This is a genomic window from Sodalis sp. RH24 (genome assembly GCF_047324145.1).
Lineage (GTDB): Bacteria > Pseudomonadota > Gammaproteobacteria > Enterobacterales > Enterobacteriaceae > Acerihabitans.
In genome coordinates this window covers 5267672-5383014 of record NZ_CP178729.1, presented here as the reverse complement: position 1 = coordinate 5383014, position 115343 = coordinate 5267672, and the positions used below count along the sequence as shown (strand labels likewise).

Sequence of the window (115343 nt, the reverse complement as noted above, 5' to 3'; positions counted from 1 at the left end):
GACATCTTGCGCATCCAGAACACCATCCAGGTCAGGATGAGGACCGCCAGCACCGCCACGATGCCCTCGAACAGTTCCTGTTGCTTTTGCGGAAATTCGCCGGTGGTTTCGTTAATGACGACACCCACCGCCAGGCACAACAGCGCCGCGCTTAGCACGCCCACCCACACCGCTTTTAGCCAGCGGCCGCGGCCGGTCTTTTTCAGATAGCCGGCGATAAGGCTCACGATCAGCGCCGCCTCGAGACCCTCACGCAGCATAATCAGAAAAGGCACAAACATACCCATCACCTCGATGCTTTTGGGGGCGAGAAAAAGTAAAGAAACGTCAATTAAAACGATATTGATTATCATTACGAGGAAAAGAAACACAAGCGCAGATTTGCGACTATTTGTAACCGATGCGCTACAAAAGGTTTCAGGATAAATAAAAGGTAAAGGGGGCGTCAGGGGTTAAGTGGTCTCGGTGAGGGTTTTGTTTGCTGTGTCTTGGTTTGCCTTGTGGCAGGGTTTATGTCGCCTCGGCGCGGGTTTCGCTTACTGTGTCTTGGCTTGCCTTGTGGCAGGGTTTATGTCGCCTCGGCGAAGGTTTCGCTTGCCGTGCGTGAGGTTGTTATCTGTATTGCCGGGTGCCGGCAAGCGACAAAGAGGCCGTAGCGCGACGGCCTCCTTGACCTCCGCGCGTCCGGCAGATCGTGCGCCGCTGCGCGGTTCCCGGCATCACCCATCCCGGCTTTGGGACCGCACGGGACGCGCTCCCGGCGCGGCCCTTAGCTTTCGCCGCTCCCGGCGGCTCATCCAGCCGGGATGCGCGCTGCCGGCGCACTCTATGCCGGCACCACGTCAACACCATCGTCTGTGAGTAAAATAGCGTTTTTTGGTAGTAAGTAATATGCACGTACCGGGAAAAATATCGGTATTAATTTTGGGTTAACTTAAATTAGCTTGGCTTAGTTTAGCTAAGATTTGCGGCCAGCTACCTACTCTCACTGTGGCGGGTTTATGCCCGGCTACGTGGTTGTCTGACCATAATTTCCGGCGGTATGAGACGCTGGCCGTATGACTGCTGACGGTGTAAATGTTGGCTGCATCGCATGATGTATGACTGATAATTACCCGCTGCCGACTGCATGTATATTTGCATGTATGACTGACCTGTCGCGGTGCTTTTTGCATTGCGCAATGATTAGCCGCTTCTCTGTCTGCTGTACCACCTTCCACTAAACCCACAGCGGCGCCGATGCCCTATACATCACAGCGCTGGCCGCGACATAGGTCCCGGCATAAAGCGCGCTGACGGCGGCTGTGCCCCCGGCATGAGCCGCCGGGAGCGGCGAAAGGCCCGTTGCGCCGGGAGCGCATAACGGGCCGGTGCATCACGGGGACATGGGCGGCGGAAGGCATCGCGCAGCGACGCGCGACCTGCCGGGCGCGCGGAGGTCAAGGAGGCCGTCGCGCTACGGCCTCTTTGTCGCTTGCCGGCACCCGGCATTCCATATAACCGCCGAACGCACGGCAAGCGAAACCTTCGCCGAGGCGACATAAGCCCTGACGCACGCTAACGCAAAGCAGGCAAAACCCTCGCCGTGGCGACATTTATCTTCACGGCAGCCGAATATTGCCAGGACGGCGATCGCCAAACCTACACAAGACGTGTAAAAGGGAGAACGTGCCAACGCCCGGCGTGTGAAAAAGAGAACGCTATGACGCGGTACGCGCCGCCCGCCGCGGACGGCTGGCATACAGATAACACAACATCGCGCTGATGGTGCAAAACGCCATGGACAATACCATCGGCCAGGCGCTGGAAAACGTCGCCAGCGACAACAACGCGCCGATTACCGCGCCCACGCCGAACCGCAGCGTTCCCGCCAGCGACGAGGCGGTACCGGCCATATGCGGAAAATCATCCAGGATCACGGCCATGCCGTTGGACGTCACCATCGCCACGCAGCCGACAAACACCGCCACGCCGATAACCAGCGGCCAGAACCCCAGGTTCATGCCGCAGACGATCAACAGCCAGATACCCATCAGCAACTGGATAAACAACCCGAAACGGAACATCTTCTGCGCCCCGAAATGCCTCACGCTCCGGCTGTTGATAAGCGTCATGATAAACAAAAACAAGACGTTAAGGGCAAAATAATAACCGAAATTCTGCGGCGAAACGCCGTTAAGATTGATATAGACAAACGGCCCGGCGCTCAGGAACGAAAACATCCCGGCAAAGGAAAAACCGCTGGCCAGCATATAGCTGAACACCCGCTTATGGCGAAATAACGCGCCGAAGTTGCCGATGGTGGTGCGCAGATTAAACTTTTGCCGCCGCTCCCTGGGCAGCGTTTCCCGGATATACAGCATCACCAGCACGGTGGCCACCAGCGCCGTCAGGCTCATGATCCAGAAAATGGCATGCCAGTTAAACACCACCAGCAGCACGCCGCCGATGATGGGAGCCAGCAGCGGCGCCACCGTCATCACCAGCACCACAAACGACATCATGCGTGAAAAATCATCCTTGGTGAACATATCGCGCATCAGCGCATTGATCACCACGCTCGCGGCGGCGGCGGACAGACCATGCAAGAAACGCATATTGATCAGCTGCTCCACCGATTGCGACAGCGCGCAAGCCGCGGCGGCGACGGCAAAAAAGAACGTGCCGAACAGAATCACCGGCTTACGGCCCAGGCTATCGGCCAACGGCCCGTAAAACAGCTGGCCGATGGAAAACCCCAGCACATAGGCGCTCAGGGTCATCTGCACGCTCCCCGCGCCGACGCCGAACTCCGAGGCAATCAGCGGCATGGCCGGCAAATACATATCGATAGCCAATGGCATCAGCATCGACAATAAACCCAGGATGACGATTAAACCGATATGGGATGTCCGGTCTGCTTGCACGTTGTACGACTCCTCGTTCATGCCTTTATCAATCCTGCACGGCCGGCGGACGCACCGCCCGCCGTCGTTGTCACGGACGTGCCGGCGCGCCTATGCCGGCGATTTCATCGGCGGTCAGCGCGCGGTATTGGCCGGGTTCCAGATCCGCATCCAGCACGATGGCGCCGACACGTTCGCGATGCAGCGCCACCACATGGTTACCCACCGCGGCGAACATTCTTTTCACCTGATGATAACGCCCTTCGCTGATGGTCAGGCGCACTTCGCGCTCGGCAAGCTGCTCAAGCTGCGCGGGCCGGGTCGGCAGTTTTTCGCCGTGAAGCATCACCCCTTCGGTAAACTGACGCGCGATATCCCCGTCCAGCGGATCCTCAAGCGTCACCAAATAGGTCTTTTCACAGTGATGTTTAGGCGAGGTGATCCAGTGGGACCACTGGCCGTCGTCGGTCATCAACACCAGGCCGGTGGTATCGATGTCCAGGCGTCCGGCGGCGTGCAGCTTGTCCGGCACCGGTTCGTCCATAAAATACAGCACGGTGGGATGATCGGGATCGTCGGTTGAGCACACATAGCCCTGGGGTTTGTGCAGCATAAAATAGCGCGGGGCAAGTATCTGGTGCAGGACCCGATCGTCAAAGCGCACTTCATGTTGCGCCAGCAGTTGGAACGCGCCCTGTTTCACCGTATCACCGTCGACGGTCACCCGCTTGGCGCGCAGTTCCCGTTGCACCAGCGCCCGGCTGATACCTAACTGTTGAGATAAAAATTTGTCCAGTCGCATTAACGTCGTTTTGCCTGTAATCTTGGAAAGCGCCCGGCAACGATGGTCCACCCGCCCGGTAAGGGAGGCGCGCGGCCGGACCAAATGGCCCGAATCCGCTATCGTGCGGGAAAGGCGGCGAATGCCGCATATGCTTATAAAGTGAAATCACAGTATAACGGGGCTTGCCTGCCGAGCATAGCCGACAACGAGATTCATTTAGAGATGTCCTTCACCCTACGTCCTTATCAGCGCGACGCGGTCAACGCGGCGGTGGATCATTTTCGCCGCCACGACGAACCGGCGGTGATCGTGCTGCCCACCGGCGCCGGCAAAAGCCTGGTGATCGCCGAGCTGGCGCGCCTGGCGCGCGGCCGGGTTCTGGTCCTGGCCCACGTCAAGGAACTGGTGGCGCAAAACCATGAAAAATTCCAGGCGCTGGGACTGGAGGCGGATATCTTCGCCGCCGGTCTGCAGCAGCGGGACAGCCGGGGCAAAGTGGTGTTCGGCAGCGTACAGTCCGTTGCGCGCAACCTGGATCAATTCGACGGCGCGTTCTCATTGCTGATTATCGATGAATGCCACCGGCTCGGCGACGGCGACGACAGCCAATATCAGCAGGTCATCCGCCATCTGCGCCTCGCCCGGCCGGCGCTGCGCATCCTGGGACTGACCGCCACGCCCTTCCGCCTCGGCAAGGGATGGATATACCAATACCACCATCACGGCATGGTGCGCGGCGACGAGCGCAGTTTCTTTCGCGACTGCGTCTATGAGCTGCCGCTGCACTATATGATCAAACACGGCTTCCTGGTGCCGCCGGAGCGCCTGGATATGCCGGTGCTGCATTACGACTTCAGCCGCCTGTCGCCCAATATCAACGGCTACTATGCCGAGTCGGAGCTGAATACCGAAGTACGGCGGCAAAATCGCATCACGCCGCTTATCGTCGGCCAGATACAGGAGTACGCGGCGGATAAGCGCGGCGTGATGATCTTTGCCGCGACGGTAGAACATGCCCGCGAAGTCCTCGGCCTGCTGCCGCCCGCGCAGGCGGCGCTTATCAGCGCCGAAACGCCCCAGGCGGATCGCGACCGGCTGATCGACGCCTTCCGCCGGCAATCGCTACGCTACGTGGTTAACGTGGCGGTGCTGACCACCGGTTTTGACGCTCCCCATGTGGATATGATCGCCATCTTGCGGCCCACCGAGTCGGTCGGCCTGTACCAGCAGATTGTCGGGCGCGGACTCCGGCTCTATCCCGGCAAGACCCGATGCCTGATCCTCGACTATGCCGGCAACGGCCACGATCTATTTTCTCCCGAGATAGGCCAGGCCAAACCGGCCGGAACCGGCACGCCGGTCCAGGTATTCTGCCCGCTCTGCGGCTTTGCCAATATGTTCTGGGGCAAAACCACGCCGGAGGGCGAAGTCATTGAACACTACGGCCGCCGCTGCCAGGGTTTCGAGGAACAGGAAGATGGCGAACGCCGCCAATGCGATTTTCGCTTCCGCTGCAAGATCTGTCCGGACTGCGGCGCCGAAAACGATATCGCCGCCAGGCGCTGCCACGAATGCGATAAAATCCTGGTGGATCCGGACGATATGCTCAAGGCGGCGCTGCGGCTCAAGGACGCGCTGGTGCTGCGCTGCAGCGGCATGACGCTTGACTGCGGGGCCGACGGCAAAGGCGAATGGCTGCGCATCACCTACCATGACGAGGACGGCGCCGAGGTCGCCGAGCGTTTCCGGCTGCATACGCCGCCCCAGCGGCGGGTGTTCGAGCACCGTTTTCTGCGTCTGCACCAGCGGGCGCCGGGGGTGCCCTTTCCCTGGCAAACCGCCGCCGATATCCAGCGCGCGGCGGACCGGCTGCGCGCGCCGGATTTTGTCGTCGCGCGCCGCCAGGGCGCGTTCTGGCAGGTAAGGGAAAAGATTTTCGACTACCAGGGCCGTTATCGCCTGGCCCACGAATTGCGCGGCTGACGGGGTTTTATTTGCCCCGCCGGGGTATTTCCGGTAGAATTCCGCCCGCTTTACTTTAAAGCACGTCTATCCAACCTGCTGCTGGGTCGCCTGTAGCGGGGTTACTTTTTTAAGTATCGAGAAAATACATGTTAATTATTAATGCAGAAGTGCGTAAAGATCAGGGTAAGGGTGCGAGCCGCCGCCTGCGTCTAGCGAATAAGTTTCCTGCTATCGTTTATGGTGGCACCGAAGCGCCGGTCTCTATCGAGATGGACCACGAAATCGTGCTGAATACCCAAACCAAACCGGGTTTCTATAGCGACGTATTATCACTGGTTATCGACGGCGCCGAAACTCAGGTTAAGGTTCAGGCGGTACAACGCCATCCGTTCAAACCGAAACTGACTCATATCGACTTTGTCCGCGTTTAATCGCGACTAACCGATACGATAAAAGGACGCCGCTTACGCGGCGTTTTTTTTTGCCCCATGGCGCGGTAGGCCCGCCAACACCGTACTCACAGCAAACGTGTTCAAGGGAGACCGTGCCGATGGGGTTGAATCGGGCGTGGTTTTCCGCCCGACCGAAGCCCCATGGCGCGGTAGGCCCGCCAACACCGTACTCACAGCAAACGTGTTCAAGGGAGACCGTGCCGATGGGGTTGAATCGGGCGTGGTTTTCCGCCCGACCGAGGCCCCATGGCGCGGTAGGCCCGCCAACACCGTACTCTAGCTTCCGCCGTTCTGGCGACGGGTAAGCTGATCGCGCAGGTTCGGCGGCGTACCTTTGATGGTCAGGGTATCGGTGGCGGGGTCCCAGAAAATACGCTCGCCCAACAGCTGCACGTCAAAATTCAGCGTAACGCCGCCGCCGCTGCCGGCATACTTGGTCAACTGGCGCAGGGTGCCGCGGTCGGCCGGAAAACTCTCCTCCAGCTCATACCCCGCCCCGCTGGCAAACGCCTGAAAGGTTTTATCGCCCACCGGCGGCAGGGTCCCGGACAGCTCGGCCACCGCGATCTCCCCGCCGGACGACAGCTGATCCTTACAGTAGCTGTATACCTGCTGGCGCACATTCTGCCGCTCGCTTTTATCAAGCTGGGCATCGGCGCAATAATCATCCACCGCCTGCAACAGCCCGCGATTCTGCGCTTTGGCGTCCAGCCCTTCGCTGGCGGCGAGGAAATCCATAAAAAAGTCGGACACCTTACGGCCCACCCGTCCCTTCAGGAACGTCAGATAGCGCGCAGACTGCGGATTGGTATCCCATTCGGTCAGATCGATACGCGCCACGATATCCGCATGGTTTATATCCAGATAATGGGTACTGCTGATATCAAGCTGTTCATTCACCCGCATACTGCTCAGGCTGTTCAACACCGCGATCAACAGATATTCCACCGCCAGGTAGCGGTACTGACAAAACAAAACGACGCCGCCCTCGGCAAAAGGATATTTGGCCAGTTCGTCGCGCAGCCTGCCGGTGGCGGCGCGGGTAAACGCCAGGAAGTCTTCATCGCCCTTGCGGCAGCTGCGCAGCGCCGACGCCAGCTCGCTGCCCTCGTTAAACAGACCGTAGGCTTTGTTTTTCGCGCTATATACCCGGTGCAGCTCCGCCATCATCTCCGCCACCGCCGCGCTGGGGGACAAAAGCGAATCGCGCAATACCAGTTCCAGCGTTTGCTCATCGCGTTTGATAAGCTGATGCAACGCTATCTGGTCAATATCCAGACTCATGATTTATTCTCCTTCGGGCCAGGTGCGTATTCAAACACTGAATAGCCCGCAGCTCAACCGGTGTTGCGCTGGCACAGCACATTGCGCAGGGGCGCCCCGGCTGAAAAGCGATAAAAAAGCGGAAAAAGCGGAGTTGATACGGTAAGATAGCGGACTTTAACAGATTACTAAGAATATATTATGCCGCAAGCATCCCGTTATAGCGACGAAGAGGTTGAAGCATTGCTGGGCGAACTGTCGGCGGTGCTGGAAAAGCACCGTACGCCAACCGATTTGTCGCTGATGGTATTGGGTAATATGATTACTCATGTGATCAACACCAGCGTGGCGCCGGAACAGCGCAAAACCCTGGCAAACTCCTTCGGCGAGGCGCTGCTCTCCTCCGTCCGGACTCACGATACGCATTAATGAGCTGCCAAGACTGATTTATGGTGACAAATAGCCAGCGCTACCGTGACAAAGTTTCCCAAATGATCAGTTGGGGTCACTGGTTCGCCCTTTTCAACATCCTGCTTAGCCTTGGGCTCGGCAGCCGCTATCTTTTTGTCGCCGACTGGCCCGGCTCGCTGCTGGGCCGCGTTTTCGCGTTCACCAGCTGGCTCGGCCACTTTAGTTTTATCGTTTTTACCCTTTACCTGCTGATTATCTTCCCGCTGACCTTTGTAGTGATGTCGCAGCGACTGCTGCGCTTTCTGTCGGCCATTATCGCCACCGCCGGGCTGACGCTGCTGCTGGTGGATACCGAGGTATTTACCCGTTTCCACCTCCACCTTAATCCGGTGGTCTGGGAACTGGTGGTCAACCCCGACGAAGGTGAGCTGGCGCGCGACTGGCAGCTGATGTTTATCGGCATCCCCATCATCTTCCTGGTGGAAATGCTCTTCGGCACCTGGTCATGGCAAAAGCTGCGCAGCCTTAACCGGCGTAAAATCGGCAAGCCCGTGGCTATCGTGCTTATCTGCGCCTTTTTCGCCTCGCACATTATCTATATCTGGGCGGACGCCAATTTCTACCGGCCGATTACCATGCAGCGCTCCAACCTGCCGCTATCCTACCCCATGACCGCGCGCCGCTTCCTGGAGCGGCACGGCCTGCTGGATGCGCAGGAATACGAGCGTCGCCTGGTGCAGCAGGGCAATCCCGAGGCGGTGGCGGTGGAATACCCGTTAAGCCCGCTGCAATTCCAGAATAAAGGCAGCGGATATAACCTGCTGATCATCGCCACCGGCGCCCTGCGCAACGATACCGTCGACCAACAGATGCCGACGTTAAAGCAGTTCGCCGCCGACAACGTGCGTTTCACCAACCATTTCAGCACCGGCAATCATGCGGATACCGGGCTGTTCGGGCTGTTTTACGGCATTTCGTCTTCTTATATGGACGGCATCCTGGCGGCGCGCAAGACCTCGGTATTATTCGATGCGCTCGGCAAGCAGGGCTATCAGCTGGGCCTGTTCTCATCCAACGGCTTCGGCAGCCCGCTGGACAGGCAGGCGCTGCTGACCGATTTCAGCCTGCCGGAGCCGGTCAGCCAGCCCGACAGTCAGACCGCCCAGCAATGGCAACAGTGGCGCGCGGCGTCCACCGGCGATGCGCCCTGGTATTCTTACGTGGAATTCAACGGCACGGATATCAACGCCGGCCTGAATAACAAGCCCAACCTGGCGGAGCATTACCAGCAGGGCGCTCAGCGCCTGGACGGCTATATCGGCCAGATTATCGCCACCCTGCGCGCCAGGGGAGACCTGGAGCATACGGTGGTAGTGATTACCGCCGCCAACGGGCTGGAGCTCAACGATCGCAAGAACGGCCATCGGGAAGCCGGCACACGCCTTAACCGATACCAGCTGCAGGTGCCGCTTATCATCCACTGGCCGGGCACCCCGCCGCAGGTGGTGACCAAGCTGACCTACCACAACGATGTCACCGCCACGCTGATGCAGCGCCTGCTGCATGTCGCCACCGATGCCAGCGACTATACCCAGGGCGAGGATCTGTTTGCGCCAAGGCGGAGCAACGATTGGGTGGTCAGCGGCGATAACGGCACGCTGGTTATCAATACGCCGACCCAGAGCATCGTGCTGCAAAGCAACGGTGATTACCGCACCTACGATCTTAATGGCGACGTTATTCATAACGCCAAACCGCAGCTGGCGCTGCTTTTGCAGGTACTGACGGACGAAAAACGCTTTATTGCCAATTAACTGCTTAAATCTAAAGCAGTCAATTCAATGGGCTATTGCAATCAACGCAGGACAAGGTAGTATAGGCGCCCATGCAGTCGGCATGTAGCGCAGCCTGGTAGCGCACCGTCATGGGGTGTCGGGGGTCGGAGGTTCGAATCCTCTCATGCCGACCAATCATCCTGAAGAAAACCAACCACTTGTGGTTGGTTTTTTTTTCGTCTGAAGCGTGGTTGAAAAGCCAGGCGGCGGCTTAAGCGCGGGCGCCGGGTCTGGCGCGGGTCTTTATAAACATGATTGCCTGCCCTCCTCGTCTTCCCGTTTCATTCTCGCGCGAATGCCACCCTCAATGCGCAGGGTCTCCGCCATAGGCTCATAGATAGCCCCTTGCGTAGCGGCCACCGGCGGGGCTTTATGAACTTCGCGGTCGGCGATGTCCGCTGACAGCCGCTCGGTCAAATCCGGGAACAGATGATGGGAAATATTGGAGGAACCGGCCTTCCAGCCGACGGGCGTTTCTTCCTGTGGATTGACGCAGGCCCCGACGATGGCATCCACCACCAGCGCGGGATCGTCCATCGCCGCCATGCGCGGCGCATGGCCGCTGTAATTGGCGGCATGCAGCCACCAGGGCGTATCCACGGCCCAGGGCATAATGGTCGCCACCTTGATATTGGCGGCGCTGCCATCCAGACGCAGCTCTTCGTTGAGCGTGCGGCTGAGGCTCAGCACCGCGGCCTTGGAGGCGGCATAGGATGCCTGATAGGCCAGGGGCACTTCGCTGTCGATCGACCCGGTGTTTATCAGGGTGCCGAACCCCTGCATGCGAAATTGCCGGATTGCCGCGTGGGCGCCAAACAGGAGCCCTTTCAGGTTAACGTCGATAATGCGCGCATGATCCGCCGGCGGAATATCCCAGAATAGCCCCAGGGCGCCGATACCGACGTTATTGATCCAGATATCGATGCCGCCAAACCCTTCCAGCGCCGCCTGGGCCAGATGCTCGACGTCGGCGGCGTCACTGACATCGGTCCGCACCGCCAGCGCCGCGCCGCCGGTGGACCTGATGTGTGCGGCCAGATCTTCCAGCGCCGCCTCCCGCCTTGCGGCAAGCACGACGTTCGCGCCCAGTTGCGCGAGTTTGAGCGCCGTTCCCCGGCCAAAACCGCTGGATGCGCCGGCGATGACGACGGTCTTCCCCTTGAGATCGTGCTGGTGTGCTGACATGATGGATATCTCCATTTAATTAGCGCGCTTACCCAAAATGGGGAAATCCATCTCCCTGACCTGGAACCCTGGCCAGGGGACATAGTGCCGCGCGGAAGGCTATACCGATAGGTTCGCAATGGAATACGTCGGGATAGCCTCAATATAGTTGAAGATACTGCAGCGGGCAAAACCGTGGTTGTGACGCCCACCGCCGCCACGCGGCGGCGCTAGGGTTATTGCATGCTGGCGGCTATCGTCTCGACATTGTGTTTAAAGGCCGCCTCGTAGGTCGTCGCGGGCCCGCCGGCTTTCGATAACGATTCCGGATACAGTTCGCCACCCGGCTGCGCGCCGCTGGCGGCCGCCACCTGCTTCACCAGGCGCGGGTCGGTTTGATTTTCAATAAAGTAGGTTTTGATATGCTTTTCCTTAATCTGCCTGATCAAGCCGGCGACGTCGCTGGCGCTGGCTTCGGCTTCAGTGGAGAAACCGACCGGGGCGAGGAACTCCACGCCATACTCGGCGCCGAAATAACCAAAAGCATCGTGGCTGGTAATCACTTTACGTTTGTCCGCCGGGATGGCGGCGAAGGTGCTTTTTGCCCAGCTGTCCAGCTTTTCCAGTTTTTGTATATAGGCGCTCCCTTGCCGGCGAAAATAATCCGCATCCTCAGGATCCGCGGCAATCAACGCCTGCATAACATTGCGGGCATAAACTGCGCCGTTTTTGGCGCTGTTCCATGCATGAGGGTCGGTGACGGTTTTGCCTTCCTCTTCCATGTTGCGCGTGTTTACGCCCGTGGACGCGGTAATGATCTTGCCCTTATAGCCTGACGCCGTGATCAGGCGATCCATCCATCCTTCCATCCCCAGGCCGCTGACAAACACGACGTCGGCTTTATTTAACGCCTGGCTGTCTTTCGGCGCCGGCTCAAAACTGTGGGGATCGCCATCCGGGCCCACCAGGCTGGTCACGGTGACATGATCCCCGCCAACCTGTTTTACGATATCGGCCAGTACGGAAAAACTGGCTACCGTATCGACCGTTTTGGCCAACACGGCGGGGCTCGACACCATCATGGCCACCGCTAATGGTAGGGTTAAACGATTCAATTTTCTCTCCTTGCTGATAAACGCGCGCTATAAACGCCAGTTATTGTTACTTTATAACATAACATGTAGCGCGATTTGCTGGCAAGACTTAACGCCGGCGGTCATCATTTATTCAGCTATAGAAAGCCAAAAAAGATATTTTTATTTTTATTACATGCGTAATAAGGTGGTTGCGCATATGTAATGGCGCTGTATTTATTTTGAGATATTTTGTATTGGCAGAATATGATGATTGTTTCAAGGAGCTGTAATGAATGTTATTACCCTGGCCGGTAGTCCGCGTTCGCCCTCGCGTTCGGCGGCGCTGTTGACTATCGCCCAGCGCTGGCTGGAGGGACGGGGTATTAAGGTTACCCCCTGGAATGTGTTTAATTTTAACGCGGAAGATTTGCTGTACGCGCATTTCGACAGCCCCGCGCTCAATGACTTTGTCAGGCAGCTTGCCGGAGCCGATGGCGTGATTATCAGCACGCCTATTTATAAAGCCTCGTTCAGCGGCGCGCTGAAAACCCTGCTGGATCTGCTGCCGGAGCGCGCGTTCGAGCATAAAGTGGTGTTGCCGCTGGCCACCGGCGGCTCGGCAGGGCATATGCTGGCGCTGGATTATGCCCTCAAGCCGGTGCTTAACGCGCTGAAAGCCCAGGAGATCCTGCACGGCGTTTTCTCAGAAGACAGCCAAATCACCCGCTACGATGGCGATCCGTTGTTAAGCGCCGCGCTTGAAGGCAGATTGCTGGAATCCCTGGAGACCTTTACCCGCGCGCTGGAAAGGCAATCGCAATTCAGCCCCTTGCATATCTCATCCGCCTCGTAGGCCTCGGCAGCGGCCGCTGACAGGCGCGACGTGGAGAATAGAGTAAACCTTATGAAATTAGCTTGGTTTAATGACGGTAAACACCCCATATCCTTATTTTTAACGGGAGGATAAGCGATGCAGGGGAGAATTGGCTATATAGGCTGGCGGCTGTTCCAGATTTTGCCCACCACGTTTACCATTGTGCTGTTGGCCTTTGTGTTAATGAAATTAGCGCCCGGGGATGTTATTGATGTCGTGGCGGGAGAATCAGGCGGGGCCACGCCGGAATATATGGCGGAAATGCGTGAATTATATGGGCTGAATATTCCGATCTGGCAGCAGTTTATTCATTATCTCGAGTCGCTGGCGCATTTCGACCTGGGCTATTCCTTTCGGGAAAACACGCCCGTTGCCGATTTAATCCTCAGCCGGTTGTCCGCGACCATTACCCTGTCGTTGACGGCGATTATTTTCGCCCTGTTGGTTGGCGTGTTGCTGGGCATTATTGCCGCGCGCTACCGTGGTTCCTTCTTGGACGGGCTGATCTCGGTTTTTTCCACCATCGGTTTTGCCACGCCTTTATTCTGGATTGGCTTGTTGCTGATCGTCGTATTTTCCATTAATTTGCGCTGGTTTCCGGTGAGCGGCATCGCCACCGTCGGCGCCGACTACGCCAGTCAGGTCTATTACCTGCTGGACGTAGCAAGGCATTTGATCCTGCCGGCGTTATCGCTGAGCCTGTTCTTTCTGTCGATGTATGTCCGCATCACCCGTTCCTCAATGCTGGAAGTCTATGGACAGGACTTCGTGCGCACGGCCAGGGCCAAAGGATTAAGCGAATGGCGGGTAATATTCGGCCATATCCTGCGTAATGCCGCGCTGCCGATTATTACCATTACCGGCCTGGAAATCGGCGGACTGCTCAGCGGTTCGGTGGTGGTGGAAACCGTCTTCGGCTGGCCGGGTATCGGCCGGCTGGCCTACGACGCGGTATTTTCCCGCGACCTCAACCTGCTGCTGGGCATTTTCTTGCTCAGCTCCTTTCTGGTGGTGCTGATGAATCTGCTGGTGGATTTGATCTATGTCGCGCTGGATCCGCGCATCGGGAGACGCCGCCCATGATATCTCGCGGTTTTCGCGCGCGGCTGGCCCGCTCATATTCCACGCAGATTGGCCTGCTGTTATTGTTGCTGATCCTGTGCGGCGCGGCGGCGGCGTCCTATTTTTTCCCCGGCGACCCGCGCAATATGGTCGGCAGCCCGACGATTTGGCCCGGCGCCGATGCCCGGTTTCCCCTCGGTACCGACATGATGGGCCGCGATATGCTTTCCGGCCTGCTGTATGGCGCCCGCACCTCGCTGATGATCGGCCTGTTCGCCACCGCGCTTTCCGTGGTGCTCGGTATTGTCATCGGCGTGATCGCGGGTTATTTCGGCGCATCCTGGGTTGACGATATCCTGATGCGCCTGACCGAAGTGTTCCTGACCATGCCGCGCTTACTCTTTGCCATCGCCCTGGTGATGGTGCTGGGTCCCTCGACATTCAGCATTTCCCTGGCGCTGGGCGCGACCTCCTGGCCGCAAATCGCGCGCCTGGTGCGCGGCGAGGCGCTGCGCGTGCGCGAAATGGAGTTCGTGCGCGCCGCCGCCACCATCGGGCTTGGACACCTGCGCATCATCACCCGCCATGTCTTGCCCAACAGCATCGCGCCGGTGATGGTGGCCTCGTCGGTACTGGTGGCGCAGGTTATTTTATCCGAGGCGTCGTTATCCTTTCTCGGGCTTGGCGATCCCAGCGTGGTGACCTGGGGGGGCATGGTCGGCTCAGGGCGCGAGGTGCTGCGTACCGCCTGGTATATGACCGCCCTGCCCGGCCTGGCTATTTTCGTGACCGTTATGGGCTTTATGCTGATCGGCAACGGCCTGAACGATATTTATAACCCACGCCTGCATAGGAAGTAGATTACGATGGCAACAGAAGAGAAACCGACCGCCGCCGTCGACGGACCGATACCGCTCAAGCTGCTTGACGTGCGGGATTTACGTATTGGTTTTAATGGCGAAGAGATTGTGCACGGCATTTCTTTTCATATTAAGCCGCATGAAAAGGTCGCCCTGGTGGGCGAGTCCGGATCGGGTAAAAGCGTGAGCGCCATGAGTTTATTACACCTGATCCCCGGCGCCAGCGTGTCCGGACAGGCGCTGTACGGCAATACCGATCTGCTCAAGCTGCCCGAGGCGGACGTACGCGCCGTCAGCGGCAAGGATATTTCGATGATTTTCCAGGAGCCGATGACGGCGCTTAATCCCCTGCATCGGGTCGGGGAACAGATTGCCGAAGTTTACCGGCTAAAGCGGCGGATGGGCCGTAAGGACGCCTGGGAGCATGCCGTGGCCCGGCTCGCGGAAACCGGCATCGCCGAGCCGGAACGGCGCGCCAATGCCTATCCGCACCAGCTTTCCGGCGGGCAGCGCCAGCGCGCCATGATAGCCATGGCGCTGGCCGGCGAGCCCAAACTGCTGCTGGCTGACGAACCGACCACCGCGCTGGATGTGACCCTGCGGCTGCAAATCCTTGAACTGTTGTCCGCTTTGCAGCGCAAGAACGGCTTATCCATCCTGCTTATTACCCACGACCTGCACCTGGTGCGCCGTTTCGCCGATCGGGTCATTGTCATGGAAGCCGGCAATATCGTGGAAGTCGCCCCGACCGAACAGCTGTTCCAGGCGCCAAAACATCCCTACACCCGTCAGTTGATCAACAGCCGTCCGCAACGGGACATCGGCGCCGTCGCCGCAGACGACGCCGGGCAGCACCCGCGCCTGGAGGGCAAAGACCTGCAGATAAGCTACCCGGTTTCGCATCCGGGAATAGGCAACTGGTTCCGGCGCCACCGATTCCAGGCGGTCAAAAATGCCGACTTCGTGTTGCGGCGCGGACAAACCCTGGGCGTTATCGGCGAGTCCGGTTCAGGCAAAAGCACGCTGGCCGCCGCGGTGCTGGGACTGATGGATCATGAAGGCTCGCTGCTTATCGACGGCATGTCGTGGCAGCAGGCCAATGCGCACTCTTCCCTGGCGCGCCGGTCGCAACGGCGCAAAATACAGGCGGTATTCCAAGACCCCTTCTCTTCCCTGTCCCCGCGCCTGAATATTGCCCAGGTGGTGGGCGAAGGCCTGCATTTCCATCATCCCGAACTGTCGGCGCGGGAGCGGGAGCGGCGTATTACCGCGATCCTCGGCGAGGTGGGTCTTAACGAAACCCAGTTTCCGGGGCTGCTGCACCGGTATCCCCATGAATTTTCGGGCGGCCAGCGCCAGCGCATCGCCATTGCGCGGGCGCTGATTATCAACCCCGATATTCTGGTGCTGGACGAGCCTACCAGCGCTCTGGACGTTACCATCCAGCGGCAAATCATTACCCTGCTGCAGCGACAGCAGCGCGCGCATGGTCTGAGCTATCTGATCATTACCCATGATGTGGCGGTGGTGGCCGCCATGGCGCACCGGATTATCGTCATGAAGGAGGGTAACGTGGTCGAGGCGGGGGACGCCATGACCCTGCTAAACGCCCCGGTCCATCCCTATACGCGCAGCCTGATCCTGGCGGCGGCCTGATACCCCGGCACGCGCAGGCGCCAGGGGCGGGCGCCTGCGCCGCTGGCCGGCATACGCCTAAAAAACGGGATGCTGCCCGCCGTCCACGGCGATAAACGCGCCGACCACATAACTGGCGCGTTCGCTGGCCAGGAACAACACCACGTCGGCAACCTCCTCGGGACGGCCGAAACGGCGCAAGGGCAATCCGTCGCTGAGCCGGCTTAGCGCCTCCCCGGGCGTTATCCCCAGGCGCCGGGCTTCATGATCGACGGTCTGATCAATGCGATCGGTTAGGGTATATCCCGGATTGACGGCATTAAGCCGGATGCCGTAACGCGCGTAATACTGTCCCAGTCCCAGGGTGGACAACAGCAGCGCCGCATTGGCCGCACCACCCGCCACATGCGACGGATGCGGCACCCGCGCGCCGGTGCCGATAATATTGACCACGGCGCCTACCTGGCGCGCCGGCGCGCCGGCGCCCGCGGCCTGCGCCACCCAGCGTTTGAGCACCGCGTCCTGGGCGTGGATATAGGTATAATATTTGGCGTCCATGGCGGCATGCCAGGCGGCGCTGTCGAGGGATTCCGGCGGGTTGCGGCGCGCGGCGCCCGCGCTGTTCACCAGGATATCAATCGGCCCCAACTGCCGGGCCAGCTGTTCGACGGCGGCCTCCGCCTCATCGCTGTGGCTAAGATCGGCACGCGCCACGGCAATCTCCGGCCCGTCATCCGCCAGCGCCAGCCGCGCCTGCGCCAGATTGCGCGTATCCCGCGATACGATGCCCACCCGCGCGCCCTCGCGCAAAAAAGCCCGGGCGACGGCCAGGCCGATGCCTTTGCTGCCGCCGGTGACCAGCACCACTTTCCCCGCTAATCCGAGTTCCATAACCCCGCTCCTTAAATTTTTGTATTGATCGGCGGCAGTATGCCGTTTAAATAAAAATCCCCCACCGCCCGCGCCTTATACGCCACGGGATCGTGGGTGGTATGGGTACGCGCGTTGCGCCAGTGTCGGTCAAGGTTAAGCGCCGTCGAGGTCGCCGAGGCGCCGCCAAGACGGTAGATCATTTCGCTCACCCTGACGGCGGCCTCGGAAGTGGCGTATTTCGCCTCCGCCACCGCAATCGACGCCTCCCCCAGCAGGCGATCGCTCGCCTCGCTGCCGGCCCATTGTGCCGCCAGGGCGTGGTCCAGCGCTTGCGCCCCGCGCTCAAGCAGGGTTTCCGCACCGTGCGCGATAATGGCCATTTCACCGACGGTATGCAGCACATACGGATCGGCGGTGGCGCCGCTGACGCCGCTTTCGCGCAGCGCGCGCGCCTGGTTACGCCCGTAAGCGCAGGCGTCCTCCAGGGCCGCCCGGGCGATGCCGGCGTCGATGGCGGCATGGATCAGCTGCGCGAATCCCCCTTCATGGGTGCGGCGCTGGCCATAGGCGGGAATGCGTAAGATCTCCCCCTCGGCGATAAGCACATTGTCAAACACCGTGGTGCCGCTGGCGGTGGTGCGCTGTCCCATGCCGTCCCAGTCGTCGCTGACGGTCACGCCGGGGCGATCCACCGGGACGAACACCGCCGCCCGGCCCCCCTCCTCATGCACCGCCGTGACCAGAATAAGGCTGGAGAACAGACTGCCGGTGCTGTAATACTTGCGCCCGCGCAGGCGCCACTCCCCATTTTCCCGCGTCAGCCGGGTGGCCACGTCGCCGATAAAGGCGCCGTCACGTTCGGCGGCGGCGTTGCCCATCATTGCCCCCCGCAGCACCCGATCGAAGTAGTGCCGCTGCTGCGCGGCGCTGCCATATAACCGCAGTTTTTCCAGATTGGCGAATTGCGGCGCGATCGCCTGGGCGATATTGGGATCGCCCGCCGCCAGCAGGCATATCACGCGGGAAAAAGTCGTCAAGTCAGCTTCCAGGCCGCCGTATTCCCGCGGCACCCGCATCGACAGCAGCCCGCTTTGCCGCAGCGCGCGGATTTCCTCGTGGGGCAAGGCCCGCTGGCTATCGCGCCGCGCCGCGCCGGCGGCGAAACGCAGCCTGAATTGCTCCGCCGCCGCGATAAGCCCGGACATATCGTCTTCTCGCCCGCCTGGGCGCAAGGCGTGTTGCTGGTCATGGTCTGTCGGCATACCTGTTCCTTAATAATGATCGCGCGCCGCATAGCGACTGGCCGGGCGCGCCAGACCCATAATCTCCCGGGTGGTCGCGCCCTGATAGCGCCGGCGATATACCCCGCGCCGCTGCAGCTCGGGCACCACCAGGTCGACAAAATCCGCCAGGCCTCCGGGCAGCCAGCCCGGCATGATATTAAACCCGTCCGCGCCGCCCTCCTGGAACCAGGCGGTCATCATATCGGCGATATCCGCCGCGGTGCCGGTAAGCACCGGATGGCCCCGGGCGATGGCCACCTGCAAATATAAATCACGGATGGTGAGGTTATCGCGCCGGGCGATATGCCGGAGCAGCGCGATCCTGCTGTTGGCGCCCTCCCCGCCGGCCGCCGGCAGGTCGGGCAACGGCCCGTCCAGGGGATAACCGGACAGGTCGATGCCGCCCAGATGGTGCTCAAGCTGCGCCAGGCCAACCTCGGGGTGGATAAGCGATTGCAGATAATCGAATTTTTCCTGCGCCTCGCCCCGGGTGCGGCCCACCACCGGAAACAATCCCGGCAAAATACGCAGCGCGCGCGCCGATCGCCCCGTCGCCCGCGCCTGGCTCTTTAACTGGCCATAAAACGATTGCGCGTCCGCCAGGGTGGTCTGCGCGGTATAGATAACCTCGCCCACACTGGCGCCGAGCGCCATGCCGGCCCCCGATGAACCGGCCTGCACCAGCAGGGGGTGGCCCTGCGGCGGCCGGGCGATGTTCAGGGGACCGCGCACGCTGAAAAATTCGCCCCGGTGGTCCAGGGCATGCAGTCCTTCCGGCCGGAAATAGACGCCCGCGTCCCGCTCGGCCACGATGGCATCATCATCCCAGCTGTCCCACAGGCCGCGCACCACGTCGACAAACTCCCCGGCGCGGCGGTAGCGCTCCCCGGCGGGCGGGATGGACCCGGCGCCGAAATTTTCCGCCTCCGCATCGCTTGAGGAGGTGACGATATTCCATCCCGCCCGGCCGCCGCTCAGGAAATCGAGCGAGGCGAATTTGCGGGCGATATGGAAAGGCTCGTTAAAGGTGGTCGACGCCGTGGCGATAAGCCCGATATGCCGTGACGTCTGGCTCAGGGCCGACAGCAGCGTTAAGGGTTCAAAATGCGCCTTTGGCCCCCGCCCAAGGCGTTCGGCCGAACGGTCGCGGATGGCCAGGCCGTCAGCGAGGAAGAACAGGTCGAACAGACCGCGTTCGGCGATCTCCGCCACCTGCCGGTAGTGGGCGAAATCCATCGGCCCCAGGGGATTAACCTGTTGGTGGCGCCAGCTGGCCAGATGCCGGCCGGTCATCTCGACAAACACGCCGAGGTTCATTTCATGCCGCGCCGCGCCGCTCATGCTGGCGCTCCCGTCGCCCGGCCGGCATAACGGTTGGCCGGCCGCGCCAGCCCCAGATGGTCGCGCAGGGTAGCGCCGGTATACTCGTGGCGAAACAAGCCGCGCCGGCGCAGTTCCGGCACCACCTGGTCGATAAATTCCAGCAGGCCGCCGGGCAGCCAGGGCGCCATGATATTAAAGCCGTCCGCCCCGCCGCCGGTAAACCGTTCCTCCAACTGGTCGGCAATTTGCGCCGCCGTGCCGAAAATCGCCCAATGGCCGCGCGTGCCGGTGACATGCCAGTAGAGCTGGCGGATGGTCAGATTTTCACGCCGGGCGAACGCCGCCAGCAGCCCCTGCCGGCTCTGGTTTCCCTGCGTCGGCGGCAGTTCCGGCAGCGGCCCGTCGATGGGGTAGGACGACAGATCGACGCCGCCCAGGTGGCGGGCCAGGACCGGCCAGCCGATTTCCGGGTCGACCCATGACTGCAATTGCTCGAATTTTTCCCGGGCATGAGACTCGGACTCGCCGATAATAGGGAATACGCCCGGCATGATTTGCAACTGATCGGGATGGCGCCCGTAAGCCGCCATCTTCTGTTTAACGCTGCGGTAAAACGTCCGCGCATCCTCAAGCGTTCGCTGGGCGGTAAAAATCACCTCAGCCCGGCGCGCGGCCAGGTCCTGCCCGTCGTGCGACGACCCCGCCTGCACCAGCACCGGCTGCCCCTGGACCGGGCGCGAGATATTCAGCGGGCCCCGCACCTTAAAAAACCGCCCCTGGTGATCCAGCACATGCAGTTTGCGCGGGTCGAAAAAATGCCCCGTCGCTTTATCATTGAGCAGCGCGTCGTCTTCCCAGCTGTCCCATAATCCCTGCACCACGTCCACGAACTCCTGGGCGCGCTGGTAGCGCAGGCCGTGCTCCATCACCTCGTCACGATTAAAATTCAGCGCCTCGCCCAGCGTCCAGGAGGTCACCACGTTCCAGCCCGCCCGTCCCCCGCTGATATGATCGAGCGAAGCGAACTTGCGCGCGACATTGAACGGCTCGTTATAGCTGGTGGAGGCGGTGGCCACCAGCCCGATTTTTTCGGTTACCATCGCCAGGGCGGACAGCAGGGTGAGCGGTTCATAGTTCACCGTGCGCGTCGTTCGGCCGATATATTCGTCCTCCTCGTACTGGAAAGTCATCTGATCGCCTAAGAAAATCATATCAAACTTGGCCGCTTCGGCCCGGCGGGCCAGCAGTTTGAAATGCTCCAGGTTCATGCCGGCGTTAACCGGGGCGTCGGGATGCCGCCAGGCGCCGATGTGATGGCCGACATCCTGTAAAAACGCGCCCAGGCGCAGCTGTTTTTTCTGTTGTGTCAAGGTTAGCGCTCCGCTTGTTTACCCTGCTTCCACCCGCCCCCATCAGTCATACATGGTGATGGGGGGCGGCGTCTGGTTAAGGTAATAATTGCCGACCACGCGATAGCGGTGATTGATCGGGTCGTGGGTGGTATGGGTGCGTGCGTTGCGCCAGTGGCGGTCAAAGTTGTTCTCACGCAGCGTCGCGGAAGAGCCGCCGACCTCGTAAATCAGCTCCGCCGCCCTGAGGGCGGCGCCGTTGCAGACGATTTTCGCCTCGGCCGTGGCGATGGAGCCGTCTATCAGCTTCTGCTCCAGTTCATCCCCGGTCTCGCCGCCGTGCCAGGCGGACGCCGCGGTGTCCACCAGCGCGGCGGCGCGCAGCAGGGCCGCCTCGGCGCCATGCGCGTGGGCGATGATATTGCCGATGGTATGCTGGACAAACCAATCGTCGACGGAGCGCTGTACCCCGGAATCGGCGCGCGGCCGCGCGCCGCGATGCGCCCAGGCCACGGCGTCGTCCAGAACCGCCAGAGCGATGCCCACCTCAATGGTGGAATGCAGCATTTGCGTGGCCGCCGGCTGGTAGTTGCGCTTTTTGCCCTCGTCGCTGGTGTAGAACATCACCTCCTCGTCCGCCACCGCGACATCCAGGAATTCGGTGGTGCCGCTGGCGGTTAACCGTTGCCCCATGCCGTCCCAATCGTCGTGCTGCACAATGCCCGGCCGGGCGCGGGGCACAAACGCCGAAACTGTGTCGCCGCGATCATCCTTAGCGGTAACCCGCAGTCGATCCGCCATCAGGCCCCCGGTGCTGTAGAATTTTTTACCGCGCAAACGCAGCCCCTGCGGCGTTTGCACCAGCCGGGTGGTCATCTCCGCCACGAACTGCCCGCCGCGTTCGCCGGTCGCGCCGCTGATTAAATCGCCGTGCAGCAACCCGTGGAAATAACGCGCCTGCTGGGCGGCGGTGCCCGTCAGGCGAATACGCTCCACCGAGGTGAAATGCGGGATCAGCACCTGGGCCACGTTGGGATCGCCCTTCGCCAGCAGGATGACGATGCGCGCCAGTTCCGCATAAGACAGTTCGGGCCCGCCATAGGCCCCGGGCACCCGCGCCGCGCCGATACCCGCCCGCAGCACCCAGTCCAGTTCCGCATGGGGCAGAATACGTTCCTTGTCCCGTCTCGAGGCGTCGGCCGCCAGCCTGGCGCCGAGTTCCGCCGCCCGGGTTATCACATCGCCGGCGCGGGTATCAATCCCGGCGACCGCTTCGGCAAATCGGCCGGCCGGCCCGGCGTCGATGGTGGAAGAAGATAAAGACATAAAGACCCTCGCTTGGGACCGTTAAGTGGTGGCATCAACGCCGTCGCCATCAGGGCTGTTCGGCGATCCAGGCGTCGCGAAAACCGGAGTGCGCGCCCGCCGGGGAAAAATCCAGTCCGTGCAATTTACGGTTGTATACCGTGAAAAAAGGCGCTTCCATTACCGGAAGCAACGGTAAATCAGTCAGGGTTTGCCGTTGAAACTGACCGATAATGGCGATGCGCCGTTGTGGATCGACCTCATTTTGATAGGCGGCTATCAGCCGGTCCGTTTCCGGGCTGGAGTACGCGAACGCATTGGCGTAGGGCACCCCCGGGGATTGTGCTTTGGAGTCAAACACCCGCGTCAACCCCATTTGCGGGTCGAGCATCACGCCGAAGCCCTGGAAAATAATATCGAAGTCATAGTCCGAATAGACTTTTTTCAGGAACGTGGCGTTATCCAGCGGTGAGAACGCGATATCGATACCGATCTTGCTGAATTCCTGGCGCAAAAACTCTCCCGCCAGCAGGAACTGGCCGGAGCTGGGATCGGTATACAGACGCAGGGTGAAACGCTTGCCGCCGGCTTTCACCGGATAACCCGCCTCGTCCAGTAATTTACCCGCTTTCGCCACGTCGTAATCATAACGGGGAATATCGTCCGTATAGAACCGGGTCAGGGATGCGGGCACCACGCTGTATTCCGGCTTGCTTTGCCCATACCAGACGGTATCGATTAACCGCTGGCGATCGATGATATGGGCGATAGCCTGCCGCACTTTCACATTGGATAAAACAGCCGATCGCAGGTTAAAGCCTATAAAATAGGTCTGCGCGGCATAGGCATAGCCGCGGGATTCAAATTTGAGCTCGGGATTTTTTTTCAGGCGCGCTATATCGGAAAAGGGTACGCCGGCATAGGGAATATAGGATACTTCCCCCGATTCCAGCGCGCCGCTGCGGGCGGCCGCGTCCGGGATAAACCGGTAAATGACCCGATCCAGATAAGGTTTGCCCTTATCCCAATAATCGGGATTTTTCTCCAATACCACATATTGCCCCCGTTTCCATTCTTTAAAGCGAAAAGGACCGGTGCCGATGGGCCGCGCATTTTCAGGGTTCTTGCGAATATCGCTGCCGTCGAAAATATGTTTCGGCACCACTTGCGATTCCGCGCCGTCCAGCGCGCTTAATATTACCTGCGAGGGTGAGCTGAGGCGGAATATGGCCGTATAGTTGTCCGGGGTCTCCACATCTTTTAATGCCGAGAAGGTCGATCGCCCGCGCGAATGCACTTTTTTCCAGACTTCCAGCGCCGAGTATTTTACATCCGCCGCGGTAAAGGGCTGCCCGTCGTGCCATTTAACGCCCTGGCGCAGGTGAAAAGTGATGCTCAATCCGTCCGGCGCCACTTCCCAGGAAGTCGCCAGGCGGGGCTGGGGCTGAAACCTGTCGTCGTAATACACCAGGCCGTCAAATATATTGGCTGAAATCACGCGATTGGCATATTGGTTGTTATAGGTCGCCGTCAGCGTGACCGGCTCGGGATAAATAGCGGCAATCAGGGTTCCTCCCCTGACGGGCGCCGGTTCCACCGCCCCGGCCGCGCCCAGAAAACTGGATGCCAGCAGGAGCGCTCCCACGGATAAGGCGGACAGGCATGATCTTAACATCTGTTTAAACCTTTTATTATAAATAATGGTTCCGGATCTGTGCAGGCGATGTTTTTCAACAGCGGAGAAAGTCTATCCCGGCGAAGATAACTTAATTAAATATCAATAATTGCTGTTTATAGACAACTTTGTGCTATCGAATTTATTACTGAGCTGGTTCTAAGTTAATTCAAAAAAAGCATTGGCTAAAAGCAGCCTTAATTTATATTTTAGGGTGTTTCCAAATTGTTAATGAAAGAAAGTTTTTTTATTACCACACGCCGGACCAGATAATTACCGAGGATGTAAGGTCATCATTTATGCCTATTTTTCAGCTGCCTTTGCCAAAAATCATTTTTGCCGCTATCGGCATCAGTTTTACCCTGACCGTCTGGCCCGCCCTGGCCGCCGGCGGTAATCTGGTCGCCCTGGTGCAACCCGAGCCCGTTGCGCTGAACACCGCCTTTAATACTAATTTTCCTAACGGCGTGGTTTCCAATAATATCTATGAAGGCCTGGTGTCCTATAACCAGGAGATGCAGCCGCAGCCCAGCCTGGCGACCTCCTGGGAAGTGGCGCCGGACGGATTGAGCATCACTTTTCACCTGCGCCAGGGCGTTAAATGGCACGACGGGCAGCCCTTTACCGCGGCGGATGTAAAATACTCGGCGCTGGAAGTCTGGAAAAAAGTCCATCCGCGCGGACGCACCACGTTTGCCGCGCTCAAGGACGTGGAAACGCCGGATGACCATACCGCGGTGTTTCGCCTCGAACATCCCTCTCTGGTGATCTTAAGTTCGCTGAACGCCAACGAGGCGCAGATTTTACCGGCGCATCTGTTTGCCGGCACCGACGTGCGCACCAGCCCTTATAATGCCAAACCGGTGGGCACCGGCCCCTTCAGGTTTGTGCAATGGCAGCGGGGACAATATATTGCGCTGGAACGCAACCCCGACTATTGGGACAGCGGCAAGCCCAAGGTCGATAAGGTTATCTTTAGCATTATCCCCGACGCGGGATCGCGCGCCGCCGCGTTGGAAACCGGCGACGTTCTGTATGCTCCCTATGATTCGGTGCCCCTTTCCGATGTAAAGCGCCTTAGCCAGAACCCGCAGTTGGTGGTGACCAAGCAGGGCTACGATTCGTCGGCGGCCTATACGTTTTTGGAATTCAACCTGCGCAACCCCATTTTGGCCAACCTGAAGGTGCGCCAGGCCATCGACCGGGCAATCGATAAACAGGCGCTGGTGGACGTGGTCTGGTACGGCCTGGGTAAACCCGCCACCGGTCCCGTTCCCTCGTCGCTGAAGCGTTTTTATACCATCGACGGCGTGCCGCAGTATGCCTTCGATCCCGCCGCCGCCGAGAAGCTGCTGGACGAAGCGGGCTACCCGCGCAAGGCCGGCGGCGTACGTTTCCGCCTCGCCATCGACTATTTCCCGGTCAACGACGGTTTCAAGAATCAGGCGGAATTTATCCGCCAGAGCCTGAGCAAGATAGGCATTGAGCTGACGGTGCGTAACCAGGACCTGGCGACATTTATCAAGCGCATCTACAGCGATTACGATTTTGATATCGAGACCGGCCGCTGGGTGCCCATGATGGACCCGCAGATCGGCGGCCTGCGCCACTACTGGAGCAAAAATATCGCCCAAGGCACGCCCTGGTCCAATGCCTCGAATTACACCAATCCCAACATGGACCGGATTATCGAGCGGCTGCAGGTGGAAATAGACCCCGGCAAGCGCGCGGGCGAATTCCATGAATTCCAGCGTCTGGCCCAGACCGACCTGCCGGTTATTCCCCTGGTGGAACAGCAGAATTTCACCGTCTACAGCACCCGGCTTCACGGCGTGAGCACCGCGCCGGACGGCGCCTTATCGTCGCTGAAAGATGTCTCTTTGCAACCTGAAGGAAAATAATATGAGTTTGTTCTCCGCCAACGATCCCGGCGCGACGGCCCGGCACGAGGCGCGGTTGGATCTCGCCGCCGCGCACCGTCTCGCGGTCTGGCACGATTTCAGTGAAGGCATTTATAATCATTTCACCCTGGCGGTGCCGGGCAGCGACGATCGCTTCCTGCTGCCGCCTTTCGGCCTGCATTGGTCGGAAGTGCGGGCCAGCGAGCTGATGACCATCGGTTTTGACGGCACGCAGCTGGACGGGGAAGGCATCATCCAGCGTTCCGCTTACTGTATACATGCGCCGATCCATGCCGCCCATGCCAAACACCAGGCGGTGTTCCATACCCATATGCCCTATGCCGGCGCGCTGACCCGGCTGGAAAGCCAGCATCTGCTGGCGCTCGGCCAGACCGAGGCGCTGCTGCTCGACCAAATCGCCTACGACGAGGGTTACGACGGCCTGGCCCGCGATCCGCGGGAAGGCGAACGGCTGGCGGCGATCCTGGGCGAAAAGACCATTCTGTTTATGGGCAATCACGGCGTACTGGTGACCGGGCGCTCCACCGCCGAAGCCTACGATCGGCTGTATACCCTGGAGCGCGCGGCGCGGGTGCAGCTGTTTGCCCTGTGGACCGGCCAGCGACTGCGGGGATTGAGCGCGGAGCAGGTGGATAAGGTACAGGACCAGATTCATAACACCCCACTGCACGATGCGCCGGGCGCGCAGTACAAACCCGGCTATCAGCTGCATTTCGACGCGCTGCGGCGTCTGCTTGACCGGCGCGAGCCCGACTATCGTGACTGACCTGGCCTCAGGGGATGATGCCCCGCTAACTTTTTCCCGTCTACTGGCGGCGGCCGGGCAATTCAGCGCCCAGTTCAGCGCCGGCGCCGCCCGCCGCGACCAGGAGCGGCTGTTGCCCAAGGCGGAAATCGCCGCGCTGGCCTCCTCGGGCCTGCTGGCGGCACGGGTCGCGCGCGCATACGGCGGCGGCGAGGTCAGCCTGACCCAATGGGTGCGCCTGATGCTGCCCCTGGCCAAAGGCGATCCGAATATCGCCCAGGCCATCCAGCCCCACGCCTGCGGCATCGAAAAGCTGCGCATTTACGGCACCCCGGCGCAGCAGCGGCGCTACCTCGGCGCCATCGGCGACGGCGCCCTGATCACCAATGCCTCCGCCGAACGCCATACCGGCGCGGTCGGACAAATCGCCACGCGCCTGGTCCGGGAAGGCGCCGGCTGGCGTTTGGACGGCACCAAGCACTATGCCACCGGCAGCCTGTTCGCCCACTATTTTTATGTCCTGGCCAATGATGACCAGGGCGGCCGGGCGCTGGCGCTGCTGCCGGCGGACAGGGCCGGCGTCCATATCCAGGATGACTGGAACGGCATGGGGCAGCGGACCACCGCCAGCGGCAGCGTGACTTTTACGCATGTCGTGCTGGCCGACGACGAAATCCTGCCGCTGCCGGAATGGAAAACCCGCCGCACGTATGAAGGCGCCTTTGCCCAACTGCTGCACGCGGTAATCGATACCGGCATCGCGCTGGCCGCGCTGGAGGATGCCGCCGATTACGGCCGCAACCGCGCCCGGCCCGTCAGCGACGCCGGGGTTGACCGGGCCGGCGATGACCCGTATGTCCAGCAGGCGGTGGGAGAAATGTCGGTGCTGGCTCATGGCGCCGAAGCCATGGTTGGGCGCGCCGCCGGCGTGCTTGAGCAGGCCATGGCGTTATTCTGGCGCGGCGCGGACGCCGAACGCGCCCTGGGCGAGGCCTCGGTCGCCGTCGCCGAAGCCAAGGTCGCGGCCGAACAGGCAGCCCTGCGCGTGAGCGAAATGCTCTACCGCGTCGGCGGCGCCGGCGCGACGATACAGCCGCTGAACCTGGACCGGCACTGGCGCAATGCGCGCACGCATACCACCCATGATCCCATCGCCTACAAAACCAAGATCATCGGCGATTTCGTGCTAAACGACCGTTTGCCCCCGATCGGCACTAAAATTTGAGGTTACCTATGCATTATCCCGTTTTGCCGCCGCTCCCGCCGGACAGCCCCCTGGGCATAGCCATGAAACAGCCGCTGATGCTCGGGCTGTTTTTACCCATCCATAACGGCGGCTGGACCATGTCGTCCTATCCCCGGGGCACCGACTGGACCTTCGATTACAATGCCGCGCTAACGCGCCAGGCCGAGGCGCTGGGATTTGAACTGGTGTTCGGACCGGCGCACTGGTTGCCAAAGGGCGGGTTCGGCGGAGAAATCCGCTATCGCGAAACGGCGCTCGACACCCTGATGACCGCGGCGGGCCTGGCGGCCATTACCGAACGCATCCTGCTGATTTCCACGGTGCATATTTTTTATGGCCCCTGGCATCCCCTGCATTTGGCCAAGTTCGGCGCGACGCTTGATCATATGTCGGGGGGCCGCTGGGGCCTGAACGTCGTCACCGGTTTCCGTAAAGACGAATGGGCCATGTTCGGCCAGGAGCAGCCTGGCCACGACCAGCGCTATACCCTTGCCGACGAATATGTTTCGCTGCTGCAGCAGCTTTGGGCCGGCACGGAAAACCTGGATTACCACAGCGACCGGTGGCGGTTGAACCAGGCGTTTGTCACGCCCAAACCCCGTTATGGCCGGCCCGTGATAGTCAGCGCCACCAGTTCGGCCGCCGGCATCGCCCATGCGGTACGTCAGGCTGACCTGATTTTCGTGACCAGCCCCGCCGGCGCGTCGTTCGAGGCGGCCATCGATGCGCTGCCGGATATTACCCGCCAGGTCAGGACGGCGGCACAGGCAATCAACCGCGACGTGCGGATCCTGGTCAATCCGATGATTATCGCGCGCGATACCGAAGCCGAAGCGCAGGCGGTATATCAGGCGATCATCGCCCAGGCCGACCATGGCGCGGTGGACGGATTTTTCCATACCCACGCTACCGGCGATAGCCGGTCCTGGCGCGGCCACCAGCGGGATGAGCGTATTGTCGGCGGCAATATCCAACTGGTGGGCACGCCGGAGCAGATCACCGAACAAATCCTCCGGCTCAAGGCTATCGGCTGCGACGGACTGCAACTGTGTTTTGTCGACTATCAACCCGAGCTGGCTTATTTCGGCCAACGGATCCTGCCGCTGCTAAAACAGGCGGGCCTGCGTTATTAACGCATTATTTCTTCATACAGGCATTTTATGACACGACAACATGACGCCGGGCGGCCCGTTACGCTGGCCGCCCTGCTGGACTGGCTCGACGACGGCGAAGAGCTGGCGTTTATCGATATCCGCGAAGAAGGCCCCTATGGCGAGGGCCATCCGCTGCTGGCGGTTAACGTTCCCTACAGTCTGCTCGAAACCGCCCTGCCCCCGCTGGTGCCCCGCGCCGGCACGCGTTTGGTGCTGCTGGGCGACGACGAGGATGTGACGGCGCGGGCCATAACGCGCTTATCCGCCCTGGGATATGACCGGCTTTATTTTCTGGCCGGTGGAGTACAGGCCTGGGAGCGCGGCGGTTACCCGTTATTCAAGGGCGTCAACGTGCCCTATAAAGCCTTTGCCGAGTTTGTCGAACACCTGCTGCATACGCCGGATATCGCTCCGGACGAACTGGCGCGCCTGATCGAACGCCAGGAGGATTACGTCCTGCTGGACAGCCGCACGGTAGAGGAATACGACCGCTTCCATGTGCCCAGCGCCATCGCCGTACCCAGCGCCGAACTGCTCTATCGCTTCGAGGACCTGGTGCCTTCGCCCGAGACGCTGGTGGTGATCTCCTGCGCGGGCCGCACGCGCGGCATCATCGGCGCGCAGACCCTGATTAATGCCGGCGTGCCTAATAAAGTGGTGGCGTTGTCCGGCGGCACCCAGGGCTGGCGGCTGGCCGATCTGGCGACGGTACGGGACGATGCCCGCTACTTCCCGCCACTGAGCAAACGGGCGCAGCAATCATCCCGCGCACGGGCGGACGCGCTGGCACAACGCTACGGTGTAAACGTTATCGACGCGGCCACGCTCGGGCAATGGCAATCGGACCCGGAGCGCACCACCTATCTGTTCGATGTCCGTAATCATGACGAATATCAGCGCGGCCACCGGGCCGGCGCCCGCTGGGCGCCGGGCGGACAGCTGGTACAGTCGCTGGACAAATGGGCGGGCACGCGCAATGCGCGCATCGTGCTTAATGATAATGACGGGGTGCGCGCCACTACCACCGCCCATTGGCTGCTGCAGCTCGGCTGGGACGCGGTGGTGCTGCCCGGGTTCGATGGGGCGAACACCGCATCTCACCCCACGGCGCCCTTGCCCTTGGCGTTGCCGCCCGTCCCGGTTATCGACGCGGCGGCGGCCAGGCAACGGCTGGACGCCGGCGCCCTGGGCCTGAGCGCCGATCGCAGTTGGGAATACCGCCGGGCGCATCCCGCCGGTACGCGCTGGGTAAACCGATCGCGGATCGCGGCCGACTTGCCGCCGGCCGGCGAGATCCTGGTGTTTGCCGGGCAAGGGACGCTGGCCGCAGGCGTGGTGCGTGATTTAATCGACGCCGGATTCGATGCCAAACGCGTGTCCGGAAAGCCGCAGGATTGGCAGGCCGCGGGATTGACGGTGCAAAGCAGTCCGCAGGATCCTCCCGCCGACCAACAGATTGATTATTTGTTCTGGTTGCACGATCGCCATGAGGGCAATGCCGCCGCCAGCGCCGCCTATCTGGCGTGGGAGGCCGATTTGCCGCGGCAGGTGGCCGACCCCTTAGCGGCGCATTTTGCCATCCGCCGCTAAGGAACCGTCCTGTCGCGCCGCCCGCCGCCGCGACAGGCCTTTTACCCGGACAGCCGCCGGTTACAGCGCCGGACCCCACGGCTTATTTCCGCCGCCGCGCAGGCCTTTCAGCGCGTGGCCACGCGGTTCCTCCCCCCAAGCGCTTCTCTCCCTGCAATAGCGTTCAAGACGGCGGCGACGGGCCGCCGCATTATAGAGCGGTATTTTTATTTCATGGAGTCCCAGGCATGTCCGAAGCAACCAAAATACCCGAACGCTGCGTTATCGTGGTCGATAGCGAACTGCCCGTGGGCAGGGCGGCAAACGCCGCCGCCGTCATCGCCCTTACCGTTGGCCAGCGCCATCCGGCGCTGGTCGGCTTGCCCCTGGTCGACGCCAGCGGGTGCGAACATCCCGGCCTTATCCCCATCGGCATTACCGTTCTGGCGGCCGATCGCGCCACGCTGTCCGCCCTGAGAGCCAAAGGCGCCGGGTCGGGCTGCGACATCATTGATTTTCCCGTCCAGGGCCAGCAGACCACCGACTACGCCGCTTTTCGCGAGGCGGTTGCCCACGTGGCCACCGAAGAACTACAGTATGTTGGCCTTGCCCTGGTCGGCGAGCGTAAGCCCATAAGCAAAATCGTGGCCAAACTCGGGCTGCTAAAATAGCCGCAGGCATAAACGCCGGGGCGGCGCGGACCCGGCGTGCCGGCGTTGCCTGGGTTCTTCAAAGTGATGTACCCTAACAGAGGAGTGTTTGCGCCCCTTGCCCCAGAGGATGTCCCGATGCCGTTTAACCCTTCCGACGTCAATGTCTGGCGGTCGCCCGACCTGAAGGCCGAGCTGCTGCGCGGCACATTTGTTGATTTTTCCTATGATGTGCATACCCATGATACGGCCTGTTTCGCCCTGCTTACTGAAGGCAATATCCGCATCCGCACGCGGGGCAATGAATTTATCGCCCGGCGCGGCGATCTGTATGCCATTGACGCGGACGAACCCCATGCGGGCTGGCCCATCACCGCGCAGGGGTGGAGCCTGCGTACCCTGTATGTGGATATCGCTTATCTGCATCAGCTGGTTGACGAGCGCGGCGCCAGGCATGCCTTGACGATTTCCGGCCCCATTATCAGGGATCCCCAGATTAACGCTATTTTGTATGCGCTACACCGCAGCTCGGAGACCCAGGGATCGCTGTTATTTCGCGATCAGGCTTATCTGGCGTTTTCCGACACGCTGATGAAGCGTTACGTTAAAGACGCCGCCAAATCGCCGGACGGCGGACCGGAGCTTGGCGCGGTGCGGCGGGCGCGGGCGTTTTTGGATGAACATTTGGGGGATCGCGTCAGTCTGATAGATATCGCCGTCCAAACCGGCATACCGCCGTTTCGCCTGCTGCGCGCGTTTGAGCGCGAATACGGCATGACGCCCCACGCCTACCAGCGCCAGGCCCGGGTGCGCTATGCCATGCACCTTATCCGCCACAGATGCCCTCTCAGCCAGGCGGGTATTTTATCCGGTTTTGCCGACCAGGCCCATTTTACCCGCTGGTTTCGGCGCTTTATGGGGGTAACGCCCGGTCAATATCAAAAGGCCCTGCACGGCGTTTAGCGGTGAGAATGACCTGGCTGTCAAAAGGACCGCGCGCTTGCCGATGACCTCTTTCGCCGGCCGGGCATGAAATACCGCTTTCACCATCGGATCGTTCGCTTAAATAAGTCTGGGCGAGTGATCTTTAATACCAAAGCGATCGGGTAAATGATCGTGAAAATTGATGGTTGCTTTATTTAATGGTATTTCTGGAATTAACTCATTACCGGCCCTTATGGCTGGATTTGCCAGGCTGATTTCCTGGCGGATTAAAACGGCGTTAGCGCCAGCAGGATAACATTCTACTATTGCGGCCATAAAAAAACCCCAGCAGGGTGGGGTTTCGTCTTAGCGCGATGTTATGCGTCAGTGTTGGATTTCCATCATTTCCTTAACGTCACTGCGATTGATCTGCTGCTTGGTTCCATTAGCATCTTTGTAGCTTATCATACCGGTCTGGTCATCTACCTTCGGTTTGCCTTCACTGACAATGGTGCGTCCGTCGTTGGTATGCATGGCATAATTATTATCGGCGCAACCCGCCAGCAGGATGCTGAACATACATGCGGATAAAACATATAAGCTTTTTTTCATAACGAACTCCTTTTGTTAGGCCTACTAAAGGTTTAGCACAGACAAACCAAGCCGCAAGTCGGAACGCATCTTTCGTCCTGTTTATACCCTGCCCCGGCGCGGCCGGCCCCACGGTCGAATCCGCGCCTACGCGCCGCGGGGCGCGGCCTGCGCGTCTTTTATGATGCCGCTCACGTTATGTTATCTGGAACATTGTCCTTTTTTACAGCGCTACTATGCTTTCTGATTTCTGAGGGCGCCAATGCCTTTTTATCTACCGGCGGATCCGGCCTATGTCGAAAAAAAAGCTTTTTTTCTCTTCCACCGCTGAAATGACCTGTCTGTTTCGGGCCAAATCTTTCGGCGAAACACGTCAACACTTTAAAGGCGACGATTTTATTGCGGTAATGATCTGTTATGCATTGAACTCATTTTTATCGCTGATGCATAAATCTTTTTTACTTAACGACGAGATGTTTAATGCCTCGGTACCGCCCGGCACTTATGAATATATTTTAGGCCGGACAAACTTCCTGGATAACATTTTCATGACCCTGCCCGCGGACTGTAAACAGGTCTTTATTCTTGGCGCCGGTTTTGATTCCAGGTGCTGCCGCTTCCAGCAACAACTCAGGCACTGTCAGGTGTATGAAGTCGATCATCCTGATATGCAGCAACAGAAACGCGCTATTTTCAAAAAAATAGATATTGATTTTCCGGCCAACGTTCATTTTATCGCCATTGATTTTTCCCGGCAACGCATAAACGAAATATTGACACAGCGTGCAATTCCACGCGGCGAAAAATGTTTTTTTGTGCTGGAAGGGCTGACCTATTATCTGGAAGCGGAACAGGTCGAGGCTATTTTTACCGCCATTAGCCGGCACGGCGGTCCGGGGAGCCAGGTATTTTTTGATTATGTGGATACCGCAGCGATTGCCGGAGAAAATAGCCAATATGGTTTGCAAGAATGCGTGGCGGCAGTCAGGAAACTCGGTGAAGCCTGGACGTTCGGTATAGAGGCTGATAAAGCCGCCCAATTCCTGGCGCCGTTTCATTTTGACATCATCGAACAATTGACGTCGCGTGAAATGGAGGAACAATATTTTACCGATGAACACCATAACCGGCTGGCAAAGACCATGAGTTCGCTGACGCTGGTACGCGCCCAACGGGTGTGAACGCGTCTATCGCCCCGGCTCCTCCTCCCTCACCCGGCGGGGTGGTCAAAGACGCCGTCGGTTAAAAACGCCAGCGCAGCCAGGCAAAAACGACATTGCCGTTATTGCGCGAACCAGGAATATAGGTGCCCTGGAAGGTAATAGTGTGATAGCTGACCGACGCCAGCGGCAATAGGGCCGGGATGGGATAATAACGCCAATTATGCCGGGCCGTGACCCCAAGCGTGAAGCCCGCTCCCAGCCTGAAATCGTTATCGGCAAGTGGCCGCCATTGCGATTCCCAGGCATAACCGGCGAAAGGTTCCCAGCGGTTAAAGGAGTCCTTAAAAGCCATGGCATAGAGTGCGTGCCAATTATCCCGTTCGTCCAGTCGTGAAATGCCGTATCCCAAACCCCAGGGACGCTCATTATAACGCCGGATATGCTCGTCATCATAAAAATAGCGATTATGCCAGGTTATGACCGGCACATAAATATCCTGGTCGGGTGAGGCGTTCCATGTTTTAGCGATATTGGCGGTAAAATTCCGCCATAAACCCTTATTCTTATCCAGCGTAGGATCATGACAGACATTTACTGCCAGCGCCTCAGGCATTATACCCAAAGCCAGCAGGGGAATCGCCGCCCATTTAAATAACCACATCAGGTTACTGCTCCCTGAAAGCAATACACCACAGCATCATTTATCATCATTACCGCACACTATTACACGTAGGACTTATACCGGTTGCCGGGAGGATCCGGTGTTATACATTTCGGAATCGCAGGTTATGCCACACTTTGTGTAAATCAAATATAAACAAAAATAAAAAATGCGGATGGCCATGCGGACGTTATTACCCGGCGTGGACTGCCGGTAGGGATGAACCCGATAACAGCCTGCGCCTCTTGCGCAATGCCATTGCGGTAACATCTGAATGTTCGGCACGCGGCATGGTTTTGCCGGGGCGGTGATGCTGCTATTATTTAGCCAGCTCGCCTTTTGCCGCTAACCCGGGGTTGCCGGGGCCGACACTACGCCGCAAGCCCGGGCGCAATCCCGGCATGCACATTCACACCTGAAGGAAACCAAGATGACCACCGTTAATGAAAGATTGGCATGGCGCTATGCCACCAAGAAGTACGATGCGACGAAAAGCGTGCCCGCCGAAAAGCTTGAACGTATCATTGAAGCTGTGCGGCTGGCGCCTACCTCAAGCGGGCTGCAACCCTTTGAGCTGTTCGTGGTCAGCAACGCGGATATCCGCGCAAAGATTCGCACCGTGGCTTGGGATCAGGCGCAGATTACCGACTGTTCGCACCTGCTGGTTTTCGCCGCCTGGGACGACATCACGCCCGATCGCGTTAATATGATGTTCGACCTTACCAACGACGTGCGGGGTTTTAAAAACGAAGGTTGGGAAAATTATCGCCAGATGTTGCTGGGTATCGTCGCCGGTCGGGGCACGGAGGCTAACTATCAGGCGGCCGCGCGGCAAGCTTATATCGGCCTGGGCGCGGCCTTGATTGCCGCGGCGTTCGAAGAGGTCGACGCCACGCCGATGGAAGGATTCGATCCGGCGGCGGTCGATGACATCCTCGGTTTGCCGGCGAAGAACCTGCGTAGCGTGGTTATGCTGCCCCTCGGTTACCGGGCGGCCGAAGGTGACTGGCTGGTGAACCTGAAAAAAGTCCGGCGCAGCCGCGATAGCTTCGTCACTGAAATAAAATGAACCGGACATTATTGGTTTCAGCGGCGAGGTGATCGCCACTGCTGCTCATGGCCGGCGGCGATAAGCGACGGTCAGGCAGAATCCTGGCATTAGTCAGGCACGGCCGCCCTTAGAGCCTATGGGCGGCGGTATAGGCGGCGATGGCATTTTGCACCGGCTGTGCGCGGCGGCTGTTTACCGGACTGACCACGGCGTAGCTGTATTTATTGTCGCTCCAGTACTGCGCCAGCAGGTTGCCGGCCTCGCGTTTGCCGCTCTTCAGGCCGTTGCTCCCCGATGGCCGGATATAATAGGTCACCCGCACCCCCTGGCTATCCTGATAAACGATTAACGCCGACGGACCGGTATCCGTCGCCATCAGGCGCCCCCCGACCAGAGTGAAGCCATATTCCTCCAGGTTGGGCGGCATGGCGCCATTGATAAAATAGCGGCTGACCCAATTGTCCATGTCACCGCGGTTATCGGCCACCACGTCCAGCACCGGCAGTTTATCCTGGCTGAACAGCTGGTAGGCATGTACCGCGTCCTCCATCGGCAAGGCATGGCGCTGCATCTCCAGGTCCCGGAACTGCCAGCCGGCAATACCGCCCACGCCCAGGGAAAAAAGCAGCGTAAAGGCCAGCGCCAAGCGCGTCTGTCGCCGGGACTGGATGCGGCGGCGGATTGCCTGCGCCTGCACAAGACGGGTCTGGAGGTCCGGCGCCTGCGTCAGGGATTCGTCATGGGTCAAGGCGACCCGCAGCCGCTGGGTTTCAGTTTGCCAGCCGGCGACCCTTTTCGCCGCCTCGGGATGCCGGGAGAGGTAGTGCTGGACCCACCGGCGCTGCGGCTCATCGAGCTGGTTGTCCACATAGGCGTGTAAATCGTTTTCAGTGGGCGTCCGGGTCATCATTTTAATCTCCTTAACGACGGATTAACGGGCGCGGCGGTGCCTTCCGCCAAATCGTGCAATTGCCTGCGCGCGCGCGACAGCCGCGACATCACGGTACCCAGGGGGATGTCCAGGGCCTCGGCCACTTCCTTATAACGCAAACCCTCGACGGCGACGAGCAGCAGGATGGCCCGCTGATCGGAGGGAAGCGAGGCGAACCCCGCCAGCACGCCATCCGTCAGCGCCAGATCCTCCGGCGAGGCGGCGTATTCCTCCTCGCTCTTGAACAGCGATAACAGCCGTAAATAGCGTTTTTTGCGGCGCTCCCCGTCGATAAACTGCCGGTACAGAATGGAGAACAACCATACCCGCAGGTTGTCCTCATGTTGCAGGGCCGCGTAGGCGGTTAACGCTTTTTCCAGGCCGGACTGGACCAAATCGTCAGCCCCGGCGGGATTACGCGTCAGCCACAGGGCAAAGCGCCGCAGCTGCGGCAGCACTTCCCTTATCTGGCGATCGGTAAGCCCGGACATGGTCATCAGCTTCCTTTTATGACATGGCGCGTTACAACGCCTGGATTTGCACCGGCGCGCCATAGTTTTCGGCGGTCCCTTTCACCACCACCAGATAGCGGCGTTCAGCCTTGCGGTCCTGGCGGACGACCTGGCGAATCGGTCCGATGGCGTTAACAATCGCCGCGCCCGCGGGATTGGTCATAAACGCGCTTAACGGCTGTACCCCGCCGCTGCCGTCGGGGCGCGTGGCCAATGCCAGCAGATAAGCCTGTTTAGGCTCCAAACCGGTCACCGCCGCCTGCAACACCTGCGTCAGGCCCTGGTCAAACAGCGATACCGTGGTCGGGGCCGGCCCCCCCGCCGCGCCGACGCGCCGCAACGCCAGGTGCGTGGCCTTCCCGGCCACGCCCAGGGTTTGTAAACCGGCCTTGCCGTCCCCCTCCGGCACCGCGTTGGGCACATAAGCCAATGCCTGCGGCGCCTGGCCGATGGGAATGGTGGCGGTGACTTTATTGCTTAACGTATCGATAACCGCCAGCGCATCGTCATTTTCCAGGCCGACATAAACCCGGCTGCCGTCGGCGGACGGCCAGACGCCATGGGGTAAATTGCCTACGGCGATGGTGGCCGCCTGGGTGAAATCATCGGTGCGGAACACTTTTACCTGGTTAAGTCCGCCAACGCTAATATACGCGAAGGTGCCTTTGGCATTATGCGCGATATTGACATGATTGGTAATAGGTCCGGTATCCAGCGTTTTCAGCAGCTGAAAAGGCGGCTGCGCGGCAAACACCTGGGTTTTCCCCGAGTCCTTAAGGGTAAACCATACCTGTTTGCCGTCGGGCGTGGCCGCAATATTCGGGCAGAACGGGCTGGCCTGTTTCACCCGCCCGACAATGGCGTGATCGGCTACGGAAACCACCACTGTTTCAGGATTAAAGGATGAACAGATATAGCCGTATTTGCCGTCCGGCGAAAAAATCTGCATGCCCGGCCCGGCCGGCACCTTGATACGCAGCTTTTCCTCATAACTGGCGGCATCCAGTACGGCAATATAATCTTCGCCGCGCACCGTAACCCACACCTCCCGGCCGTCGGGGGTAAAAAACGCCTCATGGGGCGCCCGCCCCAGATAGGTGGTGTGTTTCACCTGGTTGGTGGCGGTAGCGATAAAGGTCACGGAATTGGTGCCGATGGCGACCACCGCCAGGGTTTTACCGTCCGGAGAGAAGCCCAGCCCGTGCACCAGCACCTGGCCGCGATACAGCGGGCTGAGGTTGCCCGGCTGCGGATCGCCCAGGCGAATGACCCCCAGCAGGGTATTGTCCGCCGGGTCGGTGACCGAAAGGGTATTGGAAAACTGTTCGGCGGCGTAGACCCGGTCGTGATGGCTGACGGGGATATCGGCGCTTGCGGCGGCGCGCGGCGCCTGCCCGGCCCAGCCGGACAGCGGTGCGGTAAGCAGGGTCAGCGATAGGGCCATAAAGGATGATTTCATGATGGTTGTCCTTTCAGTGGGAACTATAACGTTAATGTCCGGCGCGCGCGCTGCCTGCCGGGATGAGATCGGGCGCCGGCGCGCTTGCCGGCAACGGGTCCCCCAGCGCCTGGCGCATGGCGGTGATTTCCTCCTGTTGGGTTATGATAATTTCCTGCGCCATGCGGCGCAGCCGCTCGTTACGGCCATAACGCAGCTCCGCCTGCGCCATGGCGATAGCGCCCTGGTGATGGGGCGTCATCATGGCGACAAAATCGCGATCGACATCGCCGCTGGGCGTCAGCGTCATGGCGGTCATCATTTGCGTCATCGCGGCATCATTCTCGCGCAGGAAAGGCGCTTCAGTGGCCGCCCCAGCCGTATCGGCGTCCGCCGCCGCGGCATGACTATCACCATGGGCATGGGCGGCGGTCATTAGCAGGGCCGCAAGTATGCCGGCGGCGGACCACCGGCAGCGTGGGGTGAAAGGCATCTTATCTCCGTCAAAGCGGTGCATAGGTACGGATAAGACGCGCGCGGATACGGATTATTCCCGGATGCGATTTTTTTTTTGCCGCCCGGCGGAATGACGGCGGCTACGCGCAAGCTTGCCCGCGGGCCGGCCATTAACCCCATTTTGCTTATTACATAAGCAAAATGGTTGTTCAATCACACTCGTTTCCTCCTGTTAAGGCCACAATGATGACAGGTAAAAGGGAGGTGACTTATGCAAACCAACGACATTACTTTTCTCGCAGCGCTCGCCGTGATTATTATTGGTTTTGTTTCGTTTATGTATGCATGATCGGAGAGGATGACTGGACGATAGAGACAGAGAAGCGCACCGACAACCTTTGCTGTACTCCCTCTTGCGAGGAGGTAAGTGGCCGATGCGCTTTTCTGAGGAAAAAAGCCCCGTCACCGGGGCCGTCAAAAAATGACGTTATCCTTTCCGGCGCTTATCTCCGGCGCTCATGACCCGGGGCCAAGGCGTTAGCTCTGTAAAGGATGATGTGTATATTAAGATTATTCTTAAGACCCTGCAGTGATAAACATCACAGTTCCATAGCATTGCTGGTTATTATGGTTTTTTCCTCAGCCCAGCGCCGACAGCACGGTCATGACACTGACCGACAGCACGGTCAGCATGGTCAGCGCCATCATCCAGCGGCCTTGCCAGGCCGAACGCGTCAGACGGCCATATCCCCACAGCCACATCATGCCCGCCAGGATTAACAATAGCGTTCCGCCGGCCAGCAATAGCCGGTTGCCGCCCGTCGCCGCCGCGCGCAGCAGCAGCAAGGCGTTAACGGCGGCGACGAAAGCGGTGCGCGACCAGGCCAGGCAGGTACGCTCAGGCTGCAGGCCGGGGTCCGGCGGCGGTGCGCTGCCGGCGCCGGGCAAGAGAGGTCCGCTCATGGCATCAGGATTAGCACGGTCAACGCCAGGGCCACGGCCGCCACAAACAGCGCCATCATCAGCAGCAGAGGGGTCTGCGGCAGGGAAGCGCCGGTGCGCATGGCCAGCTCGCTGGCCGCCCAGCGGCGATACGCCATGATGCCAAGGCTTGCCGCCATGACGGACAGCAGCACCGCCAGGGCCGCGCGCACCTCATGCGTTCCCAGGCCCAGCGCGAACTGATCGATGCCCACCGCGCCCGCCAGAAAAGCCAGCGCCGTGCGAATCCATGCCAGGAAGGTGCGCTCGTTGGCCAGCGAAAAACGGTAGTCTGGCGGTTTACCCTGCTGCCACCAGCGGCCGCCGCCCTGGGAAGGGAGGGTTTGCGAAGGCGCTTGCTTATCGGTTTGATTGTCCATAACGGCCTGTTAACGGCGCGCGGCGCCGACGGTAAAAAAGTGGTGGAATCGCCCGGGAACAAGATAGCCCAAACCGGCCGGAACCTGAAGCGACACTTTATCCGCGCATGGGGTTTTCCCCGGCATTTTGCCGGTCAATAAGACATTCACCGCCGCCGTCCTTGCGCAAACGGCGTCATTAGGCCGTTATTTAAGTCATGTGTTCCATTATCATCATTTTCATCTTTCCCTTTTTCCGCGGGATTTCCACAGTGTTCCCCCATGACAGGAGTACCATCGGTAATGAATAATGCTTATTTAAACACACGCTATACCCGTTACGATCATTCGCCGGCGTTTTATCAGGGGAATATCGACCGCTCGTCAATCAACGCACGCTACAACTTCGCCCCCCCCTCCATTCCTTATGGTCCTTATGGACGCACGTCCATCAACTCCACCACGTTTCCCCTTCCTGAAACGGTGAGCAACACGCCGCTGGCCCTCTCTTCCCCCACGCCCGTGAAGAACGGCATCGCCGGGGCCACGCAGACCGGCACCGGCGTGAGCGCGGGCAAAGCGTCCGCCGCCCGGATCGTGCCGGCCGGCAATCCGACGAAAACCTATCCGCGCTATAAAGCGCCGGTCAATACCAGAAATGCGTCCATGTCCGGCCCGGCGTCATTCACTGAGTATGGCCGCGGCCCCGTACGCGGGGCGGTTGCTCCCCTCTCCCCGCATGACGAACCGCCGCCGCCCTACGCAAAAAAACCGCCGCGGGATAATGCCCTGTCAGGCTGCCTGCCCTGGAGACGAAGTGATAAAAAATAGCAACGTCCCGGCCGGACTGCGGCGCGGGACGTCATCTTTCGCTACAGGGACGTAGGTCCGTCCCGGCATAGTGATTGTCGTTATACCGCTAGACCACAGGCGTTGGCTGCAGCGCCGTTTTATCGGGACGCCCTTTTACCACGGTCCAGACGATAATCATCGCCGTAATTTCGAATATCGACAGCATCAGGAACAGCGGCGAGAAGCCGATAATGCCCACCAGCGCGCCGACCACCAGGGTAAACAAGGTCGAACCGCCCCAGCCTATCATGCCGGTCAGGCCGTTGGCGGTGGCGACTTCATTGCGGCCGAAGAGATCCGAGGACAGCGTAATCAGCGCGCCGGAAAGCGTCTGATGGGCAAAACCGCCGAAGCACAGCATGGCGATGGCGAAATACGGGCTGTGATATAAACCGATAAGCCCGGGGCCAATCATGCACAGCGCGCCGACGGTCACCACCAGCTTGCGCGACACGATAAGCGTAACGCCGAAATGTTTCTGGAAAAAGCCCGGCATATAGCCGCCGAGAATACAGCCCACATCGGCAAACAGCAGCGGCATCCAGGCAAACATGGCGATATGCTTTAAATCAAAGCCATAGACTTTCCATAAAAATAACGGTACCCAGGCATTAATCGTGCCCCAGGCCGGCTCGGCTAAAAAGCGCGGAATAGCGATACCCCAGAATTGGCTATCCTTGAGTAATTGGCTTACCGGTACTTTTTGTGTATTGCTGCTGTGATGGCGGGATTCCTGTCCAGCATAAATATATTCCCGTTCTTCAGAGGAGATATTTTTATGTTTATCCGGGGTATTATATAATTTGTACCAACCCACCGCCCAGATTAAACTCACCCCGCCGGTTAACAAAAACGCGAAGTTCCAGCTGTGCACCATAATCGCCCAGGCCACCAGCGGCGGCGCCAGTACGCCGCCGACGGCGGCGCCGGCGTTGAACCAGCCCACGGCGACAGGACGTTCCCTGGCCGGAAACCATTCGGACGAGGCTTTAAGGCCCGCCGGGATCACCGCGGCTTCCGCCATGCCCAGCGCGCCGCGCAGGATACCCAGCGCCACCCAGCTGCCGGCGAAGGCGTGGGCCATATTCAGCACCGCCCAGGCAATGGCGAACAGCAGATAGCCCAACTTGGTGCCCAGCAGGTCCAGGATGTAGCCCGCCACGGGTTGCGTCAGGGTGTAGCAACCTTTGAATATGGCGTCGATATAGGAATATTGCTGCACGGTAAAATGCATCTCTTGCATGATGGTCGGCGCCGCCACTGCCAGCGAATTGCGCGCCAGATAGTTAAGCACGGTGGCCAGCATCACCATTCCGATCATATACCAACGTAAGTTTTTTATTATCCTCATCTTTTACCATCCCAGAGAAATGAAGTGAATATTGAGAGCGCAACTTTGATGATCACAAAAAGAAACAAAAATTCATTTAAATTGAAATACCGTTTCTATTTGACGCGGAGTATATTATCGCCTTTTAGCATTTGGCGTGATTAACCTCACAGAAACTTGAGATTAGGTTTTTTTTCAGCACTTTTTTTTAGTTTTAAAAAAATATTTTACCGGGATATGGATAAATTTTATTGGCGGACCGCCGGCGGGAAAACAAGGCTCAATAATGAAACGGCCGATAAATGATAGCTGCATTACATTATTCCGCCATGATTTAGCGGATGTTGCTTTATTGATTAACAGCACCATTACAAACCCGTCATTATCCGGTAATGATATGGACTGAACGGTTATTTATGGCGCCGGCAGAGCATGCTGGGGGACCGTTTCCCCCCGGTCAGCATCATCCGTCGGTTGCAACCCGGGCCGGGGTATTACACTATGCTAACCAGCTGCTTTGCCGCCTGTATGTAACGAGGCTCTTATCCTGAACAATCTGGAGAATAATGATGACGCAACACGAAAAACCAGTATGGTTTATTACCGGCTGCTCCACGGGTTTCGGCCGGGAACTGGCCGGCCATACCCTGTCTTTGGGTTATCCGACGGTCGTTACCGCCCGTAATCCGGACCAGGTCAACGATCTGATCGCCGGCCATGAGGATCATGCGCTGGTCTTAACCCTGGACGTCACGCGCCCGGAACAGGTGGACGCCGCCGTGAGCGCCGCGCTGGAAAAGTTCGGCCGTATCGATGTGCTGGTGAACAACGCCGGCATCGGTTATTTCGGTTCGTTCGAAGAGAGTGATATGGACGATGTGCGCCGCATGTTCGATATCAACGTCTGGGGCCTGACCGCCATGACCCGGGCCGTGCTGCCGGCCATGCGCAATCAGCGCAGCGGCACCGTGGTCAATATCTCCTCCATCGGCGGCATTACCACCTTCCCCTCGCTGAGTTTTTACCACGCCACGAAATTCGCGGTGGAAGCCTTGTCCGAGTCGCTGGCGCAGGAAGTGGAACCCTTGGGCATTAAGGTGCTGATCGTCGAGCCGGGGCCGTTTCGCACCGACTGGGCCGGCCGTTCGGCCAATGAGGCGCCGCAGACCATCGCCGACTATGCCGAAACCGCGCATGCGCGCGCCCGCGTCAGTCGCGATAACAGCGGCAAGCAGCCGGGCGATCCGGTGCGCGCCGTCAAGGCCATTGTCAAGGCGGTGGAAGCCAAGCAGCCGCCGTTGCGTTTACTGCTGGGCAACCCCGCGCTCGAAAACGCCCATAAAAAAATCAAACTCCTGCAGCGGGATTTTGATGGCTGGGCAGACGTCACCCGCGGCGCGGATTTCCCTAAAGACGAGTAACGCCCGGCTCAGCATGCAGAATAAAGGGGGCGGCGGCGGCCCCCTTCCTGCCATCAGACCCGATGGCTATGTAATATAACCGAACAGTATTTACTGCAATTTAACATTAACCGCTAAGATAATTTTTTATCCGATATTCATTATCTCACAAAAGGGTCATACCCTATGTCTGGCAATATTGCTGAAAAATTGATTAGCTGTCGACGCGAACTGCACGCCTATCCCGAATTGTCCAACCAGGAATTCGCCACAACGGAAAGGATCACCCGTTGGCTGACGGAGGCCGGCATCCGGATTTTACCGTTAGCGCTGAAGACCGGCGTGGTGGCCGAAATCGGCAAACAACCCTTTCCCCTGATCGCCCTGCGCGCGGACATCGACGCGCTGCCTATCGATGAAGTTTCCGGCGTGCCGTTCAGTTCGCGCCACGAAGGCGTTATGCACGCCTGCGGCCATGACGTCCATACTTCGGTGATGCTGGGGGCGGCGTTGTTATTAAAAGCGCGCGAAGCCACCCTGCCGGGCACGGTGCGGATATTGTTCCAGCCCGCGGAAGAAAATTTCAACGGCGCCTGCCATTTGATTGACGCCGGCGCGCTGGAGAACGTGTCGGCGGTATTCGGCATGCATAACGCGCCCGAGCTGCCGGTGGGCACCTTTGCCACCCGGCGCGGCGCGTTTTATGCCCATATCGACCGTTTCCAGATTACGGTGACCGGCAAGGGCGCCCATGCGGCCAAACCCGAGCAGGGTATTGATACCATCGTGACCGCCAGCCAGATTGTGAACGCGCTGCAAACCCTGCCGAGCCGGAATTTCAGCTCGCTGGAATCGCTGGTGGTGAGCGTGACGCGTATTCAGGGCGGCAATACCTGGAACGTGCTGCCGCAAACGGTGGAGCTGGAAGGCACCGTGCGTACGCATAATGTGAAGGTGCGTGAGAAAGTGCCGGATATTCTGACCCGGGTGATTGACGGGGTGGCCAGCGCCATGGGCGCGGAGGCGTCGCTGTCGTGGTATCCGGGGCCGCCGGCGGTGGTGAATACGCCTTTCTGGGCGGATTTCAGCCAGAGGGTGGCCGCCGACGCCGGTTATCAGGTCCAGGAAGCGGAGCTGCAAATGGGCGGCGAGGATTTTTCCCTTTATCTGCAGCAGGTACCGGGGACCTTTGTCAGCATCGGTTCGGCCAGCGAATTCGGTCTGCACCATCCGCGGTTTAATCCCGACGAGCAGGTGATTTATCCGGCGGCGGCCTATTTCGCGCGTTTGGCCGATGAGGCGCTGTCCGCGCTGCTAGTGACGCAAACCAGCGCGCAAGCGGCTTCGGTGGATTAACGCCGGGCTGGCGGCATGTTCCCTCTTTAACACGTCTGCTTTGAACCCGGCGAGGGAGGGCATGCCATGAGGCCCCGGCCGGGTGGGAAAGCCGCGACTGATTTAACCTTATAGATAGACGTGCATTCCCTATAACTTGTCGTGGGTAGATGCGGCGATCGCAGTTCTGGCGCGCTTATGCGGCCGTGGATGGGTTAGGTCGCGGCGGTGAGGTTTATGTTGCCGCGGTGGTGAGGTTTATGTTGCCGCGGTGGTAAGGTTTATGTTGCCGCGGCGGTGAGGTTTATGTTGCCGCGGCGGTGAGGTTTATGTTGCCGCGGCGGTGAGGTATATGTTGCCGCGGCGGTGAGGTTTATGTTGCCGCGGCGGTGAGGTTTATGTTGCCGCGGCGGTGAGGTTTATGTTACCTCGGCGGGGGTTTCGCTTGCCGTGCGTTCGGCGGTTATATGGAATGCCGGGCGCCGGCAAGCGACAAAGAGGCCGTACCGCGACGGCCTCCTTGACCTCCGCGCGCCCGGCAGGTCGCGCGTCGCTGCGCGATGCCTTCCGTCGCCCATGCCCCCGTGATGCACCGGCCCGGTATGCGCTCCCGGCGCAACCGGGCCTTTCGCCGCTCCCGGCGGCTCATGCCGGGGGCACTGGCGCCGTCAGCGCGCTTTATGCCGGTCCACATGTCGCTTTCGCACTGCATATTATGAAGCAACAGCGGCGCTGTTGCTTGGGACAGGGTCTGGCATCGGCATATGAGTGACCGTTAGGGAATACAACGGGTATGGAGTGCGGCTGGCACAGCAAAAAGCAAGTCATACAGGCATACAGGTATGCAGTCACGCAGTAAGACATACATCATTTAGCGTTAAGTTTTAACAGTAAGCATGACGCTTTTAGCTTTTAGCTTTTAGCTTTTAGCTTTTAGCTTTTAGCTTTTAGCTTTTAGCTTTTAGCTTTTAGCTTTTAGCTTTTAGCTTTTGGCTTTTAGCTTTTGGCTTTTGGCTTTTGGCTTTTAGCTTTTGGCTTTTAGCCATCAGACTGCAGACGTTAGCCCAAAATGGATGCTGATATTTTTCCCGGTAAGTACATGCCGCAAGAAACCCAAAAACGCTATTTTACTCACAGGCGATGGTGTTGACCTGGTGCCGGCATAGAGTGCGCCGGCGGCGCGCATCACGGCTGGATGAGCCGCCGGGAGCGGCGAAAGCCCGGATTGCGCCGGGAGCGCATATCGGGCGGTCCAAAAGCCGGGATGGGTGATGTCGGGCACCGCGCAGCGGCGCACGATCTGCCGGACGCGCGGAGGTCAAGGAGGCCGTCGCGGTACGGCCTCTTTGTCGCTTGCCGGCGCCCGGCATTCCATATAACCGCCGAACGCACGGCAAGCGAAACCCTCACCGCGGCAACATAAACCTCGCCACACGCCCCTTCGCCGCAGCAGCATAAACCTCGCCACACGCCACAAACGAAGCCTTCGCCGCAGTAGCATAAACACGCAAGCGCAACTCGCAAGCGCCCCCCCGGCCAAGGCTGGCCGCTGCAGATTTACATTCAGAAAAAAGGTTTATCTCTCTATGTCATTGCGTGCTACACACAGCAGCCAGGTGACAAGATCACCAGATCATTACCGGCCGAAACACTGAACTTGCGCGACGGTGACTCGGGCGGGCGGGAAAACCATGCCCCATTCGCCCCATAGGCACGCACTTCCCTCAACACCTTTGCGCGACGTTGACGGGCCGGGCGGTGCGCCCGGGGTTAGATTTGATAATCCAGCGCGGTCTCGAGAGCGTGAGGCGAAAGCACCTGTTCCTCGATTTCGGTCAGGGACAGCTGGGGGTTGCAAAGCTGGATAAAGCGCCAGGCATATTTGCGCTGCAGTTGGCCGCGTTTTACCCCCAACCATACGGTGCTGGCTTCGAACAGATGCTCGGCGTTGAGGCTGACCAGTCCGGTATCGCGCTCGCGATTGTAGGACATGTCCGCCAGCAGGCCGACGCCGAGTCCCAGCTCGACATAAGTTTTGATAACATCGGAATCCTGGGCGCTGAGCACCACCTCCGGCTTCAGCCCCGCGGCCTGAAAAGCCACGTCCAGCCTGGAGCGGCCGGTGATGCCGCGCCGGTAGGTAACCAGCGGATATTCGCTGAGGGTTTCCAGCGTTATGTCACCCGCCTGCGTAAGCGGGTGGCCTTCCGGTACCAGTACCGTATGGTGCCAGCTGTAATAAGGAAACGCCGCCAGTTGATCTTCGCCCATCAGCTTTTCACTGGCGATGCCCACGTCCGCTTCGCCGGATTGCAGCATGGAAACAATCTCCTCCGGGCTGCCCTGGTTCAGCACCAGGCGCACGCGCGGATACAGCGCGCGAAACTCCTTGATCACCGCCGGCAGGCTGTAGCGCGCCTGGGTATGGGTGGTAACAATGGAAAGTTCGCCTGAATCATTATTGGCAAAAACATCGGCGATGCGCCGAATATTATTGGCGTCGCTTAATATACGTTCCGCCACTACCAGCAGGGCTTTACCCGGTTCCGTCATGCCGATTAAACGTTTACCGCGGCGGATAAAAATTTCCACGCCCAGCTCTTCTTCCAGTTCACGAATATGGCGGCTGACGCCGGACTGGGAGGTAAATAACATACTGGCCACGTCAGTCAGGTTATAATTGCACCGGGCGGATTCCCGAATAATACGTAGTTGCTGAAAGTTCACGCGACGCCCCTCCTTTATCTTTAATATGGCTATATTCATACCGAGTAATAGCTAAAGGGACAAATAAGAAAAAACGGTAACTTATAGTTTTTTATACTAAGGAAAAACGCGGTAACACTTTAACGCGGGAAAATAATAAAAAGACAGGCTTAACAGTAGGTTAAATTTTATCTTTTTTGGCCGGACGCTGTCGCCCGGCTACGGCTTCGCGCGTGCGGCGGCTAAAGCAAAAATTTTTCTAAGCTTTTGCCTTTAGCCGCTAAGTCAATCAGGCGCCGTCGCGGTACGCCAGCCAATGCCGGACGGCGGCCCGGGCCAGCGCCCGGGTCGGGTCAACGCTTACCGACCGCCAGGGTGAGTCGATGGCCGCAAAGGCCGGCGGCACCTCGGTGCAGGCCAGGATCAAGCGTGCGGCGCCACGCGCCGCCAGCGCCTGCGCAAGACGAGACAACAGCTCGCCGCCGCCGCGCAGATCGCCGCGTTTTACCGCATAGCAGCCGGGCACAAACCATTCCCGCATCTCCTGCGGCAGCGGCGTCAGCGTTTCGCCGCCCAGCGCGGCGATGCGCTGCTGGAACCAGCCGGCGTCCAGCGTGCCCTGCGTGGCGATGAGCCCTATCCGTTCGCCCCGCTCCGGACGCAGGCTGTCCAGCGTGGCGTCGGCAATATGCAGCAGCGGCGCACGGCTGGCCGCCGCCAGCTCGCCATACCAGTGGTGGGCGGTATTGCAGGCGATAAGGATATGGCTGGCGCCGGCGCCGTTGAGCCGGCGCACGCCGTGCAGTAGCTGCGGCAGCGGCGACGGACCGGTGCCGGCCAGCGCCTGCTGCCGGTCGGCGACTTGCGGTACGTTCCAGGCCACCACCGGCGCATGCTGCTGATCGCTGTGCGCGGGGGTTTCCTCGATGATTTTCTGCATCAGGTCGACGGTGGCCAGCGGCCCCATCCCCCCCAGGATCCCCAGCAGGAAACGGCTCATTGCTGCGACTGCTCCAGCAATTGGCGATAGCCGAACAGTCCCGCCGAGCCGCCGGTATGGATAAAGACCACATTCTCACCCGGCTTGAACTGCCCCTGGCGAATCAGGTCGATCAACCCCGCCATACCCTTGCCGGTATAGACCGGGTCGAGCAAGATGCCCTCGAGCTGCGCCAGCAGGCGCAGGGCTTCCAGGGTACCGTCGGTGGGCAGGCCGTACCCTTCCCCCACATAATCGCTGTTGACCTTGATGCGATCGCGGGGCAGTTCGCCGCGCGCGCCAAGCAATTGCCAGGTGCGGGAGGCCAGCGCATAGACATTTTCTTCCTGTTTGGCCTTGGGGGCGCGCACGCTGATGCCCAGCACCGGAATGCCGCTGTTGCTGGCTTCCAGCCCGCTGACCAGGCCCGCCTGGGTGCCGGTGCTGCCGGTGGCGTGGACGATATGATCAATGCGCAGCCGCTGTTGGCTTGACTGGTAAAGCAGTTCCTCGGCGCAGGCCGCATAGCCCAGCGCGCCGATGGGATTGGAGCCGCCGCCCGGGATGACGTACGGCCGGTGGCCCTGGGCGCGCAGGGTGTCGGCCAGCCGTTCCATGGCCGCCTGCATATCGCTGCCGGCCGGCAGATGTTCTACGATGGCGCCGCCAAGCAGGTTATCCAGCAGGATATTGCCGGAGCGTTGGTAATCTTCGCCGAACCGGTCCACCCGCGTTTCCAGCAGAACCTGCGTTTTCAGGCCAAGTTTGGCGGCGCCGGCAATGGTCTGGCGGACATGATTGGATTGGGTCGCCCCCTGGGTTATCACCACGTCGGCCTCCTGGCGTACCGCGTCGGCCAGCAGGAATTCCAGTTTGCGCGTTTTGTTGCCGCCGCTCGCCAGGCCAGTGTTATCGTCGCGTTTGATATACAGGGTCGGACCGCCGAGGTAGCGGCTTAAATTGGGCAAGGCTTCCAACGGGGTGGGAAACTGCCCCAGGGTCAGACGGGGAAAACGGGCCAGATGCATAATATTTTTCCTGGATTGAGAGCGAGAATGAACAATCAGAGTGTCGCGGCGCTGGGGGTTGCCAGCGCCGCCAGTTGCCGCCAGCTGGTCTCATCGATAAATAGGCCCTGGCTGAGGCGTTGTTGATATTTTTCCTGCTCGGCGTCGCCGGGCAATAATAAGGCGTTGTCGTCGCGGGAGCTGCGCACCCAATCGAGCAAGCCGGCGATTTCCCGGCGATAGCTGTCGGCGCCGCCCAGTTTTTCCGGGTCGATAACGATCGACAGCATGCTGTTGAGGATGCGCTGCTTATCCCGGTTGTCATGGCGCTCGGTCATGCCGCCGGTCAGCGCCGCGCCGAGGAGCGAGCAAACCACCGACAGGCCCGACCCTTTATGCTGGCCGAACGGCAGCAGCGCGCCGAAAGGCTCGGTCATCAGCCAGCGCGGGTCGACGGCGGGCTGCCCTTTATCATCGACGATGCATCCCGGCGCCAACGGCTGGCCGGCATTCCAGGCCAGCCGCGCCTTATTGCCGGCGATAATGCTGGTGGCGAAATCTAGGATCAGCGGATGCCCCCCCGCCACCGGAATGCCGACGCAAAACGGGTTGGTGCCCAAGCGCGGCTGCACCCCCTGCCAGGGCATCACCGGCGAACGGCTGTTGACATTGGCAAAGTGGATGGAGACCAGCCCGGCCTGCGCCGCCTGTTCCGCCCAGGCGCCGATGCGTCCCAGATGGTGGGCGTCGGCCAGGCCGATAACCGCGACACCGTATTCCCCGGCGCGCCGTATGCCGGCATCCATGGCCTGGCGCCCCACCACCTGGCCGAACCCCTGGCCGCCGTTGAAAGACAGCACGGCGCCCGCGTCAAGGGTGACGGTGGCGCGGGCATCGGGATGCAGTCCGCCTTCGGCGATGGCGGCGATATAGCGCGGCAACATGGTCACGCCGTGGGAGTCATGCCCTTTCAGGCAGGCGTCCACCAGATTATCCGCCACCATGGCGGCCACGTCAGGCGCGACCTTGATATCCGTCAGCCGGGCGGCGACATAGTCGCGCAAAAAGGAATGCTGGAAAAGCGGCACGTTATATTCTCCTGGCGTTGCACGGCGCCCTGTTTATTGCCATGAACATCATGCTTAATCGTTGCCGCCACTATATCGCCGAAGAACTTTCCACCCAAAGACAACAATTAACTATCGATAGACGTAAAATGACTTTAGGTTATTATCGTTTATTGCCATTAATGCACTAAGCAAAGTTAAATAACGCATAAACATCTGCTTCTAATTTATTCCAAAAAACGATTTAACAATTATCACCGCATCACTTTATGATGGCGGGAATCATTTTCTTCTCTATTCTGGGATAACATTAATGAATGTTTTGTTCAAAGGTATCGGCATCATTGCCGCCTGCGGTATTTTCCTGGGCAGCGTCCCGGCGCGGGCGGAAGGCACCATCAGCATCGCGCAGCAGTTCGGCATCGGCTATCTGATCCTTGATGTGGTGCGCGACCAGCAGCTGATTGAAAAGCACGGCAAAGAGCAGGGCCTGGATATCAAAGTGGACTGGCACAGCATTTCCGGCGCCACGGCGATGAACGAAGCGTTGCTGACCGGCGCGCTGGACGTGGCCTCCGCCGGGGTGCCGCCGGCGCTGACCGTTTGGGACCGCACCCGCGGCAAACAGAATGTCAAGGCGGTGGCCGCTCTCGGCTCCATGCCCAATTACCTGCTGAGCAATAATCCGGCGGTGAAAAGCGTCAGCGACCTGAGCGATAAAGACCGGATCGCCGTCCCCGCCGCCGGGGTAGGGTTTCAATCCCGCACCCTGCAAATTGAAACCGCGCGCCTGTTCGGCAACGCGGAATATAAAAAATACGACAGCATTACCCTGAGCCTGCCGCATCCCGACGCGACCAGCGCGCTTATCTCGGGCGGCGCGGAAATTACCGCGCATTTTTCCAGCCCGCCGTTTCAGTACCAGGCGCTGGAACATGCCAATATCCACAAAATACTGAGCTCCTACGATGTGCTGGGCGGCAAAGGCACGTTTAACCTGCTGTACGCCACCGAAAAATTCCATGACGAAAACCCGAAAACCTATAAGGCGTTTTTTGACGCCCTGGCCGAGGCGGAGCAGATCATCAAAGCCGATAAAAACGCGGCGGCCAAGACCTATATTCGCGTAGAGCAATCCCATCTGCCGCTGGAGCTTATCGAGAAAATTGTCAACGATCCGGAAAATGACTTTACCATCGCGCCGCAGAAAACCTTTGTCTACGCGGAAAAACTGCATGAACTCGGCATCCTGAAAAACAGCGCCGGCTCGTGGAAGGATTACTTCTTCCCCGAAGCCTACGCCCTGCCCGGCAGTTGAATCCGGGCTTCCGGTTAAAAGGAAAACGCACCATGACATTACATATCCAGCAGGCTCCGGATAACGCGCCGCTGTTGCGGGTAGGCGCTTTGAACCTGGAATACCGCACGCGCCAGCGCGTGGTGCGGGCCACCCATGATGTCAGTTTTGATGTCTTCCCGGCCGATCGTTTTGTGTTGCTGGGGCCGTCGGGCTGCGGCAAATCGAGCCTGCTGAAAGCCGTGGGGGGTTTTTTGCCCGCGGTCGGCGGCAGCATTCTGCTGGACGGCGAACGCGTCACGCAGCCCGGGCCGGACCGGCTAATGGTGTTTCAGGAGTTCGATCAGCTGCCGCCCTGGAAAACCGTGCTGGAAAACGTCATGTTCCCGCTGCTGGCGAGCGGCAAGGCCCGGCGGCCCGAAGCCCGTGAACGCGCCGGGTATTTTCTCGACAAGGTGGGGCTGACGGCGTTTGCCGATGCTTATCCCCATACCCTGTCGGGCGGCATGAAACAACGGGTCGCCATCGCCCGGGCGCTGGCGATGGAGCCGAAGGTACTGCTGATGGACGAACCTTTCGCCGCCCTCGACGCCCTGACCAGGCGCAAAATGCAGGAGGAATTGCTGGCGCTGTGGGAAGAGGTGCGCTTTACCCTGCTGTTTGTTACCCATTCCATTGAGGAAGCGCTGGTGGTCGGCAGCCGCATCCTGCTGCTGTCGCCCCATCCAGGACGGGTGCGCGCGGAGATGAACAGCCATCAGTTCGGCATCAACGACTTCGGCGGCAGCGATTTCCAGCAGGCCGCGCGCCGCATCCACGACCTGTTATTCAGCGATCCGGCGGCGTCCCAGACCGATCGCGCGGTCGCGGACAAACCACGGTTTAAAGTGGTCGGCGGCGCGCGATGATCATTTTTAGCCCTAAGCCATACCGTCAGGAAGCGTTGCCATGACCAAAAATCCTCCGATACGCCCCGAATATCAGCGGGATCTGCCGCCGATAGCCGAACTGAGCCTGGCTACGCCGCTGCCCTGGTCGACACGGCTGTGGAATCTTACCTGGCTGCGCAAAACGGCCATCCTGCTGGTGCTGATAGCGCTGTGGGAAATCGCCGCCCGGTGGCAAAACAACGATCTGCTGCTGCCCGGCTTTATCCAGACCTTTACCGCCTTTACCCAGGATATGGCCAGCGGCGAACTGCCGGCCAAGATCGGCCTGTCGCTGGGCACCCTGATCAAGGGCTACGCCATCGGCACCCTGCTTGCGCTGGCGTTAAGCTCCCTGGCGGTATCGACCCGTCTCGGCCGGGATATATTAAGCACCCTGACCTCGATGTTTAATCCTTTGCCCGCCATCGCGCTGCTGCCGCTGGCGCTGCTGTGGTTCGGCCTGGGGGAAAACAGCCTGATTTTCGTGCTGGTGCATTCAGTGATGTGGCCGATGGCGGTGAATACCTATACCGGTTTCCTCGGGGTCTCCGATACGCTGCGCATGACCGGCCGCAATTACGGACTGCGCGGCCTGCGCTACGTCTGGCATATCCTGATTCCCGCCGCCCTGCCCTCGATTCTGTCCGGCCTGAAAATCGGCTGGGCTTTTGCCTGGCGCACCCTGATTGCCGCCGAGCTGGTGTTCGGCGCGTCGAGCGGCAAGGGCGGGCTGGGCTGGTATATTTTCCAGAACCGCAACGAACTCTTTACCGATCGGGTTTTTGCCGGGCTGATTTCGGTGATCATTATCGGCTTACTGGTGGAAGGCCTGATTTTCACCACCCTCGAGCGCGTCACCGTCAAGCGCTGGGGCATGCAGAAATAGCGCGGGGCATCCGCCCTATAAACCCACGCCGGCCGGGCCGGCTGGCAAGGAGAGACATATCGTGATTGTGGTTAAAGCACCCCAGAATTACCTTAACGAAGCCGGACTGATTAACCGCATCGGCGACTACGTCGCGCCAATAACGCGCGAACGGGTGATGATCATTACCAGCCCGCGCGCCTGGCAGGCAACGCAGCCGGCGCTGGAAGCCAGCTTCAGCGCCCACGGCATCGGTTTCCAGCGCTATTTTTTACAGGGCGAATGTACCCGCGCCACTATCGCCGCCTTCAGCGCCCAGGCGCAGGCGCAGGACATCAGGCTGGTTATCGGCGTCGGCGGCGGTAAAGTGCTGGACACAGCCAAGGGTATCGCCGAATCCTGCGGACAACTGCCGCTTATCACCGTGCCCACCATTGCCGCCACATGCGCCGCCTGGTCGCCGATTTCGGTGCTATACACCGAGGCCGGCGGCCATCTGAACTCCATGCCGTTGCAGCGCACCCCGGAATGGGTGCTGGTGGACAGCGCGATTATCGCCGCCACGCCGGTGCGCTACCTGAAGGCCGGTATTGTGGACGCGCTGGCCAAATGGTATGAGTTCGAGCCTTACCTGCGTCGGGACGACAGCAGCCTGTCGCTGGTGCTCAAGGCGCAGGCGGCAAAACTGGCGCTGGATATATTTGAGCAGTCGGGCGCGCAGGCGCTGGCCGATAATGAGGCCGGCCTGGCCACGCCGGTGCTGGCCAGGGTATTGGACGGGGTGATTGCCCTGGCCGGCATGGCCAACAGCATGCGCGATGAAATTCCCCGTATCGGCGTCGCCCACGCCGTGCACAACAGCATGACCTACCATCCCGATCTGCACGGATTTTTGCATGGCGAACTGGTGGGATTCGGGCTGGTGGTACAGTCCTATCTGGACGACGACCGGCCGGACAGCCTGGCGGCGCAGGCCCATTTATTGCAGTTGCTGACGCTGTTTTCCACGCCTATCACCCTGCGGCAGCTGGGCATCACCGACGCGATTGACCAGCGCATTAAACAGATTGCGCTGGGGGTGAAAATTTCGGCGGACAACGCCGCGCGGCTGCCCTTTGCGCTGGGGACGGAGCGCATCGAGCGGGCGCTGGCCAAAACCGCCGGCGGGGACGCGCCGCGCGACGGGGTTGCCTCGCCGAAGCCGGCTTATTCCTGCGGCAGGTAGTCGTTGGTATAGTACTGAGCGGCGGGCAGCGTCTGCTTGACAATGCCAAGGCTGGTAACGGCGCCCAGCAGCGCGCTCCAGGCGCTATCGTCCAGCCTGAGCTGGTCCTTGCCCGGTTTGCCCAGTATTGCCATAGTGTCCTGCCACTGCTGTTTCACGAAGGCGGGATCATAGGCTTTACTGTACTGGGCGGCAAAAGCCGCCGTGCCTTCGTCGGGGTGCTCGATGGCATAACGGATGCTTTTGGCGGTGGCACGCATAAAGGCCTTGGCCAGCTGCGGATTCTTATTAAGCCACTGCTGGTTGCCGGCGAACATAAAGATCGGCGTATCGGGCACGCCGTGCGCCGTAGCCGCCAGGTACTCCGGCTTTTTGCCGGTGGTGACGGCTATTTCCGTCCCTTCGGCGTTGGTGATGCCGGTGGTGGCGTCCACCCGGTTTTGCAGCAGCAGCGGCACGGTATCATCCGCGGCGGCAACCATCTGCACGTCGTCAAGCGTCATGCCGGCGCTTTTCAACATCAGCGACAGCTGCGCCTTGGTCCAGGCGTCATTATAGATGCCGATTTTTTTACCCTTCAGTTCAGCGACGGTTACCGGCTTACCCTGCGGCGTAAAAATCCCCCAGTTATTGCCGCTGCCGTAACGGCCGATGGCGATGACCGGGGCGCCTTGCTCCTTGGCGAAAATGATGTCCATCACCGTGGTAAACGCCACGTCGGCACGGCCGGTGCCGAGAAATTTCATGGTATCGGCCACCGTGGGCGGCGCGACGATATTCAGGTCAATCCCCTCTTCCAGATAAAAACCCTTGGCTTTACCCAGCGTCCAGGGGATCCAAAAGCCGTCCGCCACCGGCCATTCCTGGACAAAGGTCACTTTGGCCGGCGCCTGGGCGGCCTGGACGGAAAAAGCGGTGACCGACAGCGCCAGCACGGCGGCCGCGCCTAACGCCGCATGACGAAATAATGCAGATAATGTCATAAATCATTTCCCTTAAGCCATGATGGGCAAGTGATAACCGATCCCCGAGGGGGCAGGCAGGCACGGGCAGGTAATCCGGAATCAGCCGCGCCATCTATGTAGAATAGTGGAAGCGAAACAGTATTGTTGTTGTTTTTTCAGCTGTTATACAGAATGCTCTGATGGCGGCCCAGGGTAAATTCCCGCAAAATCGCTTTTTGTAAGTGTAATAGAGGGCAAAGACAATGCAGAATTTGATTCTCATCGCCGTATTGCTCGGCATTGCGATATTTTCATTGGTTATGGCAGTTAAAGATACGCGGAAGAAATCGCTGATTCGCCAGCGGCACCGTTAGCGCCTGGCCATGGCGGGCCTCAGCGCCCCTGAGTCCGCCCACAGGCGGAACGCGGGCAGGACAGGCAGCCTGCCGTCCTGCCGCCGCTCCGGCGGGCGTTGCCAACCCAGCCTTGCTCAGAACTGATACGTCAGCCCCGCCGCAACGATATTCCCCCGATGAATTTCAGCTTCCTGAGTAAAGGTATTGCCGCCCAGCAGGTTGATTTTATAATCAATATGGGTCGCCAAATTCTTGTTGAAATTATAGGTGGCGCCGATATCGATAAACTTTTGCAGATCCTGGCGCCCGTATTTTTCAATATTGCGCCCCGTGGTCCAGAGATAGGCCAGCGACGGCGTAAGACCGAAATCAAACATATACTGCGCCACCATTTCCAGAGTTTGCGCCTTATGCGCAAAGCCGCTGACTTTTTTATCATCCTTGAATTCGCCGAACCGCACCAGATTATAGCTTTGGGTATACATCACCGCCAGGTACAGGTTTTTGTCGTCATATTTGAGTGCACCCGAATAGGCGTTAACCCTGCCGTCGCCGCCGCCATAGGCCAGTTTCCTCTGGCCTTCGGTGCGGCTGGCGCTGCTGAACGCGCCGGCGGCGCTTAAACCCCGGCCCAAATCATAGCCCAGGGACATGCCATAACCATTGCCGTTGGCCGCGCCGCGGCCGCGGCCCTCGCCTTTCTTTTTGCCGGCGGCGTTGGCGCCCTGGTATTGCAGCGCGACGTCAAGCCCGTCCACCAGGCCGAAGAAGCCCGTATTACGGTAGGTGGCCAGGTTGCTCGCCCGCTGGGCGAGATAACCGTCGGCCTGGAAAAAGCCGCCAAACTCCGGCAGCTTATCGGTGTAGGAAAGTACATCGTACAGGACGCCCCAGTTGCGACCGTAATCGAACGAGCCATAATCGCCGTACTTCAGCCCCACGAAACCCAAACGGGTGGTGCTGTCCCGTGATTCGTCCTTTTCACCCCGGGCCAGTTGCGCCTGGTATTGCCATTCGGCATAACCGGTAAGCAGATCGTTGACCTGGGTTTCACCGCGAAAACCGAAGCGCATATATGATTCATCACTATCGGAACTATTATTTTTAAAATAATGCACTCCAGCCAAAGTACCGTTTAAATGCAGCTTCTGACCGTCCCGATTGTAGATCTCGGCTGCGCCCGCCGCGCCGGTAAAAACTAATGCCGGCATCAGGGCATAATTAAGACGTAGTTTCATTATAATATCCTCGGTGTATAAAATTATTGCAGCACTGCCAGATAAATAATCCTGTTTTCGGCAGGAAAAAATGATCCGCTAAAAAAATGGATTTTGACATGAGCCGCGATAATACCTAATCGAATTTTGCTATTCAACCACAGGAAATGGATATTAAAGCAGCAATATAAATAGAGGATAAATGAGAGTGGGTTTTTATTTATTGACCAATACGGGATAAATATTTTTAAAATTAATTTTTAATTCGTTAAATATCAAATAGTTAAAATAATATCATATTTTTTGTGTTCGAATCAAACAGCGCGCAAAAAGCAATTAAATTATTCTATTATCGAGCTAATATATTTCTATATCTCTGTTTTTCACATCGCGGCCAATGTGCGTTGTTTATGATTTATTTAACTCAACCGCCGGAATAATGCCCAATAACGGGAAAGGGCGCGCCCGCCCCCTTTCCCGCACGCTGTTTAGAATTGATACACCAGGCCTACCGCCACCACATCGTCGGTATTAATGCCGGCGGCATCGGTAAAGTTATTGTCGTCCATCAAATTGATCTTGTAATCAACATAGGTGGACATATTTTTATTAAAGTAATAACTGGCGCCCAGGTCGACAAACTTCACCAAATCTTCGTTTTGATAGGTATTGTTGTCGCCGGCGCGGCCAAGATCCTTGCCCCGGGTCTGGTTATAGCCCACGAACGGCACCAGTCCGAAATCAAACTTATAATCCGCGTAGGCTTCGAAGCTTTGCGCCTTGTTGGCGTAGCCGTACACGCTTGAGTCGCTGGAACCGAAAGGCGCCGCGTTATACGACTGGGTAAACATGACCGCCACGTAAACCTGGTTGGCATCGTATTTCAACCCGCCCGAGTAGCCTTCCGCGTGGTCCCCGCGTCCCATAATGGTGTTGTAGTTGCGCGCGCCGTTCTGGTCGTCGGTACGCTTCGAGTTAAAAAAGGCCCCCGCGGCGCTGACGCCCATGCCGAGATCATAGCTTAGGGACATGCCGTAGCCTTCGCCGTTTTGTCCCAATACATCGCGCCCGTTTGCCGATTCTTCCGGGTCGGCATTCTTGCCCTGATACTGCAGGGCGAATTTCAGGCCATCCACCAGGCCAAAGAAGTTGTTATTGCGATAGGTCGCCACGCCGCTGGTGCGCTGGAACATAAATTGATCGGCGCCGTAGGTGGAACCGTCAAACTCAGGCTGCAAATCGGTAAAGGCGGCGACATCGTACAGCACACCGTCATTACGGCCATAGTCGAACGAGCCGTAGTCGCCGAATTTCACCCCGGCGAAACCATAGCGGGTGTGGTCGCCGTCGGTAGAATCGCTGCCCTCGGTATTGTTGGCCTTGATTTCGTATTCCCACTGGCCGTAGCCGGTGAGCTGGTCGTTGATCTGCGTTTCGCCTTTGAAGCCGATACGGGTGTAGGTTTTGTCGCCGTCGTTGCCATCATTATCGGAAAAGTAGTGTAAACCATGCAGTGAGCCGTACAGATCCAGTTTATTGCCGTCTTTATTGTAGATTTCTGCCGCGCCGGCCGAACCGGCGGCCAGCAATGCGGGTATGAGCAGGGAGAGAACGTGAAGTTTCATTCTTTTATCCTCAATTATTTATTATCTTTGGCCACCATTGTTTTGGGTGCTTACAGGATTTATTACGCCTCGATAAGCCATTTCATTTTGCGTTAAATGCATTTTTATACTAGCGATAAAATGATACCAAGTGGCTTACAATGTTTCAAAATGCAAGCTTTATATTTAGTCATGTTTCCCCAAGGGAACTTATCCCATTTTCACCCGTCATCCGGCGGCGTTCCCCAGATGAAAATGTCTACAAAACATTTATTTTATCGATTAATATCAATAGGATAAAACCATCAGTCATTAATAGCACTTTCTGGCAAAAAATGAATTTATTTTTAACTAATATTATCTACGCTATCATCATTAATTTTCATTGTTACTCTCATCACTGATGTTTTTTCCCTCGCCGGTTAGAAGACCGGCTTTTTTTTTGGCGCATCGTGAAAATATTAACATTTATTAATAAATGTTAGAAAATAAATCGTTATTGCCGCCCGACATCATTTTTACCTAAAGTTCTTTTTATAAACATCAATTTAATTATCGGGTAATTTATTATTCATCCGCTATAACATGAAAAGGAATATAAAAAAATACGATATTGATCACATTAAAAATCATTTATTTTTACCGCGCCCCCCACCGGCGTACCCTCCCCGGGCACGCGTCCCCGCCGCCTCAGCCGGCCCCGCCTTGCAAGGCGTACTTCGTTATCCGGCGCTGGGCATGCTACACTTTATGCCGTCATTTTCCCGGATACCGGGGATTTACGGCCACACCGCAGGACAGCAAGGGGCACCATGGGACAAGATCAGAATTTCGACATCCTTTGGGAGCGCTTACAGCGCTCCGCTTTCCGGTCAACATTCCGGCTTAATGAAAAAGACCTTACCTACCTGCATAATAAAGGTATGGCGGTGGTGCTTGCCCATGCGCGTGATTTTATCGCCGCCCGGCTGGCGCCGGCGCTCCCGACCAAAGACGGCAAGCAAACGCCCTGGCGTGGCCATCCGGTATTTGTCGCCCAGCACGCCACCGCCACCTGCTGCCGGGGATGCCTGGAAAAATGGCACGGCATCGCGAAAGGACAGGCGCTGAGCGCCGCGCAACAAGACTATATCGTACAGGTGATCGCGCTGTGGCTTGAGCGTCGGGGCGGCGACAGCGGCGGCGGCCGTGCATAACGGCGCCGCTTTACTCTTTGATTCCAGGCAGGATATGCGGAAAGCTTCATGACCACGACTTATAATACGCAGCAACACATCGGCCTGCCGGTACGTATCGCCACGCGGATCGTTTTTTTTATCGCCGGCTTCGGCATGTCGGCCTGGGCGCCGCTGGTTCCCTTCGCCAAGCTGCGCCTGGATATTGATGACGCCGCCCTCGGCATGCTGCTGCTGTGCCTGGGCATCGGTTCGCTGCTGGCCATGCCGCTGGCGGCGCCGCTGGCCGCCAGGCTCGGCTGCCGGCGGATGATTACCGGCGCCGGCGTATTGCTTTGCCTGACGCTGCCGGCCCTGGCGCTGGCGGCCGCCCCGGTATCCCTTGGCGTCGCCCTGTTGCTGTTCGGCGCGGCGCTCGGCGCCATGGACATCAGCATGAATATCCAGGCGGTGACGGTGGAAAAAGCCAGCGGCCGGGCCATGATGTCGGGATTTCACGGTTTTTTCAGCATCGGCGGCATTGCCGGCGCCGGTCTGGTCAGTATTCTGCTGTGGCTTGGATGTACGCCGTTCTGGTCGATTGCCGTCGCCGACCTGGCGATTGTGGCCTTGCTGCTGTACGCCGCGGGAGACCTGCTGGCGCAACCGCAGGAAAACGATCCCGGCCCGCTGTTCGTACGCCCGCGCGGTAAAGTGCTGTTTATCGGAATGCTCTGTTTTATCCTGTTCCTGGCCGAAGGCGCGATGCTGGACTGGAGCGCCTTGTTCCTGACCGTCGAGCGTGGGCTTGACAGCGCCAGGGGCGGCCTGGGCTATGTCTTGTTCTCCATCGCCATGACCGTTGGGCGCCTGAACGGCGACCGGCTTATCAACGCCATCGGCCGGTTCCGCACCCTGGCGGCCGGCAGCCTGTGCGCCTCCGCCGGGCTGTGGCTGGCCATTTTCATCGATCAGCCGCTGGTGACGCTGTTGGGTTTTATGCTGGTGGGACTGGGCGCCGCCAACCTGGTGCCGCTGCTGTTCAGCGTCGTGGGCACCCAAACGGATATGCCGCCTAATCTTGCCCTGGCGGCCATTTCCGGCGTCGGTTACGCCGGTATCCTGGCCGGCCCGGCGCTGATCGGCTTTATTGCCCATTTGACCAGCCTGTTCACCGCGTTCGGCTGCGTCGCATTGTTACTTCTGGTGGTTACCCTGAGCGCGCGCCGGGTGACCCGATAAAGAAAGCCGGTGATAAAAAAATATGCAAATCAAGAACCTGACCCTGACACCGGCCGCGCTCACCCGCGGCCTGGTGGTGTTTATTTTATTATTGCTGCTGTCGTTATGGCTGTTTGGCCTGCATGCCGTTAATGCCTATATCATTGAAAAAAAGCACAGCATGACCACCATCACCGTGGCGCTGCAAAAACGCATCGATACCTACCGTTTCGTGGCGGATCGCCTCTATGAGCAATCCACCGGTACTGGCCCGGTCGACATGACGCTTGGGAATATTCACGAAACCCGCCTGCGTCCCGATGTGTTCTACATTGAAAAACCCCATCGAAAAACCGACGGACTGATCTTTGGCGCCCATGAAAGCGCCACCCTGGCCACGGCGGTGAAGATGTCGGATTACCTGGACGTGCTGTGGGGCGGCGAGAGCAATAACTACTCTTTATTTTATCTCAACGGCGTCGACAACAGCCTGACGCTGATTTCCACGCAGCCGCTGCGGGATATTGCGCCGCGTTTCGAAGACAGCTTTATCAGCGCCCTGGTAAAATCCCGTCGGGCCGAAATGCTGCAGCAGGCTAATATCCTTGATGAACGCGAAAGTTTTTCGCCGCTGCGCAAATACCGTTTCCAGAACGACTACTACTTTACTCACCGGATCATCATCAACCAGCCGGGGCATCTGGCCACCATCGTCGCCTTCGATCTGCCGGTCAGCGATGTGATCCCGCTGAACATGGCGCGGGCCAATTTCTCCCTGGTCGGCGCCGGCGCGGCCAATGACGACGAGGAAGACGAGCAGGACAACGCGCAGCCGGCAACCAGCGTGATAACCGGGTCGGCGCTCGCCATCACCGCCCGGTTTAGCAATGCGCCGCTGAATCTGGTGTACCGCGTGCCGCTGGGCGGCCTGATCCTTGATCTGCTGCGCAATAATATCTGGCCGGTTGCCATTGAGCTGCTGATGATCGCCCTCTCGTTGCTGGGCGTTTACCTGGTGCGCCAGCATTTCCTGCGCCCGCGCGCGAATATGGCGCACGATTTGAAATCCCACCGTATCCTAAGCGAGGAAGTGATAGCCAATCTGCCCCTGGGGCTGCTGGTGTACGATTTCAGCGATAACACCCTGGTCGCCAGCAATAAGATCGGCGATCATCTGCTGCCCCATCTCAGCCTGCAAAAAATCGCCAACCTGGCCGAAAGCCACCAGGGCATCATCCAGGCGACGGTCAATAACGAAGTGTATGAAATCCGCATGTTCAAAAGCCAGCTTTCCCCGGAGACCTATCTGTTCCAACTGCTGGATCACGATAAAGAAGTGCTGGTGAATAAAAGGCTGCAGCAGGCGCAGCAGGAGCTGGCGAAAAACCACCAGGCGCGGCGCGCCATTCTCACCAACTTCCAGAATGAGTTAAGCCGCCCGCTGATGGTGATAAATGAATTAACCGATGCCCTGGAGCACGCCGCGACCGACGAGGATCGCAAGCGTTGCCTGGCGGGCCTGAAATGCGAGTCCTCGCGCCTGGCCGCGCTGTTTGATAACCTGCGCCTGCTGACGGCGCTGGAAATTAAGGACTGGCAGCCGAATCCGGCGGACTTTTCGCTGGCGGAACTTATCGACGCCCTGTTGGTGGAGCGTTTGCCCGCCGTGGCGCAAAAAGGGCTGACCCTGTATCACCACTACCATTTGCCTTTAAACCAGCGGCACTGGGGCGACGCGCTGGCGGTGAAAAAAATCATTTCGCTGCTGCTGGATTACAGCATTATCAGCACCCAGTACGGCAAAATCGTCTTATCCGTGGATCAGGACCCGTCCCGCCCCGATATCTTGCTGTGCACCATCAGCGATACCGGCAGCGGCATCAGCGCCGAAGAGCTGGCGAACCTGCACCAGCCCTTTGTCAGCCGGGCGCGCGAAGATCATTACCAGCGCGGGTCGGCCCTGACCTGGTTCCTGTGCTCGAAGCTGTGTAAACAGCTGGGCGGCGGCCTGGATATCCATAGCAAGGCCGATATCGGCACCCGCTACCGGGTCAGGCTGCAGCTGCCGCCGGCGGCCGGCGGCGAGGACGCGGATGAACAGGAAAAGATCCTGGAGGATACGCAGGTACTGCTGGATATCGCCAATGAGGAAGTCCGCGCCATCGTCAACGCCATGGTGACCCAGTGGGGGGGGAAATGTCTGTATCCCGATGAGCACCATCTGGTCCAGGAGCATGACCTGCTGCTGACCGACGATAGCAATCGCCTGGAGGATTTCGCCATTTTGCTGCACGGCGGCGAACCGGCGATTACCTCGCTTTCGCCGTACCGTCTGCGGGTTAATTATAATCTGAGCAGTCCGCTGCTGGACGCAATGCTACAATTGATGGAGCTGAGGCTGGCCCAGGCGGATAGCGGCAGGGACATGGATACGACGCCTGGGAACCAGGAGAACGCGGCCCTGGAACAGCTCTTTTCGAGCGGCTATTTTCCGCTATTCGTCGATACAGTACCCGATGACGTCAAGAGGCTGTATACTGAAGCCGAGAGCGGCGACCTGAGCGCTCTGGCCCAGACCGCGCACCGCCTCAAAGGCGTCTTTGCCATGCTGAACCTGGTTCCGGGCAAGGTGTTATGTGAAACCCTGGAACAACATATAAAACAAGCTACTATGCAAAATGATAATACAAAAATCGGCAACGATATCCACCAAATTGATGCTTTTGTTATTAAACTGCTACAGCATGCAAGGTAGTCAACATTATGAATAATCTGAACGTCATCATTGCCGATGACCATCCCATCGTCCTGTTTGGCATTCGCAAATCCCTGGAATCCATCGAGTGGGTTAAAGTTGTCGGTGAATTCGAAGACTCCACCTCGTTAATCAACAGCCTGAGCAAGCTGGACGCCAACGTCCTGGTGACCGATCTCTCGATGCCCGGCGAGAAATACGGCGACGGCATCACCCTTATTAAATATATCAAACGCCACTACCCGCACCTGGCGATTATCGTGCTGACCATGAATAACAACCCGGCCATTTTAAGCGCGGTGCTGGAACTGGATATCGACGGTATCGTCCTTAAGCAGGGGGCGCCCACCGACCTGCCCAAGGCGTTGGCCTCGCTGCAAAAGGGTAAAAAATATACTCCCGACAGCGTGGCGAAACTGCTTGAGCGCATCAGCGCCGGCGGCTATGGCGATAAGCGCCTTTCCCCAAAAGAGAGTGAAGTGCTGCGGCTGTTCGCCGAGGGATTCCTGGTCACGGAAATCGCCAAAAAGCTCAACCGCAGCATCAAGACCATCAGCAGCCAGAAAAAATCAGCCATGCTGAAGTTGGGCGTGGAAAATGATATCGCCCTGCTTAATTACCTGTCGTCAGTCAGTATGGCGCCGGTGGACAAAGAGTAACGCCCCTCTTGCCGCAACGGGCGGCGTCCTACGCCGCCCGTCCGATATGCCGACGTTCCCCGCGACCTTGTGCTTTTCTCTACCCTCACCGTCCCTCGTGCCATGGCGCCGCCATACGCAGCGCATTCCATTGCCTTTAACCGGCATCGGCGGGAGATTGCTGGCGTTGCCGCCGGGTCTGCTGGCTGAAATGCGCCAGCGCCGGCTGCAATACGCTCAGGGTGACCGGCTTGGACAGGCAGTTGTCCATGCCCGCATCCAGGCAGCGCTGTTTTTCCTCCGCCAGGGCGTTGGCGGTCACGCCAATCACCGGCAGCTGGACGCCCTGCCCGCGTAAGCGCCGGGTCAGCTGGTAGCCGTCCATATTCGGCATATTGACATCGGTAAGGATGATATCCACCGACTGTTTTTGCAGCGTCCCCAGCGCATCCACCCCATCGTTGGCGGTAATCACCTGGTAGCCCAGCGATTCAAGCTGATCCGCCAGCAGCCGGCGATTAATGGGGTGATCGTCCACCACCAGGATGCGGATATCGTTATTAAGGTCGCAGGCATTCTGCATCATGGCCGCCGGCGAGGGCAACGCCGGCACCGTCTTCTGGTCATCGCGGCAGATTTTCAGCAACAGCAGCGGCAGCGCGTCCGCGAAGGCCGAGCTTAGCCACCATTCCCCCGCGGACATTTCCTGCGCGGGGCCGATATGGTTGACCATAAAACGGATCCAGACGCGCGGGCGTTGCGCCGGCGCATCATCGTCATCGGTAATGAACACGGATTCGTTGTCAATGTCCTGCCAGGTATGGCGTTTAACCACCATGCCTTCGGCGCCCAGCAAACGGATCAGGTAAGCCTCCAGCGCCGCATTGCGCACATGCAGCCAGCAGACGCGCCCGTACAGGTCGCTGCTCAGCACCGGCGGCGCGTAGCTTGCCTGGTAGAGCGGCAGCCGGATGGTAAACTGGCTTCCCAGCCCGGTCTCGGACTCAACGGCGATATCGCCGTCCATCAGATTGACCAGCTTTTCACAGATGGCCAGCCCCAGCCCGGTGCCATGGGACTGCTGCTGCCCGCCGCTGCCCAATTGCACAAAGGGGTCGAACAGCCGCAGCAGCTCGCGCTGCTGGATGCCCACGCCGGTGTCGCGTATCTGGAACAGCAGGTAATCCGCGTCGCGATAAACGCGGATCACCAGGCAACCGCTGTGGGTAAATTTAATGGCGTTATTCAGCAGATTGGACAACACCTGCTGCAGGCGCACCGGATCGCCGCGCAGGTTCTGCGGCACGTCGGGATCGATAAAGCAGTACAACCCTAAGCGTTTTTTCACCACCAGCGACAGGTAATTGCCGGCGATATGGCTGACCACTTCCCGCGGGGAAAAACACCGCGGCTCGATTTTCAGCTGTTCGGATTCAATTTTCGAAAAGTCGAGGATATCGCTGATGATATTGAGCAATAACGCGGAAGAGTTGTCCATCGCCATCACCAGGCGATCGACGCCGTCCGGCAGCGCCTTGGTCTTGATCAAATCGAGATTGCCGATGATACCGTACAAGGGGGTGCGCAACTCATGGCTGACCGTGGCCAGGAACATCGACTTCGCCTGGCTGGTCTGTTCCGCCGCCGCCGCCATTTCCTGCAAGGATTCCTCCATTTTTACCCGGGCGCTGATATCCACCAGCACGCAGATGGCGACGTTTTCATTACGATAGCGCGAATGCACGAAGCTGATTTGCAGGTTATTATTATTGCTGGTCATGACATCGACAAAATTCACCTGCTGGCCGCAGATGATATGGATGATGCGCTGCCGATCCTCAAACGTCAGCAGGCTGAGATAATTATGCGCCAGCTCATTGCTGATAAGGTTAGCGCCGTCGCTGATGCGCAGGATGCAGATGCCCACCGGCGCGGAGGCGACGATTTTGCGATTAAACTGCTCGTTCTCCTCCAGCTGCAGGGCGTTTTTTTCCGCCGGGGAGAACATCCTGCGCTCAAACAGCCAGGCCAGCATAAACAGCAGGGTGGCCGACAGGACATTCAACAACAAAGCATTAAAAATCAGCGGCTTGAAATTTTCCACCATCGTGGTCAGCGCCAGTGAATACAGGATGCTCAACGACGACGGCGCCAGGTTTCTTTTCATCACCAGGTTTTTATAGCTATCCGTATAACCGTAATAGCTGGCCTGCGCCGGATACTCCGTCAGCGCCGACGCTTTGCGCTCCCCGTCGGCTAGCGACAGCACCGGCATATTGCCCTGATCCAGCAGGGTGATGCCGATAGGCAGGGTACTGGCGGTGGAAAAATCCTCCAGCCGGATGCTCAGTTCTATACCCAGCAACGCCTGCAGTTTGCTGGCGACATAGATGGGCGTCAATACGTACAGCGAGCCGCTGCCGGAGCGCGCGCCGGGCACCACCCAATACAAGTCGTCCTCGCGTCCGTTTTGGCGCGCGTTGCGGTATTTGATTATCTCCTGCTGCAGACTTTTCGGCAGGGAGGCCGCCGTGCCCGCGGTGCCGCGGAAGTTGAAATCCGCCATGCAGAGGCTTTCGCCGCTGATATAAAACACCCGGTTAAGGTCGTAGGCATCGGAAAAACTGTCTTTCCAGTAGCTGAGGAAATAACTCAGGGAATCGACGGCGTTATGGTATTCGGTACCGGTGCCGCTACAGTCGGCAGTGGGATAGAGCGGCGAAATATCGGGGCGGCTGGCCTTGCCGGCAAATACGCCGTTAAGCATATCCAGTCCCGGCAGGCCGGCGTTAAGCCGGTTTTCCGCCACATATTTAATTTCCCGCATAATGGTGGTGGAACGGGTGATATAGGCCTGGGCCTGGCCGTAGCTGGTGTAATACTCCTGGCGCAGATCGGACTCGCGCTGGTGTAATTGGCTGATAATGTAAAAAGCCGACAGCAGCGCGCCCAGCGCCCACAGCAATAGCGCCAGGGTGCGGAACAGATAGCGGGATATTTTTACCGTTGTGCGAAATGATGTGAAGTATTTCAAGAAAGTCACGTTCCGGTAATAGTCTTTAATCGGAGGCCAGCGTATGCGTTACACTACCGGCCCCCTATAAAAAAAGCCAGCGCGGCGGCTGGCTTTCGGGGCGGCCGTGCCGCCCGGCGCTATGCTGACACCGGGCGGCGGCGGCAATCAGGCGTTCGGCTCGTCGTCTCCGTCCGCCAAGTCATCGTCGTCCGCGCCGATATCGTCGCCGGCATCCTCGCCATCGATATCCTCATCGGCGGCGTCTTCGATTTCGTCGCCATCGGCCAGGCCTTCGACGCTGTCAAGCTCTTCGTCGTCAACCGGCTCGGCCACGCGCTGCAGGCCGACCACATGCTCGTTTTCAGCGGTGCGGATCAGGGTCACGCCCTGGGTATTGCGCCCGACGATGCTGACCTCGGAAACCCGGGTACGCACCAGGGTGCCGGCGTCGGTGATCATCATGATCTGATCGGTATCGGCCACCTGCACCGCGCCGACCACCTCGCCGTTGCGTTCGCTCACCTTAATCGAGATCACGCCGAGGGTGGCGCGGGATTTGGTGGGGTATTCCTCCTGGGCGGTACGTTTACCGTAACCATGCTGGGTAACGGTCAGGATCGGCCCGTCTCCGCGCGGTATGATAAGCGACACCACGCGATCCTTCTCGGCCAGGTTGATGCCGCGCACGCCGGTGGCGGTACGGCCCATGGAGCGCACTTGCCCTTCCGGGAAGCGCACGACCTTACCGTAGGCCGAGAACAGCATGACTTCGTTCTTGCCGTCGGTCAGATCGACGCCGATCAGTTCGTCGCCCTCGTTGAGGTTGACGGCGATGATGCCGGCGCTGCGCGGCCGGCTGAACTCGGTCAGTGCGGTTTTCTTCACGGTGCCGCTGGCGGTCGCCATAAACACATGGCGGCCTTCCTCATATTCCCGCACCGGCAGGATGGCGGTGATGCGTTCATTCGGCTCAAGGGGCAGCAGATTGACGATCGGCCGGCCACGGGCGCCGCGACTGGCTTCCGGCAGTTGGTATACTTTCATCCAGTACATACGGCCGCGGCTGGAAAACAGCAGGATGGTGTCATGGGTATTGGCCACCAGCAGCCTGTCGATAAAGTCTTCTTCCTTGATGCGCGCCGCCGATTTGCCCTTGCCGCCGCGCCGTTGGGCTTCGTAATCGGTCAGAGGCTGGTATTTGACATAGCCCTGGTGGGACAGGGTCACCACCACGTCTTCCTCGTTGATCAGATCTTCGATATTGATATCCGAGGTATTGGCGGTGATTTCAGTGCGGCGGGGGTCGTTGTACTGCTCTTTCATCGCGTTCAGTTCTTCGCGAATCACTTCCATCAGCCGATCGGGATTTTCCAGGATAATAATCAGTTCAGCGATTTGATCCAGCAGCTCTTTGTACTCGTCGAGCAGCTTTTCATGCTCCAGTCCGGTCAGTTTCTGCAGGCGCAAATCCAGGATGGCCTGGGCCTGCTGTTCGGTCAGGTAATATTTGCCGTCACGGATGCCGAACTCCGGCTCCAGCCATTCCGGGCGGGCGGCGTCGTCGCCGGCGCGCTCAAGCATGGCCGCCACGGTGCCCAGCTCCCAGGGACGGGCCACCAGCCCGGCCTTGGCTTCCGTCGGATTCTGCGCGTTGCGGATAAGCTCGATGATCGGATCGATATTCGCCAGCGCCACGGCCAGGGCTTCAAGGATATGGGCGCGGTCGCGCGCCTTGCGCAGTTCAAAAATGGTACGGCGGGTAACCACTTCGCGGCGGTGGCGGACAAAGGCGGACAAAATATCCTTCAGCGCCATGATCCTTGGCTGGCCCTGGTGCAGCGCCACCATATTGATGCCGAACGACACCTGCAGCTGCGTCTGGGAGTAGAGGTTGTTCAATACCACCTCGCCCACCGCGTCGCGCTTGATTTCGATCACGATGCGCATGCCGTCTTTATCGGATTCGTCGCGCAGGGCGCTGATGCCCTCGATACGCTTGTCCTTGACCAGTTCGGCAATCTTCTCGATCAGCCGGGCTTTGTTCACCTGGTACGGAATTTCATGCACGATAATGGTTTCGCGGCCGCTTTTGGCATCCGCTTCCACTTCCGCGCGGGCGCGAATGAGGATTTTGCCGCGTCCGGTGCGATAGGCTTCTTCAATGCCGCGCCGGCCGTTGATAATGGCGGCGGTGGGGAAGTCCGGCCCCGGGATATGTTCCATCAGCCCTTCGACGCTGATATTTTCATCATCGATATAGGCCAGGCAGCCGTTGATCACCTCGGTGAGGTTATGCGGCGGAATATTGGTGGCCATGCCGACCGCGATACCGGAGGAACCGTTGATCAGCAGGTTGGGAACCTTGGTGGGCATGACCTCGGGGATCTGCTCGGTGCCGTCGTAGTTCGGCACGTAGTCCACGGTGTCTTTTTCGAGGTCCGCCAATAACTCATGGGCGATTTTCGACATGCGGATTTCGGTATAACGCATCGCCGCGGCGGAGTCGCCGTCGACGGAACCGAAGTTACCCTGGCCATCCACCAGCATATAACGCAGCGAGAACGGCTGGGCCATACGCACGATGGTGTCGTAGACCGCGGAATCACCATGGGGGTGATATTTACCGATAACGTCCCCGACCACACGGGCCGATTTTTTGTAAGGTTTATTCCAGTCGTTACCTAGCACACTCATCGCGAATAAAACGCGGCGGTGTACCGGCTTCAGTCCATCACGTACATCCGGCAGCGCACGTCCGATAATCACGGACATGGCATAATCCAGATAAGAGCGTTTCATCTCTTCTTCGATGTTGACCGGTGTTATTTCTCTGGCAAGGTCGCTCATGCAGCCGCTATCCCTCTACTAATTGATGCATCTACCCGGATTTGAAGGTGCCAAAGTATACCATACATCGGTGATTCAGGGAAAATAGTCGGCGCCCGGAAGCATCCGCGCCGGTGATTTCCGCCGTTATGCCGCTGGTCAGTTGCGCGGTTAACGGTATACTTGCCGCAGGCGGGAAGATTCTCCCCGGGAAACACCTGTATGAATGCAAACACCAACGCGATAAGGGAGCGTGCGTGATGAATCCGGAAGTCAGCAGCAATAAACAGGACGTCGTGCGCCACGACAATGTCGATCAGCAGGAAATTGCCAAATTTGACGCCGTCGCCTCGCGCTGGTGGGATCTGGAGGGCGAATTCAAGCCGCTGCACCGGATCAATCCGCTGCGCCTGGACTATATCCTGGGCCGCGCCGGGGGCTTGTTCGGTAAAGACGTGCTGGACGTGGGCTGCGGCGGCGGCATCCTGACGGAGAGCATGGCGCGCGAAGGGGCGCGGGCGACCGGCCTTGACATGGGCACCGAGCCGCTGGCGGTGGCGCGCCTTCACGCGCTGGAGACCGGGATAAACATCGACTATATCCAGCAAACGGTGGAAGACCATGCCGCGGCCAATCCCGGACGTTACGACGTGGTCACCTGTATGGAAATGCTGGAGCACGTGCCCGACCCGGCCTCGATCGTGCGCGCCTGCGCCCGGCTGGTGAAACCCGGCGGCGACGTGTTTTTCTCCACCCTGAACCGCAACCCCAAGTCGTGGCTGATGGCCATCGTCGGCGCCGAGTACCTGCTGCGCATCGTGCCGCGCGGCACCCATGACATCAGGAAATTCATCAAGCCGTCCGAGCTGCTGAACTGGCTGGAAAGCACCCCCCTGCGCGAGCGCCATATCATCGGGCTGCATTATAATCCGCTGCGCGATCGTTTTACCCTCGGCGGCAATGTCGACGTTAACTATATGCTGCATACGCGCCACGCGTCTTGACCGACAGGGGTAGCGAAAATCGTTACCCCTAGTTTAATAAAACACCAAATAATCCCTTTTCGAATTTTTTTCGCCGGCCATTGACATGCGCTAAGCGCCGGTGAAATAGCGCTTTAAAGAATCCGTTAACATTTCACCCCCAAGTTATCCACAAAATCGGGCGTTTTAGTCCCTTGCATTGGCTGCGGTTTGTCACTATCTTGTTATCAAATTAACGAAAAAACCCTATATATAGTGTTTTACCGCAACGGGAGACACTATTTTTCTTATGCGCGAGCATAAAGCCCGGGGTCACTCAGACAGGTATTGCGGCTTATGAACCAGAGTCTGCTTGTTACAAAACGCGACGGCAGTAAAGAAAAAATCAACCTCGACAAGATCCACCGCGTGATCGACTGGGCGGCGGAAGGCCTGGAAAACGTCTCGGTTTCCCAGGTCGAGCTCCGCTCCCATATCCAGTTTTACGACGGCATCAAAACCGCCGATATCCATGAAACCATTATCAAGGCGGCGGCGGATCTCATTTCCCGCGATGCCCCGGATTATCAGTACCTGGCCGCCCGTCTGGCGGTATTCCACCTGCGTAAAAAAGCCTACGGCCAGTTTGAGCCGCCGAAGCTGTACGATCACGTCACCCGGCTGGTGGAAATGGGCAAATACGACCGCCATCTGCTGGAAGACTACAGCGCCGAAGAGTTTGCCCTGATGGACGGCTTTATCGACCACTGGCGCGATATGAATTTTTCCTATGCGGCGGTGAAACAGCTGGAAGGCAAATACCTGGTACAAAACCGGGTCAGCGGCCAGATCTACGAAAGCGCGCAGTTCCTGTATATCCTGGTGGCGGCCTGCCTGTTCTCGGGTTATGACCGCGCCACCCGCCTGGACTATGTGAAACGTTTTTACGACGCCATTTCCACCTTTAAGATCTCGCTGCCGACGCCCATCATGTCCGGCGTGCGTACCCCGACCCGCCAGTTCAGCTCCTGCGTGCTGATTGAGTGCGGCGACAGCCTGGATTCCATCAACGCCACCTCCAGCGCCATCGTCAAATATGTCTCGCAGCGCGCCGGCATCGGCATCAACGCGGGCCGCATCCGGGCGCTGGGCAGCCCGATCCGCGGCGGCGAAGCCTTCCATACCGGCTGCGTGCCGTTTTATAAACACTTCCAGACCGCGGTGAAGTCCTGTTCCCAGGGCGGCGTGCGCGGCGGCGCGGCCACCTTGTTTTACCCGATGTGGCATCTTGAGGTGGAAAGCCTGCTGGTATTGAAAAACAACCGCGGGGTGGAAGGCAACCGCGTGCGCCATATGGACTACGGCGTACAGATTAACAAGCTGATGTACCAGCGCCTGGTCAAGGGCGAGGACATCACGTTGTTCAGCCCGTCCGACGTGCCGGGGCTGTATGACGCTTTTTTTGCCGACCAGGAAGAGTTTGAACGGCTGTATACCCGGTATGAGCAGGACGACAGTATCCGCAAGCAGCGCGTCAAGGCGGTGGATCTGTTCTCGTTGATGATGCAGGAACGCGCCTCCACCGGCCGCATCTATATCCAGCACGTGGACCATTGTAATACCCACAGCCCGTTCGACGCGTCCGTGGCGCCGATCCGCCAGTCCAACCTGTGCCTGGAAATCGCCCTGCCGACCAAACCGCTGGAAGACGTTAACGACGAAAGCGGGGAAATCGCGCTGTGCACCCTGTCGGCGTTTAACCTGGGCGCCCTGGACAGCCTGGATGACCTGAAAGAGCTGGCGACGCTTGCGGTGCGCGCGCTCGACGCCCTGCTCGATTACCAGGACTATCCGATCCCGGCCGCGCAGCGCGGCGCCATGGGCCGGCGCACGCTGGGCGTGGGCGTGATCAACTACGCCTATTACCTGGCGAAAAACGGCGTGCGCTATTCCGACGGCAGCGCCAATAACCTGACGCACCGTACGTTCGAAGCCATCCAGTATTACCTGCTGAAGGCATCCAACGAACTGGCGCAGGAGCGCGGCGCCTGTCCGTGGTTTAACGAAACCACCTACGCCCAGGGCATCCTGCCCATAGATACCTATAAAAAGGATCTCGACGCCATTTGCAGCGAGCCGCTGCATTATGACTGGGAAACCCTGCGCGCCGATATTCAGCGGCACGGCCTGCGCAACTCCACCCTCTCGGCGCTGATGCCCTCCGAGACGTCGTCGCAGATTTCCAACGCCACCAACGGCATTGAGCCGCCGCGCGGTTATGTCAGCATCAAGGCCTCCAAGGACGGCATCCTGCGCCAGGTGGTGCCGGAGTCCAACCGGCTGAAGGACGCCTATGAACTGTTATGGGAAATGCCCAACAACGACGGTTACCTGCATCTGGTGGGCGTCATGCAGAAGTTTGTCGACCAGGCGATTTCGGCCAATACCAACTACGATCCGTCCCGTTTCCCGGCGGGTAAAGTGCCGATGAAGCAGTTGCTGAAAGATTTGCTGACCGCGTATAAGTTCGGCGTCAAGACGCTGTATTATCAAAATACCCGCGATGGCGCCGAAGATGCGCAGGAAGATATGCAGGCCGCCGCCGAGACCGACGATTGCGAAAGCGGCGCCTGTAAGATTTAACACCGGCCGCGGGCGGCGCTGGCGCCGTCCGTGGGTAACAGGAGTGACCATGGCCTATACCACATTTTCACAGCATAAAAACAACCAGCTGCTCGAGCCGATGTTCTTCGGCCAGAACGTTAACGTGGCGCGTTACGACCAGCAAAAATACGATATTTTCGAAAAGCTGATTGAAAAACAGCTCTCCTTCTTCTGGCGGCCGGAAGAAGTGGACGTATCGCGCGATCGTATCGATTTCCAGGCGCTGCCGGAGCATGAAAAGCATATTTTCCTCAGCAACCTGAAATACCAGACCCTGCTCGACTCCATCCAGGGACGCAGCCCCAACGTGGCGCTGCTGCCGCTGATCTCCATTCCCGAGCTGGAGACCTGGGTGGAAACCTGGGCCTTTTCGGAAACCATCCATTCCCGGTCCTATACCCATATCATCCGCAATATCGTCAACGATCCGTCGCTGGTGTTCGACGATATCGTCACCAACGAGGAGATCCTCAAGCGGGCCAAGGATATTTCGGGGTACTACGACGATCTGATCGAGCTGACCGGCTATTACCATCTGCTGGGCGTCGGCACCCATCAGGTGAACGGCCGGGAAGTGACGGTTAACCTGCGCGAGCTGAAGAAAAAGCTGTATCTGTGCCTGATGAGCGTCAATGCCCTGGAGGCGGTGCGGTTTTACGTCAGCTTCGCCTGCTCCTTTGCGTTCGCCGAGCGCGAGCTGATGGAAGGCAACGCCAAGATTATCCGCCTGATCGCCCGCGACGAGGCCCTGCATCTGACCGGCACCCAGCATATGCTGAACCTGCTGCGTTCCGGCGAGGATGACCCGGAAATGGCCGAGATCGCCAAAGAATGCCAGCAGGCATGCTACGACCTGTTTGTGCTGGCGGCGGAGCAGGAAAAGGAGTGGGCCAGCTATCTGTTCCGCGACGGCTCGATGATCGGGCTGAACAAGGATATCCTGTGCCAGTATGTGGATTATATTACCAATATCCGCATGCAGGCGGTGGGCCTGGAACTGCCGTTCGCCACCCGCTCCAATCCCATCCCCTGGATCAATACCTGGCTGGTGTCCGATAACGTACAGGTGGCGCCGCAGGAGGTGGAGGTGAGCTCCTATCTTGTCGGCCAGATTGACTCCGAGGTCAACGCCGACGACCTTAGCGACTTTCAGCTGTAAGCCGCCGTGTCCCTGCCCCTGCCTATGATCACGCTGCGCCGCGATGGGACGCGCCTGGCCTGCGAGAGCCGCCACGGTTCGCTGCTGGACGCGCTGGAAGCGCACCAGGTGCCGGTGGAATCCCAGTGCCGCTCGGGTTATTGCGGCGCCTGTCGCCTGCGCCTGGCGCAGGGGCAGGTACAATATCAGCATGCTCCGCTGGCGTTTATCCGGCCCGGCGAGATCCTGCCCTGCTGCTGCCTGCCCGTGGCGGATATCGAACTGGAGCTGTAATGCCGCCGCGGGTTGCACCAGCAGCGTGCAACCTATTATTTTGTATTAAGTTATAACTTTTCGGCCTTTCCCTGGGGCCGGCCGCTGGGTATGCTGCGCCTTACCTTTTCGATTTAATCAATAAGCACGCTATGTCCCTACTCCTGAGTACCGCCCACACCGCGACGCTGGACGCCGATATGGCGCCCGAAGGCGATCCGGTATTTATCAAGAGCGCCGCTGATATCTCCCAACTGGTCAACGCCGGTACGCAAAAACGCAATCATGCCGGCATCATTATCGGCATTGCGCTGGGCGGCGTGTTCCTCGACGCCTACGATCTGGGGGCGCTGGCCTTTGGGGTCAAGGATATTACCCGCGAGTTTAACCTGACGCCGGCCGGCACCGGCATGGTGGCCTCGGCAATCACCTTCGGCGCTATCGTCGGCGCGTTTTTCGGCGGTTACCTGACCGATAAAATCGGCCGCTACCGGGTGTTTATGGCGGATATGTTCTTTTTTGTCATCGCCGCGCTGGCCTGCGCCTTTGCGCCCAACGAGTGGGTGCTGGCCGGGGCGCGGTTTGTGATGGGGCTGGGGGTCGGCATTGATTTGCCGGTGGCCATGGCCTTCCTGGCGGAGTTTTCCCGTTTGCAGGGACGGGGCAACAAGGCGGCCAGCATCGCCATGTGGTGCCCCACCTGGTATGCCGCCATCAGCGTGTCGTACCTGCTGGTGCTGCTGCTATACGGCGTGCTGCCCGCGGGGTATACCGATTGGCTATGGCGCCTGATATTGGGTTTCGGCGCCGTGCCGGCGCTGTTTATCATCGCCATTCGCAGCAAATATATGAGCGAGTCGCCGGTATGGGCGGCCAATCAGGGCGATCTGGCCGGCGCGGCGCGCATCCTCAGGCGCTCCTACGGCATTAACGCCCGGGTGGCGGCGGACGCCGGCAAGGGCCCGGCCGCCGTACCCGCGCGCCGCGCGCGTTTTCGCAATTACGGCGAACTGCTCAAAGGCATTTACCTTAAGCGCACCGTGCTGGCGACCATTATCGCCGTGGCCTCGTCTTTTGCCTATAACGCCGTGGCGTTCGGCCTGCCGGTGATCATCAGCAGTTTCCTGGCGCAGTCCATGCTGACCACGATTCTGGCGTCGCTGGCGCTGAACCTGCTGTTTGCGTTTGTCGGCGGGCTGATAGCGGTGCGCTGGGTGCCGCGTTTCGGCGCCTGGAACATGACGGTGCTGGGGTATGCCTTCCAGCTGGCGGCGCTTATCGGCCTGGCGCTGATCGGCCGGCCGGCCGACGGGCTGCACGCGGGACTGGCTATCGCCATGCTGGCGCTGTTTTTATTCGGTCAGGGCATCGGCCCCGGTTCGCACAGCATGACCTTCGCGTCGTTAAGTTATCCGACCTCGCTGCGCGGCGTTGGGGTAGGATTTAACCAGACGCTGATGCGCGCCAGCTCCACCGTTTCACTGTTCCTGTTTCCGGTCTTGGCGGCATTGCTGAATACCGGCGTGTTCTGGGTGATTGCCATCGCGCCGCTGGCCGGACTGGCGGCGCTGTTGACGATTCGCTGGGAACCGTCGGGTTATGATGTGGATGCGGAGGATTTTGCCGCCCCGCTCCGCCCCGCCGGGGATACTCAGTCGCGTTAAAACAGGGCCGTTGCCGGCGCCGGCATTGAAGCCCTGGGACGTAAAGGCGCTGCGGCACCCCGGAGACGAAGCCGCCGCGCCTTATCAGCGCGCGGCCAACACCGTGGCGATGAACGCGCGCAGGTCCGCCAACATCAGATCCGGCTGTTCCAGCGCGGCGAAATGGCCGCCCCTCTCCATGTCCGTCCAATGCACGATATTGTAGGTCTTTTCGGCAAACGAGCGTGGCGTCGGCAGAAAGACGGGATCGGGAAACGCCGCGACGCCCATCGGCGCCTGGACGCGGGTTCCGGCCGGGAACCGATCCGCGCCTTCCAGGCGCTTGCCATGGTAAATCCACATTGCCGTGACCGCCGCCGGCGTCGCGATATACAGCATGATATTGGTGAGCAACTCCTCTTCCGAGTATGTGCTCCAGATGTCCGGACCGCCGTCGGCCGTCGTCGGCAGATCCGACCATTTACCGAATTTTTCGAGTATCCAGCCGGCCGCGCCGACCGGGCTGTCGGCCAGCGCGACGCCCAGTGTCTGCGGGCGCGTCTCCTGCTCGTGATTATAGCCCGTCTCCCAATCGAGGATCGCGGCGCGGCGGGAGAACAGATCCTTTTCCTCCGGCGTGGTGGGAACGCTATCCCCGGCGAAGATGCTCACCATATTGATATGGAAACCGAGCAGCGCGTCCGGCCGCGCGTACGCCAGCCAGCTGGCGATATGCGCCCCCCAATCGCCCCCTTGGACGAAGTAGCGCGCCTGGCCGAACAAGCGCGTCATCAGCCCGTGCATAAGCTCGGCCGACCGGCGCGGCCCGATAACGCCGGTGATGGGGTTCGAGAAGGCAAAGCCTGGGAGCGAGGGAACGATGACATCGTGCCCATCGGCGGCAAGCGGCGCCAGCAGCCGCTCGAACTCCAGATACGAGCCCGGCCAGCCGTGCAGGAGGAGTACGGGGGGCTTGGACCCGTCTCCCTTCACATGGACGAAATGGATATGCTCGCCTTCGACAACCGTCGTGAAATTGGGGAGCTGGTTGATGCGCCGCTCCACCTCGCGCCACTGATAGCTGTCCCGCCAGTAGGCGACGAGCCGTTTGAGGTCGCCGATGCCGACGCCCGCCGACCAACCGCCCGCATCCGCCAGCAAATGCCAGTCATAACCTTCGACTTTCGCCCTGATCGCGGCGAGCCGCTGGTCAGGAATATGTATCTGGTAAGGTGAAACCATAGTCCTCTCCTCATGGGTGCCGTAGATTGCACAGAGATGGGGATAGCGTTGAGCTTCAACCGCAGCGGCCACGGTTAAAAGGCATTGCACTCCCTTATGCAAAGATAGACTCACGCCATGCGGACGTCTATGCTATGAATTTGCTCAATTCTTTTGCGTAAAACGCACAGGTGGTATTTATGGCCCTGGCCGGCGATCTGGAAATCTTCGTGCTCGTCGCGGAGGAAGGCGGTTTTTCGGCGGCGGGACGCCGGCTGAAGGTGGCGCCGTCTTCAATCGCGCGGGTCATCGACCGCATCGAAGCACGGCTTGGCGTTCGCCTGCTGCTGCGAACCACGCGCTCGCTGATACTCACGCCCGAGGGCATGACTTATCTGGCGTCTGCCCGGCGCATCATCGCGGATCTGAAGGAAACCGAGCAGTCCATTGCGAATCAGAGTTCCCCCAGGGGGCGTCTGCGGATTTGTCTGTCGCTGCAGTATGGAAAAATGTTCGTCGTACCGCTTCTTCGCGCGTTCATGCAGCAATACCCCGGCATCCTGCTGGAAATCATTGCCACCGACGCCGTCGTGGACATCGCCGCGGGCCAGGCGGACGTTGCAGTGCGGCTGGGGCCGCTGCCCGACGGACTGCTTACCGCCCGCCGGCTTGGCGTCACCCATAAGGTCATCGTGGCGTCTCCGGACTATCTCGCACGTCGCGGCACGCCGGCGGTTCCGGAGGATCTCTACCATCACGATTGTATTGGCTTCAACTTCAAACGCGCCGCGCCAACGTGGCCGTTTCGCAAAGACGGCCGCGATTATTCATTGCCGATCACGGGCTGCGTGGAAACGAATAATGGCGATACGGAAGGCCAACTGGCCCTCGAAGGGATCGGGATCGCGCGTGTTTGCGCCGAGACGGTGGCAGACGCCATCCAGGCAGGCAGGCTCGTGCCTATCCTCGACGCGTTCAATCCCGGCGATGGTGAGGAGGTGCATGCGGTATTCGTGGGCGGAGCGCACACACCGGCCAGGGTGCGTTGCTTCGTCGATTACCTCGTTGGGCGGCTGTGCGCATCGCCTGCGCAACCGTGATTACAGCCACGCCTTGACGGGGGAGAGCAGCCGGGGTGTGCCTGGTCCGACGTTAACGCCAGACCGGAGGCCCGCCGTGATGCCGATTACCGCCCGCGGCGCTTACGCCAGGGTTGCGGCGATGCGTATCCAGCCGTGCTCGCCGTAGACCGGCCAGCCGTTCAGCCAACGTCTGAGCATATTCAGCGCCATCAGCGACACCATTTCCTGGCGGGTTTTCAGGCCGTGGCGCTGTATGCTGACGGCGAACACCACCGTTTGGGCGTAATCGCCGTCCGGCGTGTGCAGCGCCAGGCTCAGGCTGTCCTGCGCCATATCGCCGACCACCAGCGCAAGCTGCGTGCCGTGACGCGCCGCCAGCCCTTGCGCCTGCCGGGCCAGCTTTCGCAAAAGCGACTGGGCGTCGTGGGCCGGGGGGGCATCCGCCGCGCTTAGGTGCCCGGAGAAGGTGTCGCCATCGGCAGTACCGGCGATCTCAGGGCCGGGGGCCTCCAGCCATTCGCCGCCCTTGACCGGCATGCCCGCGCTCTGGCATTGCCAGGTCAGCAGTCCGGCGGTAAAACGTTCGCCGATGGCCAGGGTCAGCGGACGCTGATGCAGACGTTGCGCCAGCTGGGTCGGCAGATCGTCGGTACCTTCAAAAATAGCGCTTTCACCGGCCACCGCGCGCACTTTTTGCCAGGCCAATTCCATGGCGTCGCGCTCATGGGCCGGGCCGGTCAGTTTTAATTCGATAATCGGCATTGAGGATCGGTAGCCCAGCACCACCTCTTCCGGCAGCGTCATGTCGTCAAGCTGGCTCGCCAGCTCGCTTTCCGCACGGCCGAAGGTGGTGAGACGCAGGCACAGCGGCGGATCCGGCAGATCGAAACGTTCGCGCAGGCGCGGCACGATTTGCTGCTCGACCATCACCTTGAACTCCGACGGCACGCCGGGAGTAAAAAACATCAGGCAGCGGTTAAGCTGCAGGGCAAAACCGCAGGCGGTGCCCACCGGATTATCGATCATCTCGGCATTGGCGGGAATTTGCGCCTGCTTGCGGTTGCTCGGCGCCATCACCCGGCCGCGTTCGGCGAAAAAGGCTTCGATTTTCGCCAGCCATTCGGGATGTTCGATCAGTTCCTCGCCGGTGGCGGTGGCGGCGGCCAGCGCGCTGAGATCGTCGCTGGTCGGCCCCAGGCCGCCGTTGACGATCATGATATCGGCGCGCAGGCTGCGCTCGGTCAGCGCCGCCACCAAGGCGGAGAGGTTGTCGCCTACGGTCATGCGCGCGCTCATCGGCAGCCCCTGCTCAAACAAATAGTTCGCCAGCCAGGCCGCATTGGTATCGAGAATCTGTCCATGCAGCACTTCGTCGCCGGTGCACAGCATTTCTACCCTAAGCATGCTTCTCTCCTCTCATCTTTATACCGCCACTTTAGAAAGCCGGACCGACAAACACAACCTTTCTTTAGGGATTTAACGCGAATTGCGCCTGCGCCAGCCGGGTAAGCTGGCTGCGCGGGATTTTTATGCCGCCGGCGTCCAGCTTGTCCGGCAGCACCTGGCGCAGGGCAAGATAGGCGATCGGGCGCTGCCACGGCGCCAGCTGCGGCTCCAGCCAGGCGCGCAGCTCGGGAAAAGGCGCATCGGCCTCCAGCACCGCCACCGGCCGCTGGCCGTACTCCCCGTCGTCCACCGGCACCACAAACGACTGGCGCACGGCGGGATGGGCGGCCAGGATGCGTTCGATATCCTCCGGCTGTACCCCTTCGCCGCCGCAAAAAAAGACATTATCCAGCCGGCCGCTGATATGCAGTTCGCCGTCGACAAACCGGCCGCCGTCGCGGGTATGAAACCAGCCGTCGTCATCGGCCAGCTTCAGCAACCGGCCCTGCTGCCAGTAACCCGCGGCCATGCTGCTGCCGCGCAGCCACACTTCACCGTCCACCAGCCGCAGTTCGCGGCCGTCCAGGGGCGAACCGACGCCGCCCGAGGCATCGGCGCGCTTGGCGCAGACGGTGGAGGCAAACTCCGTCAGGCCGTAGCCGCACCAGCAGCGCACGCCGAGCGCTTCCGCCCGGCGGGTCAGCTCAAGGGGGATCATCGCGCCGCCCAGCAGCACATCCTGCAGGCTAAGCCGCGCGGGGTCACCCTGCAGCAGACGCCACAGCTGCGTCGGCACCAGCGAGGCGTGGGTGCATCCGGCCAGCGCCCGTTCCAGCGGCTGGTCCCGGGCCAGCGCCAGCGTGGCGCCCACCGCCAGCCAGCGCCAGACGATGCCTTGCCCGGAAACATGGCACAGCGGCAGCGACAACAGCCAGCGATGGCGGTTCTGGAAAGCCATCAGCCGCGTGACGCCCCGGGCGCTGGCCAGGTGCGCGGCGTAGGTATGGGCCGCCGCCTTGGGCAGGCCGCTGGAACCGGAAGTCAGCGTCAGGGTCGCCAGCCGGTTAACCTGCCAGGACACCATCGGCGCGGCGGCGGCGGCGGAGTCGGCGTCGATTATCGTTAACGGCGCGATGGTCCCGGGCCAGGGCAGGCCGCGCGCGCACCAGCCAAAATCCATATTCAGCGTCGGCAGGCGCTGCGCCAGCAGTTCGGCCGGCAACAGGGGATTCAGGGGAAGAACCCGCGCGCCGCATTGCAGCGCGGCCAGATACGCCAGCAGCAGATCCAGGCTGTTTTTACCGCGCAACGCCACTCCGCAGCCCACCGTGACGCCCGCCCGCTGCCAGGCGGCGGCCATCTGGTCGACGCGCATCACCAGGTTGCGCCAGCTCCAGTCGGCGTCGTCGGCGCGCAGCGCAATACTGTGCGGCGTCTGCTGCGCCCAATGGTGCCAGGGCCAGGTAGCGAAAGTCATCATGATTGCATCTTCATAGTAAGCCGGTCCGGAGATTGCCTTAAAGGCGGCGGGCCGTCGGCTCCAGTCGTGTTTGAGAGAGTTGCCCGGCGGTGCATAACGGCAGCGGGCTGCCGGACCAGGGACGGATCAGCTGCGAATGCATCAGCGTAAGGGTATCCAGGCCGGGCTGGATACCCGGCGTCAGCCAGGCGGCCAGGCGCGAAAGCTGCGTCAGGCCCAGGCTGGACTCGATGGCCGAACTGATAACCGCCGTCAGTCCCTCCCGGTGCGCCTGGGCAACCAGCGCGCGACAGCGCGCCAGGCTGCCGGTGAGCGTGGGTTTGATGACCGCCGCCGCCACGCCCTGCTGGGCGCGGAGTTGAAAATCCGGCTCGCGCAGGCTTTCATCCCAGGCAATCGCGATGCCGGTATCGCGGGCAAAGGCCAGCGATTGCGCCGGCGTGGCGCAGGGTTCTTCCAGAAAATCGATACGCGCGATAAGGGAGGGGTCAAGATAGCGGGCAAAGCCGGCGGCCTTGGCCGGGGTCCAGCTGCGGTTGGCGTCCAGCCGCACATGCAGATCCGGCACCGCTTCCAGCAGCAGGTTGACCATGACGGCGTCGCGGATCGCTTCATACATGCCGACCTTGATCTTGGCAATCTTCCTGCCGGGCAACGCCGCGAGCATCGGTATCAGCCTATCGGGATCGCCGGTGCACAGCGGCACGGTCTGATAAGGCGCCGCGTCGGGCAGTTCACCCGCCAGCTCGGCCAGGGCCATGCTGATGCCGAACGCCACCGACGGCGCCGCGGGGCCGGAAGCCAACGCCAGACCGCCGCCGTCCGCCGCCGCGTCCTCGCCGTCGACCCAGCGCCGCAGCAGCTCCAGCGCCGACGCCTCCGCCTCGATCAGCGTTTCGCGGCTGAAGCCGGGCAGCGGCGCGATTTCCCCCAGGCCATCACGGCCGTCGCACTCCAGCCGCACCACCAGGCCGTCACGGCTTTTCAGGCGCTGGTTGCGCAGCACCACGCCGGCTTCCATCGGCAGGCTGTAGCGGTAGATCGTTGCGCTGCGCATCAGGGGTTCCGCTTGAATTTGCTGAAGTCGGGCTGGCGTTTCTCAACGAACGCATTGCGCCCTTCCTGCCCTTCCTCCGTCATGTAAAACAGCATGGTGGCGTTGCCCGCCAGCTCCTGCAGCCCCGCCTGGCCGTCACAGTCCGCATTCAGCGCGGCCTTCAGGCAGCGCAGCGCCATCGGACTGTTCTGCAGCATTTCCCGGCACCAGCGTACGGTTTCCTTCTCCAGGTCGGCCAGCGGCACAACGGTATTGACCAGCCCCATGTCCAGCGCCTGCCGCGCATCGTACTGCCGGCAAAGGAACCAGATTTCCCGGGCTTTTTTCTGGCCGACGATGCGCGCCATATAGGCCGCGCCCCAGCCGCCGTCGAAGGAGCCGACTTTAGGCCCGGTCTGGCCGAATACCGCATTGTCCGCCGCCAGGGTCAGGTCGCACATCATGTGCAGCACATGGCCGCCGCCGATGGCGAAACCCGCCACCATCGCCACCACCGGTTTCGGGCAGGTGCGGATCTGGCGCTGGAAGTCCAGCACGTTAAGATGATGCACGCCGCTGTCGTCCTTATAACCGCCGTAGTCGCCGCGCACCTTCTGGTCGCCGCCGGAACAGAACGCCTTATCTCCTTCGCCGGTAAGAATAATCACGCCGATGCCTTCGTCGTAACGGGCGTCGGCCATGGCCTGGATCATTTCTTTGACCGTCAGCGGCCGGAACGCATTACGTACCTGGGGCCGGTTGATGGTAATCCGGGCGATGCCGTCGGCGGACTTATGATAGCGGATATCCTCGAAATCGCCGCTGCAATCGCGCCAATCGATAGGGGCGTACCACTGGTCTTCGCTGGGTTTAAGCATAAAACATTCCTTTAATGAAACGGAGCTAGCAGGGTGAGCAGTTGGCCGGCAAAAGCCGGCGGGTTGGCCCGGTGGGCATTGTGGCCGGCGCCGGGCACCGGGACCAGGGGCAATGCCGCCCCACGGGCCAGGGCGGTAAATTTGCCGTCGTGTTCGCCGCACAGGTAACCGAACGGCAGGTCCAGCGCGCGCAACCGCGCCGCCAGATCGGGCTGCCGCGCCAGCGAGGTGGCCAGGAGCATGGCCGCGACAGCCGCGCCGTCATTGGCGGCGCGCAGCGCGACCAGCTGCCGGCGCGCGTCGTCGGACAAATCGCCGAACACCGGCTGGCGGTACCAGTCGGCCAGTACCGCGGTTATCGGCTGCCGGCTGAAGCGCCGTGCCCACAGGCCGTCGTGGCGCAGACGGTCCGCGCGCTCCCGCCGGTGCGCCAGGCCGGGATGGGCGCCTTCGACAAACAGTCCGCACAGCCCCTCTTGACCGTTCGCGCCGGCGGCGCCGGGGATATTACCCGCGCCACACCGTCCCCGGCAGGCATGGTAGAGCGCAATGCGCCCGCCCAGGGAATAACCGATAAGAATATAGCGGGTGATGCCCAGCGCGGCCAGCGTATGCGCAAGCCCGGCGGACACCGCGGCAAAGTCCAGCCCGGCCGTCTGTCGCGGGGCGCCGCCATCAGCCGCCTGCTCGCGGTGAAGCGCGCACGCCGGCGCACGGGCAGCGCCCGCATCGGGCCCATGCCCCGGCAGGTTGAGCGTCGCCAGGGACCAGTCGCTGAAATAAGGCAGTACCGGCGACCAGTCGTCGCCGCTGCCCAGCAGGCCGTGCAGCCAGACCAGCCACGGCCGGCAGGGATCGCCCCGGCGCAGGCGGCTTACCGTCCAGCCGGCGCCCTTCCCCGGCCCGACGGGAATGCCGATTGCCGCAGGCGGCAGTGGAGCATGGCGGTTCATGGCCTGGCCATCCCGGCCACCAATTGGCGAAAAACATCCGCGCCCTCCCGGGGCGGCACCGCCAGCTCCAGCAGCGTGGCCGCCCCGCCCCCAGGCCGGCGCCAGGCGCGCTGAACGCAGTCGCGCAGTTCAGCGGCGTTCCCGGGCCGCAGGTAATCCAGCCCGAACAGCGCCGCCGCGTGGCGAAACTCCACCTGCTGCGGCATCACGTAAAAACGCTCGCGCACCGCTTCCGGCGTCGGCAATAACGAAAAAATCTGGCCGCCGTTATTATTGATCACCACGATCACCACCGGCGCCGTGGTATGACGAAACAGCGCCAGGGCATTCAGGTCGTAAAGCGCCGATAGATCGCCCACCAGCGCAAGCAGCGGCCGGTCGCCGGCGCGCTGTACGCCGGCGGCGGTGGCCAGCAGGCCGTCGATGCCGCTGGCTCCGCGGTTACCATATACCGGGTAACCCGCCGGCAGTTGGGCCAGCGCATCCACCAGCCGTATCGTCAGGCTGTTGCCCAGGAACAGCGCGCCGCCCGCGGGCAGCAGATCGTTAAGATGGCAGGCCAGCTGGGCTTCGCCCAGGCCGTCGGCAAGCGCCGCCCGGATGCGATCCCGCGCCAGCGCGGCGAATCCGGCCAGTTCAGGGGCCCAGGGAGCCTGCGTGCGCGCGGGATGATCGCCAAGCCACGCGCCGATGGGCGCACTGATGCGCCGCCCCCGGTGATGGGCCGGATCGAGGCGGCCCGGCAGCGGGTCGACCAGCCAGTACTCCGCCGGGCGGCACTGCTCCTGCCATTGCAGCAGCCGTTTACCGGTCAGGCTGCCGCCGAACTGGATCACCAGCTCAGCCTGATCCAGCACCCGACGCGCCTCGGGATGGGCCAGCCAGAGATCGGCATAAGGCAGCGGCTGGCCGGTCTGCGACAGCACATCGCCAATCAGCGGCCAGCCGAGCGCGGCCGCCCATGCCGCCAGGCGCGCTCCCTGTTCGCAGGGGATGCGCCCGGCAATCACCACCCCTTTACGCGTGCGCCACTGCGCCCAGTCCGGCACGGCGGCGGGCGCGGCGGGCAGCGGAAGCGCCAGCCAGGGGCCGGCGTCCTGCCACCAGTCGCCGAGCGCGCGCGACCAAGCGTCGTCGCCATTTTCGTCTGGGCCATAGAGCGGTTCAGCGAACGGGCAGTTAATATGCACCGCGCCCGGCGCCGGGTCCGCCAGCGCCCGATCCAGGGTGGAAACCAGCCAGCGCGCAGGGATATCCGGCGTCGGGCGCGGCAGATCCACGCGCTGGACGGCAAAACCGGCAAACAGTCCCGGCTGGCGGATAGCCTGGTTGGCGCCGCAGTCGATAAGCTCCGGCGGCCGATCGGCGGTCAGCATAATCAGCTTTTCCCCGGTCAGGCTGGCTTCGATCACCGCCGGGTACAGATTGGCCGCCGCGGTGCCGGACGTAACGATCACCGCCACCGGCCCGCGCGCCGCCTTGGCCAGGCCGAGGGCCAGATGCCCCAGCCCGCGCTCGTCGAAATGGGTATGGCACAGGATGGACGGATGTTCCGCCGCCGCCAGGGTCAGGGGGGTGGAGCGTGAGCCGGGCGCGATACAGATATGCCCTACCCCATGGCGGGTGAGGGTTTCCAGCAGCACCCTGGCCCAGCGCCGGTTAAATTGTGAAGACATGTCTGGCAAAACGGATGTAGTCATGGAACCTTCTGTCAGTGCGCGTCTGAACCCATGCGTGATCGGCGGATAACCCCGGCGGCGCGGATGCCGATCAATAACGGCTCCGGCATTATATTTTGTTTCAGCCGCGGGATGTTGATATAGAACCGGATTCCCTTAATTCGGCGCGACGGCTTGGTCGCCGGTAAACAGGGTCCTGAGCCCGGCGGCCTTGTTGTTCACTTCCTGCCATTCCCGATCCGCATCCGATCCCTCGACAATGCCTGCCCCGGCATAAAGCCAGAGCGACTCCCGCTCCATCAGCGCACAGCGCAGGGTCACGCAAAATTCCGTCTGCGCATCCGAGAGATAGCCGGCCGAGCCCGCATACCATTGCCGGTCGAACGGCTCGTGGCGGGCGATAAAGGCGCGGGCGACGTCGCGCGGCAACCCCGCCACCGCGGCGGTGGGCTGCAGCATGGCCAGACAGCGGACATCATCGCGGCAGTCCAGGCGCGCAGTAATGGCGCGGCGCAAATGCTGCACGGTGCGCAGCCGCACGATCTCCGGCGGCATGACGTCGAGCGTCACCGCCGCCTCCTGCAGCCGCTGGCAAATATCGTCGACCACCAGCAGGTTTTCCCGCTGGTTTTTATCATCGTTCATCAGCCAGCGCGCCAGTTGCCCGGCATTGGCCGTGGGGCTCCGGGTAGCCACCGTGCCGGCCAGCGCCTCGGTATCCAGCATTTCCTGGCGCCGCAGGTAAAGCCGCTCGGGACTGGAGCCCAAAAACGCCCGCTGCGCCGACCAGGCCAGCATATAGTGATAGCAATCGAGATTGACCCGACGGCTGGCCGCCATCAGGGCGTGAGGGTCGAGGTGGCCTTTAAAGCCGAGCCGGGTGCGGCGGGCCAACACCACCTTGGTTAATCCGCCCTGGCCAAAGGCGGCCAGGGCCTGGGAGACCATCATTCGCCAACGGGCGTGTTCCGGCTCGTGCACCTCTTCGCGCAGTTGCGCCGACCAGGGCGCCAGGGGTGCTGCGGGCGCGGCCTGCTGCAGCCAGGCCAGGCACCGCCTGGCGTCGTCGCGCAGGGAAACATCGCTTGCCAGGTTCAGCACCAGCCGGTGTGACGCCCCGTCGCGCTCCCAGGTCAGGCGCGGCAAAAACAGGCAGCTTTCCGGCTCGCCGCCGCGGCCGGCGCCGTTGTCATCATCGCCGGCGTCGCTATCGTCTTCACCGCCGAAGGCATTGATGCCCCAAAGGCGCAGCGCAGGCCAGGCCGTGCTATGGGCCGCCATAAAGTCCCGCGCCTTGCTCAGGCGATCGAAGATGCGCAGGCCGCCGCCTGCCGCCGCTTCCTGCGCGCCGTCGCGATGCTGCCAGTAGAATTGGGGATACAGCGGGGTGGCATGCAGCCAGTCAAGCATCGGCACATGGCTGCCGGGAGTCCAGGGAAGCGCAATCTGATACAGGCCGGGCCCAGCGGAGATGCCGGCATCAATATGCTGTTGCAGCGCCGAGTTGAGTAACGTCAGCATAGAGACCCCTACCCCAAGACCTAATTAAGAGTATGGATTATACGGTTTACGGAAGCAAAAACGAAAGATTAGCGCAATTAAGTATGATGAATGGCGTAATAAATAGCATGACTTGTTCATTCCCGCCGGCGCGGCGGCGGAAAATACCGGCTGGTGAGCGCGCCAGCCGGATAACTTGGCACAGAAACCTTAGCGACGGGCCAGCAGCAGCCCGAACACCAGGCCGACGGACGCCCCGATACCGACACCGTGCCAGGGATTTTCCTGCACATAGTCATCGGCGCGGTAAACCGCCTGTTTGGCCCGGTAATAGTAATTATCGGACGCATGGCTGATGCGTTTTTTAACTTCTTCCAGCGCCGCTTCGGCACGGGTTTTTAGCTCAACATATTTTTGATCCGCCTTGTCGCCGGAATAGGCCAGCACTTCCTCCAGCGTCTCGGACAGCAACTGCACGTCATCATCAACATGAGTTTCATGCGGTTGGATGGGATCTGTCGGGGTTACCATAATTGTTCTCCGTGTTCTGATGAAAGACCGTCACTCTAACTATAGTCATAAATTGCGCGTCCTGGCGAACAATTACGGGCAGATCATTCTTAAAATCAATTCGCTACCGCCGGCTTCGCGGCCGATGCCTGCGGATCGAGGGAGCGGATATAATCCGCCAGTCCCTGGATATCGCCATCGCTCAGCGCCGCCTTGGCCCGCTGCTCCGCGCCGCTGGTGGCAATCTTGCCGTCCCGGCGGTCGGTGAGCGCGCTTACCAGCTGTTCGCGGCTTAAGGTTATCAGCGGCGGCGCTTTGCCGAACGCCGCCCGGTCGGCCTTGCGGCCATGACAATCGGCGCAGCCCTGGGCATATTTTTGCGCCCCGTCCGCGGCGTCCGCCAGCGCCGTACCGCTGACGCAGAGTAATAACATGCCCAGCATAAGCTTCTTCATGATTTATCCCGTTGTGCATTTTGGAACATCGCGACGAGTGCCGGCTCGCCCTGCAAACCCTGATGCGCCTCCAGCACGGTGCCCCCGGCGCTAAGCAGGTAGGACGTCGGCGTGCCGATCACCTGGTAACGCTCCCTGGTGATGCCCAGCTGATCGCGCACCACCGGATAATGGATCTGCAGCGCGGCCAGGAAAGGCGCGATATCGGTCTGCTGCGGATCGGTGTTCACCGCCACCACCACCAGCCGATCGCCGTAGACGTCGGTGAGCTTTTGCAGCAGTTTCATATCCGCCGCGCAGCCGCCGCAGTCGGAGGACCAAAACGTCAGGTACACCGGCTTGCCGCGCCATTGATCGAGCGCCGCCGGCTGGCCGTTGAGATCGAACGCCGCCAGTTTCGGCGCCGGCGCGCCGATGGCCACCTGCTGCTCTTTACATCCCGCCAGGGCGGCAAGCAGGGCCAGCGCGCAAAACAACCTAACCACGGGATGCCAGCTCATGATGATTTCGCTCCTCGCCCAGGAATTTACCGTGCTGCAAACGGATGATACGATCGGCGAAACGGCCCAGTTCGGGGTTATGGGTGACCATAACGATGGTGCGGCCCTGGCGATGCAGATCGGTCAGCAGGTCCAGCACCCGTTGCTCATTTTCCTCATCCAGGTTGCCGGTCGGCTCGTCGGCGAAGATCACCGGCGGCTCGTTGACCAGCGCCCGGGCGATACACACGCGCTGCTGCTCCCCGCCGGAAAGCTGGCTGGGCAGATGGCCGACGCGTTCGCCCAGGCCGACCCGGTCGAGCACGGCGCGGGCGGCGCCTTCATCCACCACGCTATGATAATGCTGCGCGAGCATGACGTTTTCCAGCGCGGTCAGGAACGGGATCAGGTGGAATTGCTGGAATACCAGGCCGATTTTGTCGGCGCGGAAATTGCGCCGCCCCTCCTCGTCCAGCGCGGCGGCGTCGACGCCATCCAGCAACACCTGGCCTTCGCTCACGGTATCCAGGCAAGTGAGGATATTCATCAGGGTGGTCTTGCCGGAGCCGGAAGCGCCCATAAAGGCCACGAACTCCCCGCGGCGGATGCGGATGTTGATATCATCCAGCGCCGTGACCTTGCCGAAGCGTTTATACAGGCCGCGGGTCTCAATCACATATTCCGCCGCGGGCTGCGGCTGTATCAACCGGATAGGTGATGCCATGGTTATTCTCCTTTCAGGACCAGCGCCGGTTCGACATGCAGCGCACGCCGTACCGGCACGATGGCCGCCACCGCCGCCACCAGCAGGGATAACGCCAGCGTCAGTGGAAAAACAGGGGCGCGCAGGGCAATGGCGGCGTTAAACACCGCATGTCCCAGCACCTGCGCCAGTATAAAGCCGAACACGCTGCCCACCAGCACCGCCGCCAGGGCGATGATGCCGGTTTCCGCCAGCATTTGCCGGCTGATATCCGCGGCGCTGGCGCCCAGCGCCTTTTGCAGGGCAAACTCGCGCGAGCGCTCGCCGACGATGGCCATCAGGGTGGTATTGACGCACAGCGACGACAAAATCAGGATCACCGCCGACACCAGTCCCATCAGCCCTTTGATCTTATCTAGCACCTGGCCTTCGGAGGCGGAAACCTTGAGGATCGGCCGCACGTCCAGGTCGGGATACTGCTGCTGCAAGCGGGCGGCAAAGGCGTCCACCTGACCGATATCGTTATTGACGCTCAGCATGGCGTTACTGATGGCGCCGGGCTGATGCAGCCATTTCTGCGCCAGCTCCAGGTTGACGATCAGCATATTATCGGTGGCGTCCCCGGCTTCGACCACGCCCTTGATAATCAGGCTCTGGCGCTGCTGGCCGTCAACCAGGGTTACCCGATCGCCTACCTTCAGGTGCAGGCGATCGGCCAGTTTCACGCCGATCATCGCATGCCGGTCGTCAAAGCTGACGCCAATCCAGTCGCCCTTGACCTGCCAATAGGGCACCAGCTGTTGCAGCGACTCGAACCAGACGCCCATCACCACCACTTTTTCCAGTTCAGTGCGGGCCATACCGTACAAATACGGGCTGGACGCATTGATAAGCCCCTTGGGCGCCTGATCCAGAATCGGCTGCAGTGTGGCCGCCGGCAGGCTGTTGCCATGGCCGGGACCAAGGTAAAAATTGGCGCCGAAGGTGCGCAGCTCCTGGCTCATCTTGGCGTTGATATCAAAATAGACCGAGGCCATGGCGGTCACGATGGCCGCGCCCACCGTCAGGGCGGCGAACACCACCGCCACCCGTTGCAGCCGCAACCGCAGCGCCCGCACCACCAGCAGCCAGAACATATTGTTCATCAGTCCCGACGGACGTTTGGCGCGCCGTCCGCCCCGGCCCGGCGCCGCGGCCACGATGTTAATTGCCATACAGCACCTCCACCGGATACAGTTTGGCGATGCGCCTGGCCGGGAACCAGGTGCCGATCACGGCAATCAGGATGGCGATCACCAGCACGCTCGGCACCACAATCCAGGCAAAACTCAGCGGCACGCCGAACAGCATCAGGCCGATGGCTTTCGCCAGTCCCCAGCCGGCAACGCAGCCCAGCAATCCGCCCAGGGCGCCGCTCATTACCGCTTCCAGGTAAAACAGCAGCATAATTTGCCACTGGCGGGCGCCGAGGGCCTTCATCAGGCCAATCTCCCGCCCGCGCTCCATAATGGTGCTGGTCATCAGCGAGGCGATGCCCATGGCCGATGCCGCCAGCGCCGCCAGGGTGACCACCGCCAGCAGCAGCTGGATTTTTTCAATCACCACGCCTTCGGATGCCGCCACCTGCCAGATAGGATGCACCACCGATCCGGAAATCGCCTCTTCCAACTGATGGGAAATCGACGACACAAAAGCGGTGCAATACCACAGATCGTATTCTTCCGCCGTCAGTCCGTCGAGATTATCCCTGGCCCGGCGGGAAAGATCGTTTTCCGGCACCGTCAGCGCCGAGACCCGTACCGCCTGCACTTTGCCGGGCAGGCCGAGCAGTTGCTGCACCGTGGCCAGGGGCATCACCAGACGGCCTTCCTCATCGCCGCCGCTGGCGAGCACGCCGCTGATGCGCACGCTGGCCCGGCCGTGCGGTCCGTCCAGCGTCACTACGTCGCCGGGCCGCCAGCCATGGCGCTGCGCCAACTGCTTGCCCGCCAGCGCTTCGGGCGGTTGCTCCCGCGTTACCGGTTCATGGGGATATTGACCGGTAACCCGCCAATAGGGGCTGATAATTTGCTGCCCGGTATGAAAATCCGTTTCATCGGGCACATTCACCGGCTGCGAGAAAAAGGTGCCCAGCACCGGCACCGGCGCGCCGTTGACCAGCACTTCGCCGCCAAGCAGCGGGGCAAAGCCGATGATATTGTTGCGCCAGAAGATATCCTTGATATTGGGCAATTCGGACTCGTCGATCAGATCCTGCCCCGACAGGGGAGCGCCCCGCTCGCCAAACAGCGCGGGCAGCGCCGCCTGGCCCGCCGGTTCAATCAGGATATTGGCGCCATAGGATTTCAGCTCGCGCGCCATCTTGTCGCCGATATCGATGGAGACCGCCAGCAGCGCCGAAATCAACCCGGCGGCCAGGAACACCGTTAATACCGCCAGGGACTTGCGCCGGATATTCCTGCACCAGGACTGCCGTAACATACGCCACAACATAAGCTACTCGCCCTCCGCTTCGTCGCTGCCGGCGGCGGCGGCCGGCACGAACTGCGCCGGCTGCGCGCGGAAACGATTGTAAGTGTCTTCACTGGCAAAAAAGTACATTTTGCCGCCGTAACTGTATTTATGGGAGGCGCTGACATTGGTCAGTTTGCTGCCGTCCACCGGATCGGTCACCTGCAGGGTGAGCACGGTGGTAAAATAGTTGACCCCCGCCACCAGCGCCGCTTTGCCGATGGTCAGCTCATGGTCGTCGTTGCGCCAGTTGTCAATGGGTATGGGATTGCAGCCGCCCGCCTTGCCGATGGAGGGGATAAAAATATGCACTCCGCAGGCCACGCACACCACCTGGTTGCCTTCCATCACATACCCCTGGTCGCCGCACAGCAGGCAGGCGTCGAACACCACGCCGAGGCGCAGGCGATCGGGATAACGGTTAATCACCAGGAAACGCACCGCCTTGCCGTCCTCGGCCACCCAGACGAAACGATGCAGCTTGCCGTCGCGCACCTGTTCGAGTGGAATATGAACCTGGCCGTCGGCGCCCAGGGTCACGGGCACCGCTTCCGACAGGCGCGGCGGCTGCGAGGCCACCAAATCCCAATACAGCTGCGCGGCCACCACCACCAGCAGCGCGGCCAGCAGCGTTGCGGCGGTACGCCGGGCATTGCGATAGCGCGCGATGGCCTTGCGGCGCGCGATAGGCTCCACCTGGCGGCGATATCCGCCGCGCAGGCGCAGCAGCGGCGCAATAAAGCCCGCCAGCAGCGCCGCCATCAGCAAGGCGCTGATATAGTTGAGCCAGGGGTTGCTGTTGGTGACGTTGGACACAAAACTCAGCCGCGGCTTGGTCAGCCCGAGGACGTCCAGTTTCATCAACAGTAGCGTCGCCTGGCCGCACAACGGCAGCAACAACAGCAGCGCCAGCGCCAGCAGCAGCGGCCAGCGCCACGCCGGCAGGCGCTTCACCAGCATCGCCATCAGCACCGCGCACAGCGCCAGTAACGCGACGGCCAATACCACCGCGCTCAGATTAAGTAATAAATCGGTGTTGATGACGCCCGTGGGCGTCAACGCGCTTAAATTGGGATCGTTGCTCCAGTGCAGCGCCGCGCCGGCCACCAGCAGGCCTTGCCAGCAGTAGCCCACCCTGGCGGAAACGGAAAATTGGCAGGCCAGGAACACTACCAGCCCCGCCAGTTGCAAGAAAACCAGCGTGAGCTGCACCGATTGGCCGCCTGGCAGGCGCACGCCCGCCAGGGTACCGGCCGCCAGCGCCAGCAGGTTGACCCATACCAGCGCGCGCACCGATGGCGCGGGGCGGTTAGCCCAGTTTAATCCGCATAGCAGTGTCACCGGCAGGAAAGCTTGCAAGGCGGTAACAAAAAAATAATTCATGACGACGACTCAGAACCGGAAACACTTCGTCATGCAGCGCTCCGGCAGGCCGCTGCGACAAGAGCCAATACCGCCACGGCCGCCAGGCAGCCGTGGCGCGGCGGATTTATTTCAGGCCGATATATTTAAAATCGTAGCTGACGTCGAATGGCTTCCACCAGCGGCCCACGCCGGTTTCAGCGTCGGTATGGCGATGAAGGCCGGCTTTTGACGGCGGTTCGATATGGAAGGTCACTTTGTAGTTGCCCACGCCCATCATTTTCACATTCTGGCCGTAATGCGGACCGTCGCTGGCGACCATCGGCATAAAGGTGCCTTCCTGTTTGTCGCCGGAATCGGTGTTGACCAGCGTGTAGCTGATGGTCAGGTACGGCATCCATTCGCCGGCGCCGAAACCGTTTTTGTTTCCTTCCACCGCGTGGATATCGGCTTCTAGATGAACATCGGCCTTGGCTGCGGGTAAACCCATGCCGCGCGGTTCCATATCGATAGGCTGTAAATAGACCGCAGCAATCTGCATTTCATTCATGGTGACGGTTTCACCCGCCGGATGCTCGGCCGCAAACACGGCCGGGGCGCAGGTCATACCGGCAACGGCCATCACGGCCGCCAGGCTGTTATTCATCTTCATCAACTCTCATTCCTCAGTCATCAAAAAAATTGCTTTGTGCGCTCACACAGTTTCTTGTTTTGGTATCAGGGTACCGGAGCGCCGGCGCATCACCCAGAGGGCGACCAGCGCGGCCAGTACTAAAACGACCTGAGGCGCCAGGGTCTCCAGATAGGGATAAATCCCCAACCAGCTTATTTCAGGTACGCCCTTTAATAACGTGGGTTCGAATAATTTACCTTCAATTAACTCCAGTACCCCTTTACCGGCAAAAACAAAGGCCATCAAATACATAAATGTACCGGTAAACATAAAGAACGGCTTCAGCGGCAGTTTCACCACCGTATACCGCATCAGCAGGTACGCCATCACCAGGATGACGCAGCCGATCAGGAAACCGCCCAGGATGGCGAGTTGCCCGGCCATATTGCCGGCGTCCCCCACCAGGGCGTAATAAAACAGTACCGTCTCCGCGCCTTCGCGGTACACCGCCAGGAAGCTGGTAAACCACAGGCCCGCCAGGGAGCCGGTGGTCAGGGACAGCGTCAGCTTGCCTTCCAGATAGGCCTGCCAGTGCCGGGCCTCCACTTTGGACAGCAGCCAGTAGCTCATAAAGAACAGCGTCACCACGGCGACCATCATGGTGACGCCTTCGAGCAGTTCGCGGTTGGCGCCGGAGTTGGCGAACAGCCATTGGAACAGCGCGGCGGTGACCACGCTTGCCAGCAGGGCAACCCAAACCGATTGCCGGATCAGCGGCAGCTTATCCTGATGCTTATTCTTGACCAGGTAGGCCACGATGGCGGCGACGATTAACAATGCCTCCATGCCTTCGCGCACGATGATAAGCAGGCTGTACACCAGCAATGTCCACTGGCTTTCGCCGCCCTCGCCCAGCATTTCCACCGCTTTGGTGAGATTTTGCGCGAGCGCGTCGGCCTGTTCCTGGATCTGGGCGACCGGCTGGCCGGCTTTCATCAGACTGACCAGGCGGGTGAAATAGCCTTCCAGCGTCGATTTAAACGCCGCGTCGCGCGAACCGATTTTGTTCTCCATGCCGGTGGCTTCGAAGCGGTCGAAATACGCGTCCTGTATCGCCATCATGCCGGCTTTGGCCTGTCCGCCGCGATATTGGGCGATGGCGGCGGCCACCGCGGCGTTGATGTCGTCGCCGACCTGCCGCCAGTTGGCGTCGGGCTGGGCGTCGCCGCCCGCCGCGGCGCTGGCCGGGGCGTTGGCTGCGGGCGCGGTCACCGGCTGGTCGGGACGGGTGGTGGGCAGGCCCGGCAGCAGGTCTTCCAGATCCTGCAATAGCTGGGTGACGCCGTAGGACAGGTCATTCATCTGATCGGGTTTTGCGGCCAGGGCGATCAGGGCGATAAATTCCTGGTTGATGGCGGCCGCCTGCTGGGCGGAGCGGTTATTGCGCACCGACATTTCCATTTCCGAATTCTTATAGCCCTGGAAATGGGCCTGCTGCACGCGCTGGCTGGCGGCGGCATATTGTCCCGCCTGGTATTGCGTCAGGGCGTCGGCCAGCAGATCGTCGATGGTTTTAAAACTTTGCTGCCAGTACAGGGCGATTTGCGTATTGCTATAGGCGTCATGCTGGCCCGCGGCCACCAACTGATGGCCGCCGGACAATGCCGGCAGTACGCCGGTCAATTCATTTTTCAAGCCGTTGATTTTATCCTGCACTTCCGCCAGCGGCCTGCCCTCGCCGATCAGACGGCGGATCTCGCCGAACTGGCTTTCCATTTGATAGCTTTTCTGCGCGGAAATATTGATGCGGATCGGCCCCTCGAGATTTTCGAATACCTCGAAATAGGCCATTTGCACCTCGCGGCGCGCGGCGTCGTTCTGCTGCTGCTGATACAGCCGCGCGGTGGTGTCCAGCCGTCCCTGGATATCAGTGACCCACGTCTGGTAATCATCGGCCGCCCAGGCGGATGATATGCCCAGGAACAGGACAGCGCTGCAGAGAAGGTATTTTAAAACGGAAGTGAACATCGAGCCAACGCCAAACGTCAATGAGAGTTATTTTCATTATCACCGAATGGCATTAAGAAACAATGACGGGGGTCAATAAAGCATTTTTTAACGAGAACTATTTCGTTTATTCAGTCAGACGCGTTTACGGCCGGGTCGGGCAACGGCCATGGCGACCGCCGCCCCGCGCGGCCCTCCCGCCGCGGTAACCGGGAGGGGAAAAACGTGTTACATCAACGGCTGCGCCAGTCTCACCAGGGAGATCAGCGGCTGCGGGAAGATACCCAGCAGCAACACCAGCACGGAGGAGATCAGCACCACCACCCCGCCGGCGGTGAGCGCCCAGTTGCTCGGCGTATCCCGGCGCAATCTTTCCGGCGGGCTGAGATACAGGCTGACCATCACGCGCAGGTAATAGTACAGGCCGATAGCGCTGCCGAGCACCACGGTGCCGGTCAGCCACCACAGGTGCGCGCCGACGCCGGCCGCCATGATATAGAATTTACCGATAAAACCCAGGGTCATCGGGATGCCGGCCAGCGACAGCATCATCACCGTCATTACCGCCGATAAAATCGGTTTGTGCCAGAACAGGCCGCGATAGGAGAACAGCGAGTCGGCATCCGGACCGCTGTAGGGGCTGGACATCAGGCTGACCACGCCGAAGGCGCCCAGGCTGCTGAACAGGTAGCCGGCCAGGTAAACGCCCACCGCCTCCATGGCCAGCTGATGGGCCTGTACCGCAATCAGACCCACCGTCAGATAGCCCAGATGGGCAATGGAGGAATACCCCAGCAGGCGCTTGATATTGGTCTGGCCGATGGCCATCAGGTTGCCGAACATAATGGAGCAGAAGGCGATAATGGCCAGCGCCAGGCGCAGCGCGTCGCTATTCACCACCGGCGTATAGAGGAACAGGCGCATCAGCACGGCGAAAATCGCCACCTTGCTGGCGGTGGCCAGGAAGGTGGACACCGGCGCGGGCGCGCCCTGGTACACATCCGGCGTCCACAGGTGGAACGGCACCAGCGACAGCTTGAAGCCCAGGCCGACAATCATCATGCCCAGCCCCGCCAGCAACAGCGGCTGGTGCAGCATGGCGTCGTCCAGACGCTGTCCCAGCGCGCCAAAACCCAGGGCGCCGGTGTCGGCATAGACCAGCGCCATGCCGAACAGCAGGAACGACGAGGCGGCGGCGGACAACAGGGTGTATTTCAGGCTGGCTTCCAGCGAGCGCTTTTGCCGGTAGGCATACCCTATCAGGCCGAACAGCGGCAGGGAAATGAGCTCGATACCCAGGAACATCGAGGCCAGATGATTGGCGCCGGCCAGCAGGATGCCGCCCATGGCGGCAATCAGCACCAGCAGGTAAAACTCATCGCGGTTGCCGGGGTAGCCCGCCAGCCACGGATAGGCGAAGGTGCTGGTGGCCAGGCTCGCCGCCAGGACCAGCGCGGTATAGAACATCGAATAGCCGTCGGCGCGGATAAGCGGCGTCACATCCATCGGGCCGGCCTGGCCGACAAAAAACAGCGACAGTAAAGCCAGGTTCAGACCGATAACGGTCAGGGTGGCATTGACAAAGTGGTTGCGTCGCCACGCAATGCACAGCATCACAACCACCACCGTCAATCCGACGATCAACAGCGGTAACAGTGCGATCAGTTGTTGAGGAGTTATTGTCATGGCGAATTACGGCCTTGTTGTTAGAGTTGAAACAGCTGATCCTGCTGCGTTTAGCGAGAACCAGTGCTGAACGTTGCTCATTGCCGCGTCGGACGTTTGCAGCACCGCCTGCGGGAAGAAGCCCAGCAACACCAGCAGCACCACCAGCAGCATAATGATCAACAGCTCGCGCATCGTCATGCCCGGCAAGGGTTCCTGCGATTTCGCCGGACCGTAATAAGCGCGCTGCATCATAATCAACGAATACACCGAGGCAAAAACCAGGCCGAAGGTGGAAATAACCGTAATCACCGGCACCACCGGGAAACTGCCGAACAGGATCAGGAACTCGCCGACAAAGTTGCCGGTACCCGGCATCCCAAGCGTCGCCACCGCAAAGAACAGCGACAGCGCGGGAATGAATTTTATCCGTCCCCATAGTCCGCCCATCTGGCGCATATCGCGGGTATGCAGACGTTCATACAGCTGGCCGCAGATAATAAACATCCCGGCGGCGGACAGGCCGTGGGCGATCATCTGCACCACCGCGCCCTGGTAGGCCAGCTGGCTGCCGGTGTAGATGGCAATCAGCACAAACCCCATATGGGAAACGCTGGTATAGGCAATCAGGCGCTTGATATCGGTCTGGGCAAACGCCATCCAGGCGCCGTAGAAAATGCCCACCACGCCCAGCCACATGGCAATGGGCGCGAACTGGTGGGACGCCTCGGGGAACAGCGGCAGGCAAAAGCGCAGCATGCCGTAGGCGGCGGTTTTCAGCAGGATGCCCGCCAAGTCGACCGAACCGGCGGTAGGCGCCTGGCTATGGGCGTCCGGCAGCCAGCCGTGCAGCGGCACCACCGGCATTTTCACCGCGAAGGCGATAAAGAAGCCCAGCATCAGCAGGTACTGCACCAGCGACGACATCGGGGTATGCAGCAGGTCTTCGTAATTGAAGGTCCAGACGTCGGTGGCATGATAATGCACCAGCACCAGCGCCAGGATCGCCACCAGCATCACCAGCCCGCTGGACTGGGTATAGATAAAGAACTTGGTGGCGGCGGTGATGCGCGTCTTGCCGTCGGAGGCCTTATGGCCCCACAGGGCAATCAGGAAGTACATCGGCACCAACATCATTTCCCAGAAAAAGAAAAACAGGAACATGTCGATGGCCAGGAACACGCCGATGACGCCGCCCAGGATCCACAGCAGATTAAGATGGAAAAAGCCCTGGTAGCGCTGGATTTCACGCCACGAACAGAGAATGGCCAGCACGCCCAGCAGGCCGGTCAGCACCACCATCAGCAGGGACAGACCGTCCAGCGCCAGGCGGAACGAGATACCGAAACGCGGTATCCACGGCAGCACAAACTCGGATTGCCACTGCGGCAGGCCCTGCGCCGAAACCAGTGAATACCCGCCCTGCAGCCACAGCTGCAGGGAGAGCGCCAGAGTCAGCCCCATGGCGATCAAGGCTATCCAGCGCGGCACCTTGGTACCGAAGCGCTCGCATTGCCAACACAGCAGACCGCCAATGAAGGGGAAAAGTATTAGCCAAGGTAGTAGCATGGCGTTGTGCATCCCTAAATTGAAAAAAACCTGAAAACTTACCTACTGGCGGGAGAAGACATGATGCCGGTGTTCTTCCCGCCCCGCGCGTGTCATTTAACGCCGCCGCCGTTTACACGAATATCAACAGCGCCACCACAATCACGGCGCCCAGACTCATGGATGCCGCATACCAGCGCAACTGGCCGTTCTCGCTAAGCGTCAGCCCGTGTCCGGCCCAGCGCGCCAGCACCGCCGGCACGCTCATCAGGCTGTTCAGCGGATCGCTTTGCAGCAGCCGGGCAACGCCCAGGTACGGCCTGACAAACACTTTGTCATACAGCCAGTCGAAGCCCCAGGCGTTAAACCACCAGACGGTGAAGAACCGTCCCGGGGCGCTGGCGGCCACGGCATGCACCAAGCGGCGCTTGCCGAGATACAGCCCGGCGGCGAGCAGAATACCGAGGATCACCACCACGCCGGAGACAATCTCCAGGGTGATCTTGCCCTCTTCACCCAGGTGGCTGTCCGGCAGCACGCCCGCCAAAGGCGGCGTAATCAGCGCGCCGATAAAGGTGGACAGCACCAGCAGCACCAGCAGGGGCAGGTGATGGCTGATGCCTTTGCCGGCATGGGCCTTGATCTGCTCCTTGCCGTGGAACACGATAAAGATCATGCGGAAGGTATAGAGGGAGGTCAGCAGCGCGCCCGCCAGCCCAGCCAGCATCAGGTTGAAATGGCCGTTCGCCAGCGCGCCCCACAGGATTTCGTCTTTACTGTAGAAACCGGCGGTAATCACGGGCAGCGCCGCCAGGGCCGCGCCCCCCACCAGGAAGCAGATATAGACCAGCGGGATGGACTTGCGCAGCCCGCCCATCTTGAAGATATTCTGCTCGTGGTGGCAGGCCAGGATAACCGAACCGGAGGACAGGAACAGCAGCGCCTTGAAGAACGCATGGGTCATCAGGTGGAAAATGGCCGCATCCCAGGCCTGCACGCCCAGCGCCAGGAACATGTAGCCGATCTGGCTCATGGTGGAGTAGGCCAGCACCCGCTTGATATCGGTCTGGACCAGCGCGGCGAAACCGGCCAGCACCAGGGTAACCGCGCCGATGATGCCCACCAGGTGCAAGACCTCGGGCGCCATCAGGAACAGTCCGTGGGTACGGGCGATCAGGTATACGCCGGCCGTGACCATGGTGGCGGCGTGGATCAGCGCCGACACCGGGGTCGGGCCGGCCATGGCGTCCGCCAGCCAGGTTTGCAGCGGCAGCTGCGCCGATTTACCCACCGCGCCGCCAAGCAGCATCAGCGTCGCCCAGGTGATGGCCGTGGAGCCCACCGCCAGATGCTGCGGCGCCAGTACCATCAGCTCGCGGAAATTCAGCGTGCCCAGTTCCGAATACAGGATAAACAGGGCAAACGCCAGCAGCACGTCGCCGACGCGGGTGACGATAAAGGCTTTCATCGCCGCCGCGCCGTTTTTGGATTCTTTATAATAGAAACCAATCAGCAGGTAGCTGCACAGCCCCACCCCTTCCCAGCCGAGATACATCAGCAGCAGGTTATCGGCCAGCACCAGCAATACCATGCTGGCGATAAAGAGGTTGGTATAGGCAAAAAAGCGCGAATAACCTTCTTCGCCGCGCATATACCAGGAGGCAAACAGATGGATCAGGAAACCGACCCCGGTCACCACCGACAGCATGGTCAGCGCCAGGCCGTCCAGCGACAGGGTAAAGGCGATATTAAACTTGCCCACCGTCATCCAGGTCCACAGCGGCTGGTTGAATACCGCCGCCGCGCTTTCCCGCGTGCCGAGAAAATCAACCGCTACCCAGGCCGTGGTCAGCGCGGCCAGGCCGACGGCGCCGACGCCCACCAGGGCCGACAGGTTTTCCGACCAGCGTCCCCGTGAAAACGCCAGCAGCAGATACCCCACCAGGGGAAACAGAATAGTTAAATAGAGTAGGTTCATCCGTGCATCTCGCTGACGTTATCGATATTCAGGGATTGGCGGCGGCGATGCAGCTGCAGCAGCAGCGCCAGGCCGATGCTGGCCTCGGCGGCGCCGAGGCTAATGGCCAGGATATACATGACCTGTCCGTCGGCCTGTCCCCAGTAGCTGCCGGCAACGATAAACGCCAGGGCGGAGGCGTTAATCATGATTTCCAGCCCCAGCAGCATAAACAGCAGGTTGCGGCGGATGAGCATGCCCGTCAAACCCAGTACAAACAGAATGGCGGCCAAAATGAGTCCGTGCGTTAACGGGATCATGCCTGCTCCTCCGGTTTTCTTTTTATGCCATCGGGCAGCTTGGGTCCCTTGGGCAGCGCATCGCCCTCGCGATCTTCACGCCCGAGATGGAACGCCACCACCAGCCCGGCCAGCAGCAGCATGGACGCCAGCTCCACCGCCAGGACGTAAGGTCCGAACAACGCGATGCCCACCGCCTTGGCGCTGATCACCTCACCCGATATGCCGTGATCGGGCACGCCGTAAATGGCCCGGATCAGGATCGCCAGCAACAGCAGCGACAGTATGCCCGGCCCGACCCAGGCGGACGGGGCAAGCCAGCCGCGTTCGCGCCGCTGGTCGGCGGCGCCGAGATTAAGCATCATCACCACGAACACGAACAGCACCATGATGGCGCCGGCGTAGACGATGATTTCCAGCGCGCCGGCGAAATAGGCCCCGAGCGCAAAGAATACGCAGGCGATAGCCAGCAGCGAGACAATCAGGTAAAGCAATGCGTGCACCGGGTGGGTATGGGTGATAACCCGCAGGGTTGCCAGTATCGCCACCAGGCCTGACAAATAAAAAGCGACTTCCATGCTTAACTCCTTAGGGCAGCAAACCTTTGACGTCAATGGGTTTGGCTTCGTTTTCCGCTTCGCCCTTATCTTTCCCGTCGATCGCCATACCGGCCATGCGGTAAAAATTATATTCCGGATATTTACCCGGCCCCGAAATCAGCAGATTTTCTTTTTCATAAACCAGATCCTGGCGCCGGTACTCACCCATTTCAAAATCCGGGGTCAGTTGGATAGCCGTGGTCGGACACGCCTCTTCGCACAGGCCGCAGAAAATGCAGCGCGAAAAGTTGATGCGAAAAAACTCCGGATACCAGCGTCCGTCCGCGGTCTCGGCTTTCTGCAGGGAAATGCAGGCCACCGGGCACGCCACCGCGCACAGGTTACAGGCCACGCAGCGCTCTTCGCCGTCCGGGTCGCGCGTCAGTACGATGCGGCCGCGAAAACGCGGCGCCGTATTGACCGGCACATCGGGATACATCAGCGTTTCACGCTTGCTGAACGCCTGCATGCCGATCATCCAGATACTGCGTAGCTGGGTGCCGGCACCATACACTAATTCTTTTAACGTCATGGTTTATTCACCCCTCATTGAGCGTTGTACAAAATGACCGCCGCCGTCGCCAGCAGGTTCAGCAGCGTTAACGGCAGGCAGATTGTCCAGCCGAACGACATCACCTGGTCATAGCGCGGACGGGGCAGCGCCGCGCGGATCAGGATGAACATCATCATGAAGAAGGCGGTTTTAATGGCAAACCAGATGAACGGCGGTAAAAACGGCCCCTGCCAGCCGCCGAAAAACAGCGTGACGATAAGGGCCGACACCGTGACGATGCCGATATATTCGCCGACAAAAAACAGGCCGAATTTCATGCCCGAATATTCGATATGGTAGCCGTCGGCCAGTTCCTGTTCCGCTTCCGGCTGGTCGAACGGATGCCGGTGGCAGACCGCGATGCCCGCCAGCACAAAGGTGGCGAAACCGAAGAACTGCGGAATGATATTCCACAGATGGGCCTGGGAGGCGACGATATCGCCGAGACTGAACGAACCGGCGCGCGCCACCACGCCCATCAGGGACAAGCCCAGGAAGACCTCGTAGCTGAGGGTCTGGGCCGAGGCGCGCATGGCGCCGAGCAGCGAGTATTTATTATTGCTCGACCAGCCGGCGAACAGCACCGCGTACACCGCCAGGCCCGCCATCATCAGGAAGAACAGCACGCCGATATTCAAATCCGAGACCACCCAGGTCGGGCTGACCGGGATCACCGTAAAAGACACCAGCAGGGCGGTAAAGGCGATAACCGGCGCCAGGGTGAAGATCATGCGATCGGAAAACGGCGGGACCCAGTCTTCCTTGAAAAACATTTTCAGCATATCCGCCACCAGCTGGAGCGAACCGCCCCAGCCGACCCGGTTGGGTCCGTAGCGGTTCTGGAACAGGCCCAGCAGCCGGCGTTCGGCAAAGCTCATGTAGGCGCCGCAGGTGACGACCACCAGCAGGATCACCACCGCTTTCAGTACCGTCAGAATGATGTCAATCACGTCCGATGTTAACCAACTCATAACGCGGCCTCCCGCAGGTTTTCAACGCGTTGTCCTACCCACACCGGCGGAATGCCGGGCAGGCCCAACGGCAGGCCCACCTGACCGGCCGCCAGGGCGTCGCTGAACCTGACCGGCAGGCGCAGCGACTGCCCGGCGCAGGTGAATTCCAACAGCGTGCCGCTGTTGACGCCCAGCCGCTCGGCGTCCTGGCGGCTTACCGCCACGTAAGGCTGCGGCATGCGCTCCTGAATCACCGCGGCGCGTTGGGAGGTTTCCTCGCTGCCGAACAGATGGTAGTACGGCGCCACGCGCCACTGGCCGTCGACCGGGGCGACAAACGCCGCCGGCACGTCGGTGAACCAGTCCATACGGCCCTCGCCCGCTTCCAGCAGCCGTACGCCGGGATCGCCGTGGCGCAGGTGTCCGCCCACTTCCGCCTGGAATTTATTCCAGGCCTGCGGGGAGTTCCAGCCCGGCGCCCAGGCGAAGGCCACCTGCTTGCTCATGCCCTGGGGGCTGCTGTTGCCTTCCATGGAGAACGCGAACATGGTGTCCTTGTCCTGGGGCTGGCGCGGCTCGTGCACGTCGATGTTGGCGCGCATCGCGGTGCGACCGCTGTAGCGGTGCGGCTCGCGGGCCAGCTTCTGGCCGCTGACGCGGAAACCGGCATCGGGCGCGGCCTCTTTGATCCCGGCCAGCTGCGGCAGCGTCTCGGCGCAGGCGCTGATGATATGATCGAACTGGGTCCAGTCCACGTGGCGATCCAGGTAGGTGGAGTGCAGCGAATGCAGCCAGCGCCAGCTCTCCAGCATAATGGTCTCGGCATCATAGTAGGCCGGGTCGTATACCTGGAAGAAGCGCTGCGCGCGGCCTTCCTGGTTGATAAGCGTACCGTCGCTTTCGGCAAAGCTGGCCGCCGGCAGGATCAGGTTGGCCTTATCCATGATGGCGGTGCGCTGATGATCGAGCACGATAAGATTGACGGTTTTGGCCAGCGCCGCGTCCACCCGCTGGGCCGGCGCGTGGCGGTACAGATCGTTTTCCAGCACGATCGCGCTGTCCGCCGCGCCCTGCTCAAGCTGTTCCAGCGCCTGGTCCAGAGTACCGCCGCCCATCAGCGCCAGTCCCATGCTGTTGGCGCTTGACGCCACGAAGGTTATACCGACGTCGGCGCCGCGGCCTTTCAGCGCGCGGGCGACGTTAGCGGCGGCGGCAATCACCGCCTCGCTGCCGGCGTTGCTGCCGGAGACGATCAACGGCTTGCGGCTGCCCGCCAGGGCCTGCACGATCACATCAATCCTGGCGCGCAACTCGTCATCCAGGCCCTCCACCGCCGGGGCGCTGTCGTCCAGCGCGTGGGCGACGGCAAAGCCCAGGCGCGCCTGATCCTCCACCGGGGCGCAATAGGTCCAGGCGGCGATATCGTCAAGCTTGGTGCGATCGACGCTGGTGACAAACAGCGGATGGCGGGCATGCTGGCCGATGGTCTGGATGGCGGCAATCTGCCAGTCGGCGACTTTTTGCGCCGCGGCCATTTCACGGGTCTTGCCCTTCACCGCCTGGCGTACCGCCAGGGCGATGCGCGCGCCGGTCTGGGTTAAATCCTCGCCCAGCACCAGCACCGCGTCGTAACTTTCCATTTCGCGCAGCGACGGGGTATGCACGCCGCCGTTGCGCAGCACGTCCAGCATCAGGGCCAGCCGCGCCTGCTCGGCGCCGGAGATGCCGGTATAGAAATTGGCGGCGCCCACCAGTTCACGCAGCGCGAAATTGCTTTCCACACTGGCGCGCGCAGAGCCGATGCCGATCATCTTCTTGGCGTGGCGCAACGCGTCGGCCGCGCCCTGCATCGCCTGTTCGGCGTTCAGGGCGATCCAGTCGTCGCCGCGGCGCTGCAGCGGATGGCGCGGACGATCCTTGAGATTGACGTAACCGTAACCGAAACGGCCGCGATCGCACAGGAAGTAGTGGTTAACGCTGCCGTTAAAGCGGTTTTCAATGCGCCGCAGCTCGCCGTAACGCTCGCCGGGGCTGGTATTGCACCCCACGCTGCACTGCTGGCAAATGCTGGGCGCGAATTGCATATCCCATTTGCGGTTGTAGCGTTCGGAATGGGTTTTATCGGTGAACACCCCGGTCGGGCACACTTCCACCAGGTTGCCGGAGAACTCGCTTTCCAGCGTGCCGTCCTCGGGACGGCCGAAGTAGACGTTATCGTGGGCGCCGTAGACGCCCAGATCGGTGCCGTCGGCATAATCCTTATAGTAGCGGACGCAGCGGTAGCAGGCGATGCAGCGGTTCATCTCGTGGGAGATAAACGGGCCGAGGTTCTGGTTGCGGTGGGTGCGCTTGGTAAACCGGTAACGGCGGAAATTCTGGCCGGTCATGACCGTCATGTCCTGCAGATGGCAGTTGCCGCCCTCCTCGCACACCGGGCAATCGTGGGGGTGGTTGGTCATCAGCCACTCCACCACGCTTTTACGGAACTGTTGCGCCTCTTCATCATCGATGGAGATAAAGGTACCGTCCGACGCCGGCGTCATGCACGACATCACTAGCCGGCCGCGCGTATCCTCGGCGTTTTGATATTGCTTGACCGCGCACTGGCGGCAAGCGCCGACGCTGCCCAGCGCCGGATGCCAGCAAAAATAAGGAATATCGAGACCCAGGGTAAGACATGCCTGCAACAGGTTGTCCGACCCCTTAACCTCGTATTCTTTGCCGTCTACATGAATGGTAGCCATAGTCAGCATGCTCAAGTGTGGCCCGCAATAGCGCGGGCGTTAATCAAAATGCGTCTCGGGTGCATAACATCCGCCCGGCCTCGTTTGGCCTAAAGGCGCGGATGCAGGGTTACCAACGCGCTTTCAGCAAGTTTGGCTGGATACCGGCAATAGTGCGGGTATTACCGATATGCTGCGTTGCAATTCCCGCTTCAAATTCTTCCCGGAAATATTTTATCGCGCTTTGCAGCGGCTCAACGGCGCCCGGCGCATGGGCGCAGAAGGTTTTGCCCGGGCCGAGGAACCGGCACAGCTGTTCCAGCGTTTCAATATCCCCCGGCTGCCCCTCGCCTTTTTCTATGGCGCGCAGCAGCTTCACGCTCCAGGGCAGGCCGTCGCGGCAGGGTGTGCACCAGCCGCAGGACTCGCGCGAGAAAAACTCTTCCAGGTTGCGCGTCAGGGATACCATATTGATTTCATTATCCACCGCCATGGCCAGCGCCGTGCCCAGGCGGCTGCCCGCCTTGCCGATATTCTCGAAGTCCATCGGCAGGTCGAGGTGATCGCCGGTCAGGAAGTCGGTGCCGGCGCCGCCCGGCTGCCACGCCTTGAGCGTCAGGCCATCGCGCATGCCCCCGGCGTAATCTTCCAGGATCTCGCGCGCGGTGATGCCGAAGGGCAATTCCCACAGGCCGGGATGTTTGACCCGCCCGGAAAACCCCATCAGCTTGGTGCCGGTATCGCTGCTTTTGCCCGCCGTGATGCCTTTGTACCAGTCCACGCCGTTCTCAAGGATGGCCGGCACGTTGCACAGGGTTTCGACGTTATTGACGCAGGTCGGTTTGCCCCAGGCGCCGGCGGTGGCCGGGAACGGCGGTTTGGAGCGCGGGTTGGCGCGGCGGCCTTCCAGGGAATTGATCAGCGCCGTCTCTTCGCCGCAGATATAACGCCCGGCGCCGGTATGGACGATCAGCTCGAAATCAAAGCCGGTACCGAGGATATTCTTGCCCAGATAACCGGCCTCGGTGGCTTCGGCGATGGCGCGCCTGAGGTTCACCGCCGCCTCGATGTATTCGCCGCGCAGGAAGATATATCCGCGATAGGCCTTAAGGGCAAAAGCGGCAATCAGCATACCTTCCACCAGCAAATGGGGCAGTTGCTCCATCAGCAGGCGGTCTTTATAGGTGCCCGGCTCCATCTCATCCGCGTTGCACAGCAGATAGCGGATGTTCATGGCCGGATCCTTGGGCATCAGGCTCCATTTCAGGCCGGTGGAAAACCCCGCCCCGCCCCGCCCTTTCAGGCCGGAGTCCTTGACCAGGGTGACAATGTCGTCCTGGGACATGCCTTTGAGCGCTTTTTCCGCGCCGGCATAGCCGTTCTTGCCGCGATACTCGTCAAGCCATACCGTCTGGCCGTCGTCGCGCAGGCGCCAGGTCAACGGATGCATTTCGGCGGTACGTACAATCTGTTTGATCATCGATACTGCTCCAATAGCGGACCGATACCTTCCGGCGTCAGATGAACGTGGGTGTCGTCATCAATCATCATGCTCGGCCCCTTGTCGCAGTTGCCCAGGCAGCAGGTGGGCAGCAGGGTGAAGCGCCCATCGCCGGTGGTCTGCCCCGGCTTGATATCGAGCGCTTGCTCCAGCGCCGCCTGGATGCCCTGGTAGCCGGTGATATGGCACACCACGCTATCGCAATATTTAATGATATGGCGCCCGACCGGCTGGCGGTAAATCGAACTGTAAAACGTGGCCACGCCTTCCACATCGCTGCCCGGAATGCCCAACACCTCGGCAATCGCCGCGATGGCGCCGTCCGGCACCCAGCCGCGCTGTTTCTGCACGATTTTCAGCGCTTCGATGGAGGCGGCGCGGGCATCTTCATAATGGTGCTTTTCATGCTCGATGGCCTCTCGCTCCTGGGCCGTGAGCACAAAGGCGGCGGTGTCGTCCTGGCGGCCGGGGGCGGCGTCGCGCCCATGCGTATCTGTATGTTCATGCATAATTAGCGGTCCACATCTGACATAACAAAATCGATACTGCCCAGATAGACGATGAGATCCGATACCAGGCTGCCGCGAATCACCGAGGGAATTTGCTGCAAATGCGGGAAACTCGGGGTGCGGATACGGGTCCGGTAGCTCATGGTGCTGCCATCGCTGGTCAGGTAATAACTGTTGATCCCCTTGGTGGCCTCGATCATCTGGAACGATTCGTTAGCCGGCATCACCGGTCCCCAGGAGACCTGGAGGAAGTGGGTAATCAGGGTCTCGATATGCTGCAACGTCCGCTCTTTCGGCGGCGGCGTGGTCAGCGGATGATCGGCCTTGAACGGGCCTTCCGGCATATTGTTCAGGCATTGTTCAAGGATGCGCAGGCTCTGGCGCATCTCCTCCACCTTCAGCATCACGCGGCTGTAGCAATCGCTGACGCCGTCGCCCACCGGCACCTCGAAATCAAACTTGTCGTAGCCGGAGTACGGACGCCATTTACGCACGTCGAAAGAGATGCCTGTTGCGCGCAGCGCGGCGCCGGTCACGCCCCAATCCAGCGCTTCCTGGGCGCCATAGGCGGCGACGCCCTCGGCCCTTCCGCGCAGTACGCTGTTGCGCAGCGCCGCCTTGACGTAGGAATCCAGGCGCTTGGGCAGCCAGTTCAGGAAGTCGCGCAGCAGGCCGTCCCAGCCGCGCGGCAGATCGTGCGCCACGCCGCCGATGCGGAACCAGGCCGGATGCATGCGAAAGCCGGTAATGGCCTCCACCACGTCATAAATTTTCTGCCGGTCGGTAAAGGCCAGGAATACCGGCGTCATGCCGCCGACGTCCTGGATATAGGTGCTGATATACAGCAGATGGCTGTTGATGCGGAACAGCTCGGAGAGCATGACCCGGATCACCTCGACCCGTTCGGGCACCACGATGCCGGCGAGTTTTTCCACCGCCAGCACATACGGCATTTCATTGACGCAGCCGCCGAGGTATTCCACCCGGTCGGTATAGGGAATATAGCTGTGCCACGACTGGCGCTCGCCCATTTTTTCCGCGCCGCGGTGGTGATACCCGATATCGGGCACGCAGTCGACGATTTCCTCGCCGTCCAGCTGCAGGATAATGCGGAAAGCCCCGTGCGCCGACGGATGGTTCGGCCCCAGGTTAAGAAACATGAAATCTTCGTTTTCGCGCCCGCGTTTCATGCCCCAGTCTTCCGGCTTGAAGGTCAGCCCTTCCATTTCCAGATCCTCTTTCTGCTTGGTCAGCATATAAGGATCGAATTCGGTGGCGCGCGCCGGATAGTCTTTACGCAACGGATGGCCCTGCCAGCTTTGCGGCATCATGATGCGGGTCAAATGCGGATGGCCGTCAAAGGTCATGCCGAACATTTCCCAGGTTTCGCGTTCATACCAGTTGGCGTTGGGGAAAATTTTGGTCACGGTGGGCAGATGGAAATCGCTCTGCGAGAGCGCCACCTTCAGCATGATATCCCGGTTGCGGTCGATGGATATCAAGTGATAAAACACGGTGAACTCAGCGGCGGGCAGGCCCTGGCGATGGGTGCGCAGGCGCTCGTCCACGCCATGCAGATCGTAGAGCATTACATAGGGCTTCGGCAGTTTTTTTAAAAACGTCAAGACCTCGAGAATCTGCTCGCGTTTGACCCATACCACCGGAATGCCGGTACGGGTGGGCTGGACGGTAAACGCCTCGGCGCCAAAACGGTCACGCAATTCGCCGATTACCGGATCGTCAAGATGATCCCGGGTCTGCCAGGCCGGCTGGGCGAGATGTTGCGTCATCAACTCTGTCATAGTTATTTTCACCAAATTAATGCTGTGCCGGCGTCATGCCACTGTGCGCGTTAAATGATTATGGACGACAACCGCCACATCGCCGCGCGCGTCAAATCTCGTCGGGAGATCGCAGGTTGGTTACCGCGATACGCTCGCCCTGTTTACGCTCGCGCTCCGACTGCATATTGGCGCGATAAACCCCCTGATCGCCCACCACCCAGGAGAGCGGACGCCGTTCCTTGCCGATGGATTCCTTTAACAGCAGCAGCGCCTGGATATAGGCTTCCGGGCGTGGCGGGCAGCCGGGAATATAGACATCGACCGGCAAAAATTTGTCCACGCCCTGCACGACGGAATAAATATCGTACATACCGCCGGAATTAGCGCATGCGCCCATGGAAATCACCCATTTCGGCTCGAGCATTTGATCATAAAGACGCTGGATGACCGGGGCCATCTTGGTGAACGGCGTGCCCGCGATCACCATGAAATCCGCCTGGCGCGGTGAGGCGCGAATAACTTCCGACCCGAAACGCGCCACATCGTGCACCGCGGTAAAGGACGTGGTCATTTCGACGTAGCAACAGGACAGGCCGAAGTTATACGGCCACAACGAGTTGCCCCGGCCCCAGTTCACCGCATTATGCAACGCGTTTTCCAGGGTACCCAAAAAAACGCTGCGGTTGACGTGCCCATCCAGGGGATCGGCGACGATATCCTGTTTTTGCAGGGGATAACGGTCATTTTCACCGCCATTCTCACCGTCCGGCTCAACACGGGTGAGGGTGTAATCCATGGTTATGCCTCGCTGTTACTGCTGATGACGTTGGTTTTCGGCGATTGGGCCCGCGCGCTTGAGACGCTGGGAACGCTCGGGCGTCCAGTCCAGCGCGCCGACGCGCACCAGGTACACCAGGCCCGCCAACAACACAATAATAAAAACGGCTGCTTCGAAGAAACCGACCCAGCCGACTTCGCGGATGGATACCGACCAGGCGTATAAATACAGGGCTTCCACGTCAAAAATGACGAAAAACATGGCCACCAGGTAAAATTTAGACGAAAGACGCAGTCTTGCCGTCCCCACCGGGTCGATACCGGACTCGAAGGGCACGTTTTTTGAGCGGGAGTGGGCGCGTCCGCCTAATAAGAAACCGCCCAGCAGCATAAAGCAGCACAGGCCGACGGCACCAACGAGGAATACGGCGAACGCCCAGTAATGGGCGGTAACTTCAGTGGTTATTGACATTTTCTTTGCTCATCAAAAGTGGCATTTTGCAGTCTGCTCTTCGTCAACGGCAGTTCGACTCACCACATCGATTTATGGGAAGGAGTAGGAAAAAACCGCACCGCGCTGTTGCCACCGGCATACACAGCCATTGTGTGGGGTTTTTACTCCTTTACATAACCTTTTGTCAACTTGGACAAAAGAAACTTCATAGTAATTTACACAGTTAATATCTAATTAACATTTGATGCGCACGATTTTAGCTTAATCGAGTCAGTGTTGCGCGCCAGCAACATAGCAATAACATAGGGCGGTTCTATGACACCATGATTGCCCGCAGGTAACTATACCATTTTCAGGCAAAATCACGTTATTCCGCGCAATCGGTAAGGGCAAAATTTGATCCAGGGCACAATTTTGCAACTAATCAGAATAAAAGATGCACATTCTGTGCGCCATTAACCAAAAAACATTATAGAAACAGTGTTTTGATTTAGTTGGCATGAATAAAAAACAACCAGTTCTGGGGTGCGCGCGCTAATGCGCGACGGAGATGACGGACCGGGGATACCAGGCGGGAAGACTGTATTTTAAGACCTGTTGAAATATAAAACTACATTATTACAGCATAAATTATATTTTACGAAAAATTAAGCCCCATTTTCAGGGGCTTAATATCCAGTTGATTTCATTTATTCGTCACTGACCGTGAAGCTTTCCCCCTCCCCTTTTACCGGGCGGGCCACGTCTGGTTTATAGGAGTCGTTACCGGTCTGTACCGCGCTGAAGATAGCCATGGCCAGTTCATTCTCGCACTGGGGATGTTTACACAGGACATACTGCGTATCGGGCAGCGTCGGCAATCCTTCGTTTTGCCCCAGCACCCGCAGATCGGAACTCATCATCTCCACCGGCCGGACGGTAATGCCCAATCCCGCTTTTACTGCGGCGCGCACGGCGGCCAGAGTAGAAGCAGTGTAGGCGATGCGCCATGAGATGCCGGCGGCCTGCAGTTGCTCGATGGCCATGGCGCGAAAGGGACTGGGCTCATCGGACACCACCAGCGGAATAACTTCCCCTGGAATAAAGCGGTAATCCGACGAACAGAACCATAACGTCGGCGACGAACGCAGCGTAACGTAAGGATGATTTGGATTAGTCAATGTTGTAATAGCCAGATCCACTTCGCCGTTTGTCAGCATTTCCTGCATCAAAGGGCTGCGTTTGACATTAACGTCAATCGCTAATTTTGGATAGATCCGCGTTACACGACTGAGTAAGTAAGGCAAAATTGAGTCGGCAGTATCGTCGGAAGCACCGATGGTCAGCACCCCCTGGATATTACTGTACATCAAGGAAGTACATGCCTCGTCGTTATACAGTAAAATTTTCCTGGCATAACCCAGTAATTGTATTCCGTGTTCGGTCAACAGCTTATTGCGACCGTGACGGGCAAACAACTCTTTGCCGACAAGTTGTTCTAATCGTTGCATTTGCTGGCTGACAGCCGACTGTGTTCGACATACTGATGCTGCAGCGGCCGCAAAGGTGTTGAGATCAGCGACTGCAACAAACGTTCTCAATAAATCAAGATCAAGATTGAGCACTGGACGATTTGCATTGGTCATAATATTGTCTTCACTTTTGTATTCTAATTACACACTACTACCCTGGCGTTTCAAAAAAATCATTTCCAAGCTAAAACTGTTATGAGCATATCCCCTTCATACCATAGCGACGTTACCACGGCCGTTATGTTAACTGGTACATGCTTTAATCTCTGGGGAGTTCGCACTCATCAAACAAAGCTCTAACCGATATAAAAGGTAGCCCCGGTCCTCGAAATCCAGCCCTCGTCCTGGATGAGACACTAAATTTCACAATGATATCATTTGCATAGCGCAGAAAAAAAATCCGTAACGGCTTGAATGACACATCAAAACTTAAATGTAATTTATTAAAACCGGCCTTGGTATTTAAAATAAATGTTGAATATTACCGGTTAAGTCGTATTTTCTTATCCCAACCGTCATAATTAACATAAATTTTTCTTAACTATTGTTTATACGATCAAAATAAATCTCTTTCTAAATGCACACCTGCATAAATGTATACCATAAATAGCTACCATAAACGAAACAACAATAATTTGTAAGCATCAAAATGTGACCTTTATTTTTCTATGGATAAATGTTCACAAACAGATGAAGTGGCAATACTTTACCCCGATAAAAAGTGTGATGCGCGTCAGGCAAAGCGGGTTAATTTTCCCGCCGTGTTTTACCCTTGGGGAAGCGATATAATGGTGTCGCTTACTGTAACCTTGTCCTCGTCGGCTG

General features: G+C 59.8%; 96 protein-coding genes and 1 tRNA gene (1 of these 97 cut by a window edge). 35 read left to right on the top strand and 62 right to left on the bottom strand.

Annotation, left to right across the window (positions count from 1 at the left end; translation table 11 throughout):
* The 3 genes from efeU to rsuA all read right to left on the bottom strand — a co-directional run.
* A protein-coding gene (gene efeU / locus ACL2XG_RS24465; protein WP_410014289.1) for an iron uptake transporter permease EfeU crosses the window boundary here: on the bottom strand, positions 1-281 show its start. 550 nt of this gene lie to the left of the window's left edge; only the first 281 of its 831 coding nucleotides appear in the window; its start codon is at positions 279-281; its stop codon lies off the left edge, out of view.
* Between the two features lie 1419 nt (positions 282-1700).
* Positions 1701-2906 (bottom strand): Bcr/CflA family multidrug efflux MFS transporter, encoded by a 1206-nt coding sequence (locus tag ACL2XG_RS24460; protein ID WP_410016770.1) that lies wholly within the window; start codon positions 2904-2906, stop codon positions 1701-1703.
* A 70-nt stretch (positions 2907-2976) separates the two neighbouring features.
* Complete coding sequence (gene rsuA, locus ACL2XG_RS24455) at positions 2977-3687, bottom strand: 16S rRNA pseudouridine(516) synthase RsuA (protein ID WP_410014288.1); 711 nt, start codon at positions 3685-3687, stop codon at positions 2977-2979.
* Between the two features lie 204 nt (positions 3688-3891).
* Here rsuA and ACL2XG_RS24450 point away from each other — a divergent pair, with 204 nt between their 5' ends.
* Positions 3892-5652 (top strand): DEAD/DEAH box helicase, encoded by a 1761-nt coding sequence (locus tag ACL2XG_RS24450; protein ID WP_413723293.1) that lies wholly within the window; start codon positions 3892-3894, stop codon positions 5650-5652.
* Between the two features lie 128 nt (positions 5653-5780).
* Positions 5781-6065: a 50S ribosomal protein L25 gene (gene rplY, locus ACL2XG_RS24445; RefSeq protein ID WP_410014286.1), complete on the top strand. Its 285-nt coding sequence runs from the start codon at positions 5781-5783 to the stop codon at positions 6063-6065.
* 297 nt (positions 6066-6362) lie between these two features.
* Here the strand turns inward: rplY and yejK are convergent, their stop codons facing one another.
* A complete protein-coding gene (yejK, locus tag ACL2XG_RS24440) occupies positions 6363-7370 on the bottom strand; it encodes a nucleoid-associated protein YejK (protein WP_413723294.1) in 1008 nt (335 codons plus the stop codon).
* A 180-nt stretch (positions 7371-7550) separates the two neighbouring features.
* On the opposite strand from yejK, the gene ACL2XG_RS24435 reads away from it, so the two are divergent.
* From ACL2XG_RS24435 to ACL2XG_RS24425, 3 genes are all read left to right on the top strand, one after another.
* Positions 7551-7778, top strand: a complete 228-nt coding sequence (locus tag ACL2XG_RS24435; RefSeq protein ID WP_410014284.1) for a YejL family protein — start codon at positions 7551-7553, stop codon at positions 7776-7778.
* 20 nt (positions 7779-7798) lie between these two features.
* Complete coding sequence (yejM, locus tag ACL2XG_RS24430; RefSeq protein ID WP_410014283.1) at positions 7799-9574, top strand: LPS biosynthesis-modulating metalloenzyme YejM; 1776 nt, start codon at positions 7799-7801, stop codon at positions 9572-9574.
* 78 nt (positions 9575-9652) lie between these two features.
* A tRNA-Pro gene (locus ACL2XG_RS24425) sits at positions 9653-9729 on the top strand.
* A gap of 109 nt (positions 9730-9838) precedes the next feature.
* Here ACL2XG_RS24425 and ACL2XG_RS24420 read toward each other — a convergent pair.
* The gene (locus ACL2XG_RS24420; RefSeq protein WP_410014282.1) at positions 9839-10780 is read right to left on the bottom strand and encodes an SDR family NAD(P)-dependent oxidoreductase; all 942 of its coding nucleotides are present in this window, start codon (positions 10778-10780) and stop codon (positions 9839-9841) included.
* 215 nt (positions 10781-10995) lie between these two features.
* The gene (locus tag ACL2XG_RS24415) at positions 10996-11841 is read right to left on the bottom strand and encodes a metal ABC transporter substrate-binding protein (protein ID WP_410016769.1); all 846 of its coding nucleotides are present in this window, start codon (positions 11839-11841) and stop codon (positions 10996-10998) included.
* Between the two features lie 283 nt (positions 11842-12124).
* Between ACL2XG_RS24415 and ssuE the strand changes: the two genes are divergently transcribed.
* From ssuE to ACL2XG_RS24395, 4 genes are all read left to right on the top strand, one after another.
* Complete coding sequence (ssuE, locus tag ACL2XG_RS24410; RefSeq protein ID WP_413723295.1) at positions 12125-12688, top strand: NADPH-dependent FMN reductase; 564 nt, start codon at positions 12125-12127, stop codon at positions 12686-12688.
* Between the two features lie 117 nt (positions 12689-12805).
* On the top strand, positions 12806-13792 hold the full coding sequence (locus ACL2XG_RS24405) for an ABC transporter permease (protein WP_413723296.1): 987 nt from the start codon (positions 12806-12808) through the stop codon (positions 13790-13792).
* Positions 13789-14631 carry an ABC transporter permease gene (locus tag ACL2XG_RS24400; protein ID WP_410014279.1) on the top strand — a complete coding sequence of 281 codons (843 nt, stop codon included), beginning with the start codon at positions 13789-13791 and terminating at the stop codon, positions 14629-14631. The genes ACL2XG_RS24405 and ACL2XG_RS24400 overlap by 4 nt, the downstream gene beginning before the upstream one ends.
* Positions 14632-14637: 6 nt before the next feature.
* Complete coding sequence (locus ACL2XG_RS24395; protein ID WP_410014278.1) at positions 14638-16287, top strand: ABC transporter ATP-binding protein; 1650 nt, start codon at positions 14638-14640, stop codon at positions 16285-16287.
* A 57-nt stretch (positions 16288-16344) separates the two neighbouring features.
* Here the strand turns inward: ACL2XG_RS24395 and ACL2XG_RS24390 are convergent, their stop codons facing one another.
* The 6 genes from ACL2XG_RS24390 to ACL2XG_RS24365 are packed head-to-tail and all read right to left on the bottom strand — an operon-like array spanning position 16345 to position 24074.
* Positions 16345-17157, bottom strand: coding sequence for an SDR family oxidoreductase (locus ACL2XG_RS24390; RefSeq protein WP_410014277.1), 813 nt, complete (start codon positions 17155-17157; stop codon positions 16345-16347).
* A gap of 11 nt (positions 17158-17168) precedes the next feature.
* Positions 17169-18401, bottom strand: a complete 1233-nt coding sequence (locus tag ACL2XG_RS24385) for an acyl-CoA dehydrogenase family protein (RefSeq protein WP_410014276.1) — start codon at positions 18399-18401, stop codon at positions 17169-17171.
* A gap of 9 nt (positions 18402-18410) precedes the next feature.
* Positions 18411-19763, bottom strand: a complete 1353-nt coding sequence (locus ACL2XG_RS24380; RefSeq protein WP_413723297.1) for an LLM class flavin-dependent oxidoreductase — start codon at positions 19761-19763, stop codon at positions 18411-18413.
* On the bottom strand, positions 19760-21115 hold the full coding sequence (locus ACL2XG_RS24375) for an LLM class flavin-dependent oxidoreductase (RefSeq protein ID WP_410014274.1): 1356 nt from the start codon (positions 21113-21115) through the stop codon (positions 19760-19762). The genes ACL2XG_RS24380 and ACL2XG_RS24375 overlap by 4 nt, the downstream gene beginning before the upstream one ends.
* A 42-nt stretch (positions 21116-21157) precedes the next feature.
* The gene (locus tag ACL2XG_RS24370; protein ID WP_410014273.1) at positions 21158-22420 is read right to left on the bottom strand and encodes an acyl-CoA dehydrogenase family protein; all 1263 of its coding nucleotides are present in this window, start codon (positions 22418-22420) and stop codon (positions 21158-21160) included.
* Between the two features lie 49 nt (positions 22421-22469).
* On the bottom strand, positions 22470-24074 hold the full coding sequence (locus ACL2XG_RS24365; RefSeq protein ID WP_410014272.1) for an ABC transporter substrate-binding protein: 1605 nt from the start codon (positions 24072-24074) through the stop codon (positions 22470-22472).
* Between the two features lie 299 nt (positions 24075-24373).
* On the opposite strand from ACL2XG_RS24365, the gene ACL2XG_RS24360 reads away from it, so the two are divergent.
* The 7 genes from ACL2XG_RS24360 to ACL2XG_RS24330 all read left to right on the top strand — a co-directional run bounded on the left by ACL2XG_RS24360 (position 24374) and on the right by ACL2XG_RS24330 (position 32323).
* Positions 24374-25975 (top strand): ABC transporter substrate-binding protein, encoded by a 1602-nt coding sequence (locus ACL2XG_RS24360; protein ID WP_413723298.1) that lies wholly within the window; start codon positions 24374-24376, stop codon positions 25973-25975.
* Between the two features lies 1 nt (position 25976).
* Positions 25977-26762: a class II aldolase/adducin family protein gene (locus ACL2XG_RS24355; RefSeq protein WP_410014270.1), complete on the top strand. Its 786-nt coding sequence runs from the start codon at positions 25977-25979 to the stop codon at positions 26760-26762.
* Positions 26755-27966 (top strand): acyl-CoA dehydrogenase family protein, encoded by a 1212-nt coding sequence (locus ACL2XG_RS24350; RefSeq protein WP_410014269.1) that lies wholly within the window; start codon positions 26755-26757, stop codon positions 27964-27966. Before ACL2XG_RS24355 ends, ACL2XG_RS24350 begins: the two co-directional genes overlap by 8 nt.
* A gap of 8 nt (positions 27967-27974) precedes the next feature.
* Positions 27975-29120: an LLM class flavin-dependent oxidoreductase gene (locus ACL2XG_RS24345; RefSeq protein WP_413723299.1), complete on the top strand. Its 1146-nt coding sequence runs from the start codon at positions 27975-27977 to the stop codon at positions 29118-29120.
* A 27-nt stretch (positions 29121-29147) separates the two neighbouring features.
* Positions 29148-30731 (top strand): rhodanese-like domain-containing protein, encoded by a 1584-nt coding sequence (locus ACL2XG_RS24340; RefSeq protein WP_413723300.1) that lies wholly within the window; start codon positions 29148-29150, stop codon positions 30729-30731.
* A gap of 227 nt (positions 30732-30958) precedes the next feature.
* Positions 30959-31381: a DUF2000 domain-containing protein gene (locus tag ACL2XG_RS24335; RefSeq protein WP_413723301.1), complete on the top strand. Its 423-nt coding sequence runs from the start codon at positions 30959-30961 to the stop codon at positions 31379-31381.
* A gap of 117 nt (positions 31382-31498) precedes the next feature.
* Entirely contained in the window at positions 31499-32323 is an 825-nt protein-coding gene (locus ACL2XG_RS24330) for a helix-turn-helix domain-containing protein (protein ID WP_413723302.1), read from the top strand.
* Between the two features lie 99 nt (positions 32324-32422).
* Here ACL2XG_RS24330 and ACL2XG_RS24325 read toward each other — a convergent pair whose 3' ends face one another.
* Both ACL2XG_RS24325 and ACL2XG_RS24320 read right to left on the bottom strand, forming a co-directional pair.
* Entirely contained in the window at positions 32423-32620 is a 198-nt protein-coding gene (locus tag ACL2XG_RS24325) for a hypothetical protein (RefSeq protein ID WP_413723303.1), read from the bottom strand.
* 48 nt (positions 32621-32668) lie between these two features.
* The gene (locus ACL2XG_RS24320; protein ID WP_413723304.1) at positions 32669-32896 is read right to left on the bottom strand and encodes a YgdI/YgdR family lipoprotein; all 228 of its coding nucleotides are present in this window, start codon (positions 32894-32896) and stop codon (positions 32669-32671) included.
* Between the two features lie 272 nt (positions 32897-33168).
* On the opposite strand from ACL2XG_RS24320, the gene ACL2XG_RS24315 reads away from it, so the two are divergent.
* Positions 33169-34056 (top strand): class I SAM-dependent methyltransferase, encoded by an 888-nt coding sequence (locus ACL2XG_RS24315; RefSeq protein WP_413723305.1) that lies wholly within the window; start codon positions 33169-33171, stop codon positions 34054-34056.
* Positions 34057-34117: 61 nt separating this feature from the next.
* Here ACL2XG_RS24315 and pagP read toward each other — a convergent pair whose 3' ends face one another.
* The gene (gene pagP, locus ACL2XG_RS24310) at positions 34118-34651 is read right to left on the bottom strand and encodes a lipid IV(A) palmitoyltransferase PagP (protein WP_410016768.1); all 534 of its coding nucleotides are present in this window, start codon (positions 34649-34651) and stop codon (positions 34118-34120) included.
* A gap of 478 nt (positions 34652-35129) precedes the next feature.
* Between pagP and ACL2XG_RS24305 the strand changes: the two genes are divergently transcribed.
* Positions 35130-35768 carry a nitroreductase family protein gene (locus ACL2XG_RS24305; RefSeq protein ID WP_410014261.1) on the top strand — a complete coding sequence of 213 codons (639 nt, stop codon included), beginning with the start codon at positions 35130-35132 and terminating at the stop codon, positions 35766-35768.
* Positions 35769-35877: 109 nt separating this feature from the next.
* Here the strand turns inward: ACL2XG_RS24305 and ACL2XG_RS24300 are convergent, their stop codons facing one another.
* The 6 genes from ACL2XG_RS24300 to ACL2XG_RS24275 form a co-directional block, all read right to left on the bottom strand.
* Positions 35878-36660 (bottom strand): anti-sigma factor family protein, encoded by a 783-nt coding sequence (locus tag ACL2XG_RS24300; RefSeq protein ID WP_413723306.1) that lies wholly within the window; start codon positions 36658-36660, stop codon positions 35878-35880.
* Entirely contained in the window at positions 36657-37178 is a 522-nt protein-coding gene (locus tag ACL2XG_RS24295) for a sigma-70 family RNA polymerase sigma factor (protein ID WP_413723307.1), read from the bottom strand. Before ACL2XG_RS24295 ends, ACL2XG_RS24300 begins: the two co-directional genes overlap by 4 nt.
* Positions 37179-37203: 25 nt before the next feature.
* Entirely contained in the window at positions 37204-38652 is a 1449-nt protein-coding gene (locus ACL2XG_RS24290) for a YncE family protein (RefSeq protein WP_413723308.1), read from the bottom strand.
* A gap of 31 nt (positions 38653-38683) precedes the next feature.
* Entirely contained in the window at positions 38684-39124 is a 441-nt protein-coding gene (locus tag ACL2XG_RS24285; protein ID WP_413723309.1) for a DUF305 domain-containing protein, read from the bottom strand.
* Positions 39125-39726: 602 nt separating this feature from the next.
* Positions 39727-40050 carry a DUF202 domain-containing protein gene (locus ACL2XG_RS24280; protein ID WP_413723310.1) on the bottom strand — a complete coding sequence of 108 codons (324 nt, stop codon included), beginning with the start codon at positions 40048-40050 and terminating at the stop codon, positions 39727-39729.
* On the bottom strand, positions 40047-40448 hold the full coding sequence (locus tag ACL2XG_RS24275) for a YidH family protein (RefSeq protein ID WP_410014255.1): 402 nt from the start codon (positions 40446-40448) through the stop codon (positions 40047-40049). The genes ACL2XG_RS24280 and ACL2XG_RS24275 overlap by 4 nt, the downstream gene beginning before the upstream one ends.
* 282 nt (positions 40449-40730) lie before the next feature.
* On the opposite strand from ACL2XG_RS24275, the gene ACL2XG_RS24270 reads away from it, so the two are divergent.
* Positions 40731-41258 (top strand): hypothetical protein, encoded by a 528-nt coding sequence (locus tag ACL2XG_RS24270; protein ID WP_413723311.1) that lies wholly within the window; start codon positions 40731-40733, stop codon positions 41256-41258.
* Between the two features lie 88 nt (positions 41259-41346).
* Here ACL2XG_RS24270 and ACL2XG_RS24265 read toward each other — a convergent pair whose 3' ends face one another.
* The gene (locus ACL2XG_RS24265) at positions 41347-42630 is read right to left on the bottom strand and encodes an MFS transporter (RefSeq protein ID WP_410014253.1); all 1284 of its coding nucleotides are present in this window, start codon (positions 42628-42630) and stop codon (positions 41347-41349) included.
* A 545-nt stretch (positions 42631-43175) separates the two neighbouring features.
* Here ACL2XG_RS24265 and ACL2XG_RS24260 point away from each other — a divergent pair.
* Positions 43176-44030, top strand: coding sequence for an oxidoreductase (locus tag ACL2XG_RS24260; RefSeq protein WP_413723312.1), 855 nt, complete (start codon positions 43176-43178; stop codon positions 44028-44030).
* Between the two features lie 165 nt (positions 44031-44195).
* Positions 44196-45365, top strand: a complete 1170-nt coding sequence (locus ACL2XG_RS24255; RefSeq protein ID WP_410014251.1) for an amidohydrolase — start codon at positions 44196-44198, stop codon at positions 45363-45365.
* A gap of 1749 nt (positions 45366-47114) precedes the next feature.
* Here the strand turns inward: ACL2XG_RS24255 and cbl are convergent.
* The 4 genes from cbl to ACL2XG_RS24235 form a co-directional block, all read right to left on the bottom strand.
* Positions 47115-48071: an HTH-type transcriptional regulator Cbl gene (gene cbl, locus ACL2XG_RS24250; RefSeq protein WP_410014250.1), complete on the bottom strand. Its 957-nt coding sequence runs from the start codon at positions 48069-48071 to the stop codon at positions 47115-47117.
* Positions 48072-48339: 268 nt separating this feature from the next.
* The gene (locus tag ACL2XG_RS24245) at positions 48340-49050 is read right to left on the bottom strand and encodes an aspartate/glutamate racemase family protein (protein WP_410014249.1); all 711 of its coding nucleotides are present in this window, start codon (positions 49048-49050) and stop codon (positions 48340-48342) included.
* Positions 49047-50057: a D-cysteine desulfhydrase gene (locus ACL2XG_RS24240; RefSeq protein WP_413723313.1), complete on the bottom strand. Its 1011-nt coding sequence runs from the start codon at positions 50055-50057 to the stop codon at positions 49047-49049. Before ACL2XG_RS24240 ends, ACL2XG_RS24245 begins: the two co-directional genes overlap by 4 nt.
* 35 nt (positions 50058-50092) lie before the next feature.
* Positions 50093-51124 (bottom strand): malate/lactate/ureidoglycolate dehydrogenase, encoded by a 1032-nt coding sequence (locus ACL2XG_RS24235; RefSeq protein ID WP_413723314.1) that lies wholly within the window; start codon positions 51122-51124, stop codon positions 50093-50095.
* A 292-nt stretch (positions 51125-51416) separates the two neighbouring features.
* On the opposite strand from ACL2XG_RS24235, the gene ACL2XG_RS24230 reads away from it, so the two are divergent.
* The 4 genes from ACL2XG_RS24230 to ACL2XG_RS24215 all read left to right on the top strand — a co-directional run bounded on the left by ACL2XG_RS24230 (position 51417) and on the right by ACL2XG_RS24215 (position 55419).
* Positions 51417-52421, top strand: a complete 1005-nt coding sequence (locus ACL2XG_RS24230; RefSeq protein WP_410014246.1) for an ABC transporter substrate-binding protein — start codon at positions 51417-51419, stop codon at positions 52419-52421.
* Between the two features lie 32 nt (positions 52422-52453).
* On the top strand, positions 52454-53308 hold the full coding sequence (locus tag ACL2XG_RS24225; protein ID WP_413723315.1) for an ABC transporter ATP-binding protein: 855 nt from the start codon (positions 52454-52456) through the stop codon (positions 53306-53308).
* Between the two features lie 40 nt (positions 53309-53348).
* On the top strand, positions 53349-54215 hold the full coding sequence (locus ACL2XG_RS24220) for an ABC transporter permease (protein ID WP_410014244.1): 867 nt from the start codon (positions 53349-53351) through the stop codon (positions 54213-54215).
* A gap of 61 nt (positions 54216-54276) precedes the next feature.
* Positions 54277-55419: an iron-containing alcohol dehydrogenase family protein gene (locus ACL2XG_RS24215; RefSeq protein WP_413723316.1), complete on the top strand. Its 1143-nt coding sequence runs from the start codon at positions 54277-54279 to the stop codon at positions 55417-55419.
* Here ACL2XG_RS24215 and ACL2XG_RS24210 read toward each other — a convergent pair.
* The 3 genes from ACL2XG_RS24210 to ompC all read right to left on the bottom strand — a co-directional run bounded on the left by ACL2XG_RS24210 (position 55401) and on the right by ompC (position 59561).
* Positions 55401-56402, bottom strand: a complete 1002-nt coding sequence (locus ACL2XG_RS24210; protein WP_410014242.1) for an ABC transporter substrate-binding protein — start codon at positions 56400-56402, stop codon at positions 55401-55403. The genes ACL2XG_RS24215 and ACL2XG_RS24210 overlap by 19 nt on opposite strands.
* Before the next feature lie 451 nt (positions 56403-56853).
* Positions 56854-57957 carry a porin gene (locus tag ACL2XG_RS24205; protein ID WP_413723317.1) on the bottom strand — a complete coding sequence of 368 codons (1104 nt, stop codon included), beginning with the start codon at positions 57955-57957 and terminating at the stop codon, positions 56854-56856.
* Between the two features lie 467 nt (positions 57958-58424).
* Entirely contained in the window at positions 58425-59561 is a 1137-nt protein-coding gene (gene ompC / locus ACL2XG_RS24200; protein WP_413723318.1) for a porin OmpC, read from the bottom strand.
* 791 nt (positions 59562-60352) lie between these two features.
* Between ompC and ACL2XG_RS24195 the strand changes: the two genes are divergently transcribed.
* The 4 genes from ACL2XG_RS24195 to rcsB are packed head-to-tail and all read left to right on the top strand — an operon-like array spanning position 60353 to position 65329.
* Positions 60353-60736 (top strand): DUF4186 domain-containing protein, encoded by a 384-nt coding sequence (locus ACL2XG_RS24195; RefSeq protein WP_413723319.1) that lies wholly within the window; start codon positions 60353-60355, stop codon positions 60734-60736.
* Between the two features lie 48 nt (positions 60737-60784).
* On the top strand, positions 60785-61936 hold the full coding sequence (locus ACL2XG_RS24190) for an MFS transporter (RefSeq protein WP_413723320.1): 1152 nt from the start codon (positions 60785-60787) through the stop codon (positions 61934-61936).
* 22 nt (positions 61937-61958) lie between these two features.
* Positions 61959-64670 carry a phosphotransferase RcsD gene (rcsD, locus tag ACL2XG_RS24185; protein WP_413723321.1) on the top strand — a complete coding sequence of 904 codons (2712 nt, stop codon included), beginning with the start codon at positions 61959-61961 and terminating at the stop codon, positions 64668-64670.
* 8 nt (positions 64671-64678) lie between these two features.
* A complete protein-coding gene (gene rcsB, locus ACL2XG_RS24180) occupies positions 64679-65329 on the top strand; it encodes a response regulator transcription factor RcsB (RefSeq protein WP_331121075.1) in 651 nt (216 codons plus the stop codon).
* Between the two features lie 136 nt (positions 65330-65465).
* Here rcsB and rcsC read toward each other — a convergent pair whose 3' ends face one another.
* Both rcsC and gyrA read right to left on the bottom strand, forming a co-directional pair.
* Positions 65466-68342, bottom strand: a complete 2877-nt coding sequence (gene rcsC / locus ACL2XG_RS24175) for a two-component system sensor histidine kinase RcsC (RefSeq protein WP_413723322.1) — start codon at positions 68340-68342, stop codon at positions 65466-65468.
* Positions 68343-68489: 147 nt separating this feature from the next.
* Entirely contained in the window at positions 68490-71171 is a 2682-nt protein-coding gene (gene gyrA / locus ACL2XG_RS24170) for a DNA topoisomerase (ATP-hydrolyzing) subunit A (RefSeq protein WP_413723323.1), read from the bottom strand.
* 239 nt (positions 71172-71410) lie between these two features.
* Here gyrA and ubiG point away from each other — a divergent pair, with 239 nt between their 5' ends.
* From ubiG to ACL2XG_RS24145, 5 genes are all read left to right on the top strand, one after another.
* Complete coding sequence (gene ubiG, locus ACL2XG_RS24165; RefSeq protein WP_410016767.1) at positions 71411-72154, top strand: bifunctional 2-polyprenyl-6-hydroxyphenol methylase/3-demethylubiquinol 3-O-methyltransferase UbiG; 744 nt, start codon at positions 71411-71413, stop codon at positions 72152-72154.
* Positions 72155-72469: 315 nt separating this feature from the next.
* Positions 72470-74755: a class 1a ribonucleoside-diphosphate reductase subunit alpha gene (gene nrdA / locus ACL2XG_RS24160; RefSeq protein WP_410014235.1), complete on the top strand. Its 2286-nt coding sequence runs from the start codon at positions 72470-72472 to the stop codon at positions 74753-74755.
* A 49-nt stretch (positions 74756-74804) separates the two neighbouring features.
* Positions 74805-75935, top strand: a complete 1131-nt coding sequence (gene nrdB / locus ACL2XG_RS24155; RefSeq protein ID WP_413723324.1) for a class Ia ribonucleoside-diphosphate reductase subunit beta — start codon at positions 74805-74807, stop codon at positions 75933-75935.
* A gap of 12 nt (positions 75936-75947) precedes the next feature.
* Complete coding sequence (gene yfaE, locus ACL2XG_RS24150; RefSeq protein WP_410016766.1) at positions 75948-76208, top strand: class I ribonucleotide reductase maintenance protein YfaE; 261 nt, start codon at positions 75948-75950, stop codon at positions 76206-76208.
* A 131-nt stretch (positions 76209-76339) separates the two neighbouring features.
* Positions 76340-77851 carry an MFS transporter gene (locus ACL2XG_RS24145; RefSeq protein ID WP_410014233.1) on the top strand — a complete coding sequence of 504 codons (1512 nt, stop codon included), beginning with the start codon at positions 76340-76342 and terminating at the stop codon, positions 77849-77851.
* A gap of 84 nt (positions 77852-77935) precedes the next feature.
* Here the strand turns inward: ACL2XG_RS24145 and ACL2XG_RS24140 are convergent, their stop codons facing one another.
* Positions 77936-79072 carry an epoxide hydrolase family protein gene (locus tag ACL2XG_RS24140; protein ID WP_413723325.1) on the bottom strand — a complete coding sequence of 379 codons (1137 nt, stop codon included), beginning with the start codon at positions 79070-79072 and terminating at the stop codon, positions 77936-77938.
* Positions 79073-79251: 179 nt separating this feature from the next.
* Here ACL2XG_RS24140 and ACL2XG_RS24135 point away from each other — a divergent pair, with 179 nt between their 5' ends.
* Complete coding sequence (locus ACL2XG_RS24135) at positions 79252-80151, top strand: LysR family transcriptional regulator (protein ID WP_410014231.1); 900 nt, start codon at positions 79252-79254, stop codon at positions 80149-80151.
* Between the two features lie 102 nt (positions 80152-80253).
* Here the strand turns inward: ACL2XG_RS24135 and ACL2XG_RS24130 are convergent, their stop codons facing one another.
* From ACL2XG_RS24130 to lrhA, 30 genes are all read right to left on the bottom strand, one after another.
* Complete coding sequence (locus ACL2XG_RS24130) at positions 80254-81537, bottom strand: nicotinamide mononucleotide deamidase-related protein YfaY (protein WP_413723326.1); 1284 nt, start codon at positions 81535-81537, stop codon at positions 80254-80256.
* Positions 81538-81601: 64 nt separating this feature from the next.
* Positions 81602-82999, bottom strand: coding sequence for an o-succinylbenzoate--CoA ligase (gene menE / locus ACL2XG_RS24125; RefSeq protein ID WP_413723327.1), 1398 nt, complete (start codon positions 82997-82999; stop codon positions 81602-81604).
* A gap of 37 nt (positions 83000-83036) precedes the next feature.
* Positions 83037-84056 carry an o-succinylbenzoate synthase gene (gene menC / locus ACL2XG_RS24120; RefSeq protein ID WP_413723328.1) on the bottom strand — a complete coding sequence of 340 codons (1020 nt, stop codon included), beginning with the start codon at positions 84054-84056 and terminating at the stop codon, positions 83037-83039.
* A complete protein-coding gene (gene menB, locus ACL2XG_RS24115; RefSeq protein ID WP_410014227.1) occupies positions 84056-84913 on the bottom strand; it encodes a 1,4-dihydroxy-2-naphthoyl-CoA synthase in 858 nt (285 codons plus the stop codon). Before menB ends, menC begins: the two co-directional genes overlap by 1 nt.
* A gap of 11 nt (positions 84914-84924) precedes the next feature.
* Complete coding sequence (gene menH, locus ACL2XG_RS24110; RefSeq protein WP_413723329.1) at positions 84925-85866, bottom strand: 2-succinyl-6-hydroxy-2,4-cyclohexadiene-1-carboxylate synthase; 942 nt, start codon at positions 85864-85866, stop codon at positions 84925-84927.
* Complete coding sequence (menD, locus tag ACL2XG_RS24105; protein WP_413723330.1) at positions 85863-87566, bottom strand: 2-succinyl-5-enolpyruvyl-6-hydroxy-3-cyclohexene-1-carboxylic-acid synthase; 1704 nt, start codon at positions 87564-87566, stop codon at positions 85863-85865. The genes menH and menD overlap by 4 nt, the downstream gene beginning before the upstream one ends.
* 135 nt (positions 87567-87701) lie before the next feature.
* Positions 87702-89066, bottom strand: coding sequence for an isochorismate synthase MenF (menF, locus tag ACL2XG_RS24100; RefSeq protein WP_413723331.1), 1365 nt, complete (start codon positions 89064-89066; stop codon positions 87702-87704).
* Positions 89067-89255: 189 nt separating this feature from the next.
* A complete protein-coding gene (gene elaB, locus ACL2XG_RS24095) occupies positions 89256-89576 on the bottom strand; it encodes a stress response protein ElaB (RefSeq protein ID WP_410014223.1) in 321 nt (106 codons plus the stop codon).
* Positions 89577-89671: 95 nt separating this feature from the next.
* The gene (locus ACL2XG_RS24090) at positions 89672-90010 is read right to left on the bottom strand and encodes a c-type cytochrome (protein ID WP_410014222.1); all 339 of its coding nucleotides are present in this window, start codon (positions 90008-90010) and stop codon (positions 89672-89674) included.
* Positions 90007-90510, bottom strand: a complete 504-nt coding sequence (locus ACL2XG_RS24085; RefSeq protein WP_410014221.1) for a TlpA family protein disulfide reductase — start codon at positions 90508-90510, stop codon at positions 90007-90009. Before ACL2XG_RS24085 ends, ACL2XG_RS24090 begins: the two co-directional genes overlap by 4 nt.
* Positions 90488-91213, bottom strand: coding sequence for an ABC transporter ATP-binding protein (locus ACL2XG_RS24080; RefSeq protein WP_413723332.1), 726 nt, complete (start codon positions 91211-91213; stop codon positions 90488-90490). Before ACL2XG_RS24080 ends, ACL2XG_RS24085 begins: the two co-directional genes overlap by 23 nt.
* 2 nt (positions 91214-91215) lie before the next feature.
* Positions 91216-92328: an ABC transporter permease gene (locus ACL2XG_RS24075; protein WP_413723473.1), complete on the bottom strand. Its 1113-nt coding sequence runs from the start codon at positions 92326-92328 to the stop codon at positions 91216-91218.
* 67 nt (positions 92329-92395) lie between these two features.
* The gene (locus tag ACL2XG_RS24070) at positions 92396-93685 is read right to left on the bottom strand and encodes an ABC transporter permease (RefSeq protein ID WP_410014219.1); all 1290 of its coding nucleotides are present in this window, start codon (positions 93683-93685) and stop codon (positions 92396-92398) included.
* Positions 93686-93688: 3 nt separating this feature from the next.
* On the bottom strand, positions 93689-95086 hold the full coding sequence (locus ACL2XG_RS24065; RefSeq protein ID WP_413723333.1) for a Fe-S-containing protein: 1398 nt from the start codon (positions 95084-95086) through the stop codon (positions 93689-93691).
* A gap of 106 nt (positions 95087-95192) precedes the next feature.
* Positions 95193-95717, bottom strand: coding sequence for an iron transporter (locus ACL2XG_RS24060; protein ID WP_410014217.1), 525 nt, complete (start codon positions 95715-95717; stop codon positions 95193-95195).
* Between the two features lie 42 nt (positions 95718-95759).
* Positions 95760-97706, bottom strand: coding sequence for an FTR1 family iron permease (locus ACL2XG_RS24055; RefSeq protein ID WP_413723334.1), 1947 nt, complete (start codon positions 97704-97706; stop codon positions 95760-95762).
* Positions 97707-97913: 207 nt separating this feature from the next.
* On the bottom strand, positions 97914-99371 hold the full coding sequence (nuoN, locus tag ACL2XG_RS24050) for an NADH-quinone oxidoreductase subunit NuoN (protein ID WP_410014215.1): 1458 nt from the start codon (positions 99369-99371) through the stop codon (positions 97914-97916).
* Between the two features lie 6 nt (positions 99372-99377).
* A complete protein-coding gene (nuoM, locus tag ACL2XG_RS24045) occupies positions 99378-100919 on the bottom strand; it encodes an NADH-quinone oxidoreductase subunit M (protein ID WP_410014214.1) in 1542 nt (513 codons plus the stop codon).
* Positions 100920-101031: 112 nt separating this feature from the next.
* On the bottom strand, positions 101032-102876 hold the full coding sequence (gene nuoL / locus ACL2XG_RS24040; RefSeq protein WP_410014213.1) for an NADH-quinone oxidoreductase subunit L: 1845 nt from the start codon (positions 102874-102876) through the stop codon (positions 101032-101034).
* Entirely contained in the window at positions 102873-103175 is a 303-nt protein-coding gene (nuoK, locus tag ACL2XG_RS24035; protein ID WP_162367989.1) for an NADH-quinone oxidoreductase subunit NuoK, read from the bottom strand. The genes nuoL and nuoK overlap by 4 nt, the downstream gene beginning before the upstream one ends.
* Positions 103172-103732: an NADH-quinone oxidoreductase subunit J gene (gene nuoJ, locus ACL2XG_RS24030; protein WP_410014212.1), complete on the bottom strand. Its 561-nt coding sequence runs from the start codon at positions 103730-103732 to the stop codon at positions 103172-103174. The genes nuoK and nuoJ overlap by 4 nt, the downstream gene beginning before the upstream one ends.
* A gap of 10 nt (positions 103733-103742) precedes the next feature.
* Entirely contained in the window at positions 103743-104285 is a 543-nt protein-coding gene (gene nuoI / locus ACL2XG_RS24025) for an NADH-quinone oxidoreductase subunit NuoI (protein ID WP_410014211.1), read from the bottom strand.
* Positions 104286-104299: 14 nt separating this feature from the next.
* The gene (gene nuoH / locus ACL2XG_RS24020) at positions 104300-105277 is read right to left on the bottom strand and encodes an NADH-quinone oxidoreductase subunit NuoH (protein ID WP_410014210.1); all 978 of its coding nucleotides are present in this window, start codon (positions 105275-105277) and stop codon (positions 104300-104302) included.
* Positions 105274-108003, bottom strand: a complete 2730-nt coding sequence (nuoG, locus tag ACL2XG_RS24015) for an NADH-quinone oxidoreductase subunit NuoG (RefSeq protein ID WP_413723335.1) — start codon at positions 108001-108003, stop codon at positions 105274-105276. Before nuoG ends, nuoH begins: the two co-directional genes overlap by 4 nt.
* 109 nt (positions 108004-108112) lie before the next feature.
* The gene (gene nuoF, locus ACL2XG_RS24010; RefSeq protein WP_410014208.1) at positions 108113-109462 is read right to left on the bottom strand and encodes an NADH-quinone oxidoreductase subunit NuoF; all 1350 of its coding nucleotides are present in this window, start codon (positions 109460-109462) and stop codon (positions 108113-108115) included.
* A complete protein-coding gene (gene nuoE, locus ACL2XG_RS24005; RefSeq protein ID WP_410014207.1) occupies positions 109459-109992 on the bottom strand; it encodes an NADH-quinone oxidoreductase subunit NuoE in 534 nt (177 codons plus the stop codon). The genes nuoF and nuoE overlap by 4 nt, the downstream gene beginning before the upstream one ends.
* 2 nt (positions 109993-109994) lie before the next feature.
* Positions 109995-111794, bottom strand: a complete 1800-nt coding sequence (gene nuoC, locus ACL2XG_RS24000; protein ID WP_410014206.1) for an NADH-quinone oxidoreductase subunit C/D — start codon at positions 111792-111794, stop codon at positions 109995-109997.
* 91 nt (positions 111795-111885) lie between these two features.
* On the bottom strand, positions 111886-112572 hold the full coding sequence (locus ACL2XG_RS23995; RefSeq protein WP_331121041.1) for an NADH-quinone oxidoreductase subunit B: 687 nt from the start codon (positions 112570-112572) through the stop codon (positions 111886-111888).
* A gap of 15 nt (positions 112573-112587) precedes the next feature.
* Positions 112588-113025: an NADH-quinone oxidoreductase subunit A gene (locus ACL2XG_RS23990; protein ID WP_331121040.1), complete on the bottom strand. Its 438-nt coding sequence runs from the start codon at positions 113023-113025 to the stop codon at positions 112588-112590.
* 671 nt (positions 113026-113696) lie between these two features.
* Positions 113697-114632 carry a transcriptional regulator LrhA gene (gene lrhA, locus ACL2XG_RS23985; RefSeq protein ID WP_410014205.1) on the bottom strand — a complete coding sequence of 312 codons (936 nt, stop codon included), beginning with the start codon at positions 114630-114632 and terminating at the stop codon, positions 113697-113699.
* Positions 114633-115343: the final 711 nt, after the last annotated feature.

Bases quoted from the DNA above. Each gene is read 5' to 3' on its own strand.
- nrdA (WP_410014235.1), top strand. From the start codon at position 72,470: ATGAACCAGAGTCTGCTTGTTACAAAACGCGACGGCAGTAAAGAAAAA.
- ACL2XG_RS24275 (WP_410014255.1), bottom strand. From the start codon at position 40,448: ATGGACAATCAAACCGATAAGCAAGCGCCTTCGCAAACCCTCCCTTCC.
- ACL2XG_RS24305 (WP_410014261.1), top strand. From the start codon at position 35,130: ATGACCACCGTTAATGAAAGATTGGCATGGCGCTATGCCACCAAGAAG.
- menH (WP_413723329.1), bottom strand. From the start codon at position 85,866: ATGAACCGCCATGCTCCACTGCCGCCTGCGGCAATCGGCATTCCCGTC.
- ubiG (WP_410016767.1), top strand. From the start codon at position 71,411: ATGAATCCGGAAGTCAGCAGCAATAAACAGGACGTCGTGCGCCACGAC.
- ACL2XG_RS24265 (WP_410014253.1), bottom strand. From the start codon at position 42,630: ATGAGGATAATAAAAAACTTACGTTGGTATATGATCGGAATGGTGATG.
- ACL2XG_RS24255 (WP_410014251.1), top strand. From the start codon at position 44,196: ATGTCTGGCAATATTGCTGAAAAATTGATTAGCTGTCGACGCGAACTG.
- ACL2XG_RS24145 (WP_410014233.1), top strand. From the start codon at position 76,340: ATGTCCCTACTCCTGAGTACCGCCCACACCGCGACGCTGGACGCCGAT.
- lrhA (WP_410014205.1), bottom strand. From the start codon at position 114,632: ATGACCAATGCAAATCGTCCAGTGCTCAATCTTGATCTTGATTTATTG.
- ACL2XG_RS24220 (WP_410014244.1), top strand. From the start codon at position 53,349: ATGACCAAAAATCCTCCGATACGCCCCGAATATCAGCGGGATCTGCCG.
- nuoI (WP_410014211.1), bottom strand. From the start codon at position 104,285: ATGACGTTAAAAGAATTAGTGTATGGTGCCGGCACCCAGCTACGCAGT.
- ACL2XG_RS24325 (WP_413723303.1), bottom strand. From the start codon at position 32,620: ATGGCCGCAATAGTAGAATGTTATCCTGCTGGCGCTAACGCCGTTTTA.
- ACL2XG_RS24340 (WP_413723300.1), top strand. From the start codon at position 29,148: ATGACACGACAACATGACGCCGGGCGGCCCGTTACGCTGGCCGCCCTG.
- nuoC (WP_410014206.1), bottom strand. From the start codon at position 111,794: ATGACAGAGTTGATGACGCAACATCTCGCCCAGCCGGCCTGGCAGACC.
- pagP (WP_410016768.1), bottom strand. From the start codon at position 34,651: ATGCCTGAGGCGCTGGCAGTAAATGTCTGTCATGATCCTACGCTGGAT.
- ACL2XG_RS24400 (WP_410014279.1), top strand. From the start codon at position 13,789: ATGATATCTCGCGGTTTTCGCGCGCGGCTGGCCCGCTCATATTCCACG.
- ACL2XG_RS24135 (WP_410014231.1), top strand. From the start codon at position 79,252: ATGGCCCTGGCCGGCGATCTGGAAATCTTCGTGCTCGTCGCGGAGGAA.
- yejK (WP_413723294.1), bottom strand. From the start codon at position 7,370: ATGAGTCTGGATATTGACCAGATAGCGTTGCATCAGCTTATCAAACGC.
- menB (WP_410014227.1), bottom strand. From the start codon at position 84,913: ATGCTTAAACCCAGCGAAGACCAGTGGTACGCCCCTATCGATTGGCGC.
- menF (WP_413723331.1), bottom strand. From the start codon at position 89,066: ATGCTGACGTTACTCAACTCGGCGCTGCAACAGCATATTGATGCCGGC.
- nuoH (WP_410014210.1), bottom strand. From the start codon at position 105,277: ATGAGTTGGTTAACATCGGACGTGATTGACATCATTCTGACGGTACTG.
- ACL2XG_RS24240 (WP_413723313.1), bottom strand. From the start codon at position 50,057: ATGCATCTGGCCCGTTTTCCCCGTCTGACCCTGGGGCAGTTTCCCACC.
- ACL2XG_RS24065 (WP_413723333.1), bottom strand. From the start codon at position 95,086: ATGAATTATTTTTTTGTTACCGCCTTGCAAGCTTTCCTGCCGGTGACA.
- ACL2XG_RS24060 (WP_410014217.1), bottom strand. From the start codon at position 95,717: ATGAAGATGAATAACAGCCTGGCGGCCGTGATGGCCGTTGCCGGTATG.
- ACL2XG_RS24210 (WP_410014242.1), bottom strand. From the start codon at position 56,402: ATGACATTATCTGCATTATTTCGTCATGCGGCGTTAGGCGCGGCCGCC.
- ACL2XG_RS24335 (WP_413723301.1), top strand. From the start codon at position 30,959: ATGTCCGAAGCAACCAAAATACCCGAACGCTGCGTTATCGTGGTCGAT.
- nuoE (WP_410014207.1), bottom strand. From the start codon at position 109,992: ATGCATGAACATACAGATACGCATGGGCGCGACGCCGCCCCCGGCCGC.
- ACL2XG_RS24225 (WP_413723315.1), top strand. From the start codon at position 52,454: ATGACATTACATATCCAGCAGGCTCCGGATAACGCGCCGCTGTTGCGG.
- ACL2XG_RS24090 (WP_410014222.1), bottom strand. From the start codon at position 90,010: ATGAAGAAGCTTATGCTGGGCATGTTATTACTCTGCGTCAGCGGTACG.
- ACL2XG_RS24055 (WP_413723334.1), bottom strand. From the start codon at position 97,706: ATGTTCACTTCCGTTTTAAAATACCTTCTCTGCAGCGCTGTCCTGTTC.
- ACL2XG_RS24290 (WP_413723308.1), bottom strand. From the start codon at position 38,652: ATGAAATCATCCTTTATGGCCCTATCGCTGACCCTGCTTACCGCACCG.
- ACL2XG_RS24075 (WP_413723473.1), bottom strand. From the start codon at position 92,328: ATGTTCTGGCTGCTGGTGGTGCGGGCGCTGCGGTTGCGGCTGCAACGG.
- ACL2XG_RS24230 (WP_410014246.1), top strand. From the start codon at position 51,417: ATGAATGTTTTGTTCAAAGGTATCGGCATCATTGCCGCCTGCGGTATT.
- rsuA (WP_410014288.1), bottom strand. From the start codon at position 3,687: ATGCGACTGGACAAATTTTTATCTCAACAGTTAGGTATCAGCCGGGCG.
- nuoK (WP_162367989.1), bottom strand. From the start codon at position 103,175: ATGATCCCGTTAACGCACGGACTCATTTTGGCCGCCATTCTGTTTGTA.
- ACL2XG_RS24245 (WP_410014249.1), bottom strand. From the start codon at position 49,050: ATGAGCCGTTTCCTGCTGGGGATCCTGGGGGGGATGGGGCCGCTGGCC.
- ompC (WP_413723318.1), bottom strand. From the start codon at position 59,561: ATGAAACTTCACGTTCTCTCCCTGCTCATACCCGCATTGCTGGCCGCC.
- nuoN (WP_410014215.1), bottom strand. From the start codon at position 99,371: ATGACAATAACTCCTCAACAACTGATCGCACTGTTACCGCTGTTGATC.
- ACL2XG_RS24405 (WP_413723296.1), top strand. From the start codon at position 12,806: ATGCAGGGGAGAATTGGCTATATAGGCTGGCGGCTGTTCCAGATTTTG.
- ACL2XG_RS24205 (WP_413723317.1), bottom strand. From the start codon at position 57,957: ATGAAACTACGTCTTAATTATGCCCTGATGCCGGCATTAGTTTTTACC.
- ACL2XG_RS24070 (WP_410014219.1), bottom strand. From the start codon at position 93,685: ATGTTGTGGCGTATGTTACGGCAGTCCTGGTGCAGGAATATCCGGCGC.
- nrdB (WP_413723324.1), top strand. From the start codon at position 74,805: ATGGCCTATACCACATTTTCACAGCATAAAAACAACCAGCTGCTCGAG.
- yejM (WP_410014283.1), top strand. From the start codon at position 7,799: ATGGTGACAAATAGCCAGCGCTACCGTGACAAAGTTTCCCAAATGATC.
- ACL2XG_RS24285 (WP_413723309.1), bottom strand. From the start codon at position 39,124: ATGCCTTTCACCCCACGCTGCCGGTGGTCCGCCGCCGGCATACTTGCG.
- gyrA (WP_413723323.1), bottom strand. From the start codon at position 71,171: ATGAGCGACCTTGCCAGAGAAATAACACCGGTCAACATCGAAGAAGAG.
- ACL2XG_RS24390 (WP_410014277.1), bottom strand. From the start codon at position 17,157: ATGGAACTCGGATTAGCGGGGAAAGTGGTGCTGGTCACCGGCGGCAGC.
- ACL2XG_RS24365 (WP_410014272.1), bottom strand. From the start codon at position 24,074: ATGTTAAGATCATGCCTGTCCGCCTTATCCGTGGGAGCGCTCCTGCTG.
- ACL2XG_RS24420 (WP_410014282.1), bottom strand. From the start codon at position 10,780: ATGTCAGCACACCAGCACGATCTCAAGGGGAAGACCGTCGTCATCGCC.
- ACL2XG_RS24435 (WP_410014284.1), top strand. From the start codon at position 7,551: ATGCCGCAAGCATCCCGTTATAGCGACGAAGAGGTTGAAGCATTGCTG.
- ACL2XG_RS24260 (WP_413723312.1), top strand. From the start codon at position 43,176: ATGATGACGCAACACGAAAAACCAGTATGGTTTATTACCGGCTGCTCC.
- ACL2XG_RS24370 (WP_410014273.1), bottom strand. From the start codon at position 22,420: ATGTCTTTATCTTCTTCCACCATCGACGCCGGGCCGGCCGGCCGATTT.
- ACL2XG_RS24270 (WP_413723311.1), top strand. From the start codon at position 40,731: ATGAATAATGCTTATTTAAACACACGCTATACCCGTTACGATCATTCG.
- ACL2XG_RS24345 (WP_413723299.1), top strand. From the start codon at position 27,975: ATGCATTATCCCGTTTTGCCGCCGCTCCCGCCGGACAGCCCCCTGGGC.
- ACL2XG_RS24300 (WP_413723306.1), bottom strand. From the start codon at position 36,660: ATGATGACCCGGACGCCCACTGAAAACGATTTACACGCCTATGTGGAC.
- rplY (WP_410014286.1), top strand. From the start codon at position 5,781: ATGTTAATTATTAATGCAGAAGTGCGTAAAGATCAGGGTAAGGGTGCG.
- nuoF (WP_410014208.1), bottom strand. From the start codon at position 109,462: ATGATCAAACAGATTGTACGTACCGCCGAAATGCATCCGTTGACCTGG.
- ACL2XG_RS24320 (WP_413723304.1), bottom strand. From the start codon at position 32,896: ATGAAAAAAAGCTTATATGTTTTATCCGCATGTATGTTCAGCATCCTG.
- ACL2XG_RS24280 (WP_413723310.1), bottom strand. From the start codon at position 40,050: ATGAGCGGACCTCTCTTGCCCGGCGCCGGCAGCGCACCGCCGCCGGAC.
- ACL2XG_RS24195 (WP_413723319.1), top strand. From the start codon at position 60,353: ATGGGACAAGATCAGAATTTCGACATCCTTTGGGAGCGCTTACAGCGC.
- nuoJ (WP_410014212.1), bottom strand. From the start codon at position 103,732: ATGGAAGTCGCTTTTTATTTGTCAGGCCTGGTGGCGATACTGGCAACC.
- ACL2XG_RS24130 (WP_413723326.1), bottom strand. From the start codon at position 81,537: ATGCTTAGGGTAGAAATGCTGTGCACCGGCGACGAAGTGCTGCATGGA.
- ACL2XG_RS24380 (WP_413723297.1), bottom strand. From the start codon at position 19,763: ATGAGCGGCGCGGCGCGGCATGAAATGAACCTCGGCGTGTTTGTCGAG.
- ACL2XG_RS24190 (WP_413723320.1), top strand. From the start codon at position 60,785: ATGACCACGACTTATAATACGCAGCAACACATCGGCCTGCCGGTACGT.
- ACL2XG_RS24355 (WP_410014270.1), top strand. From the start codon at position 25,977: ATGAGTTTGTTCTCCGCCAACGATCCCGGCGCGACGGCCCGGCACGAG.
- ACL2XG_RS24085 (WP_410014221.1), bottom strand. From the start codon at position 90,510: ATGAGCTGGCATCCCGTGGTTAGGTTGTTTTGCGCGCTGGCCCTGCTT.
- ACL2XG_RS24415 (WP_410016769.1), bottom strand. From the start codon at position 11,841: ATGATGGTGTCGAGCCCCGCCGTGTTGGCCAAAACGGTCGATACGGTA.
- ssuE (WP_413723295.1), top strand. From the start codon at position 12,125: ATGAATGTTATTACCCTGGCCGGTAGTCCGCGTTCGCCCTCGCGTTCG.
- ACL2XG_RS24140 (WP_413723325.1), bottom strand. From the start codon at position 79,072: ATGGTTTCACCTTACCAGATACATATTCCTGACCAGCGGCTCGCCGCG.
- nuoM (WP_410014214.1), bottom strand. From the start codon at position 100,919: ATGCTACTACCTTGGCTAATACTTTTCCCCTTCATTGGCGGTCTGCTG.
- ACL2XG_RS24315 (WP_413723305.1), top strand. From the start codon at position 33,169: ATGTCGAAAAAAAAGCTTTTTTTCTCTTCCACCGCTGAAATGACCTGT.
- ACL2XG_RS23995 (WP_331121041.1), bottom strand. From the start codon at position 112,572: ATGGATTACACCCTCACCCGTGTTGAGCCGGACGGTGAGAATGGCGGT.
- ACL2XG_RS24295 (WP_413723307.1), bottom strand. From the start codon at position 37,178: ATGACCATGTCCGGGCTTACCGATCGCCAGATAAGGGAAGTGCTGCCG.
- ACL2XG_RS24360 (WP_413723298.1), top strand. From the start codon at position 24,374: ATGCCTATTTTTCAGCTGCCTTTGCCAAAAATCATTTTTGCCGCTATC.
- menD (WP_413723330.1), bottom strand. From the start codon at position 87,566: ATGACTACATCCGTTTTGCCAGACATGTCTTCACAATTTAACCGGCGC.
- ACL2XG_RS24385 (WP_410014276.1), bottom strand. From the start codon at position 18,401: ATGCCGACAGACCATGACCAGCAACACGCCTTGCGCCCAGGCGGGCGA.
- ACL2XG_RS24450 (WP_413723293.1), top strand. From the start codon at position 3,892: ATGTCCTTCACCCTACGTCCTTATCAGCGCGACGCGGTCAACGCGGCG.
- nuoG (WP_413723335.1), bottom strand. From the start codon at position 108,003: ATGGCTACCATTCATGTAGACGGCAAAGAATACGAGGTTAAGGGGTCG.
- elaB (WP_410014223.1), bottom strand. From the start codon at position 89,576: ATGGTAACCCCGACAGATCCCATCCAACCGCATGAAACTCATGTTGAT.
- rcsD (WP_413723321.1), top strand. From the start codon at position 61,959: ATGCAAATCAAGAACCTGACCCTGACACCGGCCGCGCTCACCCGCGGC.
- ACL2XG_RS24395 (WP_410014278.1), top strand. From the start codon at position 14,638: ATGGCAACAGAAGAGAAACCGACCGCCGCCGTCGACGGACCGATACCG.
- ACL2XG_RS24080 (WP_413723332.1), bottom strand. From the start codon at position 91,213: ATGGCATCACCTATCCGGTTGATACAGCCGCAGCCCGCGGCGGAATAT.
- ACL2XG_RS23990 (WP_331121040.1), bottom strand. From the start codon at position 113,025: ATGTCAATAACCACTGAAGTTACCGCCCATTACTGGGCGTTCGCCGTA.
- rcsB (WP_331121075.1), top strand. From the start codon at position 64,679: ATGAATAATCTGAACGTCATCATTGCCGATGACCATCCCATCGTCCTG.
- menE (WP_413723327.1), bottom strand. From the start codon at position 82,999: ATGATGACTTTCGCTACCTGGCCCTGGCACCATTGGGCGCAGCAGACG.
- menC (WP_413723328.1), bottom strand. From the start codon at position 84,056: ATGCGCAGCGCAACGATCTACCGCTACAGCCTGCCGATGGAAGCCGGC.
- nuoL (WP_410014213.1), bottom strand. From the start codon at position 102,876: ATGAACCTACTCTATTTAACTATTCTGTTTCCCCTGGTGGGGTATCTG.
- ACL2XG_RS24330 (WP_413723302.1), top strand. From the start codon at position 31,499: ATGCCGTTTAACCCTTCCGACGTCAATGTCTGGCGGTCGCCCGACCTG.